This window comes from Mycoplana sp. MJR14, assembly GCF_029210525.1.
Lineage (GTDB): Bacteria > Pseudomonadota > Alphaproteobacteria > Rhizobiales > Rhizobiaceae > Mycoplana.
Genome location: NZ_JARGEO010000001.1, coordinates 678425 through 790871, shown reverse-complemented (window position 1 = coordinate 790871; position 112447 = coordinate 678425). Strand labels below are relative to the sequence as shown.

Annotated in this window: 106 protein-coding genes and 1 tRNA gene (2 of these 107 cut by a window edge); 72 read left to right on the top strand and 35 right to left on the bottom strand. The window is 66.3% G+C overall.

Translation table 11 applies throughout. From position 1 onward, the window contains the following. The 8 genes from P0086_RS03880 to gshB all read left to right on the top strand — a co-directional run. A protein-coding gene (locus tag P0086_RS03880) for a YraN family protein (protein WP_275782587.1) crosses the window boundary here: on the top strand, positions 1 to 232 show its 3' portion. The gene continues 137 nt to the left of window position 1, outside the view; the window shows 232 of its 369 coding nt (coding positions 138-369); its start codon lies beyond the left edge, outside the window; it ends in the stop codon at positions 230 to 232. Positions 233 to 359: 127 nt separating this feature from the next. After that, positions 360 to 1658 carry an extracellular solute-binding protein gene (locus tag P0086_RS03875; RefSeq protein ID WP_275782584.1) on the top strand — a complete coding sequence of 433 codons (1299 nt, stop codon included), beginning with the start codon at positions 360 to 362 and terminating at the stop codon, positions 1656 to 1658. Positions 1659 to 1864: 206 nt separating this feature from the next. After that, positions 1865 to 2746 (top strand): ABC transporter permease subunit, encoded by an 882-nt coding sequence (locus tag P0086_RS03870; protein WP_112600037.1) that lies wholly within the window; start codon positions 1865 to 1867, stop codon positions 2744 to 2746. A gap of 7 nt (positions 2747 to 2753) precedes the next feature. Then, positions 2754 to 3596 (top strand): sn-glycerol-3-phosphate ABC transporter permease UgpE, encoded by an 843-nt coding sequence (gene ugpE / locus P0086_RS03865; protein WP_112600036.1) that lies wholly within the window; start codon positions 2754 to 2756, stop codon positions 3594 to 3596. A 10-nt stretch (positions 3597 to 3606) separates the two neighbouring features. Next, entirely contained in the window at positions 3607 to 4734 is a 1128-nt protein-coding gene (locus P0086_RS03860) for a sn-glycerol-3-phosphate import ATP-binding protein UgpC (RefSeq protein WP_275782581.1), read from the top strand. After that, positions 4731 to 5726, top strand: coding sequence for an endonuclease (locus P0086_RS03855; RefSeq protein ID WP_275782579.1), 996 nt, complete (start codon positions 4731 to 4733; stop codon positions 5724 to 5726). Before P0086_RS03860 ends, P0086_RS03855 begins: the two co-directional genes overlap by 4 nt. 116 nt (positions 5727 to 5842) lie before the next feature. Continuing rightward, positions 5843 to 6346 (top strand): cupin domain-containing protein, encoded by a 504-nt coding sequence (locus P0086_RS03850; protein ID WP_112609074.1) that lies wholly within the window; start codon positions 5843 to 5845, stop codon positions 6344 to 6346. A gap of 104 nt (positions 6347 to 6450) precedes the next feature. Continuing rightward, complete coding sequence (gene gshB / locus P0086_RS03845; RefSeq protein WP_275782574.1) at positions 6451 to 7398, top strand: glutathione synthase; 948 nt, start codon at positions 6451 to 6453, stop codon at positions 7396 to 7398. A gap of 76 nt (positions 7399 to 7474) precedes the next feature. Here gshB and mutM read toward each other — a convergent pair whose 3' ends face one another. Continuing rightward, complete coding sequence (gene mutM / locus P0086_RS03840; protein ID WP_275782572.1) at positions 7475 to 8365, bottom strand: bifunctional DNA-formamidopyrimidine glycosylase/DNA-(apurinic or apyrimidinic site) lyase; 891 nt, start codon at positions 8363 to 8365, stop codon at positions 7475 to 7477. Positions 8366 to 8545: 180 nt separating this feature from the next. Between mutM and ubiE the strand changes: the two genes are divergently transcribed. The 4 genes from ubiE to coaBC all read left to right on the top strand — a co-directional run bounded on the left by ubiE (position 8546) and on the right by coaBC (position 13339). Beyond that, a complete protein-coding gene (ubiE, locus tag P0086_RS03835; protein WP_112600115.1) occupies positions 8546 to 9325 on the top strand; it encodes a bifunctional demethylmenaquinone methyltransferase/2-methoxy-6-polyprenyl-1,4-benzoquinol methylase UbiE in 780 nt (259 codons plus the stop codon). 143 nt (positions 9326 to 9468) lie between these two features. Further along, positions 9469 to 11043, top strand: coding sequence for a 2-polyprenylphenol 6-hydroxylase (gene ubiB, locus P0086_RS03830; protein WP_112609080.1), 1575 nt, complete (start codon positions 9469 to 9471; stop codon positions 11041 to 11043). A gap of 202 nt (positions 11044 to 11245) precedes the next feature. After that, entirely contained in the window at positions 11246 to 12007 is a 762-nt protein-coding gene (locus P0086_RS03825) for an ion channel (RefSeq protein WP_275782567.1), read from the top strand. A 105-nt stretch (positions 12008 to 12112) separates the two neighbouring features. Beyond that, a complete protein-coding gene (gene coaBC, locus P0086_RS03820) occupies positions 12113 to 13339 on the top strand; it encodes a bifunctional phosphopantothenoylcysteine decarboxylase/phosphopantothenate--cysteine ligase CoaBC (protein ID WP_275782823.1) in 1227 nt (408 codons plus the stop codon). 26 nt (positions 13340 to 13365) lie between these two features. Here coaBC and P0086_RS03815 read toward each other — a convergent pair whose 3' ends face one another. Beyond that, positions 13366 to 14196, bottom strand: coding sequence for a class II glutamine amidotransferase (locus P0086_RS03815; RefSeq protein WP_148149281.1), 831 nt, complete (start codon positions 14194 to 14196; stop codon positions 13366 to 13368). A gap of 200 nt (positions 14197 to 14396) precedes the next feature. Here P0086_RS03815 and P0086_RS03810 point away from each other — a divergent pair, with 200 nt between their 5' ends. From P0086_RS03810 to P0086_RS03800, 3 genes are all read left to right on the top strand, one after another. Further along, positions 14397 to 14801 (top strand): GFA family protein, encoded by a 405-nt coding sequence (locus tag P0086_RS03810; RefSeq protein ID WP_275782564.1) that lies wholly within the window; start codon positions 14397 to 14399, stop codon positions 14799 to 14801. A gap of 129 nt (positions 14802 to 14930) precedes the next feature. After that, positions 14931 to 15566: a DUF1326 domain-containing protein gene (locus P0086_RS03805; RefSeq protein ID WP_275782562.1), complete on the top strand. Its 636-nt coding sequence runs from the start codon at positions 14931 to 14933 to the stop codon at positions 15564 to 15566. Between the two features lie 19 nt (positions 15567 to 15585). Continuing rightward, positions 15586 to 16467 (top strand): DUF2182 domain-containing protein, encoded by an 882-nt coding sequence (locus P0086_RS03800; RefSeq protein WP_275782559.1) that lies wholly within the window; start codon positions 15586 to 15588, stop codon positions 16465 to 16467. A 42-nt stretch (positions 16468 to 16509) separates the two neighbouring features. Here the strand turns inward: P0086_RS03800 and P0086_RS03795 are convergent, their stop codons facing one another. Further along, positions 16510 to 18093 carry a peptide chain release factor 3 gene (locus tag P0086_RS03795; protein ID WP_112600025.1) on the bottom strand — a complete coding sequence of 528 codons (1584 nt, stop codon included), beginning with the start codon at positions 18091 to 18093 and terminating at the stop codon, positions 16510 to 16512. Between the two features lie 174 nt (positions 18094 to 18267). Here P0086_RS03795 and dut point away from each other — a divergent pair, with 174 nt between their 5' ends. Beyond that, a complete protein-coding gene (gene dut, locus P0086_RS03790) occupies positions 18268 to 18738 on the top strand; it encodes a dUTP diphosphatase (protein WP_275782556.1) in 471 nt (156 codons plus the stop codon). Positions 18739 to 18754: 16 nt separating this feature from the next. Continuing rightward, on the top strand, positions 18755 to 19651 hold the full coding sequence (locus tag P0086_RS03785) for a GNAT family N-acetyltransferase (protein ID WP_275782554.1): 897 nt from the start codon (positions 18755 to 18757) through the stop codon (positions 19649 to 19651). 26 nt (positions 19652 to 19677) lie between these two features. Here the strand turns inward: P0086_RS03785 and P0086_RS03780 are convergent, their stop codons facing one another. Next, on the bottom strand, positions 19678 to 20115 hold the full coding sequence (locus tag P0086_RS03780; RefSeq protein WP_112609096.1) for an Lrp/AsnC family transcriptional regulator: 438 nt from the start codon (positions 20113 to 20115) through the stop codon (positions 19678 to 19680). 123 nt (positions 20116 to 20238) lie between these two features. On the opposite strand from P0086_RS03780, the gene P0086_RS03775 reads away from it, so the two are divergent. After that, positions 20239 to 21135 carry a DMT family transporter gene (locus P0086_RS03775; RefSeq protein WP_275782550.1) on the top strand — a complete coding sequence of 299 codons (897 nt, stop codon included), beginning with the start codon at positions 20239 to 20241 and terminating at the stop codon, positions 21133 to 21135. A 57-nt stretch (positions 21136 to 21192) separates the two neighbouring features. Here the strand turns inward: P0086_RS03775 and P0086_RS03770 are convergent, their stop codons facing one another. Further along, entirely contained in the window at positions 21193 to 21711 is a 519-nt protein-coding gene (locus P0086_RS03770; protein WP_112600020.1) for a DNA starvation/stationary phase protection protein, read from the bottom strand. A 308-nt stretch (positions 21712 to 22019) separates the two neighbouring features. On the opposite strand from P0086_RS03770, the gene P0086_RS03765 reads away from it, so the two are divergent. Continuing rightward, positions 22020 to 22637, top strand: a complete 618-nt coding sequence (locus tag P0086_RS03765) for a LysE family translocator (RefSeq protein ID WP_112609100.1) — start codon at positions 22020 to 22022, stop codon at positions 22635 to 22637. Between the two features lie 183 nt (positions 22638 to 22820). Next, a complete protein-coding gene (cysK, locus tag P0086_RS03760) occupies positions 22821 to 23789 on the top strand; it encodes a cysteine synthase A (RefSeq protein ID WP_112600018.1) in 969 nt (322 codons plus the stop codon). A gap of 272 nt (positions 23790 to 24061) precedes the next feature. Here the strand turns inward: cysK and P0086_RS03755 are convergent, their stop codons facing one another. Next, the gene (locus P0086_RS03755) at positions 24062 to 25594 is read right to left on the bottom strand and encodes a YifB family Mg chelatase-like AAA ATPase (protein WP_112609102.1); all 1533 of its coding nucleotides are present in this window, start codon (positions 25592 to 25594) and stop codon (positions 24062 to 24064) included. Positions 25595 to 26240: 646 nt separating this feature from the next. Here P0086_RS03755 and rpsT point away from each other — a divergent pair. Together rpsT and dnaA are read left to right on the top strand one after the other, a co-directional pair. Next, positions 26241 to 26507: a 30S ribosomal protein S20 gene (gene rpsT, locus P0086_RS03750; protein WP_112609104.1), complete on the top strand. Its 267-nt coding sequence runs from the start codon at positions 26241 to 26243 to the stop codon at positions 26505 to 26507. 876 nt (positions 26508 to 27383) lie between these two features. Beyond that, positions 27384 to 28931, top strand: coding sequence for a chromosomal replication initiator protein DnaA (gene dnaA / locus P0086_RS03745; RefSeq protein ID WP_112609106.1), 1548 nt, complete (start codon positions 27384 to 27386; stop codon positions 28929 to 28931). A 174-nt stretch (positions 28932 to 29105) separates the two neighbouring features. Here dnaA and P0086_RS03740 read toward each other — a convergent pair whose 3' ends face one another. The 5 genes from P0086_RS03740 to rph all read right to left on the bottom strand — a co-directional run bounded on the left by P0086_RS03740 (position 29106) and on the right by rph (position 32998). After that, positions 29106 to 29612, bottom strand: coding sequence for a hypothetical protein (locus P0086_RS03740; protein WP_275782543.1), 507 nt, complete (start codon positions 29610 to 29612; stop codon positions 29106 to 29108). 278 nt (positions 29613 to 29890) lie between these two features. After that, complete coding sequence (gene hemW / locus P0086_RS03735) at positions 29891 to 31087, bottom strand: radical SAM family heme chaperone HemW (protein ID WP_275782540.1); 1197 nt, start codon at positions 31085 to 31087, stop codon at positions 29891 to 29893. Positions 31088 to 31097: 10 nt separating this feature from the next. After that, positions 31098 to 31742 (bottom strand): RdgB/HAM1 family non-canonical purine NTP pyrophosphatase, encoded by a 645-nt coding sequence (gene rdgB, locus P0086_RS03730; RefSeq protein WP_275782537.1) that lies wholly within the window; start codon positions 31740 to 31742, stop codon positions 31098 to 31100. A gap of 11 nt (positions 31743 to 31753) precedes the next feature. Beyond that, positions 31754 to 32194: a VOC family protein gene (locus tag P0086_RS03725; protein WP_112615366.1), complete on the bottom strand. Its 441-nt coding sequence runs from the start codon at positions 32192 to 32194 to the stop codon at positions 31754 to 31756. A gap of 87 nt (positions 32195 to 32281) precedes the next feature. After that, positions 32282 to 32998: a ribonuclease PH gene (gene rph / locus P0086_RS03720; protein WP_112599949.1), complete on the bottom strand. Its 717-nt coding sequence runs from the start codon at positions 32996 to 32998 to the stop codon at positions 32282 to 32284. A 262-nt stretch (positions 32999 to 33260) separates the two neighbouring features. Here rph and hrcA point away from each other — a divergent pair, with 262 nt between their 5' ends. Both hrcA and grpE read left to right on the top strand, forming a co-directional pair. Further along, complete coding sequence (gene hrcA, locus P0086_RS03715) at positions 33261 to 34340, top strand: heat-inducible transcriptional repressor HrcA (RefSeq protein ID WP_112599950.1); 1080 nt, start codon at positions 33261 to 33263, stop codon at positions 34338 to 34340. A 245-nt stretch (positions 34341 to 34585) separates the two neighbouring features. After that, positions 34586 to 35194: a nucleotide exchange factor GrpE gene (grpE, locus tag P0086_RS03710; RefSeq protein WP_275782531.1), complete on the top strand. Its 609-nt coding sequence runs from the start codon at positions 34586 to 34588 to the stop codon at positions 35192 to 35194. Positions 35195 to 35462: 268 nt separating this feature from the next. Here grpE and ptsN read toward each other — a convergent pair whose 3' ends face one another. The 6 genes from ptsN to lptC all read right to left on the bottom strand — a co-directional run bounded on the left by ptsN (position 35463) and on the right by lptC (position 41110). Continuing rightward, positions 35463 to 35927 carry a PTS IIA-like nitrogen regulatory protein PtsN gene (gene ptsN / locus P0086_RS03705; RefSeq protein WP_112599952.1) on the bottom strand — a complete coding sequence of 155 codons (465 nt, stop codon included), beginning with the start codon at positions 35925 to 35927 and terminating at the stop codon, positions 35463 to 35465. Between the two features lie 75 nt (positions 35928 to 36002). Beyond that, entirely contained in the window at positions 36003 to 36578 is a 576-nt protein-coding gene (gene raiA, locus P0086_RS03700; protein WP_112599953.1) for a ribosome-associated translation inhibitor RaiA, read from the bottom strand. A gap of 450 nt (positions 36579 to 37028) precedes the next feature. Next, entirely contained in the window at positions 37029 to 38606 is a 1578-nt protein-coding gene (gene rpoN / locus P0086_RS03695; protein ID WP_275782529.1) for an RNA polymerase factor sigma-54, read from the bottom strand. Between the two features lie 446 nt (positions 38607 to 39052). Further along, complete coding sequence (gene lptB / locus P0086_RS03690) at positions 39053 to 39838, bottom strand: LPS export ABC transporter ATP-binding protein (RefSeq protein WP_112599964.1); 786 nt, start codon at positions 39836 to 39838, stop codon at positions 39053 to 39055. A 32-nt stretch (positions 39839 to 39870) separates the two neighbouring features. Beyond that, the gene (locus tag P0086_RS03685; RefSeq protein ID WP_112599955.1) at positions 39871 to 40434 is read right to left on the bottom strand and encodes an LptA/OstA family protein; all 564 of its coding nucleotides are present in this window, start codon (positions 40432 to 40434) and stop codon (positions 39871 to 39873) included. Positions 40435 to 40441: 7 nt separating this feature from the next. Next, on the bottom strand, positions 40442 to 41110 hold the full coding sequence (gene lptC, locus P0086_RS03680) for an LPS export ABC transporter periplasmic protein LptC (protein WP_112599956.1): 669 nt from the start codon (positions 41108 to 41110) through the stop codon (positions 40442 to 40444). 230 nt (positions 41111 to 41340) lie between these two features. Here lptC and sppA point away from each other — a divergent pair, with 230 nt between their 5' ends. From sppA to P0086_RS03665, 3 genes are read left to right on the top strand one after another with little or no spacing between them, the layout of a single operon-like run. Further along, complete coding sequence (gene sppA / locus P0086_RS03675; protein ID WP_112615374.1) at positions 41341 to 42291, top strand: signal peptide peptidase SppA; 951 nt, start codon at positions 41341 to 41343, stop codon at positions 42289 to 42291. Between the two features lie 27 nt (positions 42292 to 42318). After that, positions 42319 to 42621, top strand: a complete 303-nt coding sequence (locus tag P0086_RS03670) for an integration host factor subunit beta (RefSeq protein WP_112599958.1) — start codon at positions 42319 to 42321, stop codon at positions 42619 to 42621. A 53-nt stretch (positions 42622 to 42674) separates the two neighbouring features. Next, a complete protein-coding gene (locus P0086_RS03665) occupies positions 42675 to 43016 on the top strand; it encodes a DUF1049 domain-containing protein (protein ID WP_112599959.1) in 342 nt (113 codons plus the stop codon). 61 nt (positions 43017 to 43077) lie between these two features. On the opposite strand, the gene P0086_RS03660 is transcribed toward P0086_RS03665, so the two are convergent. Then, positions 43078 to 43527, bottom strand: a complete 450-nt coding sequence (locus tag P0086_RS03660) for a carbon monoxide dehydrogenase subunit G (RefSeq protein ID WP_112599960.1) — start codon at positions 43525 to 43527, stop codon at positions 43078 to 43080. Positions 43528 to 43666: 139 nt separating this feature from the next. Between P0086_RS03660 and P0086_RS03655 the strand changes: the two genes are divergently transcribed. From P0086_RS03655 to P0086_RS03630, 6 genes are all read left to right on the top strand, one after another. Further along, a complete protein-coding gene (locus P0086_RS03655; protein ID WP_275782528.1) occupies positions 43667 to 44839 on the top strand; it encodes a class I SAM-dependent rRNA methyltransferase in 1173 nt (390 codons plus the stop codon). Beyond that, on the top strand, positions 44836 to 45702 hold the full coding sequence (locus tag P0086_RS03650; RefSeq protein WP_148178281.1) for an RNA methyltransferase: 867 nt from the start codon (positions 44836 to 44838) through the stop codon (positions 45700 to 45702). The genes P0086_RS03655 and P0086_RS03650 overlap by 4 nt, the downstream gene beginning before the upstream one ends. Beyond that, positions 45699 to 46202 (top strand): signal peptidase II, encoded by a 504-nt coding sequence (lspA, locus tag P0086_RS03645; protein WP_112609126.1) that lies wholly within the window; start codon positions 45699 to 45701, stop codon positions 46200 to 46202. The genes P0086_RS03650 and lspA overlap by 4 nt, the downstream gene beginning before the upstream one ends. A 56-nt stretch (positions 46203 to 46258) precedes the next feature. Further along, positions 46259 to 48544 carry an ATP-binding protein gene (locus P0086_RS03640; RefSeq protein ID WP_275782525.1) on the top strand — a complete coding sequence of 762 codons (2286 nt, stop codon included), beginning with the start codon at positions 46259 to 46261 and terminating at the stop codon, positions 48542 to 48544. Between the two features lie 140 nt (positions 48545 to 48684). Continuing rightward, the gene (locus P0086_RS03635) at positions 48685 to 49563 is read left to right on the top strand and encodes a GNAT family N-acetyltransferase (protein ID WP_112595922.1); all 879 of its coding nucleotides are present in this window, start codon (positions 48685 to 48687) and stop codon (positions 49561 to 49563) included. A gap of 209 nt (positions 49564 to 49772) precedes the next feature. Then, entirely contained in the window at positions 49773 to 50633 is an 861-nt protein-coding gene (locus P0086_RS03630; protein WP_275782523.1) for a class I SAM-dependent methyltransferase, read from the top strand. An 18-nt stretch (positions 50634 to 50651) separates the two neighbouring features. Here P0086_RS03630 and P0086_RS03625 read toward each other — a convergent pair whose 3' ends face one another. Then, positions 50652 to 52937, bottom strand: coding sequence for an NADP-dependent malic enzyme (locus tag P0086_RS03625; RefSeq protein ID WP_112595927.1), 2286 nt, complete (start codon positions 52935 to 52937; stop codon positions 50652 to 50654). 128 nt (positions 52938 to 53065) lie between these two features. Between P0086_RS03625 and mutS the strand changes: the two genes are divergently transcribed. The 4 genes from mutS to P0086_RS03605 all read left to right on the top strand — a co-directional run bounded on the left by mutS (position 53066) and on the right by P0086_RS03605 (position 60707). Further along, entirely contained in the window at positions 53066 to 55801 is a 2736-nt protein-coding gene (gene mutS, locus P0086_RS03620) for a DNA mismatch repair protein MutS (RefSeq protein ID WP_275782521.1), read from the top strand. Between the two features lie 93 nt (positions 55802 to 55894). Continuing rightward, positions 55895 to 58735, top strand: coding sequence for a [protein-PII] uridylyltransferase (locus P0086_RS03615; RefSeq protein WP_148149247.1), 2841 nt, complete (start codon positions 55895 to 55897; stop codon positions 58733 to 58735). After that, a complete protein-coding gene (gene murJ / locus P0086_RS03610; protein WP_275782519.1) occupies positions 58732 to 60318 on the top strand; it encodes a murein biosynthesis integral membrane protein MurJ in 1587 nt (528 codons plus the stop codon). The genes P0086_RS03615 and murJ overlap by 4 nt, the downstream gene beginning before the upstream one ends. Beyond that, complete coding sequence (locus P0086_RS03605; protein WP_275782517.1) at positions 60315 to 60707, top strand: VOC family protein; 393 nt, start codon at positions 60315 to 60317, stop codon at positions 60705 to 60707. The genes murJ and P0086_RS03605 overlap by 4 nt, the downstream gene beginning before the upstream one ends. A 43-nt stretch (positions 60708 to 60750) precedes the next feature. Here P0086_RS03605 and P0086_RS03600 read toward each other — a convergent pair whose 3' ends face one another. After that, positions 60751 to 61242, bottom strand: coding sequence for a DUF882 domain-containing protein (locus tag P0086_RS03600; RefSeq protein ID WP_112595939.1), 492 nt, complete (start codon positions 61240 to 61242; stop codon positions 60751 to 60753). Positions 61243 to 61543: 301 nt separating this feature from the next. On the opposite strand from P0086_RS03600, the gene trpS reads away from it, so the two are divergent. From trpS to trmB, 15 genes are all read left to right on the top strand, one after another. Beyond that, on the top strand, positions 61544 to 62608 hold the full coding sequence (gene trpS, locus P0086_RS03595) for a tryptophan--tRNA ligase (protein WP_148178277.1): 1065 nt from the start codon (positions 61544 to 61546) through the stop codon (positions 62606 to 62608). A gap of 168 nt (positions 62609 to 62776) precedes the next feature. After that, positions 62777 to 63265, top strand: coding sequence for a universal stress protein (locus P0086_RS03590; protein WP_112595944.1), 489 nt, complete (start codon positions 62777 to 62779; stop codon positions 63263 to 63265). A gap of 115 nt (positions 63266 to 63380) precedes the next feature. Next, positions 63381 to 63950, top strand: coding sequence for a NifU family protein (locus P0086_RS03585; RefSeq protein WP_112595947.1), 570 nt, complete (start codon positions 63381 to 63383; stop codon positions 63948 to 63950). Positions 63951 to 63980: 30 nt separating this feature from the next. After that, a complete protein-coding gene (gene tsaB, locus P0086_RS03580; protein WP_275782514.1) occupies positions 63981 to 64643 on the top strand; it encodes a tRNA (adenosine(37)-N6)-threonylcarbamoyltransferase complex dimerization subunit type 1 TsaB in 663 nt (220 codons plus the stop codon). A gap of 3 nt (positions 64644 to 64646) precedes the next feature. Further along, positions 64647 to 65141 carry a GNAT family N-acetyltransferase gene (locus P0086_RS03575; protein WP_112595952.1) on the top strand — a complete coding sequence of 165 codons (495 nt, stop codon included), beginning with the start codon at positions 64647 to 64649 and terminating at the stop codon, positions 65139 to 65141. Between the two features lie 67 nt (positions 65142 to 65208). Further along, the gene (locus P0086_RS03570) at positions 65209 to 65637 is read left to right on the top strand and encodes a Fur family transcriptional regulator (protein WP_112595954.1); all 429 of its coding nucleotides are present in this window, start codon (positions 65209 to 65211) and stop codon (positions 65635 to 65637) included. Between the two features lie 38 nt (positions 65638 to 65675). After that, a complete protein-coding gene (locus tag P0086_RS03565; protein WP_275782510.1) occupies positions 65676 to 66464 on the top strand; it encodes a lysophospholipid acyltransferase family protein in 789 nt (262 codons plus the stop codon). 81 nt (positions 66465 to 66545) lie between these two features. Further along, positions 66546 to 67946, top strand: a complete 1401-nt coding sequence (miaB, locus tag P0086_RS03560; RefSeq protein WP_275782508.1) for a tRNA (N6-isopentenyl adenosine(37)-C2)-methylthiotransferase MiaB — start codon at positions 66546 to 66548, stop codon at positions 67944 to 67946. Between the two features lie 28 nt (positions 67947 to 67974). Beyond that, on the top strand, positions 67975 to 69030 hold the full coding sequence (locus P0086_RS03555; RefSeq protein WP_112595963.1) for a PhoH family protein: 1056 nt from the start codon (positions 67975 to 67977) through the stop codon (positions 69028 to 69030). Between the two features lie 18 nt (positions 69031 to 69048). Next, entirely contained in the window at positions 69049 to 69552 is a 504-nt protein-coding gene (gene ybeY, locus P0086_RS03550) for an rRNA maturation RNase YbeY (protein ID WP_112595965.1), read from the top strand. 12 nt (positions 69553 to 69564) lie between these two features. Continuing rightward, positions 69565 to 70779, top strand: coding sequence for a hemolysin family protein (locus tag P0086_RS03545; RefSeq protein ID WP_112615402.1), 1215 nt, complete (start codon positions 69565 to 69567; stop codon positions 70777 to 70779). A 152-nt stretch (positions 70780 to 70931) separates the two neighbouring features. Beyond that, the gene (lnt, locus tag P0086_RS03540; protein WP_275782502.1) at positions 70932 to 72518 is read left to right on the top strand and encodes an apolipoprotein N-acyltransferase; all 1587 of its coding nucleotides are present in this window, start codon (positions 70932 to 70934) and stop codon (positions 72516 to 72518) included. Positions 72519 to 72664: 146 nt separating this feature from the next. Beyond that, on the top strand, positions 72665 to 73081 hold the full coding sequence (locus P0086_RS03535) for a helix-turn-helix domain-containing protein (protein WP_112595970.1): 417 nt from the start codon (positions 72665 to 72667) through the stop codon (positions 73079 to 73081). Positions 73082 to 73256: 175 nt separating this feature from the next. Next, positions 73257 to 74513: a methionine adenosyltransferase gene (gene metK / locus P0086_RS03530; protein WP_112609146.1), complete on the top strand. Its 1257-nt coding sequence runs from the start codon at positions 73257 to 73259 to the stop codon at positions 74511 to 74513. A gap of 83 nt (positions 74514 to 74596) precedes the next feature. Then, positions 74597 to 75298 (top strand): tRNA (guanosine(46)-N7)-methyltransferase TrmB, encoded by a 702-nt coding sequence (gene trmB / locus P0086_RS03525; RefSeq protein WP_112609148.1) that lies wholly within the window; start codon positions 74597 to 74599, stop codon positions 75296 to 75298. Between the two features lie 18 nt (positions 75299 to 75316). Here the strand turns inward: trmB and P0086_RS03520 are convergent, their stop codons facing one another. Together P0086_RS03520 and P0086_RS03515 are read right to left on the bottom strand one after the other, a co-directional pair. Next, positions 75317 to 75574, bottom strand: coding sequence for a DUF1150 family protein (locus P0086_RS03520; protein WP_112595978.1), 258 nt, complete (start codon positions 75572 to 75574; stop codon positions 75317 to 75319). Positions 75575 to 75712: 138 nt separating this feature from the next. Then, positions 75713 to 76144 carry an Hsp20 family protein gene (locus P0086_RS03515; protein WP_112595980.1) on the bottom strand — a complete coding sequence of 144 codons (432 nt, stop codon included), beginning with the start codon at positions 76142 to 76144 and terminating at the stop codon, positions 75713 to 75715. A 182-nt stretch (positions 76145 to 76326) separates the two neighbouring features. Here P0086_RS03515 and P0086_RS03510 point away from each other — a divergent pair, with 182 nt between their 5' ends. After that, positions 76327 to 77271 (top strand): nucleoside hydrolase, encoded by a 945-nt coding sequence (locus P0086_RS03510; protein ID WP_275782496.1) that lies wholly within the window; start codon positions 76327 to 76329, stop codon positions 77269 to 77271. 61 nt (positions 77272 to 77332) lie between these two features. Here P0086_RS03510 and P0086_RS03505 read toward each other — a convergent pair whose 3' ends face one another. Next, a complete protein-coding gene (locus P0086_RS03505) occupies positions 77333 to 79687 on the bottom strand; it encodes a methyl-accepting chemotaxis protein (RefSeq protein ID WP_275782493.1) in 2355 nt (784 codons plus the stop codon). A gap of 77 nt (positions 79688 to 79764) precedes the next feature. On the opposite strand from P0086_RS03505, the gene P0086_RS03500 reads away from it, so the two are divergent. Beyond that, positions 79765 to 80580 (top strand): phosphoribosyltransferase family protein, encoded by an 816-nt coding sequence (locus tag P0086_RS03500; protein ID WP_275782491.1) that lies wholly within the window; start codon positions 79765 to 79767, stop codon positions 80578 to 80580. A gap of 50 nt (positions 80581 to 80630) precedes the next feature. Here the strand turns inward: P0086_RS03500 and P0086_RS03495 are convergent, their stop codons facing one another. Together P0086_RS03495 and P0086_RS03490 are read right to left on the bottom strand one after the other, a co-directional pair. Beyond that, positions 80631 to 81269, bottom strand: a complete 639-nt coding sequence (locus P0086_RS03495; RefSeq protein ID WP_112609156.1) for a DUF1236 domain-containing protein — start codon at positions 81267 to 81269, stop codon at positions 80631 to 80633. Positions 81270 to 81372: 103 nt separating this feature from the next. Beyond that, complete coding sequence (locus P0086_RS03490; RefSeq protein ID WP_112609158.1) at positions 81373 to 82176, bottom strand: phosphodiesterase; 804 nt, start codon at positions 82174 to 82176, stop codon at positions 81373 to 81375. 269 nt (positions 82177 to 82445) lie between these two features. On the opposite strand from P0086_RS03490, the gene P0086_RS03485 reads away from it, so the two are divergent. Further along, the gene (locus P0086_RS03485; RefSeq protein ID WP_112595996.1) at positions 82446 to 83480 is read left to right on the top strand and encodes a proline racemase family protein; all 1035 of its coding nucleotides are present in this window, start codon (positions 82446 to 82448) and stop codon (positions 83478 to 83480) included. Between the two features lie 49 nt (positions 83481 to 83529). Here P0086_RS03485 and P0086_RS03480 read toward each other — a convergent pair whose 3' ends face one another. After that, positions 83530 to 84123, bottom strand: a complete 594-nt coding sequence (locus tag P0086_RS03480; RefSeq protein WP_345799297.1) for a sel1 repeat family protein — start codon at positions 84121 to 84123, stop codon at positions 83530 to 83532. A gap of 146 nt (positions 84124 to 84269) precedes the next feature. Here P0086_RS03480 and P0086_RS03475 point away from each other — a divergent pair, with 146 nt between their 5' ends. After that, positions 84270 to 84899, top strand: coding sequence for a FecR family protein (locus P0086_RS03475; protein WP_275782486.1), 630 nt, complete (start codon positions 84270 to 84272; stop codon positions 84897 to 84899). Positions 84900 to 84920: 21 nt separating this feature from the next. Here the strand turns inward: P0086_RS03475 and P0086_RS03470 are convergent, their stop codons facing one another. After that, positions 84921 to 86828 carry a CHASE2 domain-containing protein gene (locus P0086_RS03470; protein ID WP_275782484.1) on the bottom strand — a complete coding sequence of 636 codons (1908 nt, stop codon included), beginning with the start codon at positions 86826 to 86828 and terminating at the stop codon, positions 84921 to 84923. A 5-nt stretch (positions 86829 to 86833) separates the two neighbouring features. Then, complete coding sequence (locus P0086_RS03465) at positions 86834 to 87538, bottom strand: Crp/Fnr family transcriptional regulator (RefSeq protein ID WP_112596006.1); 705 nt, start codon at positions 87536 to 87538, stop codon at positions 86834 to 86836. A gap of 264 nt (positions 87539 to 87802) precedes the next feature. On the opposite strand from P0086_RS03465, the gene P0086_RS03460 reads away from it, so the two are divergent. From P0086_RS03460 to P0086_RS03450, 3 genes are all read left to right on the top strand, one after another. Next, on the top strand, positions 87803 to 88240 hold the full coding sequence (locus P0086_RS03460) for a DoxX family protein (protein WP_275782482.1): 438 nt from the start codon (positions 87803 to 87805) through the stop codon (positions 88238 to 88240). A 141-nt stretch (positions 88241 to 88381) separates the two neighbouring features. After that, on the top strand, positions 88382 to 89080 hold the full coding sequence (locus P0086_RS03455; RefSeq protein ID WP_148178263.1) for an orotate phosphoribosyltransferase: 699 nt from the start codon (positions 88382 to 88384) through the stop codon (positions 89078 to 89080). A gap of 82 nt (positions 89081 to 89162) precedes the next feature. Next, a complete protein-coding gene (locus tag P0086_RS03450) occupies positions 89163 to 90089 on the top strand; it encodes a carbohydrate kinase (RefSeq protein ID WP_112596378.1) in 927 nt (308 codons plus the stop codon). Positions 90090 to 90346: 257 nt separating this feature from the next. On the opposite strand, the gene pgi is transcribed toward P0086_RS03450, so the two are convergent. Together pgi and P0086_RS03440 are read right to left on the bottom strand one after the other, a co-directional pair. Next, the gene (gene pgi / locus P0086_RS03445; RefSeq protein WP_275782479.1) at positions 90347 to 91972 is read right to left on the bottom strand and encodes a glucose-6-phosphate isomerase; all 1626 of its coding nucleotides are present in this window, start codon (positions 91970 to 91972) and stop codon (positions 90347 to 90349) included. A 143-nt stretch (positions 91973 to 92115) separates the two neighbouring features. Next, a complete protein-coding gene (locus tag P0086_RS03440; protein WP_275782477.1) occupies positions 92116 to 93816 on the bottom strand; it encodes a long-chain-fatty-acid--CoA ligase in 1701 nt (566 codons plus the stop codon). Between the two features lie 270 nt (positions 93817 to 94086). On the opposite strand from P0086_RS03440, the gene P0086_RS03435 reads away from it, so the two are divergent. Together P0086_RS03435 and P0086_RS03430 are read left to right on the top strand one after the other, a co-directional pair. Next, positions 94087 to 94515 (top strand): BA14K family protein, encoded by a 429-nt coding sequence (locus tag P0086_RS03435; RefSeq protein ID WP_275782475.1) that lies wholly within the window; start codon positions 94087 to 94089, stop codon positions 94513 to 94515. A 233-nt stretch (positions 94516 to 94748) separates the two neighbouring features. Beyond that, on the top strand, positions 94749 to 95903 hold the full coding sequence (locus P0086_RS03430) for an AI-2E family transporter (RefSeq protein ID WP_275782819.1): 1155 nt from the start codon (positions 94749 to 94751) through the stop codon (positions 95901 to 95903). A gap of 105 nt (positions 95904 to 96008) precedes the next feature. On the opposite strand, the gene P0086_RS03425 is transcribed toward P0086_RS03430, so the two are convergent. The 3 genes from P0086_RS03425 to P0086_RS03415 form a co-directional block, all read right to left on the bottom strand. Beyond that, positions 96009 to 96158 (bottom strand): exopeptide, encoded by a 150-nt coding sequence (locus P0086_RS03425; RefSeq protein WP_112609174.1) that lies wholly within the window; start codon positions 96156 to 96158, stop codon positions 96009 to 96011. A 421-nt stretch (positions 96159 to 96579) separates the two neighbouring features. Next, positions 96580 to 96655 (bottom strand) — tRNA-Thr (locus tag P0086_RS03420). Positions 96656 to 96776: 121 nt separating this feature from the next. Further along, entirely contained in the window at positions 96777 to 97739 is a 963-nt protein-coding gene (locus P0086_RS03415; protein ID WP_148656177.1) for a nitronate monooxygenase family protein, read from the bottom strand. 265 nt (positions 97740 to 98004) lie between these two features. Here P0086_RS03415 and P0086_RS03410 point away from each other — a divergent pair, with 265 nt between their 5' ends. Further along, positions 98005 to 99234, top strand: a complete 1230-nt coding sequence (locus P0086_RS03410) for a biotin transporter BioY (protein WP_275782472.1) — start codon at positions 98005 to 98007, stop codon at positions 99232 to 99234. Between the two features lie 30 nt (positions 99235 to 99264). On the opposite strand, the gene ppk2 is transcribed toward P0086_RS03410, so the two are convergent. Next, the gene (ppk2, locus tag P0086_RS03405) at positions 99265 to 100146 is read right to left on the bottom strand and encodes a polyphosphate kinase 2 (protein WP_112596031.1); all 882 of its coding nucleotides are present in this window, start codon (positions 100144 to 100146) and stop codon (positions 99265 to 99267) included. Positions 100147 to 100282: 136 nt separating this feature from the next. Here ppk2 and phoR point away from each other — a divergent pair, with 136 nt between their 5' ends. The 7 genes from phoR (at position 100283) to phoB (ending at position 108046) form a co-directional block, all read left to right on the top strand. Then, positions 100283 to 101563: a phosphate regulon sensor histidine kinase PhoR gene (phoR, locus tag P0086_RS03400; protein ID WP_162714722.1), complete on the top strand. Its 1281-nt coding sequence runs from the start codon at positions 100283 to 100285 to the stop codon at positions 101561 to 101563. 191 nt (positions 101564 to 101754) lie between these two features. After that, on the top strand, positions 101755 to 102789 hold the full coding sequence (locus P0086_RS03395; protein ID WP_148178254.1) for a substrate-binding domain-containing protein: 1035 nt from the start codon (positions 101755 to 101757) through the stop codon (positions 102787 to 102789). An 82-nt stretch (positions 102790 to 102871) separates the two neighbouring features. Then, a complete protein-coding gene (gene pstC / locus P0086_RS03390; RefSeq protein ID WP_112596039.1) occupies positions 102872 to 104353 on the top strand; it encodes a phosphate ABC transporter permease subunit PstC in 1482 nt (493 codons plus the stop codon). After that, positions 104350 to 105672: a phosphate ABC transporter permease PstA gene (gene pstA, locus P0086_RS03385; protein ID WP_112596041.1), complete on the top strand. Its 1323-nt coding sequence runs from the start codon at positions 104350 to 104352 to the stop codon at positions 105670 to 105672. Before pstC ends, pstA begins: the two co-directional genes overlap by 4 nt. A gap of 13 nt (positions 105673 to 105685) precedes the next feature. Continuing rightward, entirely contained in the window at positions 105686 to 106501 is an 816-nt protein-coding gene (pstB, locus tag P0086_RS03380; RefSeq protein WP_112596044.1) for a phosphate ABC transporter ATP-binding protein PstB, read from the top strand. Positions 106502 to 106559: 58 nt separating this feature from the next. Continuing rightward, entirely contained in the window at positions 106560 to 107273 is a 714-nt protein-coding gene (gene phoU, locus P0086_RS03375; protein ID WP_112596046.1) for a phosphate signaling complex protein PhoU, read from the top strand. Positions 107274 to 107362: 89 nt separating this feature from the next. After that, complete coding sequence (gene phoB / locus P0086_RS03370) at positions 107363 to 108046, top strand: phosphate regulon transcriptional regulator PhoB (protein WP_112596048.1); 684 nt, start codon at positions 107363 to 107365, stop codon at positions 108044 to 108046. 87 nt (positions 108047 to 108133) lie between these two features. Here phoB and P0086_RS03365 read toward each other — a convergent pair whose 3' ends face one another. Continuing rightward, complete coding sequence (locus P0086_RS03365) at positions 108134 to 108652, bottom strand: GcrA family cell cycle regulator (RefSeq protein WP_112596051.1); 519 nt, start codon at positions 108650 to 108652, stop codon at positions 108134 to 108136. Between the two features lie 423 nt (positions 108653 to 109075). Between P0086_RS03365 and P0086_RS03360 the strand changes: the two genes are divergently transcribed. The 3 genes from P0086_RS03360 to P0086_RS03350 form a co-directional block, all read left to right on the top strand. After that, positions 109076 to 110269 (top strand): aspartate aminotransferase family protein, encoded by a 1194-nt coding sequence (locus P0086_RS03360; protein WP_275782465.1) that lies wholly within the window; start codon positions 109076 to 109078, stop codon positions 110267 to 110269. Positions 110270 to 110386: 117 nt separating this feature from the next. Continuing rightward, a complete protein-coding gene (gene argF, locus P0086_RS03355; RefSeq protein WP_112596056.1) occupies positions 110387 to 111304 on the top strand; it encodes an ornithine carbamoyltransferase in 918 nt (305 codons plus the stop codon). A 233-nt stretch (positions 111305 to 111537) separates the two neighbouring features. After that, positions 111538 to 112447 carry the 5' portion of an Hsp33 family molecular chaperone gene (locus P0086_RS03350; protein ID WP_112609535.1) on the top strand. Its footprint extends 80 nt past the window's final position, so the window shows 910 of its 990 coding nt (coding positions 1-910); the start codon lies at positions 111538 to 111540; its stop codon lies beyond the right edge, outside the window.

The following is a 112447-nucleotide window of genomic DNA, read 5'->3' as shown; positions in this document are numbered from 1 at the left end:
GATCGACATCATCGCCCGCAAGAGCGATCTGGTCGCCTGCATCGAGGTCAAGGCGCGGGCGAGCGAGGCAGGCGCCGTCTTCGCCGTGACGGCATCGGCCCAGCGCCGCATCCGCGCCGCCAGCGACGTCTGGCTGGCCCGCCAGCCGGATGCCCATCGGCTTTCCATCCGTTACGACATCGTCGCCGTTCTCCCCTGGCGCCTGCCGCGGCACCTGCCGGACGCATTCTGACGGAAAAGAGAAAGCAAAACGAAAGCGATGTGAATTGTAATCCTGCTGCCATGAAACTGTTACGCGCCCGTCATGGTGGGGCACTAGGCACTCGCACACCGATCTAACCGGTGGAGAGGATCCTTCCATGATCAAGCAGTTTTCCCTCGCAGCAGTTTCGATTGCCCTGACCGCGACGTCGTCGCTTGCCGCGACCAACATCACCTGGTGGCACGGCATGGCCGGCCGCAACGGCGAGGTCATCAACGAGGTGGCGCAGAAGTTCAACGCCGCCCAGTCGGCCTGCGCGCTGACGCCGGTCTCCAAGGGCACCTACGAGGAAGCCCTTGCCTCGGGCATCGCCGCCTTCCGCTCCGGCGAGCAGCCGAACATCCTGCAGGTCTTCGATGCCGGTGCCGCGACCATCATCAACGCCAAGGGCGCGGTCGTTCCCGCCGAGGACCTGATCAAGGAAGCCGGCTACGACTTCGACCGCAACGCCTTCATCGAGGGCGTGCGCTATTTCTACGCCGACAGCGACGGCAAGTTCGTCGGCATGCCGTTCAACTCGTCCGCGCCGATCATGTACATCAACGACGAGGCGCTGAAGAAGGCCGGCGTCGAGGCGCCGAAGACCTGGGAAGAGTTCGAGCAGATCGCGCCGAAGCTGAAGGAAGCCGGCTACATCCCGCTCGTCCAGGCGCAGCTCACCTGGCAGTTCACGGAAAACTTCTTCTCGCGCAACAACATCCAGTTCGCCACCAACAACAACGGCTACGACACCGTCGTCGATACCAAGCTGAAGGTCACCGACCCGAACCTCGTCATGATGTTCGAGAAGCTGAAGGCCTGGGCCGACGAAGGCTACTTCGCCTATTACGGCGCCGGCTGGGCGGACAACCAGAAGCCGTTCGAGGAAAACAAGGTGGCCCTCTGGGTCGGCTCGTCCGGTTCCTTCGGCGGCCTGCAGAAGACCGCCCAGATGCCGTTCTCCGCGACCTTCCTGCCCTACTGGGGCTCGATCGCCGGCGCCGGCACCAATTCCTTCATCGGCGGCGCGGCCCTCTTCGCCATGGCCGGCAAGCCAGCCGAGGAAAACAAGTGCGTGGCCGACTTCTTCCAGTTCCTGACCTCGCCGGAAATCCAGAAGTTCTACCATCAGGCCACCGGCTACGTCGCCATCACCAAGGAAGCCTACGAGCTCGCCAAGTCCGAGGGCTACTACGAGAAGACCCCGGCCGCCGAAGTCGGCATCAAGCAGCTGATGCTGCCGGGCGGCGAATGGTCGAAGGGCTACCGCCTCGGCTTCTATCCGCAGATCCGCGAGATCATGGAGCGCGAGTACGGCCGCATCTTCTCCGGCGAGACCACCGTCAAGGATGCCTTCGATACGATCGAACGCGAAGGCAACGAACTGCTCGCCCGCTTCGCCAAGACGGCTGGCTGATCGGGCAGGCGGAACAGTCCGCCCCTCATCCGGCCTGCCGGCCACCTTCTCCCCGCGAGCGGGGAGAAGGACCCGCGGCGCAACGTCTCCATCCCCCCTCGCCCCGCTCGCGGGGAGAGGGCCGGGGTGAGGAGCAATCCCCAAACAAGAGGTCAGTGGCAATGGCGATGCAGACAAGTGTCACCCGCCCGCTTGAAGGCTCGACAATGAAGCGCGTCCAGTTCTCCTCGCCGCTGCTGCCCTATCTGTTCCTGGCGCCGCAGCTGGCGGTGATCGTCATCTTCTTCTACTGGCCGTCGGTGCGCGCGATCCAGTCCTCCTTCTACCTGGAGGATCCCTTCGGCTTCGGCTCGACCTTCGTCGGCCTCGACAACTATCTGGGCGTGCTGGCCAATCCGGAATATCTGGCGATCGCCCGCTTCACGGCGATCTTCACCGCCCTCGTCACCTTCTTTTCGCTGGCGCTCGGCCTGCTGCTCGCCGTCAAGGCCGATGCGGTGATCCGCGGCAACGCCACCTACAAGACGCTCTTGATCTCCGTCTATGCCATCGCCCCGCCGGTTGCCGGCCTGATCGGCATGATGTTCTTCGACCAGCACATCGGCCCCTTCGTGAAGATCGCCGCCTTCTTCGGCTGGGAGATGAAGGTGGGGCTCAGCTATTTCGACACGGCCTTCGCCATGGTCGTCATCGCCGTCTGGAAGCAGATCCCCTACAATTTCATCTTCTTCCTCTCCGGCCTGCAGGGCCTTCCGGCCTCGGTGCGCGAGGCCGCCGCGATCGACTGCCGCTCCGGCATCAAGCGCTTCTGGACCGTCATCTTCCCGCTGCTGGCGCCGACCGCCTTCTTTCTCCTGATCATCAACGTCACCTACGCGCTGTTCGACACCTTCGGCGTCATCGACGTGATGGTGAAGGACAAGGCGGCCAACAACCCGATCACGCTGGTCTACAAGGTCTACATGGACGGGTTCCGCGGCAACGACATCGGCGGTTCCTCCGCCCAGTCGGTGATCCTGATGATCGTCGTCTTCGTGCTCACCGTGCTGCAGTTCCGCTTCATCGAGCGGCGCATCCACTACACCTGAGGCGCCCATGCACCGAACCCGCATCCTCGACCATGCAGTCCTGATCCTCGGCGCCCTGTTCTTGGTGCTGCCGGTGGTCGTCGCCTTCATGACGTCGTCGCACGAGGCCGCCGCCATTCATTCCCGTGGGCTGATGCTCTCGCCCGGCGGCCATTTCGTCGAGACCTACGAAAAGGTGCTCACCCGCCAGGGCGGCTTCACCGGCCAGGTCACCGGCGCGCGAATGATGATGAATTCCTTCATCCTCGGCATCGGCTTTGCCGCCGGCAAGATCGTGCTGTCGATGCTGGCGGCCTATGCGATCGTCTATTTCCGCTTCCGCTTCGCGACACTCGCCTTCTGGGTGATCTTCACCACGCTGCTCCTGCCGCTCGAAGTGCGCATCATGCCCTCCTACGAGGTGATGAGCAGCCTCGGCCTGATCAACAGCTACACCGGCCTGATCGTGCCGCTGCTCGCCTCCGCCACCGGCACCTTCTATTTCCGCCAGTTCTTCAAGTCGGTGCCGGAGGAGCTTCTGGAGGCGGCCCGCATCGATGGTGCCGGGCCGTTCAAGTTCTTCATCGACGTGCTGGTGCCGCTGTCGAAGACGATGATCGCGGCGATCTTCATCATCATGTTCGTCTATGGCTGGAACCAGTATCTCTGGCCGATGCTGATGACGACGGACGAGCGCTTCTTCACCCTGATGCGCGGCATCAAGCAGATCCTCCAGGTCTGGATCGGCTCGCAGATCCCCGACTACAACGAGGCCTTCGCGCTGGCGGTCCTCGCCATGCTGCCGCCCGTTCTCGTCGTGGTGATCTTCCAGAGCTGGTTCATCAAGGGCCTCACCGAAAGCGACAAGTAAGGATAAGTCGATGGCAACGATCGAGATCGACAAGGTATCGAAAGTCTATCACGGCAACGTGCCGGCGGTGAGCGAGGTCGATATTTCCATCGCCGACGGCGAGTTCATCGTCCTGGTCGGCCCCTCCGGCTGCGGAAAGTCGACCTTGCTGCGCATGGTGGCCGGGCTCGAGACGATCTCGAGCGGCACGGTGCGGATCGGCGGCCGCGTCGTCAACGATGTCGAGCCGGCCGACCGCGACATCGCCATGGTCTTCCAGAACTACGCGCTCTATCCGCACATGACGGTGCGCGAAAACCTCGCCTACGGCCTGAAGAACCGCCGCACGCCGAAACCGGAAATCGAGGCGCGCGTGGCCGAGGCCGCCCGCATGCTGGAGCTCGGCCCCTATCTCGACCGCAAGCCGCGGGCGCTCTCCGGCGGCCAGCGCCAGCGCGTCGCCATGGGTCGCGCCATCGTCCGCCAGCCCTCCGCCTTCCTCTTCGACGAACCGCTCTCCAATCTGGATGCCAAGCTGCGCGTGTCCATGCGCGGCGAGATCAAGCGGCTGCAGCGCCGGGTCGGCACCACCTCGCTCTACGTCACCCACGACCAGCTCGAGGCGATGACGCTGGCCGACCGGCTCGTCGTCCTCAGCGGCGGCCGCATCGAGCAGATCGGCCGGCCGCTCGACGTCTACCACGCACCCGCCTCCACTTTCGTCGCAAGCTTCATCGGCTCGCCGGCGATGAACCTCGTGCAGGGCGAACTGCATGGCAGCCGGCTCGCGATCGGCCCGGCGCTGATCGATCTCGGCAAGGCGGTGCCGACGCAAGGGGCGGTCACCGTCGGCTTCCGCGCCGAGGACCTGCAGGTGGCTGCACCCAGCGACACAGCGGGCCACCTCGGCACCATGCCGCTGCGCGTCGACTATGTCGAGGAACTGGGCTCCCAGCGCCTCGTCCACGGCACGGTCGGCGATCAGACGGTCACCGTGGCGCTCGGCGCCGATGCGCCGCTGTCCGGCGAGATGCAGGTCGCAGTCCCGATCGGCCGGCTGCACTTCTTCGATGCCGAGACCGGCCGCCGTCTCGCCTGGTCGTCGGTCGAAGCGCACCGCACGACCACGGCTGCCGACCTCTTGGAGATCGCCCGATGATCCGCACGACCGTCCCGGCGCTCGCAGGCGCGCCGGAGGAAATCCGCGCGCAGGTCGCCACCCTGCCGCGCACGATCGAAGCCCATGACGACAGGATGGCGTCGCTGCCCTTCATGAACGCGATCGAGACCGGCGGCAGCGCCACAGCGACCGGCCCGCTCGCCTTTCCCTTCGAGGTCGCCGCGTGGAACCTGGAACGCTGCCTGTTTCCCGAGGCGACGGCGGCGCTGCTGCGGCGGGCGACCTCCGCGCCCCTCGTGCTCGTCTCGGAAATGGACAGCGGCATGGCCCGCACAGGCCAGCGCAACACGACGGCCGAACTCGCTGGCCACCTCGGCATGGCCTATGCCTATGGCGTCGAATTCCTCGAACTCGGCCTCGGCTCCGAAACCGAGCGCGAATTCTGCAAGGACGACTTCAACCTGCACGGCTTCCACGGCAACGGCCTGATGGCAAGTGTGTCGTTGAAGCAGCCCTTCCTGCTCCGCCTCGAAGGTGAGCGGCTGTGGTTCATCGACGGCGGCGACCAGCCGCGGCTCGGCGAGCGCATGGCGATCGGCGCGGTGATTGAGACCGAGGCCGGTCCCTTCGTCGCCGTCTCCGTCCACGTCGAAAGCGCCACCACGGCGGCCTATCGCGAACGCCAGGTGGTCGGCCTGATCGCCGCGCTCGACCAGGCCTTTCCCGGCCTGCCGGTCCTGATCGGCGGCGATCTCAACACCGGCAACCATGCGGGCGGCGATTTCGAGGCGGAAGGGCTGTTTCGTCAGGCGGCCGTACGCGGCTTCACCCGCCATGGCGGCCCGCTCGACGTCATGACCACGCGCCCGAGCCTGATCACCCGCTGGCCGGAGCGGGCGATGAAGCTCGACTGGTTTTTGGCCCGCGGCCTCCTCGTCGGCGAGACCCGTATCGTCTCTTCGCTCGACGAGACCGGCCGCCCGCTCTCCGACCACGACCTGATCGTCTGCAGCATCGAGGGCTTCGAGTAGGGGGGGCAGCATCAGGCGCTACCACGGGCCGTGATCGCTAAAATTGTAGCAGCCGCGTGAACGCACCTCGAACCTTCTCCTTCTATGTTCCCTGGGATGGCGAAGAGGGGACTTCGATGGTTTTGAAGCTGATGCTCGCGAGTGCGATCGGCATGGCAGTGCGCACGATCCCGGCAAGGGCCTTGCCGCCGCGGCCGCTGATCGCCGCCTCCATGGACGAGATGGAAATGGTCGATGCGCCGATCGAGCCGTCCTGGATCCTCGACGGCAAGCCGCACGCGCGCCTGGCGCTCCATTCCCGCGGCCACGACGACCAGTCGACGACGGCGATCTGGGACTGCACGGCGGGGACCTTCCGCTGGTACTTCGGCTGGGACGAGACGGTGATGATCCTGGAGGGCGCGGTGCACGTCACCGCCGAGGACGGCGCAGAGCGCACCCTGCGTGCCGGCGACATCGCCTATTTCGCCGGCAAGACCTGGGCGACCTGGCGCGTCGACACCTATGTCCGCAAGATCGCCTTCTGCCGCAAGCAGTTTCCGGCGCCCGTCACGCTGGCGCTGCGGCTGCGCGACATGATGCGCCCGGGCGGCGGTCAGGGCGGCGGCCTCGCGGCTTGATCCATCGGAAGGATTGCGACCGACGGCGCGGCCTGCGTGCTCCGCCCGTTGCGTTTGCGCGGCCCCGGTCCTAAATGTGATCGGCAATCCGTGAGGAACCATCCATGGCAAAGATCAAGAACGTCGCGGTCCAGATGGACCATGTGTCCACTGTCAACATCGCCGGCGATTCCACCTTCGCCATGAGCCTCGAGGCGCAGTCGCGCGGCTACAATCTCTTCCACTATACACCCGACAAGCTCAGCCTGCGCGACGGCAAGGTCTACGCCACCGTCGAGCCGATGCGGCTGCGCGACGTCAAGGGCGATCACTACGAACTCGGAGCGCCCGAGCGGATCGACCTTTCGACGATGGACGTGGTGTTGCTGCGCCAGGATCCGCCCTTCGACATGGCCTATATCACCTCGACACATCTGCTGGAGCGCATCCATCCGAAGACGCTGGTGGTCAACGATCCCGCCTGGGTGCGCAACTCGCCGGAAAAGATCTTCGTTACCGAATTCGCCGACCTGATGCCGGCGACGCTGATCACCCGCGACCCGGCCGAGATCCGCCGCTTCCGCGAGGAGATGGGCGACATCATCCTCAAGCCGCTCTACGGCAACGGCGGCGCCGGCGTCTTCCATTCCACCCGCGACGACCGCAACCTGTCCTCGCTGCTCGAGATGTTCGGCCAGATGTTCCGCGAGCCGTTCATCGCGCAAGCCTACCTGCCGGACGTGCGCAAGGGCGACAAGCGCATCATCCTCGTCGACGGCGAGCCGGTCGGCGCGATCAACCGCGTCCCCGCCGAACACGACAGCCGTTCGAACATGCATGTCGGCGGCCGCGCCGAGGCGACCGAACTGACGAAGCGCGAGGAGGAGATCTGCGCCCGCATCGGCCCGGCGCTGAAGGAACGTGGATTCCTGCTCGTCGGCATCGACGTCATCGGCGACTACATGACCGAGATCAACGTCACTTCGCCGACCGGCATCCGCGAGGTGAGGAAATTCGGCGGCGCCGATATCGCAAGCCTGCTGTGGGACGCGATCGAGGCGAAGCGCCAGTAGGCGGAAGCGCAACGGTCCGCCAAAGACGGGTGACCGCGCGCGGTGCCGCGCGGACGGCCGTCGCCTGTGCCTGCGGCTATTTCTGGCAGACGACGCAGCGGAAGGTCGAACGACCGGCCTGGACGATGCGGTCGATCGTGCCGCTGCAGCCGGGCGTGCGGCAGGCCTCCCCGGTGCGGTCGTACACCGAGAACGAATGCTGGAAGTAGCCGAGCGAGCCGTCGGCGCGGATATGGTCGCGCAGCGTCGAGCCGCCGGCTTCGATCGCATCCGCGATCACCGCGCGGATCGCCTCCGTCAGCCCCACCAGTTCCTTGCGCGGCTTGCCGGCAGCCGTCACCAGGCTGCCCGCGGCCCGCTCCGGCGAAAGATGCGCCCGCCACAGCGCTTCGCAGACGTAGATGTTGCCGAGCCCCGCGATCGTCTTCTGATCGAGCAGGGCCGCCTTCAGCGGCTGGCTGCGGCTGCGGAAGCGCGCCGCGAGATAGGCGGCGTCGAGCGCGTTGCCGGTCGGCTCGATGCCGAGTTCGCGCAGGTAGGGATGCTCCGACAGCGATTCGCGCCGGGCGAGATCCATGAAGCCGAACCGGCGCGGATCGTTGTAGATCACCCGCTGCGGCCCCTTCGCCGTGTCGAGGTGGAAGACGACGTGGTCGTGCCGCTCGTCCTTGCCGCGCGGGATGTGGAAATCGCCGGGGACGGTCTCCGCCTCCGGTCCGGCGACGCGGAACGAGCCGGACATGCCGAGATGGGCGATGACGACGTCGCCGCCCTCGAGGTCGACCAGGAGGTACTTCGCCCGCCGCCCGAGCGAGAGCACCTTCCGTCCCGCAAGAACCTCGGCGAAGGCTGCGGGGAAGGGGAAGCGCAGGTCGGGGCGGCGCAGTTCGGCGCGGGCGATCACCGCGCCCTCCATCACCGGCGCCAGGCCGCGCCTGACCGTTTCCACTTCCGGCAATTCCGGCATTGCGAACTCCCGATGCGATTTAACCCTGCGACGCATTTGCCGCCGCTTCGCAATTCCCTATCGCCGATCTTTATCCTATATACCAGCGCGACGATGCCGCAGGCCGGGAACCGGCCGCAGCCGGCAACCGCGGCGCGAACGGTCACGGACCGGCCGGCGGCGCAACAGCAGGAGACGGACATGAGCGATCGGGAACGCACCTCGGCGGATGGCGGCATGGAAACCTCCTACGGTTTCCGTCAGGTGGCCGCGGGCGAGAAGCAGGCGCTCGTCAACGACGTCTTCCACAAGGTCGCCAAGCGCTACGACATCATGAACGACATCATGTCTGCCGGCCTGCACCGGGCCTGGAAGGACGCGATGATTGCGGCGCTGAACCCGCGCAAGGACGCCTCCTACCGCGTTCTCGACGTCGCCGGCGGCACCGGCGATATCGCCTTCCGCATCGTCGAGGCCTCCGGCCGGCTCGCGCATGCCACCGTGCTCGACATCAACGGCTCGATGCTGGCCGTCGGCGCCGATCGCGCCGCGAAGCGGGGGCTGACGCCCAATCTCGATTTCGTCGAGGCGAACGCCGAGGAACTGCCCTTCGAGAACAATTCCTTCGACGCCTACACGATCGCCTTCGGCATCCGCAACGTGCCGCGCATCGACGTGGCGCTCTCGGAAGCCTATCGCGTGCTGAAGCGCGGCGGCCGGCTGCTGGTGCTCGAATTCTCCGAGGTCGAGGTTCCGCTGCTCGACCGCTTCTATGACGCCTGGTCGTTCAAGGCGATCCCGCAGTTCGGCAAGATGGTCACCGGCGAGGCCGAACCCTACCAGTACCTGGTCGAATCGATCCGCAAGTTTCCCGACCAGAACGACTTTGCCGAAATGATCCGGGCCGCCGGCTTTTCGCGCGTCAGTTACACCAACTACACCGGCGGTATCGCGGCCCTTCATTCCGGCTGGAAGCTCTGACACATGCCCCAGTCCGCTGACAGGCTCCGGATCGCCGGGACCCCGCCTCGCTCCGCAGCAGGCCCCGCTGATGATGCTGCCGTAACGCTTGCCGCCGGCGCCCGTGGAAAACAGTCGTTCCGCGGCTTGCGTGGTGGCGTCGCATGACCAATCCCGCCGCCTATCTCCGCCTCGCCCGCGTCGGCTGGGTGCTCGTGCGCGAGGGGGTTGTCTCGGAACTGCCGGTGCAGGAGATGCCCGCGTCCGCCCGCTTCCTTGCCGGCGTCGCCGGTCTCTTCGCCCGCAGGCGCAAGCCGGGCGAGGGCCGCAGCGCGCGACTGGCGCATGCGATCGAGCGGCTCGGGCCCTCCTACGTCAAGATGGGCCAGTTCCTGGCCACCCGTCCCGACGTCGTCGGCGTCGCGATCGCCGAGGATCTCTCGGCGCTGCAGGACCGCATGGCGACGTTCCCGATGGCCGAGGCCAAGGCCACCGTCGAGGGCTCGCTCGGCCGTCCCGTCGAGGATCTTTATGTAAGTTTCGACGAACCTATTGCGGCAGCCTCGATCGCCCAGGTGCACCCCGCCGTGGTCCGCGACAAGGACGGCGAGCGCCGCGTCGCCGTCAAGGTCATCCGCCCCGGCGTGCGCCAGCGCTTCGTCCACGACCTCCAGGCGATGTATGCTGCCTCGCACCTGCAGGAGCGGTTCTTGCCGCACACCCGCCGGCTGAAGCCGGTGGAGGTGACGCGCACGCTGGAGCAGACCACCAAGGTCGAGATGGACCTGCGGCTCGAGGCCGCCGCGCTTTCCGAACTCGGCGAGAACACCGCCGGCGATTCGGGCTTCCGCGTGCCGAAGGTCGACTGGGAGCGCACCGGCCGCGATGTCGTCACCATGGAGTGGATCGACGGCGTCAAGATGTCGGACATCGAGGGCCTGCGCGCCGCCGGCCACGACCTCAACGTGCTCGCCGATACCCTCATCCAGTCGTTCCTGCGCCATACGCTGCGCGACGGCTTCTTCCATGCCGACATGCACCAGGGCAATCTCTTCGTCGATGCGGAAGGCCACATCGTCGCCGTCGACATGGGCATCGTCGGGCGCCTCGGTCGCAAGGAGCGCCGCTTCCTCGCCGAGATCCTGTTCGGCTTCATCACCCGCGACTACGTCCGCGTGGCGAACGTCCACTTCGAAGCCGGCTACGTGCCCTCCCATCACGACGTCGCAAGCTTCGCCCAGGCGATCCGCGCCATCGGCGAGCCGATCCACGGTCAGCCTGCCGAGACCATTTCCATGGCCAAGCTGCTGACGCTTCTCTTCGAGGTGACGGAGCTCTTCGACATGGAGACCCGCACCGAGCTCGTCATGCTGCAGAAGACGATGGTCGTCGTCGAGGGCGTGGCGCGCACGCTGAACCCGCGCTTCAACATGTGGAAGGCCTCGGAGCCGGTCGTCGGCGGCTGGATCCGCGACAATCTCGGCCCGAAGCGCATCCTCGCCGACCTGCGCGACGGCGCCCATGCCGCGCTCCGCCTGGCCGAGGCCGCCCCCGAGATCGCCGCGAAGGCCGAAAAACTGTCCCTCGACCTTACTTCCATGGCCGAGAAAGGTTTCCGCTTCGACGAGGCCACGGCGGAAGCGATCGGCAAGTCGGAAGCCCGGCACGGCCGCTCGGGCCGCGTCGCGCTATGGGTGATTGCCGCTGCACTCGTCTATATCGCCTGGGCCATAGGTTAGCATCGGCTTACCTTCGCCGCCTTTCGTGCCGCACCGCATGCTGCGGCGCAGCACGCCTGTCCCACATCGATCCGGCGCCGGGATGAACCGAAGGACCTCGACCTGGACCGCATGCGGGGCGGCCGCATCCGCTTGACCCGGGCAGGGCGCGACATACATTGCCGCCATGGCTGAGCTTGAGCATTCCGGGGAACAGAATTCGATGATAGCGGCGCTGCGCCGTCGTCTGCGCGGCCTCTATTTCGGCAGCGACCCTCGTTCCATCGCCTTCCAGTTCGCCATGATGACGATCGATCTCGCCATCATCGTCTTCTTCCTGATGGGGCCCTATCTTCGCGCCGGCAACGCCTATCTGCTGGTCGACTACGTCGTCGCCGTCATCATCGCCTTCGAGATCGTGGCCCGCGTGCTGGTGGCGCCCAGCTTCCGCTACTGGCTCGGCAGGCCGATGAACTGGGTGGATCTGTTCATCCTCGCCACGCTGCTGTTTCCCAATCAGCTCGCCAACTTCGCCTTCCTGCGCGCCTTGCGCATCTGGTCGGTCAGCCAGAGCCGGCTGTTCTCGCTGATCCTGCGGCGGCAGGGCCTTTCCGACTACGAGGATACGATCCAGGCCTGCGTCAATTTCCTCGTGTTCCTCTTCCTCGTCACGGGGTTCGTCTATTCGACCTTCTTCTACGGCGACAACGTCAGCGGCTTCGTCGACGCGCTCTATTTCACCGTCGCCACCGTGACCACCACCGGCTTCGGCGACATCACCCTGCCCGGCACGCTCGGCAAGCTCACCTCGATCGTCACTATGATCATCGGCATCTCGCTGTTCGTGCGGCTGGCGCAGACGATCGTGCGTCCGCACAAGGTGTCGTTCTCCTGTCCGCAATGCGGCCTCCAGCGCCACGACGCCGATGCCGTGCACTGCAAGGCCTGCGGCCACGTGCTGAACATCCCCGACGAGGGCTCGTGACGGCGGCCCACGCCCGGAGGATCGCACGGCCGCTTGGAAACGGGCGGAGAAGGCGGTAGGAACGCAACAGACCTCATTCCGCCGGAGCGGCACATGACCCTGCCCATGACGTTGAAGGACAAGCGCATTCTCCTGATCATTTCCGGCGGGATCGCGGCCTACAAGAGCCTCGACCTGATCCGCCGCCTGCGCGAGCGGGGCGCAAGCGTGATCCCGCTGATGACCGCCGGCGCGCAGCAGTTCGTCACCCCGCTCGCCGTCGGTGCCCTGTCCGCGGGCCATGTCTTCACCGACCTGTTTTCGCGTGAGGACGAGCAGGATGTCGGGCATATCCGGCTGGCGCGTGATTGCGACCTCGTGCTCGTCGCGCCTGCCACGGCCGACCTGATGGCCAAGATGGCGAACGGCCTGGCCGACGACCTCGCCTCGACCGTGCTTCTGGCGACCGACCGCCCGGTGCTGATCGCGCCGGCGATGAACCCCAGGATGTGGGCGCATCCGGCGACGCTGCGCAACGCCGAGACGCTGGCTGGCGACGGCATCCGGTTCGTGGGGCCGAATGCGGGCGAGATGGCGGAGGGCGGCGAGGCCGGGCTCGGGCGCATGGCCGAGCCGTTGGAAATCGTCGCAGCCGTCGAGGCCCGCCTCGGTGGCGGCGGACATCCGGCGGCTGGTCCGCTCGCCGGCAGGAAGGCGATCGTCACCTCCGGCCCGACGCATGAGCCGATCGATCCGGTGCGCTACATCGCCAACCGCTCGTCCGGCCGCCAGGGCCATGCGATCGCAGCCGCGCTGGCCAAGCTCGGTGCCGATGTCACGCTCGTTTCCGGGCCGGTCGAGATCGCCGATCCTGCGGGCGTTTCGACCATCCATGTCGAGCGGGCGGAAGAGATGCTGAACGCCGTTCTCGCCGGCCTGCCGGCCGACATCGCCGTCATGGTCGCAGCAGTCGCCGACTGGCGCGTCGCGGCCACGGCGGGCGAGAAGATCAAGAAGAAGCCCGGCGAGGCGCCGCCGCCGCTGAAGCTTGCAGAAAACCCCGACATTCTGAAGACGATCGGCCACCATGCGCTCCGGCCGAAGCTGGTCATCGGCTTTGCGGCCGAGACCCAGGACCTCGAGGCGAATGCGCGCGAAAAGCTGAAGCGCAAGGGCGCCGACCTGATCGTCGCCAATGACGTCTCGCCGGCAACCGGCATCATGGGCGGCAGCCGCAACAGCGTGCGCATCGTTTCGAAAGGCGGCATCGACGCCTGGCCCGACCTCACGAAGGAGGATGTGGCCGAGCGGCTCGCGGCGCTGATCGCCGAAAGGCTGGCGGCCCTGTCTTAGGGTATCGGATCGCCGAGGCGCTGCGATCAGCCGGCGACGGCGAGTTCCGGCCCTGTGTGCCCCGTCTGCGGCGCCGGGCGCCCGGCTGGCGCGAACAGGCGGACATCGACGCCGTCCTCGCCGAGCACGACGGCGCTGCCGTCCGGGATTTCGACCCAGCTGTCGGTGTCGTCGTTCAGCGGCTCGGAGACGAGGCAATAGCCGCCGGCTCCGCCCATCGGCGCGGCGTAGAGCGTCGGCGCCCGCAGGTCGGTGGCGTAGCGGACGGCATAGAGCGTGCGACCGTCCGACAGCGCGGCGGTGAAGCGGACCAGCACCCGGCGTTCCAGGTGCCGCGCCAGCCGCTCGACGAAGGCGATCGTCTCGGCGACGGCGGCGAGCGGGTCCTCCGCCAGGCCGAACTGCAGGGCGAGCAGGAACAGCAGTTCCGAATCCGTCGCCCCGGTCCGGGCCGCATAGAGGTCGTTGTCGAGCATCGTTTCCATCGGCCGGCGCAGGTGCTCGAAATCGGCGATCTGGCCGTTGTGCATGAAGGACCAGACGCCGTGGACGAAGGGATGGCAGTTGTCGCGCCGCGTGCCGCCGCCGGTCGCCGCCCGCACATGGGCGAGGAACAGGGGCGAGCGGATCTGCCGGGCGATGCTCTTCAGGTTGCAGTCCGACCAGGCCGGCAGGATGTCGCGATAGCGTCCGGGTTCCGGCCGCTCGCCGTACCAGGCGATGCCGAAGCCGTCGCCATTGGTCGCCGTCTTGGCGCGGGTCGCGCAATGGGACTGCTCGATCAGCGAATGCGCGGGCGAGGAGACGAGCTCCTCCAGAAAGAGCGGTTCACCGCGATAGGCTGCCCAACGGCACATAGGTTCGACTCGCTTGGCTGCCGGCCGGAACGGCCGAAGGGGAGGAATGCATGTGCTCCTGCGAGAATCATCGAAAAAGGGTAAAATTGCGTTAACGGAGGTAAATGGCGCGGAAACCATTTGCCCCATGGCGGGCCAGCCCCCCGATCAGGGCGCGGACCGGCCGGAGAGCGCGCACTGAAACGGCATGGGAGGCCGGGATGCGGATCGACGGGCAATGCCACTGCGGACACATCGCCTACGAGGCGGAGATCGATCCCGACCGCGTCTCGATCTGCCATTGCAGGGACTGTCAGCAGATGACGGGGGCCGCCTACCGGGTCACCGCTGCCGCCAGGGCAGAGGACTTTCGCCTGACGCGCGGCACGCCGACAGTCTATGTGAAGACCGGCGACAGCGGCGGCCGCAGCTTCCAGCATTTTTGCCCGAAATGCGGTTCGCCTTGCTATCGCACCGGCGAGGACGAGGACGCGGACGAGGTCGGCATCCGGGTGGGAACGATCAACCAGCGCCGCGATCTTGTGCCGAAGCGCCAGATCTGGTGCCGCTCGGCCTTGCCATGGGCCCTGGACATCGCCGGCCTGCCATCCCGCGATGAGGAATGACGGCGCTGCTTGTGCTTTAAGCGCACCCGGTTCGGGCACAGCCCGTCGGGGGGATACGCTGGACAAGGCCCGTCCGCGGGTATTAAATTATGAAGCATCAATATAATGGTGCGTGCAGCGGAGGACGTCGTGATGAGCGTCGATTGGAAGCTCCAGGGCCGCGAATTCATTCATTGCAACTGCACCTATGGCTGTCCCTGCCAGTTCAATGCGCTGCCCACCCAGGGCAAGTGCCATGCGGTCGGCGCGATCGAGATCGAGGACGGCTTTCACGGTTCGACGCGCCTCGATGGCCTGAAGATCGCGATGATCGTCGCCTGGCCCGGCGCGATCCACGAGGGCGGCGGCCAGTGCGTGCCGATCGTGGACGAACGCGCGACGCCGGAGCAGCGCGAGGCCCTGCTGCGCATCATGAGCGGGGAGGACACGGAGCCCGGCGCCACCTTCTTCGCCGTGTTCGCCACCACCTTCGACACCGTGCACGAGCCGGTGTTCACGCGCATCGACTTCACGGTCGATGTCGACGGCCGCACCGCGCGCGTGGAGATCCCCGGCTGGATCGATGCCCGGGCCGAGCCCATCCGCAATCCCGTCACCGGCGAGGAGCATCATGTCCGCATCAACCTGCCGCACGGCTTCGAATACGACATGTGCGAAGTCGGTCGCGGCTGGGCGGAAACGAAGGGGCCGATTGTGCTGTCCCTGTCCGACAGCCACGCCCATTTCAGCAGGCTGCACATGACCGGCGCCGGCGTCGTCCACTAGGCCGGAGCCCGGGGGCGCCATGGGGGATCCGGCACTCGACAGGCTGCTCAAGCGCGACCGCACGATCGTTGCCCTGTGTCTCGCAGCGATGACGGTGCTGGCCTGGCTCTACCTCCTCTCGCTCGCCCGCTCGATGGGCGCGCCGCCGCCCGTGGATGGCGCCGGCACGATGGACGGCATGCCCGGCATGGAGGGAATGCAGGGAATGGAGACGATGCCGGGCATGGACATGTCCGGCATGGCCATGGGGCCGGCCGCTCCCGCCGGCTGGACCACCGACGACACGGCCCTGGTGGTGGCCATGTGGCTCGTGATGATGGTGGGCATGATGCTGCCGTCGGCCTCGCCGATGATCCTGCTCTATGCCAGGGTCGGGCGGCATGCGGCCGCGAAGGGCACGCCGGTCGCGGCGACCGGGATCTTCTGCGCCGGCTATCTGGCGATCTGGTTCCTGTTCTCGCTCGCCGCCGCCCTCGGCCAGTGGCTGCTGGAACGGGCGCTGCTGCTGACGCCGATGATGGAGAGCGCCAGTCCCTTCCTGAGCGGCGTGCTTCTCGTGGTCGCCGGCCTGTACCAATGGACGCCGCTGAAGAGCGCCTGCCTCGGCAAATGCCGCGCACCGGCCGCCTTCCTGCAAGCCGCGGGCGGCTTCAGGCGCGATGCGGGCGGCGCCTTCCTGATGGGCATGCGGCACGGTGCCTATTGCGTCGGCTGCTGCTGGCCGCTGATGCTGCTGCTGTTCGTCGGCGGTGTGATGAACATCCTCTGGATCGCCGTCATTGCCATCTTCGTGCTGGCGGAGAAGCTTCTGCCGGGCGGCGACCGGATGGGCCGTGCCGCCGGGGTGCTCCTGGCAGCGGCCGGCCTCTGGCTGACGGCGCGCGGGCTCTGGCCGGGCTGACATGTGTCAGGCGGGCACAGGTGCCCGCCCGTCCAGGACGCCTCACGCCGCCTTGGCGACGTGATACTCCTTGATCGCGGCCATCTTGATCGCCGGATAGCGTTCGGCCTCGTAGCGCAGCGAAAACGAATCCTGCGCCAGAAACACCGGGTCGCCGTCGAGGTCGCGGGCGATGTCGCCGCGCCGGGCGGTGACGAACTTGTCGAGGTCGGCGGCATTGTCCGCCGAGATCCAGCGGCAGACGGAGAAGCGCGACATCTCGAAGGATACCGGCAGGCCATACTCCGCCTGCAGCCGTTCCTTCAGCACGTCGAGCTGCAGCGCGCCGACGACGCCGACGATCGCCGGCGAACCGTCGTCGGGCGAAAACAGCTGGACGACGCCTTCCTCGGCCATCTGGTGCAGCGCTTCCTTCAGCTTCTTCGCCTTCATCGCGTCCTCCAGGCGAACGCGGCGAAGGATTTCCGGTGAGAAGTTCGGCACGCCTTCGAACACCAGCGCCTCGCCTTCCGTCAGCGTGTCGCCGATGCGCAGGGTGCCGTGGTTGGGGATGCCGACCACGTCGCCGGCATAGGCGGTGTCTGCCAGCTGGCGCTGCGAGGCGAAGAAGAACTGCGGCGCGGTCAGCCCAAGCTGCTTGCCGGTGCGCGACAGCCGCGCCTTCATACCGCGCTCCAGCTTGCCGGAGCAGACGCGGGCGAAGGCGATGCGGTCGCGGTGGTTCGGATCCATGTTCGCCTGGATCTTGAAGACGAAGGCGGTCATCCGGTCTTCCGCCGCATGCACGGTCCGGACATCCGCCACCTGGTCGCGCGGCGGCGGGGCGAAGGCGCCGAGCGCGTTGATCAGGTCACGCACGCCGAAGTTCCTGAGCGCCGAGCCGAAGAACACCGGCGTCAAGTGCCCCTCGAGGAAGGCCTTCTTGTCGAACGGCTTGCAGGCCTCGATCGCGAGCGTCAGCTCGTCGATAAAGGCCTCGCGCTCGTTTTCCGGCAGGCGGTGCGAAGCCATCTCCGGATCGTTGACCCGGGTCAGCCGCTCCTGGGTGTCGGAGCCGCGCACCTCGTTGGTCGACAGGTGATAGGAGCCGCAGAAGGTCTTGGAGCGGCCGATCGGCCAGGTGACCGGCGCACAGTCGAGCGCCAGCTTCTCCTCGACCTCGTCGAGGATCTCGAAGGGGTCGCGGCTCTCGCGGTCCATCTTGTTGACGAAGGTGATGATCGGGATGTCGCGCATGCGGCAGACCTCGAACAGCTTCAGCGTCCGAGGCTCGATGCCCTTGGCGGCGTCGATCACCATGACGGCCGCATCCACCGCCGTCAGCGTGCGGTAGGTATCGTCGGCGAAATCCTCGTGGCCGGGCGTGTCGAGGATGTTGAAGACGTTGCCTTCGTATTCGAAGGTCATCACCGAGGTGACGACCGAGATGCCGCGCTCGCGCTCGATCTTCATCCAGTCCGATCGGGTCTGGATCCTGTCCTTCTTTGCCTTGACCTCGCCGGCGAGCTGGATCGCGCCGCCGAACAGCAAGAGCTTCTCGGTCAGCGTCGTCTTGCCCGCGTCCGGGTGGGCGATAATAGCAAAGGTGCGGCGGCGGGAGACCGCCTCGGCGAGACTTTCGGCCATGTCGTGAAAATCCTCTTGGTCGGGCGCTATGTAGCGGTTTCGTGGAAAACTTTCAATTCGCGTTTGACCCCGGCTGCCGGCCGCCGCGAGCACGGCCCGCCGCCGGTTGGCAATCCGTCGTGGAAAACGTGCCGGCCGCATTGACCGTGCCGACAGCGGGTCGGCTAATGGGGAATGAACATCCGACACGATCCCCATCCGACCCTGAACCTCGTCCGCCTGCCGCATGGCGCCGGTCTCGACCTGCCGTCTTACGAGACGGCGGGTGCCGCCGGCATGGATCTGCGCGCCGCGGTCGGCGACGGCGCGCCGCTTGTGCTTTCGCCGGGCCAGCGCGCCCTGGTGCCGACCGGTTTCGTCTTCGAGATTCCGGCGGGCTACGAGGCGCAGGTGCGGCCGCGCTCCGGCCTCGCCTTCAAGCACGGCATCACCTGCCTGAACACGCCCGGCACCATCGACAGCGACTATCGCGGCGAAGTGAAGGTGCTGCTGGTCAATCTCGGCGAGGCGGATTTTGCGATCGAGCGCGGCATGCGCATCGCCCAGATGGTGATTGCCCCCGTCGTGCAGGCAAGGGTCTGCGAGGTCGCCGAGGCGGGTGCGACCGAGCGCGGCGCCGGCGGCTTCGGCTCGACCGGGGTGTAGCGACGGTGGCCGGCGCATGACCGGCGACCGCGCCGGGCTCACCTATCGCGAGGACTGTTTCGACGATCCTGGCGGCTGGGCGGCGGTGAAGGCACTGCTTCTCACTGTCTTCGACGTCGATGTCAGCCCGCTGGAGCGGATGGGCGGGCGCGACCGGACACTGATGTCCTCGGCCTGGTTCGACGGCAGCGGCCGATGCGTGGCCAACCTGTCGGCTTTTGCGATGCCGCTTCTGATCGACGGTCGGCCGGTCGACGCCGCCGGGCTGCAGTCCGGCGCGGTCCTGCCGGAGTACCGTGGACGGGGCCTGTTTCGCGCCCTTCTCCGCCGCACGCTGCAGCGATGCGAGGAACGGGGGTTCGAGGCGATCGTCCTCTATACCGACAAGCCGGAGCTCTACGCGCCCCATGGCTTCGCCGTCCTGCCGGAGCACCGCTTCGTCGGCCCGGCGCCGGCACCGGCTGCGGTCGATGCGAAGCCGTCCACCCGTGTGCTCGACATGGCCGATGCGGGCGACCTGTCGCTTCTTCGAGACCTGCTGGAGGCGCGGGAACCGGTCTCGTCCCGCTTTGCGGTTTGCCGGAATACGCAGACCTTCCTGCTCAACACCGCGCTCGTCGAGGACATGACGCTGAGCTTCCTGCCGGAATATTCGGCCGTCGTCGCCTGGCGGCAGCAGCGGGCAGGCGAAACGTTCGCATTGCTGGACGTGGTCGGTGCCCGCATTCCCACGCTCGCCAGCATATTGCAGGCGCTCGCATTACAGCCGCAGAGGGTCGCGGTCCTGTTCCCGCCGGACCGGATGGCCTGGACGGGCGACAGTCTCGCCGAAGACGGCGATCTGCGCTTCATGATGCGCGGCGGCCCGGTGCCGACCGGGCCTTTCCGGCTTTCGCCCATGGCGGAGTTCTGAGCAGGCGACGGCGCGCCTGATGCCGGTCAGAGGGCCGGCAAGCGCCGCTTCACCGGCGTGGACTTGACGATGGACGTGTTGGTCTGCGCGCGCTCGGCGATGCCGTCGAGCAGCATGTCCAGCTCTTCCATGCTGCGTAGCTGGAGACGCACGATGAAGCAGTCGTCCCCGGTGACCTTGTCGCACTCGACGCATTGCGGCATCTCCTGGATCAGCCGCTCGACGATGTGCAACTGGCCCGGCATCGGCCGCACCCGCACGATTGCCTGGAGCGCATAGCCGAGCGTGCGGGCATTGACGTCGATGGTGAAGCCGCCGATCACGCCGCGCTCCTCGAGCTTGCGCAGCCGCTCCGCGACGCTCGGAGACGAAAGCTCGGTGGCGGCCGCCAGCTCCTTCAGCGAAAGCCGCCCGTTTTCTGCCAGCAGCGACAGCAGCCGCCTGTCGGTGTCGTCCAGGGTCATGAAACATTTCTCACGAGATCGCCTCACATAATAAGGCTAGAATGGGGATCATCCTAATTAAAATCATGGAAGCGATCAATGCGGACTTTTATTCTGGCCGCCTTGTTTGAAAGGATCGAGACCATGGACAGAACCACCCGTAAAGGCGCACTCGAGATGACGGCGGCCATGCTGATTTCGGGAACGATCGGCCTGTTCGTCCTGGCTTCCCATCAGCCCGTGATCAACGTCGTCTTCTGGCGCTGCGCGATCGGCGCGGTGTGCCTGGCGCTGGTGTGCGGCTATCTCGGCTATCTGCGCTCTGGCCTTCTGACCGGACGCCGTCTCGCCATCGCCGTCGCCGGCGGCGTCGCCATCGTCGCCAACTGGGTCCTGCTCTTTGCGGCCTATCCGCTGGCATCGATCTCGATCGCGACGACCGTCTACAACACCCAGCCCTTCATGCTGCTGGGCCTCGGCGCGCTGTTTCTCGGCGAAAGGATCACCGCGACCAAGCTGTTCTGGCTCACGCTGTCGTTTGCCGGCATGGTTGCGATCGTGCAGGCGGGGCCGGGCGGCGGCGGCAGCGAATACGCACTCGGGATCGCCCTGTCCCTCGGCGCGGCCTTCTTCTATGCGCTCGCCGCGATCGCGGCCAAGGGCCTGAAGGGCACCCCGCCGCATCTGATCGCGCTCGTCCAGGTCTGCACTGGCACGGTCCTCCTGGCGCCGCTTGCGGATTTTTCCACAATGCCGGCCACGGCTTCGGCCTGGTCCAGCATCGCCGCCCTCGGTCTGGTGCATACGGGGCTGATGTATGTCCTGCTCTACGGCGCGATCCAGAAGCTGCCGACGCACATCACCGGCGCTCTCTCCTTCCTCTATCCGGTCGCAGCGATCGCGACCGATCGGCTTGCGCTCGGGCACGCGCTCGAGCCCGTGCAGGTCGCCGGCGCGGCGGTGATCCTGCTGGCGGCGATGGGGATGAACCTCGGCTGGTCGCCGGGGCGGCTCTTCCGGGGCGCACCGGTGTCGCGCTAGCTTTCCGGCAACAACCGGCCGCCCTGCGGCGGCCGGAACGCCAGTGACATCTGCGGGCTACTTTGCCTGCCGCGTCGTTTCGAACAGGAACCAGGTGCGGCGCTCGGCCTCGTCGATCCAGTTTTCGAGCAGGCTCGCGGTGGCGACGTCGTTGTGCTCGTCGCAGAGGTCGTGCGTCTCGCGCAGGAGCGAGACGAGATGCTTGTTGTCCTCCAGGAGCTCGGCCAGCATGTCGCCCGGGGTGACGTAGTCGGCATCGTTGTCCGGGATGCGCTGCAGGCGCGCGGCATGGCCGACCGAGCGGAGCGTCGTGCCGCCGATCTTGCGGGCGCGCTCGGCGATGTCGTCGGTCGTGGCGAAGATCTGTGCGGCCTGCTCGTCGAGCAGCAGGTGGTAGTCGCGGAAATGCGGACCGGAGACGTGCCAGTGGAAGTTCTTGGTCTTCAGGTAGAGCGCGAACATGTCGGCGAGCAGCGTCGTCAGCGCGGCGGATATGTCGGTGATCGCGTTGGAGGCGAGGCCCGACGGCGTCTTGAGCGGGGCAGTTCTGCGCTTTTCGGCGGAACCGGTGGACATGGAGTCTCTCCTTTGTTTCTGGCGCGAGAATGAGGGGTGCCGGCCCGGGACAGTGCCTGCGGCATCGCTAACGGCCGGCGGTCGCCGGCGAAGACAAGCTAGGGCGCAGACGCCTGTTCTTCAACGGCTGCATGCTTCCTATCAGCGCTCCTTCTTGGCCATGTGACATCGGGGCGCATCCGGCTGCTTCCACCGCGCGCAGGCGGCAGGCGCGCGGCACCCGGGCAGGCCCGCTTGAAACGGGATCGGCGGCGGCGTAGACAGGGGCGGCCGAGAAAGTCGGCGACATCCATTGAAGAGCGGTAGCCATGACACTTGCAGCATTGCTGGCCTATAGCGGGGCCCTGTTCATCGCAGCCGCGATCCCGGGGCCAGGCATCACCGCAATCGTGGCCCGCGCGCTCGGCTCCGGCTTCCGGGAGACGTTCTTCATGGGGCTGGGGCTGATCCTCGGCGACATGATCTACCTGACGGCGGTGATCCTGGGGCTCGCCTTCATCGCGCAGACGTTCACGACCGCCTTCATGGCGATCAAGATCGCCGGCGCCCTCTACCTCGGCTATATCGCCTGGAAGCTCTGGACGACCGGGCTCGTGCCGCAGGAGATCAAGGCGCGGAGCTCGTCCAGCATGGCGATGTCGTTCCTGTCGGGGCTTCTGGTGACGCTCGGAAATCCGAAGACGATGCTCTTCTACGTCGCGCTCGTGCCGACGCTGATCGATCTCGCCGCGATCGGTCCCAACGAATACGGGCTGCTCCTGGCGGCGACCTTCATCGTGCTGCTGGTGGTGCTGGTGCCCTATATGGCGCTCGCCTCCCGCGCCCGGCTGCTGCTGAAGAAGCCGGCCGCCCTGCGGGCGCTCAATCGCGTTGCCGCCGGCGTCCTCGCCAGCACGGCCGCCTATATCGCAACGCGGGCGGCGTGAAATCCGCAGAGCGCGCGTTGGCGACGGGCCGCGACGCGCCTTGCGTGAAATAAAGATCTGTCCTCAACCCGAATGGAAAGCGTTTTTTCCGGTCTGACGGCGGCGCGTGGATGATCTGACACTGGTCGGCCGGTGCCTTACAACCTATTCTCCCTCCAACAGCAGAAGGAAAGGGAGACCGAAATGCCTGAGATCCGCAAGCCCGGCCGCGGGCGCGTCTATGCGTCCATCACGGAGACGATCGGCGATACCCCGATCGTCCGTCTCGACAAGCTGGCGAAGGAGAAGGGCGTCAAGGCCAATCTTCTGGCCAAGCTGGAGTTCTTTAACCCGATCGCCTCGGTGAAGGACCGCATCGGGGTGGCCATGATCGAGGCGCTCGAGGCGCAGGGCAGGATCGTCCCCGGCAAGACGACGCTGGTCGAGCCGACCTCGGGCAACACCGGCATCGCCCTCGCCTTCGCCGCTGCCGCCAAGGGCTACAAGCTGATCCTGACCATGCCCGAGACCATGTCGATCGAGCGCCGCAAGATGCTGGCGCTGCTCGGCGCGGAACTCGTGCTGACCGAGGGGGCGAAGGGTATGAAGGGGGCGATCGCCAAGGCCGAGGAACTGGTCGCGACGCTGCCCGACGCGGTCATCCCGCAGCAGTTCGAAAATCCCGCCAACCCCGAGATCCATCGCAAGACGACGGCCGAGGAGATCTGGAACGATACCGACGGTGCGGTCGACATCCTCGTTTCCGGCATCGGCACCGGTGGTACGATCACCGGCGCCGGCCAGGTGCTGAAGGCGAAGAAGCCGGGGCTCAGGGTCGTGGCCGTCGAGCCGGCCGACAGCCCGGTCCTTTCCGGCGGCAATCCCGGACCGCACAAGATCCAGGGGATCGGCGCGGGCTTCGCGCCCGCCATCCTCGACACCAAGATCTATGACGAGGTCGTCACCGTCACCAACGACGAGGCCTTCGAGAACGCCCGGCTGGTGGCCAAGCTCGAGGGCGTGCCGGTCGGCATTTCCTCAGGCGCCGCCCTGGCCGCGGCGATCAAGGTGGGCAGCCGCCCCGAGAACGCGGGCAAGACCATCGTCGTCATCATTCCCTCCTTTGCGGAACGCTATCTCTCGACGGCCCTGTTCGAAGGCCTCGGCGGCTGATCGGTCCGCCGCCCGGAGCAAGGCGATCGGCGCGCCCCCCGGAGCGCCGGTCCTCTGGCCCTCCGGGCGCATCGTGCAGGAGCGGACGGCACGGGAGCGCATCGCTGCGTGAAGCCGGCCTGCCGCCGGACGACGCATCGCGGCGCGACCCCACCTGGCTCTCCCACCTGGCCGTCCCGTCTGGCCATCCGATCTGGACGCCCCGTTTGGCCACCCGGCCTGGCCACCCCGTCTGGCCGTCGCACCGACGGCCGGCGTTCTTCAGGCGCCTCTCACGCGGCCGCGGCCAGCCGTTCGCCAACGATGCGGTAGGAGATCGCCTCGGCGAGATGGATGCGCCCGACGATGTCCTTCCCGTCCAGGTCGGCGAGTGTTCTCGCGACCTTGAGAACCCGGTGGTAGCCGCGGGCGGAGAACCGCATCTTTTCCGCCGCGTCCCGCAAGAGCTGCAGCCCGCCCGGATCCGGCTCGACGATGCGTTCGATCAGCGCCGTCGAGGCACGCGCATTGGTGGCGACCTGCGGATGGCCGAGGGTGGCGAAGCGATCGCGCTGGGCCTCGCGCGCCCGGGCGACGCGGCGGGCGATGACGGCGCTGGGTTCGGCGGGCATCGGCCGGATCAGGTCGGCCGCAGACACCGCCGGCACGTCGATGCGGATGTCGATCCGGTCCAGCAGCGGGCCGGAGATGCGCGCCTGGTAGTCGGCCATGCAGCGCGGGCCGCGCGGGCAGGATTGCCCCGGCTCACCCGCCATGCCGCAGCGGCAGGGGTTCATGGCCGCGACCAGCTGGATCGCGGCCGGATAGCTGACGCGGTGATTTGCGCGGGCGATCACGCATTCGGCGCATTCGAGCGGCTGGCGCAGCGCGTCCAGCACCTGCGGCGCGAACTCGGGAAACTCGTCGAGGAACAGGACGCCGTGATGGGCGAGCGAGGCCTCGCCCGGGCGGGCGCGCAGGCCGCCGCCGACGAGCGCGGCCATGGTCGCCGAATGGTGCGGGGCGCGAAAGGGCCGGCGATCGGACAGGCGGCCGCCGGCCAGCTGGCCGGCAATCGAATGGATCATCGAGACCTCCAGCAGTTCCGCCGGCGACAGCGGCGGCAGGATGGAGGGCAGGCGGGCCGCCAGCATCGACTTGCCCGATCCCGGCGGGCCGACCATCAGGAGGTTGTGGCCGCCCGCGGCGGCGACCTCCAGCGCCCGCTTGGCGCTCTCCTGTCCCTTGATGTCGGCGAGATCGGCCAGGTCGGCCGGCGCGGCGCGGATCGCCGGCTCGGGGCGCGACAGCACCTGCGTGCCGCGAAAGTGGTTGGCGAGCGCGATCAGGCTGCGCGGGGCGACGATGTCAAGCTGCGCGCCGGCCCAGGCGGCCTCCGCGCCGCTGTCGGCCGGGCAGATCAGGCCCTTGCCGAGCGCGTTGGCGCCGATCGCGGCCGGAAGGGCGCCGGCGATGGCGGCGATCGTGCCGTCGAGATTGAGCTCGCCGATGACGACATAGCCCTCCAGCGCATCGGCCGGTATGGCGCCGAGCGCCGCCATCAGGCCGAGCGCGATCGGCAGGTCGAAGTGGCTCCCCTCCTTGGGCAGATCCGCCGGCGCAAGGTTGACGGTCACCCGTTTGGCCGGCAGCGAGAGCCCCGAGGCATGCAGGGCGGCCTGCACGCGTTCCCGGCTTTCAGCGACCGCCTTGTCCGGCAGGCCGACGATCTGCATCCCGATCTTCCCCGGTGCCACCATCACCTGGACGTCGACCGGAACGCCGTCGATGCCCTGAAACGCTACCGTGCTTACCCGTGCCACCATGACAAACCCCGAAATAGGCCGGCATCATGCCGCTCGAAAGGGAGGAGGATGGAGACGTCCGAGCCTGCCGGCCGGCGCGGTCGGATCCGGCGCATCGCAGGGGTTGTCTTCGATCGGCCCTCAAGTCACGGTTGCTACCATGGCACGAGAAAAAGAATATAACAAGAACAATTATCGAACAAACGCGCGAATTGTTCCCGCGCAGGATGTAAGCGGTTGTGGAGGCGGAACAGCCGCGGCAATTTGTCGACCTTGTGCCGGGCGAAAAGAGCCGGGCGGCGCGCCTGCCGCAGAGTCGGCTGGCGGTTGCCGAGGGGGCGATGCAGGCGCCGGAACGCCCGGCCGGTTGCTCGTCGGCAAACCAGGTTGGCCCTGTGCGTGGGCGCGGCCGACAGGGGCGGGCGAGCGGGCGGGGGCGGCCGGACGGCGCAAAGCCCGCATTCTGAATCGGTCCGGCTCGGATTGCCGCCGCATTTCTGCAATTTGCTCGTTGACGGGCCTGCCAATTCCCGCTATACGCCGCCCCACAGTTTGGAAAGCCCCTTCCAAGGTTTTCCGATAGTGCTCCCGAATTGCTTGGATGACAGGTCGCAGTGACCCGGCACGGCGAAGGCGGAGTTCGTGTCCGGTTTCAAGAGAGGCATCCATGGCCAATACGACTTCGGCGAAAAAGGCGACCCGCAAGATCGCTCGCCGCACTGAGATCAACAAGGCTCGCCGCTCGCGTGTCCGCACCTTCGTCCGCAAGGTCGAGGAGGCACTGGCCGCCGGCGACGCGGTGGCAGCTGCCGCCGCACTGAAGGCCGCACAGCCGGAGCTGATGCGCGCAGCCACCAAGGGTGTCGTTCATGCCAACACGGCCTCCCGCAAGGTTTCGCGACTCGCTCATCGCGTGAAAGCCCTTTCTGCCTGATTTGCAGCAGTAGCTATGCGATTTTGATAGAGCCCGGCGTTTTCGCCGGGCTTTTTCTTTGCGTTTTTGGTGCCGCTATGGTTAACGCGCAAGGCTGGCTCATGTCAGCGGCATGACAGAAAAAAGACAGCAAATTCATATATTTATAAGAGGATGAGCGCGAGGCCGCCACCTGGGGTGGGGGCAATTGCGGCGGACCGCGAGTCAAGAAAATAATTATTTTTTTCGATTCCCGCTCTCGTTGAAATAGCCGACGAAACAAAGCCATTGATTCATAATGGATTCTTTTGCGGCCCCCGGTTTCCGAGACAAATTGGCTCAAAGGAGTCAACGGCCGTGCGTCGATTTTGCTGAAAATTCGGCATTGATCTTGCCGTTTGATCCTGCCTAAATGCCTTCCACAGGGGGCGCACACACAAGCGTAGACGAGACGCCAAACACTGCCGTGAAAGGCTGGTGCGCGGATGTTTCACCCCTGTGCGGAGTGCATAGCTCCGGTTCATCGGACACCTGAAGCAGGCGGCCGGCTACCCCGATTGGGTTTTGGCCGGAACGGTAAGACTTTGCCGTTGGCCTGCTTCGCCCGTTGTCGTTGCGAGGACGGCGGCAGGGGGCAGGTGGACGAGCGTGAGTATGAGTGAGAATGACGGTCGCGCGATCTGTACGAGGAGTTCGCGCTGCCGGATGGGCGCAAGACGGTTGGCCATCGGCCGGCGCGTCGAGGCCCCTGTTTGCTGGTCGCGTTCAGGAGTGGGGCGATGCGACCGGCGAAACCGAGTCCGCGTTGCCGATGGCTCCGGCAGAGGCGGCTGAGGATGGACCATGCGGCGCCGGCATGAAATGCCGGTGCGTCGACTGAACTTGAAAGGCGGCACAATGCAAGCAAATACGGCCACGTCTGTCGGTGCATATGCAAACGGGGAAGATGCACTGAGGGCAATCGCAGACGGAAGCGAGAAGGCGGGCGAAAAAGCGGAGACACGGCATGACGCGCTTTTTGAGCGGGTCAGCGCGCGCCTCAAGGCGCAGGTCGGCCAGGACGTCTATGCCAGCTGGTTCGGCCGGCTGAAGCTCCATTCCTACTCCAAGACCGTCGTTCGGCTCTCGGTGCCGACGACCTTCCTCAAATCCTGGATCAACAACCGCTATCTCGAGCTGATCACCACGCTCTTCCAGCAGGAAGAGCCGGAGATCCTGAAGGTCGAGATCCTGGTACGGACGGCCACCCGTGGCGTGCGCGCCGGTATCGAGGAGGTTGCGGCCGTTGCCGAGGCCGCGCCCGCGTCCCAGACCCGCCGCCTGGCCGGTCCGCAGACGGTCGCGCAGGCCGCCGCAGGCGTCACCGAAAAGGCCCAGCAGCGCCAGCCGGCGCCGGGCCCGCTGTTCGGCTCGCCGCTCGACCCGCGCTACACCTTCGACACCTTTGTCGAGGGCTCGTCCAACCGCGTGGCGCTCGCCGCCGCCAAGACGATCGCCGAGGCCGGCGCCAGCGCCGTCCGCTTCAATCCGCTCTTCATCCATTCCAGTGTCGGACTGGGCAAGACGCATCTTCTGCAGGCGATTGCCAATGCGGCGCTCGCCAGCGCCCGCAGCCCGCGGGTCGTCTACCTGACGGCCGAGTATTTCATGTGGCGCTTCGCCACGGCCATTCGCGACAACGACGCCCTGTCCTTGAAGGAGACGCTGCGCAACATCGATCTCCTCGTCATCGACGACATGCAGTTCCTGCAGGGCAATTCGATCCAGAACGAGTTCTGCCACCTTTTGAACATGCTGCTCGATTCCGCCAAGCAGGTGGTGGTCGCTGCCGACCGCGCCCCCTGGGAGCTGGAATCGCTCGATCCGCGCGTCCGTTCCCGCCTGCAGGGCGGCGTGGCCATCGAGATGGAGGCGCCGGACTACGAGATGCGGCTGGAGATCCTCAAGCGTCGCCTCGAGGTCGCCCGCCTGGAGGATGCGTCGCTGGAAATCCCGGCGGAGATCCTCAACCATGTCGCCCGCAGCATCACCGCCAGCGGCCGCGAACTGGAGGGCGCCTTCAACCAGCTCCTGTTCCGCCGTACCTTCGAGCCGAACCTCACCGTCGAGCGCGTCGATGAGTTGCTGGCGCATCTGGTCGGGGCCGGCGAGCCGCGCCGCGTGCGCATCGAGGATATCCAGCGCGTGGTGGCCAAGCACTACAACGTCTCGCGCCAGGAACTGGTCTCCAGCCGGCGCACGCGCGTCGTCGTCATGCCGCGCCAGATCGCCATGTATCTGTCGAAGACGCTGACGCCGCGGTCCTTCCCGGAAATCGGCCGCCGCTTCGGCGGACGCGATCACACCACCGTGCTGCACGCGGTCCGCAAGATCGAGGAACTGATCGCCTCCGACACGAAGCTGAGCCACGAGATCGAACTGCTCAAGCGGCTGATCAACGAATAGTATCCGTCACGCCTGGGGGTGCGGCCCTTGAGCCCGGGAGCACGAGGCCCCGGGCTCTTTTTTGTTTTGCGGTTGCTGAGCCGGGTACGGGTGCGCCGGCAAGGTTGCGAATCCGGGTTTGCGGATGGTCGACCGGTTGCGGTGCATCGCTTGGCATCGCGGTCGCGACGATCCTCATTGATAGGTGACGGCAAGGATGCCTTCGTCGGGCAGCAGGAAGAGCTGTCCGTCGGCCATGGTGGTGTAGAAGCCTCCGGGGCCGCGGCTGCCTTCCCCGATCATGCGACGAAACGAGCGGCCGAGATTGGCGCAGTGGAACGAAGAGGCCACGGCGCCGTCGCCGTACCATTCCTTCGGCGCGGGCGTCCGTCGCCACGGCGCGTATCGCAGGCTCGGCGCGGCGCCCTGTGTCGCGCCCTCCAGAAACGCCAGCCCGTCGCGTCTGACCGCATCGATCGCATCCGGTGCCAGTTCGAACACGACCGCACCGCAGGCCTCAAAGCGCAGGAGTTGCGTGGGGAGATCGAGAATTCCGGTATTCGAGCCCGCCGCCAGATAACGCGCGCTGCCCAGCTTGGGCGGAAGATATCGGGCATAGGCGGCGATCTGCACGGCGGTATAGGCCATCTGCAGGATCGCCAGGGCGACGGCCAGCACGATCAGAAACAGAACGCTTCTCATGCAGGTGGGTTCTCCGCAAGCGGTACGCAATATGAAATACAACCAGTGAGCGAGAATGCCGCCGGCTCATCGCGGGTTCAAGACGAATCGACGTCGGTGCGGGCGAAAAGCCGGCGCACGGCGGCGAAGGAGCGCCAGGCAGTGCGGCGTGCGGCCAGCAGCGCCCGTAAACACCGGTGGTGGCGCAGCGGATGCGGATCGGGATCGGTCCCGATCCGGCCTGCCCGCCCGGGCGTCTTCACCGGAGGCAGCGTCCGTTCCAGCAGCTTGACCGCCCCTCAGCAGGCGAGGTCGGCCACCACCGCATCCAGGATCAGCATACCGGCCGGCGTGCAGCGCAGGCGCGAATTGCCGAGGCGCTCGATGAAACCGTGGTCGATCAGGAACTGTTCGCGGTCCGGATCCGGGCCGCGGCCGGCGAGCGCCTGCCAGCGGGCGAGGTCGACGCCTTCGGTCAGGCGCAATCCCATCAGCAGCAGTTCGTCGGCCTGCTCGGACAGCGCCAGCACCTCCCGGTCGACCATGCCGTGGCCCTCCGCCTCGACCCGGCCGAGCCAGGTTTCCGGATGACGCTCGGTGGCGGTCGCGATCTTGGCATCGCCCGCAGACAGCCGGCCATGGGCGCCGGGGCCGATGCCGACATAGTCGCCATAGCGCCAATAGGTGAGGTTGTGCCGGCTTTCGGCACCCGGGCGGGCGTGGTTGGAGACCTCGTAGGCCAGCATGCCCTCGCGGGCGGTGATCTCCTGCGTCGCCTCGTAGAGGATCGCCGACTGCTCGCCGTCCGGCACCACCAGTTTTCCGGCCTTGTGCAGGCCGTAGAAGGGCGTGCCCTCCTCGATCGTCAGCTGGTAGAGCGACAGGTGATCGACGGCGTAGGAGACGGCCTGCTTCAGCTCCGCGTCCCATTCCGCCACCGTCTGGTTCGGCCGTGCGTAGATCAGGTCGAAGGACATGCGCGGGAAGATCTCGCGTGCCAGCCGGATCGCCTTCAGCGCGTCCTCGACGTCGTGCAGCCGTCCGAGGAACTTCAGGTCCCGGTCGTTGAGCGCCTGGACGCCGAGCGAGACGCGGTTGACGCCGGCGGCACGGTAGCCGCGGAAGCGCTCTGCCTCGACGCTGGAGGGGTTTGCCTCCATGGTGATCTCGATGCCGCCGGGCATGTGCCAGTGGCGGGCGATGCCCGAAAGGATCGCATCGACGGTCGATGGCTGCATCAGCGACGGCGTGCCGCCGCCCATGAAGATGCTGGTGACGGTGCGCGGACCGGTCAGCCGCCGCATCGTCTCCATCTCCGCCAGGAAGGCCGCGACGAAGCGGTCCTGGTCGACCGGCTGGTGGCGGACATGGCTGTTGAAGTCGCAATAGGGGCACTTGGCGGCACAGAAGGGCCAATGCACATAGACGCCGAAGCCGGGATCCAGTGGATCGCCGGTGACAGGCTGTCTCGATGCAAAGGGAGTGACCGCCGTCATCGGTTCGACTTCAAGCTTCCAGGCAGGTTTCGACGAAGCGCTTGAAGGCGCGGGCCCGGTGCGACAGGGCCTGCGCCTGTCCGGGCTTCCAGCCGTGCTTTTCCTCAGCCCTCATCTCGCCGAAGGTGACGCCATGGCCCTCCGGCTGGAAGATCGGGTCGTAGCCGAAGCCCTGGCTGCCGCGCGGCGGCCAGACGACCGTGCCCTCGATCTCGCCGCGGAAGATTTCGGTGTGCCCGTCCGGCCAGGCGAGGCAGAGGACGGAGACGAAGCGGGCGGTCCGATCGGCAGGTGCTGACGCACCCTTTTCCGAAAGCGCCTTCTCCACCTTGCCCATGGCCATCGCGAAGTCGCGGCTGCCGTCGTCCTTCTCCGCCCAGTTGGCGGTGTAGACGCCGGGTGCTCCGCCGAGCGCATCGATGACGAGGCCGGAATCGTCGGAGAGCGCGGGCATGCCGGCCGCCTTCGCCGAGGCCAGCGCCTTGATCGCGGCGTTCTCCTCGAAGGTGGTGCCGGTCTCGTCGGGCTCGACGAAGTTCAGGTCGGCGGCCGACTTGGCCGTGAAGCCGAGCGGGCCGATCAGGTCGCGGATCTCGCGGATCTTGCCGGCATTGTGGCTGGCGACGACGATCGTGCGGGTATCGAGCTTGCGCATGTCTGTTCCTGTCAGGTCGGCTTCCCGGGGTCCAGCCCCCACAGGCCGGGTTCGGCGCATTCGAGGCTGTTTCCGGCCGGGTCACGGAAATAGATGGAGCGGGCGCCGTTCGGCCAGCGGAAATCGGCCTCGATGGCGATCCCTGCTTCTTTCAGCTTTTCCGCCCAGAAATCAAGCGCCGCAGCCGCGGCGCGAAAGCACACGTGACCTTGTCCCGTCATTCCGTGCACCGGCACCGGAAAAGCCTGCGGCGGCGGCGGCACCACCGTCTCCTTCGGGTTGAAGATCAGAAGCACGCCCGCACCGCAGCGGAAGAATACGTGCCGGCTTGCCTGGCGGGTGATCTTCTCCAGTCCCAGGAGCCCGCCATAGAAGGCCTCGGCCGCATCCAGATCCTCGGCGTAGAGCGCGGTCTCGAGGATGCCTTCGAGGGGGTGCTGCGGCTCGGCCATCGTCGCCTCCTGTCCTTCTCCCCGCCTGCGGGGAGAAGGTGCCCGAAGGGCGGATCATGGGCAAGGGGGCAGTCGGCCCCCAACCCCTCAGCCGATGGCCTGCTTCTGCATTTCGACGAGGTCGGCGATGCCCGCCTTGGCGAGCGCCAGCAGGCTCGCAAACTCCTCTTCGGTGAAGGGCTTGCCTTCCGCCGTTCCTTGGATCTCGACGATGCCGCCCGAGCCGGTGATGACGAAGTTCGCATCCGTCTCGGCCGCGGAATCTTCGAGATAGTCGAGGTCGATCACCGACTGGCCGGCGAAGATGCCGCAGGAGATCGCGGCGACATGATCCTTCAGGACCTTGTCAACCTTGATCATGCCGCGTGTTTCCATCCACTTCAGGCAGTCGTTCAGCGCGATCCAGGCCCCGGTGATCGAGGCCGTGCGCGTGCCCCCGTCGGCCTGGATGACGTCGCAGTCGATGGTGATCTGCCGCTCGCCGAGGGCGGTGAGGTCGACGACGGCGCGCAGCGACCGGCCGATCAGACGCTGGATCTCCTGCGTGCGCCCGCCCTGCTTGCCGGCGGCCGCCTCGCGCTTCATCCGCTCGCCGGTGGCGCGCGGCAGCATGCCGTATTCGGCGGTGACCCAGCCCTTGCCGCTGTTTCGGAGCCACGGCGGCGTCTTTTCCTCCAGACTCGCGGTGCAGAGCACATGGGTGTCGCCGAACTTCACCAGGCAAGAGCCTTCCGCATGCTTGGAGAAGCTGCGCTCGAAGGAAACCTTGCGCATCTGATCGGTCTTTCTGCCTGACGGCCGCATCGTGTACTCCGTGTTCGCTTGAAATCTGCGGCCGCTTCTACCGCATCGGCTGCAAAATCGAAATCGATTTCGGAACGGAGGCCACTTCATTCGCCTGGACCGGCGCAAGGGTGCGCCTCCTGCCGCCCTGTCCCTGCTGAAAGGCAAGGCGGCGGCGTGGCCGATTTCAGGGTGTTGCCGCCCCGGTCCGGCGCAATTGTTCTTGTGCGGGGCCGGTGGCCGCCCCTATATTCGGGTCAGCGACAACGTTTGTTTGATTGGCATGGTACTGAGGACTCCCGCGGAAGCAGACATCTACGCATCGCTTGACGAGCGCGCCGGCGAGATCTTTCGCCGGATTGTCGAGAGTTACCTCGAGCGCGGCGAGCCGCTCGGATCCCGCAATCTGTCCCGCATCCTGCCGATCTCGCTCTCGCCCGCCTCGGTGCGAAACGTCATGAGCGACCTGGAGGCGCTAGGGCTGATCTATTCGCCGCATGTCAGCGCCGGGCGGTTGCCGACGCAGATGGGCCTGCGCTTCTTCGTCGATGCGTTCATGCGCGTGGGCGGCGTTTCGGAGGAGGACAGGGCCTCGATCGAACGCCACGTTCATCGCCCCGGCCACGGCCAGAGCGTCGAGACGATGATGACGGAGGCGAGCAGCATGCTGTCGGGGGTGTCGCGCGGCGCCGGCATCGTCATCACCACCAAGAGCGATTCCGCCCTCAAGCATGTGGAGTTCATCAGGCTGGAGCCGACCAAGGCGCTGGTCGTCCTCGTCGGCGATCACGACCAGGTGGAAAACCGCATCATCGAGCTGCCGGTCGGCACCACCAATTCGCAGCTGACTGAGGCCGCCAACTTCCTGAACGCGCATCTGGCCGGCAACACCATCCACGAGGCGCGCACCAAGCTGGAGCGGCTCCGCCAGACCGTCCGCCAGGAGCTCGACCAGCTCTCGCAGGACCTCGTCGAGCGCGGGCTTGCGGTATGGTCGGGCGGCAACGACGCGTCGAATCCGACCCGCCTGATCGTGCGCGGCCGGGCCAACCTGCTGGAGGGGCTTGCCGGCGCCGAGGACGTCGACCGGCTGCGGATGCTGTTCGACGACCTGGAGAAGAAGGACAGCCTGATCGAGCTCCTGAACCTCGCGGAGACCGGCCCGGGCGTCCGAATCTTCATCGGCTCGGAAAACAAGCTGTTCTCGCTGTCGGGCTCGTCGCTGATCGTGGCGCCCTATCGCGACGGCGAGGAGCGGATCGTCGGCGCCGTCGGCGTGATCGGGCCGACGCGGCTCAATTACTCGCGCATCGTGCCGATGGTGGACTACACCGCCCAGCTGATGTCCCAGCTTTCCCGCTGACGCCCGGCCCCGCGATTTTGCCGAGTTCGGTCAAGGACCTTGATTTTTTCGCCGCGAAGCTCGATATCCGCCTCAACTCCCTCTCATTGTCCCCGCAGGTTGAAGCTGCGCGGACGGCTGGGGAATGAAGGAGCGCCGCGCTGCCTGAAGGGTGTGCCGGCCTGCTCCACCCGTTCAACCCATGCATGGCCCGGAGCATCGCCATCGATCCCGGGACATGCCGCTTTCTCAATCCGGAGAAAACCATGACCGACGATACCAGCAAGCACGCCCCCGAAGCCGCCAATGACGAGGCCGAGACCGCCGCTGTGTCGCCAGAGAACGAAGCACCCGAGGCCGAAGTCGATCCGGTCGAGCAGCTGCGGGCCGAGAACGCGGACCTGCGCGACAAGTACCTGCGACTTGCCGCCGAGATGGACAATCTTCGCCGCCGCACCGAGCGGGACGTCAAGGACGCCAAGTCCTATGCGATTTCGGGCTTCGCGCGGGACATGCTGGCCGTTTCCGACAATCTGCGCCGGGGTCTCGATGCCATCCCGGCCGAAGCGCGCGAGGCGGGCGACGCCGGCCTCAAGGCGCTTGTCGAGGGCGTGGAGATGACCGAGCGCGCGATGCTGACCGCGCTGGAGCGCCATGGCGTGCGCAAGCTGGAGCCGGTCGGCGAGAAGTTCGATCCGAACTTCCATCAGGCGATGTTCGAGGTTCCGAACGCCGACGTGCCCAACGGGACCGTGCTGCAGGTCGTCCAGGATGGCTACAAGATCGGCGATCGCGTACTGCGGCCGGCGATGGTCGGCGTGTCCAAGGGCGGGCCGAAGGTCGCCGCCGGCGGGGACAAGCCCGAGCAGGCCTGAGAACGCCGAACGCATCCTCGACACGTTCGAAACCTGGCATCCTCGCGGCTGCCGGGTTTTTCTTTGCGGCGAAGGCTGATGCGATGGAGTTTTTCGGAGTCGGCAAGCCGCTGGCACAGGGCCGTTTGTTTTCCTGTCCCACAGCGGCGGGCGGTGCAGGCGACAACGCCGACCAGTGAGGTCGGCTTGTCGGCGCCGCATGCACAACGCCCCGCACTCAGGGACGAGCGCCAGCGCTCCCTGTTGCGTGCCTGCGGCCGGTCGCCGATCAGGCGGCGTTGGACGCGTGTTCCTCGCTCAGGCAGGCGTAAATCGCGGTCGCCGAATCCGAAGACCGCAGCTTCGCGACCATGGCCGGATCGCGCAGCACCCGGGCGATGCGCGAAAGGGCCTTCAGATGATCGGCGCCCGCGCCTTCCGGCGCGAGCAGCAGGAACACCAGATCGACCGGCTGGTCGTCCAGGGCCTCGAAGTCCACGGGCGTCTCCAGGCGGGCGAAGAGGCCGGTGATCTGATCCAGCTCCTTGAGCTTGCCGTGCGGGATCGCGATGCCGTTGCCGACCCCCGTCGAGCCGAGACGCTCGCGCTGGAGGATGACATCGAATATCTCGCGTTCCGGAAGCCCGGTGATCTTCGCCGCTTTTATTGCCAGTTCCTGAAGTAGCTGCTTCTTCGAATTGGCTTTCATAGCCGGAATTATCGCACTCTGCTGCAGCAAACCTGCCAATGCCATTCTCTTGTCCTCGTGAGCCGCAGTGAAGGATTGAAGCGGAAAGCGCCCAGCCCCCGGGCGCTTCCCCCTGCCACTTTAGCCTTTGATATTGGCTGCATCTATCCAGCCAATATTTCCGTCGTTCCGTCTGTAGACGATGTTGAGCTGCTCTTGGCCGACGCTGCGGAAGAGCAGGACCGGTTCGTCCGTCATGTCGAGCGCCATGACGGCGCTCGCAACGGACATGGTCTTCAGCTTCTTCGTGCTCTCCGCAACGATGGTCGGTGCGTAGTCGGCCGGGAGTTCTTCCGTGTCATCCGGTATGGCGTCCACGACCGCATAGGCGACTTCCGCAAAGACGTCATGGCCGTTTCCGTTGTGGTGGTCCTTCAGCTTGCGCTTGTACCGGCGAAGGCGCTTTTCAATCCGATCGGAAGCCGCGTCGAACGCGATGATCGGGTCATTCGCCTCGCCGTTTGCCTGCAGGGCGGCCCCGGTGTCGAGGTGAACCTTGCAGTCGGCGCTAAATCGGGAGCCGGATTTTTCCACGGTGACCTGGCTCGAATATCCTCCATCGAAATACTTGGTTACGGCCGCCCCGATCTGCTCTTCAATTCGCAGCCGGAATGCATCGCCGATTTCCATATGTTTGCCGGATACACGCACACTCATGGAGCTTCCTCTCTGATTGTGATTTGCGTGCCACAGTCTATTCCAACCGGACCCGTCATCCAAGCACTTCACGCGAGCAACACCTTATCGCCTGTCGTACCGGGGAAAACGGGCATACCAGATCCGGCCTGTCTTCTCGCTGGAATTGGGGCGGGCATCTATCCCTTCCTTTCCCGAGAGTCAACAGCGCCAGGCGGAACAGGCCGGACACGTTCTCGTCGCAGCCGGTAACGGCGGAGACGGAAAATGGATCCCGCCGTCGATGCCAAACGCTCCGCCGCGACCGGGGCCGGGCCGCCGGCCGGGCCTAACGCCTTGGTTTGCATCGGCGTTCGGCTGCACGCACAGGCGCTCGCCGGCAAGCACGATTGCGTGAAGGCAGGGGGAGGGCGGCTTTCGGCAGCCGGGCCAAATTGTTCGGCAATTGGAACCGTTGTCCGACCGCCGGTGTCAGAAACCGGCGGCCTTGGCCAGGGCCCGCTTCTCGCGGCGACGCTGGACGGAGGAGGGGATGTTCATCGCCTCGCGGTATTTCGCCACAGTCCGGCGGGCGATGTCGACGCCGCCCTTCTTGAGGATGTCCACGATGTCGTCGTCGGAGAGCACGTCTTCCGGAGTCTCCTGGGCGATCATCGTCCGGATGCGATGACGCACGGATTCCGCCGAATGCGAATCGCCGCCGCCGGAGGCGCCGATCGACACGGTGAAGAAGTATTTCAGCTCGAACAGGCCGCGGGGCGTCAGCATGTACTTGTTCGACGTGACGCGGCTGACGGTCGATTCATGCATCTTGATGGCTTCGGCGACCGTCTTGAGGTTCAGTGGCCGCAGATGGTCGACGCCGTGCACGAGGAAGGCGTCCTGCAGGCGGACGATCTCGGTGGCGACCTTCATGATCGTCCTGGCGCGCTGGTCCAGGCTCCGGGTCAGCCAGTTGGCGTTCTGCAGGCACTCGTTCAGGAAGGCCTGGTCGTCGCTCGCCCGCTTCGACCTGCGCGAGACGGAGGCATAGTAGTCGTTGTTCACCAGCACCCGCGGCAACGTGTCGGGGTTGAGCTCGACGATCCAGCTGCCGTCGGGGGCGGCCCGCACGACGATGTCGGGCACGACGGATTCGCTGACGCCCGCCTGGAAGCGCGTTCCCGGCTTCGGGTCCAGCTTGCGGATCTCCGCCAGCATGTCGATCAGGTCTTCCTCGTCCACGCCGCACAGCCGCTTCAAGGTGGCGAAGTCGCGACGGGCGAGAAGCTCGAGGTTGCCGATCAGTGCGGCCATCGCCGGGTCGAAGCGGTCGCGGGCGCGCAGCTGGATCGCGAGGCATTCGGCAAGCGTGCGGGCGAAGACGCCGGGCGGATCCATCTGCTGCAGCGTGTCGAGAACGCGCTCGACCTCCTGCAGCGGCTTTCCGAGCTTCAGCGCGGTCTCGGCCAGGTTTGAACTCAGGTAGCCGGCCTCGTCCAGCTGGTCGATCAGGTGCCTGGCGATCAGCCGGTCGACCGGTGCGCTGAGCGAGAACGGAACCTGGGCCTCGAGGTGGTCGCGCAGCGTCGTCTGCCCCGCGATGAACTCGTCGAGGTCGTAGCCCTCGCCGCTGCCGTCGGCAGCACCCGGCATCGACTTCCACTGGCCGAGCAGTTCCGGCGCGTCGGCCGTCTTCGGGCCGGCGTCGTCGGGAAAGACGTTCTCCATGCTCGTGTCGAAGGAGTCGGCCATGCTGTCCGTCCGGCCGGCCGTCGCAGAATCGTAGAGGTCGCCGGCATAGCCGTCCCCGGCCGTCTCGCCGCCTGCGGCTGGGCGTTCCTCGTTGACGGAATAGTAGTCGCTCTCGGCATGAACGACGTCGTCGCCGCCGCGGGCGCCATCGTCGCCCGATGCCAGCTCGAGCAGGGGATTGCGCTCGACCTCGTTTTCGATGAACTGCGTCAGTTCCAGATGCGTCATCTGCAGCAGCTGGATCGACTGCATCAGTTGCGGCGTCATGACCAGAGACTGGCTTTGCCGCAGAAGAAGGCTGGCTGCGAGTGCCATGCGGACGCTCATACTCCCTTACGGCACCGCATGTCGCTCAAGATTGAACAAGGACGCCGTACGCAGGCGCGATCGTTTCCGGAGATCGAGATCTCCGAAGCAGATGTTGCGCAGTTCACAATTCCGCTGCCTCCTCTGAGCGCCCCATCAAGGGCGCGCGGTGCAGCAAACACCCAGGCCCGCCGTCCCAAACCCCGTCTCGGAAAGGCCGTGCCGCCGCCTTGGCCTCGGGTTGGAAGACCTGCGATCTCACCCCGAAATTCAGGCTGGCCCAAAAATTGCTTTTTTATCGGATTTGGTCAAGCAGCCGTTGCGCGATAAGGTGAATTTCGTCGCGCCGGCGGCCGCAAACGCATGAAATTCCCGTGACCCCGCCCTGGAAACGGCAGCCGCCAGCCCTGCAAAATCATGGGCGCACGAAAGTTCGCAAAAAGGCGAGGCTGTTCCTACAGGCTGAAATTGTCGCCCAGATAGAGGCGGCGCACGTCGGGATTGGCGACGATGTCGTTGGCGCGGCCGTGCGTCAGCACCTCTCCGGCGTGAATGATGTAGGCGCGGTCGATCAGGCCCAGCGTCTCGCGGACGTTGTGGTCGGTGATCAGAACGCCGATGCCGCGCGAGGTCAGGTGGCGCACCAGCGCCTGGATGTCGGCGACCGAAATCGGGTCGACGCCGGCGAAGGGCTCGTCGAGCAGCATGAAGGTGGGGTCGGTGGCCAGCGCCCGGGCGATCTCCAGCCGGCGGCGCTCGCCGCCGGAAAGCGCGATCGCCGCCGATTTGCGCAGGTGCGAGATCGAAAATTCGGCAAGCAGGCTGTCGAGCTTGCGTTCGCGGCGCGCCCGGTCGCGGTCGTGCACTTCCAGGACGGCGCGGATGTTCTGCTCCACGGTCAGCCCGCGGAAGATCGAGGCCTCCTGCGGCAGGTAGCCGACGCCGAGGCGGGCGCGGCGATACATCGGCATCGTCGTGACGTCATTGCCGTTGAGCTCGATCGTGCCCTCGTCCACCGGCACCAGACCGGTGATCATGTAGAAGCAGGTCGTCTTGCCGGCGCCGTTCGGTCCGAGCAGGCCGACCGCTTCGCCGCGGCGCACGACGAGCGACACGCCGTTGACCACGCGCCTGCCGCCATAGCTCTTCGACAGGTTGCGGGCGATCAGGGTGCCTTCATAGCGCGACGTGTCGGCCGTGCGCCGAATGACCGGCTCGGCCTTCTTCACGCGGCGCGACATGCGGGAGAGCGAAACGAGGGACACGGGCGTCGTCAGTTCGTGGTTTTGCGGGACTTGGGGTCGAGCTGGATCATGACCCGGCCGCCGCAGGCGTCGAGTTTGGCTTCGCCCGTGCGCATCAGCACGGTCAACTGGCAGCCGACGAAAACGTTCTTGCCTTCCGAAAGCACCACCTTGTCGCCCTTCAGCACGAACACCTCGTCGATGAGGTTGAAGGTGCCGGTATCGGCGGTGGCTTCCTGCGTGCCCGACTGAAGGAACACCTTGTCGGCGACCTCGATCTTCTCGATGTCGGCATCGCCGCTCGAGATCGAGCCGCCGCCCTGGGCGGCATAGTGCACCACCATGCTGCCGGCCTGCAGGGTGGTCGTCCCCTGCACCACCTTGACGTTGCCGCTGAACTGGGCGGTGTTGGACTGCTGCTGGATCTCCAGCTTGTCGCTCTGGATCTGGATCGGCTTGTCGTTGGACAGCTGAAGCCCCTTCAGCTGGCTCTTGGTTTCCTGCGCGCCCGCGGCCGTTGCGGCCAGGAAGAGGCCGGCGGCGAGGAGCGGCAGGATGGCATGTCTTTGCGCGGGTTCAGAAAATGCGGACATCGTGGCCCTACTTCTCTCTGTTGCGGATGGCGGCGGGATCGACATTGACGACGACGTCTCCCTCGAAGACGACGGTTCGCCCTTTATCCGTCATTCGCAGCGACTGCGCAACAATCGAAGCTTCCTTGGACTGGATGGTGACGGGTTGTTGCGTGGACATGCGGCCGCCGTTGATGTCGAGATGGGCATCGCGGAAGGCGGCCTCGAGCCCGGTATTGAGGCGAATGGTGAACGGCGCGGTCATGTCGAGGATGTTGCGGCCGCGGTCGTAGATGCCGGTGACGGCGTCGACCTGTGCGATCATCTTGTCGTTGACCGGCATCTGCGCCTTGATGTTCTCCAGCTGGATGATGTCCGGGTTCTTCATGTCCTGGAGCGCCCGGTCGGCCTTCATCGAGTAGCTGATGCCGTCGCGGTTGCGACCGGCGATGGCCGGGTTCTTCATCACCACCTTGCCGTCCTCGATCGTGGCGCTCTCCACGTCGAGCTCGTCGGGAATATAGGTGCTGACGATGGAGACGATGGCGAAGATCGCTGCGATCAGGAGGCCGATGACGGGCAGCGCGATCTTGAGCACGCGCACGCGCGCCGAATGGCGTGCGGCGCGGCGGTATGCTTCCGTCGCCCGGCCATCCGGATGCTCAACGTGCTGCGTATCTGCGACTGTTGTCAGCATGACCCAATTCGATGTTGCGGCCCGAAAGGGCCCGTGCCGGCTCAGCCGCGTGTGCCCTGCACCATAGTAACGCGCCCCATATGGCGATTATTCCTGAATAAACAATGGATGGGCAAATTTTCGCGCGGATGATTTGCCATCTGCCCGGCTAATGCCATATCGATGAGGCACTTGGCAAATGGCGCCTCTGCCATTGGCCGCGAAAAACTCACCGCACGGGAATTTTCGAGATGGACCAGTCCGCCATAGCCGATCGTCGGCAGTTGCGCCGCAAGCTCACCTTCTGGCGTGTCGCCGCCCTCTTGGTCGCGGGCGCCGCCGCATTTGTCGCGGTCGCCGTCAACTGGGAGCCCGGCGCCGCCCAGAACCACATCGCGCGCGTCGAGATCAGCGGTATCATCCAGGACGACACCGAGCTTCTGGAACGGCTGGAGCGGATCGAGCGGAACGACCGCGCCAAGGCGCTGGTGGTGTCCATCACTTCGCCGGGCGGGACGACCTATGGCGGCGAGGTCATCTTCAAGGCGCTGCGCAAGGTGGCCGAGAAGAAGCCCGTCGTCGCCGACGTGCGCACGCTCGCCGCCTCCGCCGGCTACATGATCGCGACGGCCGGTGACACCATCGTCGCCGGCGAGAGCTCGATCACCGGCTCGATCGGCGTGATCTTCCAGTATCCGCAGGTCAAGCCGCTGATGGACAAGCTCGGCGTCTCGCTCGACGAGGTCAAGTCGGCGCCGCTGAAGGCCGAGCCCTCGCCGTTCCATCCGGCGAGCGAGGAGGCGCGGGCGATGATCCGCCGCATGGTCGACGACAGCTTCGCCTGGTTCGTCGATCTCGTCGCCGACCGCCGCAAGCTGCCGCGCGAGGAGGTCTTGCGGCTGGCCGACGGCAGCATCTATACCGGCCGCCAGGCGCTGCAGGCCAAGCTCGTCGACAAGCTCGGCGGCGACAGCGAGATCCGCGACTATCTCCAGACGCGGGACGTCAGCCGCAGCCTCTCCGTCATCGACTACGAGAAGCCGCGCCGCTCGAACCTGTTCGGCTTCGGAATCGATTCCGCCGACCTCTTGAAGGGGCTGTTGGGCCTCGATGTCGGGCCCTCCGAAGCGATCGAAAAGCTCGGGGGTGAAAAGTTGTTCCTTGACGGTCTTGTCTCTGTTTGGCAGGTTGGACGTGATTGAAAAGACACGCGTTTTGAGGGGACAACAGTGATCAAGTCAGAATTGGTACAGATCGTCGCCGCTCGCAATCCGCATCTCTATCACCGCGATGTGGAGAACATCGTCAACGCGGTGCTGGACGAAATCTCCGATGCCCTCGCAGCCGGCAACCGGGTCGAGCTGCGCGGCTTCGGTGCCTTTTCGGTCAAGAACCGCCCGTCGCGTTCCGGCCGCAACCCGCGCACCGGCGACAGCGTCTTCGTCGAGGAGAAGTGGGTACCCTTCTTCAAGACCGGCAAGGAGCTGCGCGAGCGGCTCAATCCCAATCACGCGGACGACGACGCCGATTGATTTCGGCGCCGCGCCGCGGCCCATCGACAGTTCCGTTTGCGGGAGGCGGCCCCATGGTCAGGAAAATCGTCAACATCGTCGTGCTGGTGCCGATCGCGATCGTGCTCATCGTGCTCTCGGTTGCCAACCGCCAGCCGGTTCGCATGGCGCTCAACCCGTTCCGGCCGGAAGATTCCGTGCTGTCGCTGACCGCGCCCTTCTTCGTCTTCCTGTTCCTGGCGCTGCTGCTCGGCATGATCATCGGCGCGGTCGCGACCTGGATCAGCCAGCACAAGTACCGCAAGCGTGCCCGCGTCGAGGCCACCGAGGCGGTCAAGTGGCAGACCGAGGCCGACCGGCAGAAGGCCCGTGCCGAAACGCTCGCCTCGCAGACGTCGCTGGCCGCGCCGAAGTAGGAAGCGGCTGGCCGCAAACGCAGCGCCCGCCGCCCTCTCCCCGTTGACGGGCGAGAGCGCCCTACGCGGCGCCGCCGTTCAGGCGGGTGCCGAGGTCGGTGAAGAACTGTGCGGCGAGCTTCTTCGAGGTGGAATCGATCAGCCGCGAGCCGAGCTGGGCGAGCTTGCCGCCGACCTCGGCGTGGACGGCATAGGTGAGCAGCGTGGTGGCGCCCTCGTCGGCGAGCGTCACGTCTGCCCCGCCCTTGGCGAAGCCGGCGATCCCGCCCTTGCCTTCGCCGGCGATCGTGTAGCTTTCCGGCGGATTGAGGTTCGACAGCGTCACCTCGCCCTTGAAGGTGGCGGAGACGGGGCCGATCTTGATCTTGACGGTCGCTTCGAGTTCGGTCGGCGACGTCTGGGTCAGCGACTGGCAACCGGGGATGCAGGCCCGCAGCGTGTCGGGATCGTTCAGCGCGGCCCAGACGGCATCGCGCGGGGCGGCGATGCGCTCCTCACCTGTCAAGTCCATTGCGTTTCTCCTCCTGAAGCGCCAGCTGGATTTATCGCAGATCGGAAAGCGCTTTGCCAAGTGGGACAGCGGTGCTATTTGGTCTCGCTTTCCCGCGGATCTGCGTCCGCTTTCCCGAAAGAAACAGACGGACCGCAACGTGAAGGACAGGAATCGCCGGCAGAAGAAGGGCCCCGCCGCGACGGGTGCAGCGCGCGCCAGTGAACGCGCCCGGCCCGCAGCGCCTGCCAAGGTCGCGGCCAAGCCCGATAGGAAGGGCGGTTCGAAGCATCCCCATCCGGCGCGGGCGCCCGCAAAGACGCGCCATGCCACAGCCGAGGCGGCACCCGCCCGCCCGAAGAAGCCGGCCGCCGAACAGGCGTCCGAGCCGCAGCGCCCGGTCAGGGTGCATTCCGGCGACAAGCCGGCCGAACGCGTTCCGGTGATCCTCGAGACCGCCGGCACCGACGACTACCGCCTGATCGACAGCGGCGCCGGCGAGAAGCTGGAGCAGTACGGCCCCTACCGGATCGTCCGTCCGGAGGCGCAGGCGCTGTGGCCGCGCAGCCTGCCGCAGGCGGTATGGGACAAGGCGGATGCCGTCTTCACCGGCGATACCGACGAGGACGGCATGGGCCGCTGGCGGTTTCCCGGCGCAGCCCTTGGCGAGACCTGGCCGATGCGGCTGCTCGACACCGACTTCCATGGCCGCTTCACCGCCTTCCGCCATGTCGGCGTCTTTCCGGAGCAACTGGCCCACTGGAGCTGGATGAAGGCGCGCATCGAAGCCTCCGGCCGACCGCTGAAGGTGCTGAATCTCTTCGGCTATACCGGGGTCGCCTCGCTGGTGGCCGCCCGCGCCGGCGCCGAGGTCACCCATGTCGATGCCTCCAGGAAGGCGATCGGCTGGGCGCGCGAGAACCAGGCGCTCGGCCGTGGCGAGAAGCTGCCGATCCGCTGGATCTGCGAGGATGCGATGAAGTTCATCCTGCGCGAGGAGCGCCGCGGCAGCACCTATGACATCATCCTGGCCGATCCGCCCAAGTTCGGCCGCGGGCCGAACGGCGAGGTCTGGCAGCTCTTCGAAGGCCTGCCGCTGATGCTCGACGTCTGCCGCGAGATCCTGGCGCCGAAGGATGCCGCCCTGGTGCTGACGGCCTATTCCATCCGGGCGAGCTTCTACTCGATCCACGAGCTGGTGCGCGAGACCATGCGCGGCCGCGGCGGACTGGTCGAGTCCGGCGAGCTCGTCATCCGCGAGGGCGGCGTCGACGGCGGTGTGCCCGGCCGCGCCCTCTCCACCTCCCTCTTCAGCCGGTGGACTTCCCGATGAGCGAACATCGCCACGACCACGACAGGGGGCCCCATCGCGTGGGCCAGGTCAAGGAGGTCACGAGCCTCGCCAATCCGATCGTCAAGGACATCAAGGCGCTCGCGCAGAAGAAGACGCGTGACGAGACGAAGACGTTCATGGCCGAGGGGCTGAAGCTCGTCATCGACGCGCTGGAACTCGGCTGGACCATCCGCACGCTCGTCTATGCCAAGGCGGCCAAGGGCAAGCCGCAGGTGGAGCAGGTCGCCGCGAAGACTTTTGCCAAGGGCGGACTGGTGCTGGAGGTCAGCGAGAAGGTGATGTCGGCGATCACCCGGCGCGACAATCCACAGATGGTCGTCGGCGTCTTCGAGCAGCGCTACACCCCGTTGAGGGAGCTCCGCCCGGCCGCCGGCGAGACCTACGTGGCGCTGGATCGCGTCCGCGACCCGGGCAATCTCGGCACGATCATCCGCACCGCCGATGCGGCCGGCGCTTCCGGCGTCATCCTCGTCGGCGACACCACCGATCCGTTTTCGCTGGAAACGGTACGCGCCACGATGGGCTCCGTCTTCGCCATGCCCGTCAGCAAGGCCTCGCTTGCCGATTTCCTACGCTGGAAGAAGGAAGCCGGCGTGAAGGTCGTCGCCACGCACCTGGCCGGTGCCGTCGACTACCGCACGATCGACTACAAGGGGCGGCCGGTCGTTCTCCTGATGGGCAACGAGCAGGCCGGCATTCCCGACGAGCTGGCGCAGCAAGCCGATGCACTGGCGCGCATCCCCCAGGCCGGACGCGCAGATTCCCTCAACCTGGCGATTGCGACCGGCATCATGCTGTTCGAAGCGCGCCGGCACCTCCTGTCGCTGGACGCCTCCGAATGAGCGATCGCATACCGTTGTTCTCGAGGCCGGTCCCGGTCATCTCCTTCATCGTCCTTGCCATCGTGCTCGACCAAGTGGTCAAGTTCGCGGTCGAGGCCTGGCTGCCGTTCCAGCAGCCGGTTCACGTCGTCCCCATGCTGGCGCTCTATCGCACCTACAACTACGGCGTCGCGTTCTCGATGCTGTCGGGCATGGAGGACTGGTTCATCGTCGGCCTGCGCCTCGTGGTCGTGGCCTTCGTCAGCTGGCTGTGGTGGCAGACGCCGAAGGCGAGGGGTGTGGCGCATGCCGGCTACGCGCTGATCATCGCCGGCGCGATCGGCAATCTCGTCGACCGCTTCCTCTACGGCTATGTCATCGACTACGTGCTGTTCTACACCTCCACCTGGTCTTTCGCCGTCTTCAACCTCGCAGACAGCTTCATCACGATCGGCGCCGGCCTGATCCTGCTGGATGAGCTGCTGCTGATGCGCCGGCGCAAGGCGCCCGCCGATCGTTAAAATGCGAGCGGTTTGCTGAAGCGGTTCTGAACGCTTGGCGTGCTATCTGCGGTCGCATGAGCGAACCAGCCAAGCTCCAGGACAGGCTCCGGGCGGAATTCGCGGAAGAGCCGAACGACGGGGGAGCGCCGCGCAACGAAGGCGGCGAACCGGGCGAGGGCGTGCGCGCCGCCGGGCCGTCGGTCGATGTCGCAGGCCAGGCGTCCTTCGACCAGGCGTTCACCTCGGCGATCGTCGCCGGGCTGACCCTGCTTTCCGCCGGGCTGGTGCTCGTCACCGGCATTCTTCAGGATTTTCACATCGCCGCCTTCAGCCTCGGCACGATCGGCATCGCCGGCGCGATCCTGGTGGTCCGCAACGGGCTGCACAGCGCACAGCGAAACGGCCGCCGCGCCGAGCAGCACCACGATCGCCATTGGGAGCAGAACGAGACGGCCGCCGTCACGGCCGCGATCCACGACATCCTGCGCGATATCGTCATGGTGCGGTCGCTGGACGGCAGGATCCTGCGTGCCAATGCCGTGCTGAGCGACCTCGTCGGCATCGTCGACCCGACCGGGCTTTCCTGCAGCGAGATCGGCCTCGATTTCCGCTCGCAGGCGCTGCCCTACCACTACGACGTCGAGATCACCACGCCGGGCGGCGCGCGCATCTATGCCTGGCACGACATCACCATCCGCGACCCTTCGACCGGAGAGCTGGTCATCCACAGCATCGCCCGCGACGTCACCGAGGAGCGCCGGGCGGAGAACGAGCGCGAGATCGCCCGGCGCCGGGCGGAGATGGAGAGCGAGACGAAATCCCGCCTGCTCGCCACCGTCAGCCACGAGATCCGCACGCCGCTGTCGGGCATTCTCGGCATGTCGCACCTCATCGGGCAGACGCGGCTGACGGCGGAGCAGAAGAACTACCTCGCCGGCATCCGCCAGTCCGGCCATGCCCTGGTGCAGCTCGTCGACGACCTGCTCGACTTCTCCACGATCGAGGCCGGCCGCTTCCAGCTTCGCCCCTGCGAGGAGCCGGTGCGCCCGCTTCTGGAAAGCGTCGTCGAGATGCTGTCGCCGCGGGCCCACGAAAAGGGGATCGAGATCGGATCCTTCGTTTCAGCCGACGTGCCCGCCGTGATGCTCTTCGACGGGCCACGGTTGCGGCAGGTGCTCTACAACGTCATCGGCAACGCGGTGAAGTTCACCCCCACCGGAGGGGTCTATCTCGAGACCGCGCTCGACGGCGAGCATGTCGTCGTCACCGTGACCGACAGCGGTCCGGGCATGACGGCGGAAGAACAGGCGCGGGTGTTCGAGGCGTTCGAGCAGGCCGGCGGTGTCTCCCAGCGCCGCGGCGGCACCGGGCTCGGGCTTGCGATCTCGGCGCGCATTCTGCGCGAGGCCGGCGGCGCGCTGACGCTTGCAAGCGAGCTCGGGCGCGGCTCCACCTTCACGATCCGGATGCCGGCGGCGCCCTCGCTCGCGCCTGTCTCCGCCCGGTCCGGACCGTTGCGCGGCTCGGCCGTCTTCCTGTTCGCACCGGAGGGACCGGCCTCCCGTGCCCTCAAGCGGACGATCGAGACGCTCGGCGGCACCTGCCGCCATCTGGCCGAGGTGAACGAGGCGCTGGAGATCGCCAAGGGTGCTGTCGCCTTTCCGCTGACCGACATCATCGTCGACAACAGGCTCTCGGGCGACTTCAGGCGCGAGCTCGCCCATCTGCCGGTCTTCGCCGACCCGCGCACCCGCCGCGTCTATCTGGTCAATCCCGAGGAACGCACCGGCCGGGCAATCGGCAACGGCGAGGGTTATGACGCCTGGCTGATCCGCCCCTTGCGCGAGCGCTCGCTGATCGAAGTCCTGCGCGGCCGGATGAAGGGCATCGAGATCCGCGACGCGATCAACGACAACCGTCCGGTCCTGAGCGAGCCGCCGACAGACGACGTCGCACCCCGGCCGCCCCGGCCGCAGCGGCCGGCCGGTCGCGTCCTTCTGGCCGAGGACGATCCGATCAATGCGATGCTCGTACGCTCGATGCTCTCGAAGGCAGGCTTCGCGGTCGAGTGCGTCGAGGATTTCCCGGCGCTGCTTTCGGCCCTCGGCGGCGACGGGCCTCGGCCCGACATGGTCATCACCGACGTCGGTATGCCGGGCGGCGAAGGGCGCGAGGTTATCCGGGCGATCGCCTCCGCAGAGAACGCGGTGCCGGTCATCGTGCTGACCGCGGACCGCAGGCCGGCGCTTCACCAGGATTTGATCGCCTGCGGCGCGGCCTGTGTCATGGTCAAGCCCGCAGAGCCGCCGGTGCTGCTTTCCGAGGTCTCCCGGCTCATGGCCGCGCAGGTGTCGAACTAGCGTCGCTGCTGCCCCTGATTGTGCCCCGCGGGTCCTTGCCCGTCGCCGTCCACGGTCCTATTGTCCCGGTCGCGTGGATGTCACCGTCCTGTTGCAGATTCGTGTTTAAAGACGCGCAAATCAACGCAGAGGAGGTGGCCATGACCGTGGAGATCGCAGAGCCCAACGTGGTGACCGAAACCGTACCGTCGACGTGCCAGCTTCCCGTGCGCAAGCCCACCGAAGTGCTGGGTCGCATCGGCACGCTGGAGACGCGCCTGGCCCTGAAGAACAGCGAGATCGACGCTGCCCAGGCGGTGCGCTATCGCGTGTTCGTCGAGGAGATGAATGCGCAGATCGCGCCCGACGCGATGCGCCGCAGGCGCGACATCGACGCCTGGGACATGGTCTGCGACCATCTGCTCGTGCTCGACACGGCGATCGAGGGCGACCCGGAAGAACAGATCGTCGGCACCTACCGGCTGCTGCGCCAGGATGTCGCCAAGGGCTCGGGCGGCTTCTACTCGCAGTCGGAATTCGACGTCGAATCTTTGATCGCCCGCCATCCCGGCAAGCGCTTCATGGAGCTCGGCCGTTCCTGCGTTCTGCCGCAGTACCGCACCAAGCGGACGGTCGAGCTGCTCTGGCAGGGCGCCTGGGCCTATGCGCTCAAGCACGATGTCCAGGCGATGTTCGGCTGCGCCTCGTTCGGCGGCGTCGTCCCGGAGGAACATGCGCTGGCGCTGTCCTTCCTGCACCAGAACGCGATGGCGGGCGGGGAGTGGGCGGTCAGGGCCCATGACGACCAGTATCGCACCATGGACCTGATGCCGAGCGAGGCGGTCAATGCCCGGCGCGCCCTTGCTGCCATGCCGCCGCTGGTCAAGGGCTACCTGCGGCTCGGCGCGATGATCGGCGACGGCGCCGTCGTCGACCATGCCTTCCGCACCACCGACGTGCTGATCGTGCTGCCGATCGGCAGCATTTCCGGCCGCTACATCAACTACTACGGCGCCGACGCCGGCCGTTTCGCCAGCTGAGCCTGTCCTCGAGGGCATAAGACATCGCCACCGGTGTTCCACCAGCCCGACGGCAGGCCCGCGGCAAGGCTCGTGCAATCCACGGGATCTATATGTCCGTCATCGCAGCCGCAGGGGCATGATTCCGCCCGCGCCTCATCGGCGGCCGCACCCGGGGCCGAATTCCATTCGCGTCGATGATTTCGGACGAGACATATTGGAGTGACAATTTGGGCTTGCTTCTCTGTCAGGCGAGATACTTCGCGCGTCAATGCAAGGACAACGGTGCCGGTGGTAGCCTGATCAGCCTCGGACGTCTCGATTTCTTCCTGACGCTGGATGATTTCTTCGACGTGATGATCGAGACCGGCTACGCGCACAGGACCGACCAGGGCGTGCGCTTCTTCGATCAGCAGACGCAGTCGGACGTGGACCGGATCTTTCGGGAGAACCGGCAGTTCAATCCCGAATTCCGGCACCGCAAGATCATCGAAGGCCCCGTCATTACCGATGAGCTCTTCTATCGGGCGCTCGGCTTTCGCGAGATCTTCAGCGTCGAGATCAGCGACAATTACGGGCCGGTCTCATACACGTTCGACCTGAACGATCGCGACATCCGGGCAGTAACCGGGCGCGGTTTCGATCTCGTCCTCGATGCGGGCGTGATGGAGCACGTGTTCGACGTTCGCCAGGTGATGGTCAACATGGGCGATCTTGCCAATGTCGGCGGTCACATCGTCCACATCATGCCCGGCAACAACACCTTCGACCACGGCTTCTATCAGTTCTCGCCGACGATGTTCCGCGACTACTATCGCGCCAATCGTTACGACATCCGGGATCTGTCGGTCCTGCGTATCGTCGAGGATCCCTATCGCGCCCGCCCGATCCCCTTTAGCGAACGCTGGAACAGCCACAGCATCTGGCCATACGATCCCGCCGAGTTTTCGCGCAGGTCGTTCGGCGGGCTGGGCGAGGGGGTGTACTTTACCTTAGCCTGCGTGCGGAAGGGGCCGGAATCGACGGCCGGCGTCAATCCGATGCAGTACCTGTTCGACAAGCCCGATCCGCCGCTGATCTCGCCCTGGTGACGGCCGGCAGCGCGGGGATCAGACCCCCGCGTTATAGGCCGCCAGCGCCGCCATGTTGACGATGTCTGAGTCCTTGGCGCCCATCGAGACGATCTGCACTGACTTGTCGAGGCCGACGAGCAGCGGCCCGATCACCGTCGAGCCGCCGAGCTCCTGCAGCATCTTTGTCGAGATGGCGGCCGAGTGGAAGGCGGGCATGACCAGCACGTTGCCGGGACCCGAGAGCCGGCAGAACGGATACTGCTCCATGATCTTCGGGTTCAGCGCGACGTCGGCGGCCATCTCGCCGTCGTATTCGAAATCGACGCGGCGCTTGTCGAGGATCTTCACCGCCTCGCGCACCCGCTCGGAGCGTTCGCCGGAGGGATTGCCGAAGGTGGAATAGGCGAGCATCGCCACGCGCGGCTCGTAGCCGAGCCGGCGCGCGAGGCCGGCGGCCTCCTCGGCGATGTCGGCCAGTTCCTCCGCGTTCGGCATGTCGTGCACGGCCGTGTCGGCGACGAGCACGGTGCGGCCGCGGCAGAGCGCCAGCGAGGCGCCGATGACGCGATGGCCCGGCTTGGCGTCGATGCAACGGCGCACGTCCTCCAGCGCGGTCGAATAGTTGCGCGTCAGCCCCGTGACCATCGCATCCGCATCGCCGAGCGCCACCATGCAGGCGGCGAAATGGTTGCGGTCGTTGTTGATCAGCCGCTGGGCGTCACGGAAGAGATAGCCCTTCCGCTGGATGCGGGCATAGAGATAGTCGGTATAGGCGTCGTTGCGCTTGGAGATGCGCGCATTCAGGAGCTCGATGCCGGGGCGGTCGAGATCGATGCCGGCACGCTCGGCGGTCTCGCGCATGCGCTCCTCGCGGCCGACCAGGATGGCGGTGCCGAGCTGCTGGTTGGCGTAGGAGACGGCGGCGCGCATCATCTGCTCCTCCTCGCCCTCGGCGAAGACGACCCGCTTCGGATGCCGGCGCACGCGGGCGTAGATGCTCTGCAGCGTCGAGGCGATCGGGTCGCGGCGGGCCTTGAGTTCGCGCGCATAGGCGTCGAGGTCGAGCAGCGGCCGGCGGGCGACGCCCGTATCCATGGCGGCTCTCGCGACGGCGACCGGAATGGCCGAGATCAGCCGCGGATCGAAGGGCACGGGGATGATGTACTGCGCGCCGAAACGCGGCCGGTTGCCCTGGTAGGCGGCCGCGACGTCGTCCGGCACGTCCTCCTTGGCGAGGTTGGCGAGCGCCTCGGCGGCCGCGATCTTCATCGCGTCGTTGATCGTGGTGGCGCGCACGTCCAGCGCCCCGCGGAAGATGTAGGGGAAACCGAGGACGTTGTTGACCTGGTTCGGATAGTCAGAGCGCCCGGTGGCGACGATCGCATCGTCACGGATGCGGGCGACCTCCTCCGGGGTGATCTCCGGGTCGGGATTGGCCATGGCGAAGATGATCGGGTGCGGCGCCATCGAGCGCACCATCTCCGCCGTCAGCGCCCCCTTGGCCGAAAGGCCGAAGAAGACGTCGGCGCCATCGAGGGCTTCCTGCAGGCTGCGGCGGTCGGTCTTGACCGCATGCGCCGACTTCCACTGGTTCATGCCCTCCTCGCGGCCCTGGTAGATGACGCCCTTGGTGTCGCAGAGGATGACGTTTTCCGGATTGAAGCCCATCGACTTGATCAGCTCGATGCAGGCGATGGCGGCCGCACCCGCGCCGTTGCAGACGAGCTTGGTCGTCTTGAAGTCGCGGCCGGTCAGCGTCAGTGCGTTGATCAGGCCGGCGGCGGCGATGATGGCGGTGCCGTGCTGGTCGTCGTGGAAGACCGGGATGTCCATCAGCTCGCGCAGGCGCTGCTCGATGATGAAACAGTCCGGCGCCTTGATGTCTTCCAGGTTGATGCCGCCGAAGGAGGGGCCGAGATAGCGGACGCAGTTGATGAATTCGTCGACGTTCTCGGTGTCGACTTCGAGGTCGATGCTGTCGACGTCGGCGAAGCGCTTGAAGAGGACCGACTTGCCTTCCATCACCGGCTTGGAGGCGAGTGCGCCGAGATTGCCGAGGCCGAGGATGGCGGTGCCGTTCGAGATGACGGCGACCATGTTGCCGCGCGAGGTGTAGTCATAGGCGCGCGAGGGGTCCTCGGCGATCGCCTTGACCGGGACGGCGACGCCCGGCGAGTAGGCGAGCGACAGGTCGCGCTGCGTCGCCATCGGCTTGGTCGGCGTGATCTCCAGCTTGCCGGGGCGCCCCTGGGCGTGGAAATCCAGTGCTTCCTGATCGGTCACGCTCGCAACCGCCCGCTTCGTCTTGCCGCTCTCCGCCATCGGTCTCCCCCCATGCCTTTTGCTCAACCTCCTGTGGGCAGCAGGTCCTGCGCCTCCTTGAGGTGTTGTCTTCTATAGCGACAGGCGGATAGGGTGACACCTCTTTTTTTGGGATGAACAGCTTTTCCGTGAACGACCAGATCGTGCGCCCCAGCGACATATTGACGACCGCCGAGCTTGCCAGCGTGGCGAGCCGCGCATCGGCGACGCCGATGATGGAACAGTATATCGAGATCAAGGCCAACAACCCCGACAGCCTGCTGTTCTATCGCATGGGCGACTTCTACGAGCTGTTCTTCCAGGACGCGGTGGACGCTTCGCGCGCGCTCGGCATCACGCTGACCAAGCGCGGCCAGCACCTGGGGCAGGAAATCCCGATGTGCGGCGTGCCGATCCATGCCGCCGACGACTACCTGCAGAAGCTGATCGCGCTCGGCTTCCGCGTCGCCGTCTGCGAGCAGGTCGAGGATCCGGCGGAGGCCAAGAAGCGTGGCTCGAAGTCGGTCGTCCGCCGCGACGTCGTCCGCCTCGTCACGCCGGGGACGCTGACGGAGGAGAAGCTGCTCTCGCCGTCGGATGCGAACTATCTGATGACCCTGTCGCGGATCCGCGGCGGCGCCGAGCCGGCACTGGCGCTCGCCTGGATCGATATCTCCACCGGCGTCTTCCGTCTCGCCGAGACGACGCAGCAGCGGCTTTTGGCGGACATTCTGCGCATCGAGCCGCGCGAACTGATCGTGCCCGACACGCTCTTCCACGATCCGGACTTCCGGCCGGTGGTCGACGTGCTCGGCCGCGTCGTCGTTCCCCAGCCGGCGGTGCTGTTCGACAGCGCCACCGCCGAGGGACGGATCGCCCGCTATTTCGACGTCGGCACGCTCGACGGTTTCGGCTCCTTCTCGCGCGCGGAGCTCTCGGCGGCCTCGGCCGCGATCGCCTATGTGGAGAAGACGCAGATCGCCGAGCGCCCGCCGCTCGGCCTGCCGGAACGCGAAAGCGCGGCGTCCACGCTGTTCATCGATCCCGCCACGCGCGCCAACCTCGAACTGGTGCGCACGCTCTCCGGCGAGAAGAGCGGCACCCTCCTCAAGGCCATCGACCGGACGGTGACGAGCGGCGGCGCGCGGCTTCTCGCCGAGCGGCTGATGTCGCCGCTGACCGATCCGGAGCGGGTTAATGCGCGGCTGGACTCCATCGCGGCCCTTGTCGACCGTCCATCCTTCGCCTCGGACCTGCGCGACGCGCTGAAGCTCCTGCCGGACATGCCACGGGCGCTTTCGCGCCTGGCGCTCGGCCGCGGCGGCCCGCGCGATCTCGGCGCGCTGTTGCAGGGGTTGCGGGCGGCCTCCGCCGTCGCCGGCATGATGGCGGCGCAGGAGCTCGACGGCGAGCTGGCGGCGGCCTGCAAGGACATCGCGGCCCTGCCCGCGGACCTCGCCGAACGGCTCGCCTCCATGCTCGGCGACGAGTTGCCGCTCCTGAAGCGCGACGGCGGCTTCATCCGCGAGGGCGCGGATGCCGAGCTCGACGAGATGCGGAGCCTGCGCGATCAGTCGCGCCGGGTGATCGCCGGCCTGCAGCTGCAATATGCCGAGGAGACGGGCGTCAGGTCGCTGAAGATCAAGCACAACAACGTGCTCGGCTATTTCATCGAAGTCTCCGCCGGCAACGCTTCGGCGCTCACCGAAGGTGACGAGGCCAAGGCGCGCTTCATCCACCGGCAGACGATGGCCGGCGCGATGCGGTTTACGACCACCGTGCTCTCGGAGCTGGAGACCAAGATCGCCAATGCCGCCGACCGGGCGCTGGCGATCGAGCTGTCGGCCTTCGAGGCCCTCTCGCAGGCCGTGGTGGCGGAGGCCGATGCGATCAAGGCGGCCGCACGCGCGCTGTCGGTGGTCGACGTCTCGCAGGGACTTGCCGTGCTCGCCGAGGAGCAGGCCTATTGCCGCCCCGTCGTCGACCGCTCGAAGATGTTTGCGATCGTCGGCGGCCGCCATCCGGTCGTCGAGCAGGCGCTGCGCCGGCAGGCCGGCAATCCCTTCGTCGCCAATGCCTGCGATCTCTCGCCGACAGGCGGTGACGGAAACGGGGCGATCTGGCTGCTGACCGGCCCGAACATGGGTGGTAAGTCGACCTTCCTCCGCCAGAATGCGCTGATCGCGATCCTGGCGCAGATGGGCTCCTACGTTCCGGCCGAAAGCGCCCATATCGGCATCGTCGACCGGCTGTTCTCCCGCGTCGGCGCCTCCGACGACCTCGCCCGCGGCCGTTCGACCTTCATGGTCGAGATGGTCGAGACGGCGGCGATCCTCAACCAGGCGACCGAGCATTCGCTGGTGATCCTCGACGAGATCGGCCGCGGAACCGCAACCTTCGACGGCCTGTCGATCGCCTGGGCGGCGGTCGAGCACCTGCACGAGGCGAACCGCTGCCGCGGCCTGTTCGCCACCCATTTCCACGAGCTGACGGTGCTTTCCGAAAAGCTCGCCCGCCTTTCCAATGCCACGATGCGGGTGAAGGAATGGGACGGCGAGGTGATCTTCCTCCATGAGGTGGGGCCCGGTGCCGCCGACCGCTCCTACGGCATCCAGGTGGCCCGGCTTGCCGGCCTGCCCGCGTCCGTCGTGTCGCGGGCGAAGGACGTGCTCGCCAAGCTCGAGGATGCCGATCGGAAGAACCCGGCGAGCCAGCTGATCGACGACCTGCCGCTGTTCCAGGTGGCGGTCAGGCGGGAGGAGGCGGCCAGGGCGGGACCTTCGAAGGTCGAGGAGATGCTGAAGCACCTCAGCCCGGACGACATGTCGCCGCGCGAGGCGCTGGAGGCGCTCTACGCGTTGAAGAAGGAAGCCGGCGATCGCTGAGGCTAGTGACTGTCGCCGCGGTGCAAAAAGGGCTATAGCGCTTCAGCACCGGGAGGTGAACGCAGCAGGAAGGCAGCAGGCGGCCGCGATTCGATGGACAGCAAAGTGACGGTACCGGCCCATTCGGGCCTGCTCGACGTGGCGGCCCTGCGGGCCAAATGCGAATTCATCGCCAGTGCCAACGCCGAACAGCGCGACCGCATGCGCCAGGCGCTGTTGGCCGAATTGAAGAAGGCCTACCAGCTGGGGCGCGAGCAGGCGCGCGAACTGCTCTTTGCCGACGGCAGCGGTCTCGCCTGCGCCGCGCGGCTCTCCTGGCTGCAGGACCAGTTGATCTCCGTCGTCCACGACTTCGCGCTGAACCACGTCTTCAACGCCGCCATGGCCCCCGAGGCCGCGCGCATCACCGTGACCGCCGTCGGCGGCTATGGCCGCGGCACGCTGGCGCCGGGTTCGGACATCGACCTGCTCTTCCTGCTGCCGGCCCGCCCGCAGCCCTGGAGCGAACCGGCGATCGAGTTCATGCTCTACCTGCTGTGGGACATGGGCTTCAAGGTCGGCCACGCCACCCGCAACATCGAGGAGTGCATCTCGCTGTCGCGCGGCGACATGACGATCCGCACCGCCATCCTCGAGGCGCGCTATCTCTGCGGCTCGCGCCACTTGTTCGACGAGCTCGCCGTCCGTTTCGAGCGCGAGATCATGCGCGGCACGGGCCCGGAGTTCATCGCCGCCAAGCTCGCCGAGCGCGACGAGCGCCATCGCAAGGCCGGCGACACGCGCTATCTGGTGGAGCCGAACATCAAGGAGGGCAAGGGGGGCTTGCGCGACCTGCACACGCTCTTCTGGATCGCCAAGTACTACTACCACATCCGCGACCCGGAGGAGCTGGTCAAGCTGGGCGTCCTGTCGCGGCACGAGTTCAAGCTGTTCCAGAAGGCCGACGACTTCCTCTGGGCGGTGCGCTGCCATCTCCATTTCCTCAGCGGCAAGGCCGAGGAGAGGCTCTCCTTCGACGTGCAGTCGGAGATCGCCGCCTGCCTCGGCTATCAGCCGCATCCGGGGCTGTCGGCGGTCGAGCGTTTCATGAAGCACTATTTCCTGGTCGCCAAGGACGTCGGCGACCTGACGCGCATCTTCTGCGCGGCACTCGAGGACCAGCAGGCCAAGGAAGCACCGGGCATCACCGCCGCGATCAGCCGCTTCACCCGCCGCAACCGCAAGATTCCGGGCTCGCTCGACTTCGTCGAGGACCGTGGCCGGATCACCATTGCCAGCCCCGACGTCTTCAAGCGCGATCCGGTCAACCTGATCCGGCTCTTTCACATCGCCGATCTCAACGGTCTGGAATTCCATCCCGACGCGCTGAAGCTCGTCACCCGCTCCCTCGGCCTGGTCAACAACGCCCTGCGCGAGAACGACGAGGCCAACCGGCTGTTCCTGTCGATCCTCACCTCGCCGCGCGACCCCGCACTGATGCTGCGGCGGATGAACGAGGCCGGCGTGCTCGGCCGCTTCATCCCGGAGTTCGGCAAGATCGTCGCGATGATGCAGTTCAACATGTATCACCACTACACGGTCGACGAGCACCTGATCCGCGCCGTGGGCGTGCTGGCCGGCATCGACCAGGGGCGCGAGACGGAGGCGCATCCGCTTGCCGCCATGCAGGTCATGCCCAGCATCGAGGACCGCCTGCCGCTCTATGTGGCGGTGCTGCTGCACGACGTCGCCAAGGGACGGCCGGAAGACCATTCGGTCGCCGGAGCCCGGGTGGCACGCCGGCTCTGCCAGCGCTTCGGCCTGACGCCGAAGCAGACCGAGCTCGTCGTCTGGCTGATCGAGGAGCACCTGGTCATGTCGATGGTGGCGCAGACGCGCGACCTCAACGACCGCAAGACGATCGTCGACTTCGCCGACAAGGTGCGTTCGATGGAGCGCCTGAAGATGCTGCTGGTGCTCACCGTCTGCGACATCCGCGCGGTCGGTCCGGGCGTGTGGAACGGCTGGAAGGGGCAGCTGCTGCGCACGCTCTACTACGAGACGGAGCTGGTGCTGTCCGGGGGCTTCTCCGAAGTCTCGCGCAAGGAGCGGGCCAAGGCCGCGCGCGAGGCGCTGTCGGAGGCGCTCGCCGACTGGAGCCAGAAGGACCGCAGGGCCTATGCGCGGCTGCACTACGATCCCTACCTGCTGACGGTTTCGCTGGAGGAGCAGGTGCGTCACGCGAGCTTCATCCGCGGCGCCGACAAGGCAGGGCAGGCCCTGGCGACGATGGTGCGCACGGACAGCTTCCATGCCATCACCGAGATCACCGTGCTCTCTCCCGACCATCCGCGGCTGTTGACGGTCATTGCCGGCGCCTGTGCCGCTGCCGGCGCCAATATCGTCGACGCGCAGATCCACACCACCTCCGACGGCCGCGCCCTGGACACGATCCTCGTCAACCGCGAGTTTTCGACCGATGCCGACGAGATGCGCCGCGCCGCCAACATCGGCAAGATGATCGAGGACGTGCTTTCGGGCCGCAAGCGCCTGCCGGAAGTCATCGCCAACCGCACGCGCGGCCGCAAGCGCTCCAAGACCTTCACCGTGCCGCCGGCCGTCACGATCTCCAATGCGCTGTCCAACAAGTTCACGGTGATCGAGATCGAGTGCCTCGACCGGCCGGGGCTGCTCTCCGAGGTGACCGCCGTTCTGTCGGACCTGTCGCTCGACATCGCCTCCGCCCACATCACCACCTTCGGCGAGAAGGTGATCGACACCTTCTACGTCAACGACCTGCTCGGCCAGAAGGTCACCAACGAGAACCGGCAGGCCAACATCGCCGCACGCCTGAAGGCGGTCATGGCCGAGGAGGCGGACGAGGCGCGCGACCGCATGCCGTCCGGCATCGTGGCGCCCGTCGGCGCGCAACCGGGGGCTAGGGCCAAGGAATGAGCCTCGTCAAGAAATTCGCCACCGTCGGCGGCGCAACGCTCGGCAGCCGCATCCTCGGCTTCGCCCGCGAAACGCTGATGGCCGCAGCCCTCGGCACCGGTCCGATGGCCGACGCTTTCTACGCCGCCTTCCGCTTTCCCAACCTGTTTCGCCGCCTCTTTGCCGAGGGCGCCTTCAACGCCGCCTTCGTGCCGCTCTTCGCCAAGGAAATAGAGGCCGGCGGCGTCGACGGCGCCAAGCGGTTCTCCGAGGAGGTCTTCGGCGTCCTCTTCACGGTGCTGATGATCATCACCATCGCGATGGAACTGGCCATGCCGCTGATCGTTGCCTGGGTCATCGCGCCGGGCTTCGCCGGCGATCCGGAGAAGTTCGACGTCACCGTCGAACTCGCCATCGTCATGTTCCCCTACCTGATGTGCATGTCGCTGACGGCGATGCTCTCCGGCATGCTGAATTCGCTGCACCATTATTTTGCGGCCGCCGTCGCGCCGATCTTCCTCAATCTCGTGCTGATTGGCGCACTCGGCTTCGGGCTCTACACGGGCGCGTCACCGCTCGATACGGCCTGGTACCTCGCCTGGGGCGTGCTCGCCGCCGGCATCCTGCAGATGGTCGTGCTCTATGCCGGGGTCCTGCATGCCGGCATGCGCATCGGCTTCCGCCGGCCGAAGATGACGCCGAACGTCAAGCGGCTGCTGTGGCTGGCGCTGCCGGCCGCCGTTACCGGCGGCATCACCCAGATCAACCAGATCATCGGCCAGATGATCGCCTCGACGAGGGAAGGGGCGATCTCCGCCCTGCAATATGCCGATCGCGTCTACCAGCTGCCGCTCGGCGTGGTCGGCATCGCCGTCGGCGTCGTGCTCTTGCCGGAACTGGCGCGGGCGCTGAAGGCGGGGCACGAGCGCGAGGCGGCCAACCTGCAGAACCGTTCGCTGGAGTTCGTGCTGTTCCTGACGCTGCCGGCGGCGGCAGCCCTCTGGGTGATCTCCGACGAGATCGTCCGCGTGCTCTACGAGCGCGGCGCCTTTTCGCCCGAGACCACCGCCATCGTCGCCGGTACGCTGGCGATCTACGGTCTCGGCCTGCCCGGCTTCGTCATGATCAAGGCGCTCAATCCCGGCTTCTTCGCCCGCGAGGACACGAAGACGCCGATGCGCATCACCCTCCTGTCGGTGGTGGTCAACTGCGTGCTGGCCGTATCGCTCTTTCCCTATTTCCACGAACGCGGCATTGCCACCGCCGAGGCGACCTCGGGCTGGCTGACGGCGATCTTCCTGTTCGTGACGCTGGTGCGCCGCGGCCACTGGCCGCTGGAGCGGGCGCTCGCCTGGCGCGTCGCCAGGCTGGTGATCGCCGCCCTCGTCATGGCCGCCAGCCTCGACTACGCCTCCGGGCTGATGGCGGCGCGGCTTGCCTCCACCGCCTCGCTCCTCGATCAGGTCGGCGCGCTCGCCGTCCTGATCGGCCTGTCGATGCTGATCTATTTCGGGGTGGCCTTCCTGATCGGCGGCGCCGACCTCGGCATGATCCGCCGCAACATCAGGCGCAAGCCGAAGCCGGCGCCGGAGAGCGGCGAATGAGGGGACGGATCGCCCTCGTCACCCTCGTGGTCCCGGACTATGACCGTGCGATCGCCTTCTATTGCGGCGCCTTGCGCTTCGAGCTCGTCGAGGACACGCAGATGCCCGACGGCAAACGCTGGGTCGTGGTGCGGCCGAAGGGGGGCGAGGGGACCGGTCTTCTGCTGGCCAGGGCGGCAAACGAGGCGCAGGCCGAAGCGATCGGGCGGCAAACGGGAGGTCGCGTCGGCTTCTTCCTGCACACCGACGATTTCGAACACGATTTCTCAGGCTTCGTCGCCGCCGGCGTTCGCTTCCTCGAACAGCCGCGCACGGAAGCCTACGGCACCGTCGCCGTCTTCGAGGATCCGTTCGGCAACAAGTGGGACCTGCTGCAGCCGGCGCGATGACCGCCGTGCGAAACGGGACGCCAGATGGGCGCGAGGCCGCGCCTCAGCGCATCGCCACGACTTTCGCCTTCGACCTGTTCAGCTTGGCGAGGCCCCGCCCGCGGCCGCCGCAATAGTTCCAGCGCCGCTTCGGCCCGACGTCGACATGGACGATGCCGTTGCAATAGGTGCCGATGCCGCCGATGCCGGGGGCCGATTTCGCCGCGGCGATGATGCGGCTGACGGAGACGCCGGGCACGCGGATGTCGGCCGCCAGGCACTTGCGGTGGTAGGAACCGCGCCGACCGCCGGAGCGATGGCCCGACGTGACGAGCGGACGCCGCCCGGTCTGGGCGGCGATATGGGCGAGCACGGCATGCAGCCGGCCGGGAAAACAGCTGTGACGGACGCGCGGGGTCTGCGTCGCATAGGCAAGCGTGACGCGCCCCTTGTCCTTCTTGAAGTTCAGTTTGGTCTCACCCGCGCGCGCGCCGTCCATGGCAAGCGTCGAAAGCGCGAACAGGCCGGCCAGTAGCATGGAACATGCTCTCAGCATGATACCTCTCCTGATCAGGCCGGTCAGCAATGCCGACCGGGTCACCTCCACCCCGGAGAGAACTGAAATCCCAAAATTGGCTTTTGTGAGGATTTTATTACTAATGTTAGTTAATACTTAAGGAGTATTAAGGGCACGCCGCGATTGTGCCGTCTTGGTGCCACGATCGCCGCCCGCACCGTGCCCGGGTCGCCCCCGCCATTGCCCGCTTGATTGTGGTCCGGCCGCCGTGCATAAGCGCGCCCGTGAACCAGTTGCAGCAACCGCTGCTTGGGCCCTCCACCAGCCTCACGAGGACATCATGACCGCTTTCAAGCCGCTCGTCTTTTCCGGCGTCCAGCCGACGGGCAACCTCCATCTCGGTAACTATCTCGGCGCCATCCGCAAGTTCGTTGCCCTGCAGGAGGAGAACGACTGCATCTACTGCGTCGTCGACCTGCACTCGATCACCGCCCAGCTCGTCCACGAGGACCTGAAAGGCCAGATCCGCTCGATCGCGGCCGCCTTCATCGCCTCCGGCATCGATCCTGAAAAACATATTGTTTTCAATCAGTCGGCCGTGCCGCAGCATGCCGAGCTCGCTTGGATCTTCAACTGCGTCGCCCGCATCGGCTGGATGAACCGGATGACCCAGTTCAAGGACAAGGCCGGCAAGGACCGCGAGAACGCCTCGCTCGGCCTGCTCGCCTATCCGAGTCTGATGGCCGCCGACATCCTCGTCTACCGCGCCACCCATGTCCCGGTCGGCGACGACCAGAAGCAGCATCTGGAACTGGCCCGCGACATCGCCATGAAGTTCAACCTGGACTTCAGGGACAAGATCCGCGCCTCCGGCACCGGCGTCGACATCCTGGTCGGCGACGAGCCGGTGCATGCCTACTTCCCCATGGTCGAGCCGATGATCGAGGGCCCGGCGCCGCGGGTCATGAGCCTGCGCGACGGCACCAAGAAGATGTCGAAGTCGGATCCGTCCGATCTGTCCCGCATCAACCTTTTGGATGATGCCGAAACGATCTCCAAGAAGATCCGCAAGGCCAAGACCGACCCCGAGGCCCTGCCGTCCGAGGCCGAGGGGCTGAAGGGCCGGCCGGAGGCGGAGAACCTCGTCGGCATCTACGCCGCCCTTGCCGGCACCTCGAAGGCGCAGGTGCTGTCCGAGTTCGGCGGCCAGCAGTTCTCCACCTTCAAGCCAGCGCTGGTCGATCTCGCCGTCAGCGTCCTTTCGCCGATCACCGACGAGATGGGCCGGCTGATGGGCGACACGGCCCATCTCGACGCGATCCTCCGGGATGGCGGCGAGCGGGCGCGCGCCCGGGCCGAGAAGACCATGGCCGAGGTTTCCGACATCATCGGATTCCTGCGCTAGTCGCAGCCTGATCCGCCCTCCCTCTTGCCGCGGGCAGGCGGGAGGGCACGCCGGCGCCCGTGCGCAGGAGGTGTTGTCGACGGCGCCAACGTGACGCGCCGCAGGCCAATTCCCATCGCCCGGATTTGGTATAAGCTGTGGCGGAATCAGGGCGAAGGTGAGTGAGAAATGGTATCGACACGACTGTCACGCCTGGAGGGCCACCGGCGGAAGTTCCTGGCGATCGTCGACGAGACGCCCGAGTGCCAGCGCGCCACGCACTATGCAGCCTCGCGCGCGAAGAACTCCAATGGCGGCGTCGTGCTGCTCTATGTGATCCCGACCGGCGACTTCCGCGAGTGGCTGGGCGTGGAGGAGATCATGCGCGCCGAGGCCCGCGAGGAGGCCGAGGCCATCGTCGCCAAGGCGGCCCAGACGGTGCGCGAAGGGCTCGGCATCGAGCCGGAGATCGTCATCCGTGAAGGCGGTGCAGCCGAGCAGATCAACGCCCAGATCGAGGAGGACCGGGATATCGCCATCCTCGTCCTGGCGGCGGGATCCGCCAAGGAAGGGCCCGGCCCCCTGGTCTCCTCGCTCGCCGGTCGCGCCGCTTTCCCCATCCCCGTCACCGTCATTCCGGAGACTCTGACCGACGAGGAAATCGACGCGCTGAGCTGAAGTCACTATTCCGGCGGCCATGCCTTGATGCCGCGGCCGGAAAAGCCTATTTTCTTTTGAATGGTTCTAAACATTCGCCGCGGAGCCTTGAACCCGACGGCTTGGAGACGAAACGATGTTCATTCAGACCGAAACCACGCCGAACCCGGCGACCCTGAAGTTCCTCCCCGGCAAGATCGTCCTGGAAGAGGGAACGGCGGAGTTTCGCGACGAGACCGAGGCGCAGGCGGCTTCGCCGCTCGCCGCCCGCCTGTTCGGCGTTCCGGGCGTCACCGGCGTCTTCTTCGGCTACGACTTCATCACCGTCACCAAGGAGAACGCCGACTGGCAGCACCTGAAGCCGGCGATCCTCGGCACGATCATGGAGCATTTCATGTCCGGCCAGCCGGTCATGGCCGGCGGCGCGCTCGGCGGCGACGAGAACGAGGAAGGCGAGTTCTACGACGAGGGCGACGAGGCGATCGTCGCGACCATCAAGGAACTTCTCGCCACCCGCGTCCGCCCCGCGGTCGCCCAGGACGGCGGCGACATCACCTTCAAGGGCTACCGCGACGGCCGCGTCTACCTCAACATGAAGGGTGCCTGCTCGGGATGCCCGTCCTCGACCGCCACCTTGAAGCACGGCGTGCAGAACCTGTTGCGCCATTTCGTACCGGAAGTGCAGGAAGTTGAAGCGATCATGTGATTTCCGGCACCCCTTCCGCGGGTGCCACCGATGATCCTGCTGGCGATCGATACGTCCGGCAGCGGCTGCTTCGTGGCCATTCATGACAGTGACAGCAACGTCACGCTCGGCACCGCCGGCGCGGACATCGGCCGCGGCCATGCCGAGCGGCTGATGGCGTTCGTCGACGCCGCCCTTGAAGCCGCCGGCGTCGACCTGTCGGCAATCGAGCGCATCGCGGTGACCATCGGACCCGGCTCCTTCACCGGCATCCGGGTCGGCGTGGCGGCGGCCCGTGGGCTGTCGCTGGCGCTGGGCGTTCCGGCCGTCGGCGTTTCGACGCTCTCCGCGATCGCCGCGGCGCATCTGTCCGAGCATCCGGCGACGCCGGTGTTCGTCGCCATCGACGCCAAGCGCGGAGAGGCCTATTGCCAGGCCTTCGCCGCCGACGGGGCCGCGGTCTCCGCACCGCTGATCCTGCCGCTCGACGAAGCCCGAGCGGCAGCCGAGGTCTCGCAAGCGCTCGTCATCGGTTCGGCGGCACCGCTCATTGCCGGGACCGCCGGCGACAGCGAGCCGGCCCAGCCGATCCCGATCGGGGCGGTGGCCCGCCTCGGCGCGCTCGCCGATCCCCGGGCCGACAAGCCGAAGCCACTCTATCTCCGCGGCCCGGACGCCAAGCCCCAGGCCGGTTTTGCCATCGCGAGGGCCTGATCCGTGTCCCTGACCGACTTCTTCCTCCGCAAGCCTCCCGAGTTCGAGATCTTCCCGATCGAACCGGAGGATGGACGGGTGCTCGCAAGCCTGCACAAGGCGCGGTTCGCGCGGGCCTGGAGCGACGGCGAGTTCCACTCGCTGCTGTCGCAGGACACCGTCTTCGGCTTCATCGCCTGGCAGACCAACGCCTCCGGCCGTCCCGCCGGCGGCTTCGTGCTGGCGCGTGCGGCGGCCGGCGAGGCGGAGATCCTGACGATCGGCGTCGACACCCGATTCGAGCGGGCGGGCCTCGGCTGGCGGCTGATGCAGGCAGCGCTGCGCGAGGCGCGCATGCGCGGGTCGCAGGAGATTTTCCTCGAGGTGGACGAGGGCAACCTCGCCGCGCTCAGGCTCTACGAGAAGCTCGGCTTTGCCAAGGTCGGCGAGCGCAAGGCCTACTACGAACAGGCCGGCCGCCGGTCCACGGCGCTTGTCATGCGGCGCGATCTTCGCTAGTCCCCTAGTGCAGGGGACGCACGCGCCGGTGCTGCCCTGGACGTGCTTGCGACGGGACCGGGACGACATGACGGAAGTGGAAAAAACGCTGGAGGAACTCTGCGTCGAGCGCGGCATGCGCATGACCGAGCAGCGTCGCGTGATCGCCCGCGTGCTGGAAAATTCCGCCGATCACCCCGACGTCGAGGAACTCTATCGCCGCTCCGCCGATGTCGATCCGCGCATCTCGATCTCGACGGTCTACCGCACCGTCAAGCTCTTCGAGGACGCCGGCATCATCGAGCGTCACGATTTCCGCGACGGCCGCTCCCGCTACGAGACCGTCCCCGAGGAACACCACGACCACCTGATCGACCTGAAGACGGGCACCGTGATCGAGTTCCATTCGCCCGAGATCGAGGCGCTGCAGGAAAAGATCGCCCGCGAGCACGGCTTCAAGCTGGTCGATCACCGCCTCGAGCTCTACGGCGTGCCGCTCAAGAAGGAGGGCGAGTAGGGCGGTTGCGTGGTCCCCCGCCTGCTTGCAGGATCTGATTGGTCTCCTGGCTCCGCATCGCTCTCGTTCTCACCTGCCTGACGCTCGCGACGCTGGCGCTTTTGCCGGCGCAGCTCGTCTGCCTACGTTTTGATCTCAGGCTTCGCCGCCGCATTCCGCGGCTGTGGCATCGCGCGGCCTGCGCTCTGCTCGGGCTGAAGGTGCGCGTCCACGGTACTCTGGAAGGGCGGCGGCCGCTGATGCTGGCGGCCAACCACGCCTCGTGGAAGGACATCCTCGTTCTCGGCTCGATCGCCGACGTCGTCTACATCGCCAAGTCCGAGGTGCGCGACTGGCCGGTCTTCGGCCTGCTTGCGCGCCTGCAGGCGTCGATCTTCGTCGTCCGGGAGGAGCGGCGCAAGACCGGCGAGCAGGTGGGCGAAATCGCCCGGCGCATGGCGGACGGCGAGATCGTCGTGCTGTTTCCGGAAGGCACGACCTCGGACGGCAACCGCCTGCTGGAGGTCAAGACCTCGCTCTTCGGCGCCGCCGCCACCGCGGCCGCCCAGGTGCCGGGCGGGACGGTGTTCGTCCAGCCCGTCTCGATCGCCTATACCGGCCTGCACGGCATGGCGATGGGCCGCTATCATCGGCCGATCGCCGCATGGCCCGGCGACATCGAGTTGCTGCCGCACCTGCTCGGCATCCTGAAGGAAGGCGCCTTCGAGATCGACGTCGATTTCGGCGAGATGATCCCCTACGACGCTTCCGGAAATCGAAAGGCGCTGAGCCGTCGGGTGGAGCAACGCCTTCGCACCATGCTGGGCGACAGGCTGCGCGCCCGGTGAGCGGGTGGCCGGCGCGGGCCATCGGCGGGCCACGCGCGACAGGGCTTCAATTCCGGGGCTTTTTCGACTAAAGACCCGTCCATGACAGACCGGATTTCCGCAATCGACGAGGCCTCGCAGCCGGCCGCCGCTCCACGCAACAGCCGCAAGGTGTTCGTGAAGACCTATGGCTGTCAGATGAACGTCTACGACAGCGAGCGCATGACGGACGCACTGTCGAAGGACGGCTACGAGGCGACGACGACGCTGGAAGACGCCGACCTCGTGCTCCTCAACACCTGTCATATCCGCGAGAAGGCGGCGGAGAAGGTCTATTCCGAGCTCGGGCGCCTGCGCGACATGAAGAAGGCGCGCGCCAGGGACGGCCGAGAATTCGTGATCGGCGTCACCGGCTGCGTCGCCCAGGCCGAGGGCAGCGAGATCCTGCGCCGGGCACCGGCGGTCGACCTCGTCATCGGCCCGCAGACCTATCATCGCCTTCCCGACGCACTGAAGCGCGCCAAGCAGGGCGAGCGCGTGGTCGACACGGATTATGCGATCGAGGACAAGTTCGAGCACCTGCCGGCGCCGAAGAAGGCGCAGACGCGCGCCCGCGGCGTCGCCGCGTTCCTGACGGTCCAGGAAGGCTGCGACAAGTTCTGCACCTTCTGCGTCGTGCCCTATACGCGCGGCTCCGAGGTCTCCCGCCCGCTGTCCCAGATCGTCGCCGAGGCCGAGCGTCTGGTCGACGCCGGCGTTCGCGAGATCACGCTGCTCGGCCAGAACGTCAATGCCTGGCATGGGCAGGGTGACGGCGGCGCGCCGATCGGGCTCGGCGCCTTGCTGGAGCGGCTGTCGGCGATCGAAGGGCTGGCCCGCATCCGCTACACCACCAGCCATCCCCGCGACATGGACGAGGCGCTGATCAACGCCCACCGCGACCTGCCGAAGCTGATGCCCTACCTGCATCTTCCCGTGCAGTCCGGTTCCGACCGGATCCTCAAGGCGATGAACCGGCGCCATACGGCCGCCGACTACCTCGCCTTGATCGAACGCATCCGCGCCGTTCAGCCGGACCTCGCCATTTCCGGCGACTTCATCGTCGGCTTCCCCGGCGAGACCGACGAGGATTTCGAGGACACGATGGCACTTGTCCACAAGGTCGGCTATGCGCAGGCCTTCTCCTTCAAGTACTCGATCCGGCCGGGCACGCCGGGGGCGGAGATGGACGGACACGTTGCCGAAGGTGTAAAGTCCGAGCGCCTTGAGAGACTGCAGGCGCTGCTGTTTCAGCAGCAGACCGCCTTCGCTGCAGGATGCGTTGGCAAGGAAATCGATCTTCTGCTCGAAAAGACGGGCCGCATGCCCGGACAGCTCGTCGGCCGATCGCCTTGGCTTCACCCTGTTAATGTTGATGCAAACGGCTCCGAAATCGGTGACATTATAAGGGTACGAATCACCGGTGCCGGCCCGAACAGCCTTTTCGCCGAGGCGATTGGTTGAGGGGCGGACAGCAAGGGAGCGTTGCCGCTTGAACGGACACGAATTGATGACGACATCGCCGCGCCAGTCGAAACCGCCTGCGACAGACGCAAATCACTTCGTGCTCACCTTCGAAAACAACCGATACGCCAGCGAGCTCTTCGGCCAGTTCGACCAGAACCTGAAGCTTCTCGAACAGCGGCTGCAGATCGAGGCGCGGCCCCGCGGCAACTCGGTCTCGATCAGCGGCGATATCACCGCCACCAACCAGGCCCGCCGCGCGCTCGACTATTTGTACGGGCGGCTGCAGAGCGGCGGCTCGGTGGAACTCTCCGACGTCGAAGGCGCGATCCGCATGGCCGTTGCCGCCGACGACCAGCTCCTGCTGCCGACCATGGAGCGCAAGGCCAAGCTCACCATGTCGCAGATTTCCACGCGCAAGAAGACGATCGTTGCGCGCACGCCGACGCAGGATGCCTATATCCGCGCGCTGGAGCGATCCGAACTCGTCTTCGGCGTCGGCCCGGCCGGCACCGGCAAGACCTATCTCGCCGTGGCTTATGCGGCGCAACTGCTGGAGCGCGGCGCGGTCGACCGGATCGTGCTGTCGCGGCCGGCCGTCGAAGCGGGCGAGCGGCTCGGCTTTCTGCCGGGCGACATGAAGGAGAAGGTCGACCCCTATCTGCGCCCCCTCTACGACGCTCTCTACGACATGATGCCGGGCGACAAGGTCGAGCGCGCCATCACCGCCGGCGTCATCGAGATCGCCCCGCTCGCCTTCATGCGCGGCCGCACGCTGGCCAATGCCGCCGTCATCCTCGACGAGGCGCAGAACACCACCTCGATGCAGATGAAGATGTTCCTCACCCGTCTCGGCGAGAACGGCCGCATGATCGTCACCGGCGATCCGAGCCAGATCGACCTGCCGCGGGGGATGAAGTCGGGCCTGGTCGAGGCGCTGCAGATCCTGCGCGGCGTGGAGGGCGTATCCGTCGTCCGCTTCAAGGACGCCGACGTCGTTCGTCACCCGATGGTCGCGCGCATCGTCCGGGCCTACGAATCCCAGAGCGCCGTCCAGGACGAAAGCGAGCACATGGACCGCTGAGGCGGTCCTGCAAGACCGATGAGCGAAATCGAGATCCAGATCAGCGTCGAGGCAGGCCCCTGGCCCGACGAGAAGACGCTTTCTTCCATGAGCGAACGCGTCATCGGCACGGCTGCGCGCCATCTGGCGCGCGAAGAGGGGCAGCCCCTGCCGCAGGCCGCCCCCGAATTGTCGCTGCTCTTCACCGACGATGCCTCGATCCGCTCGATCAATGCCGAATGGCGCGGGCAGGACAAGCCGACGAACGTGCTGTCCTTCCCCGCCTTTCCGGTGCAGCCCGGCGACATGCCGGGCCCGATGCTCGGCGACATCATCCTTGCGCACGAGACCGTCGCGCGCGAGGCGGCAGAGATGGGCAAGCCGTTCGAGGAGCACCTGACGCATCTTTTGGTGCATGGATTTCTGCACCTCTTCGGTTATGATCATATGGAAACCGACGAGGCCGAAGAAATGGAAGGGCTCGAGACTCGCATTTTGAGCGAGCTTGGCCTATCTGATCCGTACGGGGACGACCCGGTTTGACAGTTTGGAACGATGAGCGATTTGAGATCACAGCCGCTTTCGGCTGATACCAACGAGGCCGGTGCCTCGGAACAGGACGACGGGGGCAGTACGCCCGGGCCGGAACCGCAGGCGAGTCCGGCAAGGAATTTCTGGTCACGCGCGATGCGCTTCTTCAGAAGCAGCGATGCGTCGTCGCTTCGCCACGACCTGGCGGAAGCGCTGAGGACCCCGGCTCCCGAAGGGGACGCCGCCTTTTCGCCCGAGGAGCGGGCGATGCTTCACAACATTCTCCGTTTCCGTGAGATCCGGGTCGAGGACGTGATGGTGCCGCGCGCCGACATCGAGGCGGTGGAGCAGGACATCACCATCGGCGAGCTGATGATGATTTTCGAGGAGTCCGGCCATTCGCGCATGCCGGTCTATTGCGACAGCCTCGACGATCCGCGTGGCATGGTCCACATCCGCGACCTGCTCGCCTACGTGACCAAGCAGGCGCGCAACAAGCGACGCAACGGCGCGAAGACCGCAGCCGCCAGGGTGGCGATCGGCACCCGGTCGACGGCCGGCGCCAAGGCTGCGAACGGCGTGGCCGCGGCAGCGGCCGGCGAAAGGCCGGGCAAGACGCCGAAGGCGGAGTTCGACCTCGCCCGGATCGACCTGACCAAGACGGTCGTCGAGGCCGGCATCATCCGCCCGGTGCTGTTCGTCCCGCCGTCCATGCTGGCCTCCGACCTGATGGGGCGGATGCAGGCGACCCGCACGCAGATGGCGCTGGTGATCGACGAATACGGCGGAACCGACGGCCTGGCCTCGCTCGAGGACATCGTCGAGATGGTCGTCGGCAACATCGAGGACGAGCACGACGACGACCAAGCGATGATCACGCGCGTCTCGGACGACGTCTTCATCGCCGATGCCCGTGCCGAGCTGGAGGAGCTTGCCGAGACGATCGGCCGCGACTTCGACATCCGCGAGCAACTCGAGGACGCCGACACGCTGGGCGGCCTCATCTTCGGCTCCCTCGGCCGGATTCCGGTGCGTGGCGAGGTCGTGCAGGCGCTGCCGGGCTTCGAGTTCCATGTGCTCGATGCCGACCCCAGGCGCGTCAAGCGCGTGCGCATCACCCGCAAGCGCTCCTCGCCGACGCGCCGGCGGCTGACGAGAGCGGAAGGCGAGGGGCAGCAGCTTCCGCCGCCGCAGGAGCACGTCCTTACCGAAAGCGGCAAGACCGAAGGCAACGCCTGAAGGCGGCGGGCGCCGGCCGCATGGCCGGCGTTTGCCCGACGGCACCGCAGACTGCCTTCTTCGAATCTCGGCATTTCCCCGACGCGGCGCGACAAGCGCTCTTTTTTTTGGAAGACTTGCCGCGCTGATTCGCTGCAGGTCGAGAGGGCATGATGACACGTCTGGCAGGCAAGATGATGCTGTTGTCCGGTTGGACCCGGGCGCTGGCGGCATTCCTGGCGGGCCTGTTCGGCGTGCTGGCGCTGCAGCCCTTCGGCTTCTTCGCCGCCCTGTTTGTCTCCTTTTCGGTCCTGGTCTGGCTGATCGATGGCGCCAGCGGCGATCCCGACGCGGGCTTCCTGCGAAGGCTCGCGCCGGCCTTCCGTGTCGGCTGGTGCTTCGGCTTCGGTTATTTCCTCGGAAGCCTCTGGTGGCTGGGCAACGCCCTGCTCGTCGACGCCGAGGCGTTCGCATGGGCCCTGCCGCTGGCGGTCGTCGGCCTGCCGGCGTTCCTGGCGTTCTACTATGGATTTGCCACAGCGCTCGCGCGCCTGTTCTGGTCGGATGGCGTCGGGCGCATCTTCGCACTCGCCGCGGCCTTCGGCATCGCCGAGTGGCTGCGCTCGTTCCTCTTCACCGGCTTTCCATGGAATGCCGTCGGCTACGGCGCCATGCCGATTCCGTTGATGATGCAGCCGGCGCGGATCGTCGGCGTGGCCGGCATGAACGTGCTGGCGGTGTTCGTCTTCGCAGCGCCGGCGCTTCTGTGGACGGGACGGGGCAAGCGGATCGGGCTGTCGATCGCCGCGCTGCTTTTGGCGCTGCAGGCGGGCTATGGTTTCTATGCGCTGCGGGTGATGCCCGAGCCCGCCGATACCGACGTGACGGTTCGGCTGGTGCAGCCCAACATCGACCAGGCAGGCAAGTGGGACGACGCCAACCGCGTGGCGATCTTCGAGAAGCACCTGGCGCTCAGCGGCGCCCCGCCCGCAGGCGGGAAGAGGCCGGACATCATCATCTGGCCGGAGACATCGATCCCCTTCATCCTGACGGACAATCCCGACGCGCTGACGCGGATCGCCGCCGTGCTGCAGGACGACCAGGTGCTGATCACCGGAGCGGTGCGGACCGAGGATGCAGGCGCCGGCAAGGAGCCGCGCTACTACAATTCCATCTATGCGATCGACGGGACCGGGCAGATCCTGGGTGCGACCGACAAGGTGCACCTCGTGCCCTTCGGCGAATACATGCCGTTCGAGGCGCTCCTCAACTCATGGGGCGTCACTGCCGTAGCCTCCATGCCCGGCGGCTTTTCCGCCGCGCGCGCACACCAGGTGCTCACGCTCCCCGGCAACCGCTCGTTCTACCCCATGGTCTGCTACGAGGCGATCTTTCCCGACGAGATCGAAGCTACAGCGCTTTCCACCGATGCCCTGCTGAACGTCACCAACGACGCCTGGTTCGGCGATACGCCGGGTCCCTACCAGCATTTCCATAAGGCGCAGGTGCGTTCGGTCGAGACGGGACTGCCGCTGGTGCGCGTGGCCAATACCGGAATTTCCGCGGTGGTTGACGCAAAAGGCCGTATAATAACCGGGCTTCCATATAATATGGACGGGTTTCTGGATGCAACCATACCGGGAAAAAGCGAGACGCTTCATGACACTGTGTCACGAAACCTGTGGTTTTGGACGGCAGTTGCAATCTTTTTCGGAATAGGGGCGTTTTCTCGCATTGGTTTTATCCGGCATGCGAATTGACCAAAAACCCCTAAAATTGCATAGTGGCAAATACCGGCATTTTATAAGTATTATAAAGTCCGAAAAGGTCTCGGATACAACGTGACGTTAAGGCTTATGATAGATGCCGGATAAATGGGGCCATTTCGCGCGTTAGGACAACAGCAATGATTGAAAACAAGAAGAAGCCGAACCCGATCGACATTCACGTCGGTAGCCGGATCCGCCTTCGCCGAACCATGCTTGGCATGAGCCAGGAGAAATTGGGCGAAAATTTGGGGATCACCTTCCAGCAGATCCAGAAATACGAAAAAGGCACCAATCGTGTCGGCGCGAGCCGCCTGCAGAACATTTCCAGCATACTCAACGTGCCGGTTTCGTTTTTCTTCGAGGATGCGCCGGGGGAGAATACCGGAAACCAGCCGGGAATGGCCGAAGCGTCCAGCTCGAACTACGTGGTCGACTTTCTCTCCTCTTCGGAGGGGCTTCAACTCAACAGGTCCTTCGTCAAGATCAGCGATCCCAAGGTGCGCCGTAAGCTTGTGGATCTCGTGAAGGCGCTGGCCGCCGAGGCGGAGGAATAGGCTTCGCCTGGACGGAAAAAGTTACGCAAGAAAGCGGCTCCTTTTGGAGCCGTTTTCTTTTTGTGGCCTCTCCGGGGAAATAATCGCATATAAAGATATGTTTATGTCGTTCTGCGCTTGTTTTTCGACCCCGAACTGACTAATACGGAACCGTCTTCATTGAGGGGAATCCCGTATGCGCAGCAATTACCTCTTCACCAGCGAGTCCGTGGCCGAGGGGCATCCCGACAAGGTTTGCGACCGCATTTCCGACGAGATCGTCGACCTGGTCTACCGCGAGGCGGCCAAGACCAAGTATGATCCCTGGACGGTCCGTATCGCCTGCGAGACGCTGGCGACCACCAACCGCGTCGTGATTGCCGGTGAGGTGCGCCTGCCGCCGAGCCTTCTGAAGAAGGACAAGGACGGCAACGACGTCATCAACCCCTCGAAGTTCAAGGCCGCGGCGCGCAAGGCGATCCGCGACATCGGCTACGAGCAGAGCGGCTTCCATTGGAAGAGCGCCAAGATCGACGTGCTGCTGCATGCCCAATCGGCCGACATCGCCCAGGGCGTCGACAATGCCGCCGACCAGCAGGGCGACGAGGGCGCGGGCGACCAGGGCATCATGTTCGGCTATGCCTGCCGCGAGACCGCCGAACTGATGCCGGCGCCGATCTACTATTCCCACCGCATCCTGCAGCTCCTGGCCGACGCCCGCAAGAACGGCAACGGCGACGTCGCCAAGCTCGGCCCCGACGCCAAGAGCCAGGTGACCGTGAAGTATGTCGACGGCAAGCCCGCCGAGGTGACCTCGATCGTGCTTTCCACCCAGCATCTCGACGACAGCTGGGATTCCAAGAAGGTCCGCCAGGTCGTCGAGCCCTATATCCGCGAGGCGCTGGCCGACATCAAGATCGCCGGCGACTGCAACTGGTACATCAACCCGACCGGCAAGTTCGTCATCGGCGGCCCGGACGGCGACGCCGGCCTGACCGGCCGCAAGATCATCGTCGACACCTACGGCGGTGCCGCGCCCCATGGCGGTGGCGCGTTCTCGGGCAAGGACACCACCAAGGTCGACCGCTCGGCCGCCTATGCCGCGCGCTACCTGGCCAAGAACGTCGTGGCCGCCAGCCTCGCCGATCGCTGCACGATCCAGCTGTCCTACGCCATCGGCGTGGCCCAGCCGCTGTCGATCTACGTCGACCTGCACGGCACCGGCAAGGTCACCGAGGACGAGGTCGAGGCCGCGATCCGCAAGGTCATGGATCTCTCGCCCTCGGGCATCCGCCGCCACCTCGACCTGAACAAGCCGATCTATTCCAAGACCTCCGCCTACGGTCATTTCGGCCGCAAGGCCGGGCGCGACGGCTCCTTCTCCTGGGAGAAGCTCGATCTCGTCAAGCCGCTGAAGGACGCACTCAAGGCCGAGACGGCCAAGGCGGCCTGATCGGCCTTTACGGACCCTGATCGAAGACTGTAAAGCGGGTGCCTCCCCAGGGAGACGCCCGCTTTTATCGTGAGAGACCCGCCATGTCAGAACAGCAGCACCCGACCCGCGCCACGGAGGCCTTTTTCGGACGCCGCAAGGGTAAGCCGCTTCGCGAGCGCCAGGCCCGCCGGCTGGAAGAGGTGCTGCCGACGCTGGCGCTGGATCTGTCGCAGCCGGCGCCGGAGCGGCTGGAAGGCCTCTTCCCGTTCGGCCCTGCGCGGATCCGGCTCGAGATCGGTTTCGGCGGCGGGGAGCACCTCATTCATCGCGCGCTCGAGAACCCTGAGACCGGGTTCATCGGCGTCGAGCCCTTCATCAATTCCATGGCGAAGCTGGTGGGGCGGATCGAGGAGACCGGTGCGCGCAACGTCCGTCTCTACGACAACGACGCGATGCAGGTTCTGGACTGGCTGCCACCGGAATCGATCGACCAGATCGACCTGCTCTATCCCGATCCTTGGCCGAAGCGGAAGCATTGGAAGCGCCGCTTCGTATCGCGCGTGAGCCTCGATCGCTTCGCAAGAGTGCTGAAGCCCGGCGGGCTCTTCTGTTTCGCCTCCGACATAGACACCTATGTCAACTGGACGCTGGCGCACTGCGCCGCGCACCCCGCGTTCGAATGGACCGCGGACAATGCCGCCGACTGGCTGACGCCGTTCGCCGGCTGGCCGGGCACGCGCTACGAGGCGAAGGCAAAGCGCGAAGGTCGCAGCTCTGCCTATCTCACCTTCCGGCGGGCATGAGCCCGCCACGGATTGCTGTCAGTGCAGGCTGACCGTGCGAAGCTCGTCCTCGGCAGCCTTGTAGAAGGTGCTGGAACGGTTGTCGGTCAGAAGGATCGGCGTGCCGTCCGCGCCGAAGAGCGCCCAGAGGTCCAGGCTGGGATCGATATCCGGCGCTTCGGGGAAGCAGCGCGAAACCTCGTCGGCGCGCATCTTGCGGATATAGCCCACTTCGCCCGCGCCCAGATGGGCGAGGTCCGCCTTGGTGACTTGAGGGGTGATGGTTTTCAGTCCCATGTTTGCCTCCTGGCAATGTGCCGGATTGGATACCGGCCTGCCGGACGCCCGCCGTCGATATGACCCGTCGGTGCATCCGGAAAATATCCGTATGTGGGTGAAGCTCCGGCGGGTGTTCCCGCAGGAACGGCACTTGGCCTAGTCTGGTACGGAAATGTTAATTTTCCTTACCATTCGCTCTGGCTCGGGCCGTGCAAGGTCGATGGCGAGGAGGCCGTTGCGCAGCTCGGCGCCCAGCACCCGCATGCCGTCGGCAAGGACGAACATGCGCTGGAACTGCCGTGCGGCAATGCCCCGGTAGAGGTAGTCCCGCTCTTCCGTGTCGGTCTGGCGACCGCGCACGATCAGCTGGTTCTCCTCCGTGGTCACCTCGAGCTCCTCTTCCGAAAACCCGGCCACCGCAAGCGTGATGCGGAGCCGTTCCGGTGAGCCGGAGACGCCATCGGCGCGAATGCGTTCGATGTTGTAGGGAGGGTAGCCGTCATTCCCCTTGGCGATCCGCTCCAGGGTCTTCTCCATGGCGTCGAAGCCGAGAAGGAGTGGGCTGGCAAAAGGCGTAATCCGGCTCATGTCGTTAGTCCTTGCTTTCAAGCGACTGGTCGCGGGACCCGAATTCGGCATCCCGACATCCAGCAATATGGGGGCTGCCTGGCACCCGTGCAAGACGCTTGCGAAGTGCCGTCCGGCAAATATAGTCGCCGTTTCGCCGCCAATTGCCGGCGCGACCACACGATTCGGAGAAGTTGAGGCCCATGTCGCCACCAAGAAAGATCATCATCGATACCGATCCGGGCCAGGACGATGCCGCAGCGATCATGCTGGCCTTCGGCAGCGCCGACGAGCTGGAGGTGCTGGGCATCACCACTGTTGCCGGCAACGTTCCCCTGAGCCTGACGGCGCGCAACGCCCGCATCCTCTGCGAGCTTTGCGGGCGCACGGACGTCAAGGTCTTCGCGGGTGCGGACGCACCGCTCAGCCGTCCGCTCGTCACCGCCGAGCATGTCCACGGCAAGACCGGTCTCGACGGCCCGGATCTCGACGAGCCGACGATGCCCCTGCAGGACATGCATGCGGTGGACTTCATCGTCGAGACGATCCGCTACGAGCCCTCCGGCACGGTGACGCTGTGCACGCTCGGGCCGTTGACCAACGTCGCGCTCGCCCTTCAGAAGGCGCCGGACCTGGCCGGCCGCATCGCCGAGATCGTCATGATGGGCGGCGGCTTCTTCGAGGGCGGCAACATCACCCCGGCCGCGGAGTTCAACGTCTATGTCGATCCCGAGGCGGCCGATATCGTGTTCCGCGCCGGCGTCCCGATCGTGATGATGCCCCTCGACGTCACTCACAAGGTTCTCACCCTGCGCAGCCGGGTCGAGAAGCTTCGCGCGATCGGCACGCCGCCGGCGCTGGCCCTGGTCGCCATGCTGGAGTTCTTCGAGCGCTTCGACGTGGAGAAATACGGCTCCGACGGCGGACCGCTGCATGACCCGACGGTGATCGCCTATCTGCTGCGGCCGGACCTGTTCGGCGGCCGCCACTGCAATGTCGAGGTCGAGACGGGCTCGCCCCTGACGACCGGGATGACCGTCGTCGACTGGTGGCAGGTCACCGGCCGCAACCCCAATGCCCGGGTGATGCGCGACATCGATGCCGACGGCTTCTTCGAGCTCCTGACCGAGCGCGTCGCCCGGCTCTGATGCGAGAACGGCGCCGCGGGGGCGGCGCCGTTCATTCTTTTCCCGTGGCGCTGTCTGGCGCTCAGAACTCTTCCCAGTTGTCCTGGGCGAGCGCCGTGTTGCCGGCAACCTGCGGGACCGCACGCGGCGCGGCGGGGCGGGCGTAAGCGGCACGCGGCGCCGTTGCCGCCGGGGCCGCAGGTGCGGCCGGCTGGGCCGGGCGCTGCGGCTGGCGCACTGCAGGGGCGGACTGCTCCTGTGCCGTGCGGAAGCGGGCGACGAGCGACTGCAGCGTGCGCGCCTCCTCGTTCAGCGCGACGCTGGCAGCGGTCGTTTCCTCCACCATCGCGGCGTTCTGCTGGGTCACCTGGTCCATCTGGTTGACGGCCGAGTTGATCTCCTTCAGGCCGACCGCCTGCTCGGAGGCGGAGGACGAGATCTGGCGGATCAGGCCGTTGATCTGCATGACCTGCTCGGCGATCTTTTCCAGCGCATTGCCGGCCCGGCCGACGAGATCGACACCCTCGCGCACCTGCGTTTCCGAGGCGTTGATGAGGTTCTTGATCTCCTTTGCCGCATTCGCCGAGCGCTGCGCCAGTTCGCGGACTTCCTGGGCGACGACGGCGAAGCCCTTGCCGGCCTCGCCGGCGCGGGCGGCCTCGACACCGGCGTTCAGCGCCAGCAGGTTGGTCTGGAAGGCGATCTCGTCGATCACGCCGATGATGTTGGAGATCTCGCCGGACGACTTCTCGATGCCCTTCATGGCCGCGATCGCCTTCTGGACGACCTCGCCCGACCGGCCGGCGTCCTCGCTTGCCGAGGCGACCGACTGGGCCGCGACGCGGGCGTTCTCCGCGCTCGAATTGACCTGGGAGGTCAGCTGGTCGAGGGCGGCGGCCGTTTCTTCCAGGCTTGCGGCCTGCTGCTCGGTGCGATGCGAAAGGTCGCCGGCGCCGTTCGAGATCTCGTTGGTGCCGTTGGTGATGTTGGCGACCGACGCGTTGACGGTGCCGATCGTCTCCTCGAGGCTGCCCATGGCGGAGTTGAAGTCGGCCTTGAGCTTCGCATATTCGCCCGGGAAGTCGCCGGACAGGCGGTAGGACAGCTCGCCGGCAGAGAGCCGCGAAAGCCCTTCGGCAAGCCGCGAGACGATGTCGCGCTGCAGGGCGCCGGAGGCCTGGCGCTCCGCTTCGGCCCGGTTGCGCTCGCTGTCGGTCATCTGGCGCTGGTTTTCCGCATCGGCCTCGAGACGCTTGGTGTCGGCGAGCTGGTGGCGGAAGCCTTCCAGCGCCTTCGCCACGGCACCGGTCTCGTCGGTGCGCTCTTGGCCCAGGATCGGTTCGGCATATTCGCCGCGGCCCAGCCGGTCGACGTCGGCGACGAGGCTTGCGAGCGGCGTCTGCACGAAGCGACGGACGGCGAGCCACAGGCCGAGCAGGACGACGCCGAGCACGATCACGCCGCCGAGAACCATCATCAGGGTCTGGTCGCGGACGGGTGCGCTCGCCACAGAATGCGGGATGTCCACGAGGACGGCCCAGGTGGCGTTCACGCCCGGCAGCTCGACCGGGTAGACGACCCGGTCGAACGGCTCCAGGCCGTCGAGGGACAGGTTGGCGATGAAGCCCGGCTTCTGTGCGCCGAGGGCTTCCTTGACGATATCGCTGCCGGCGCCGTCATAGTCCTTCATCAGAAGGTCCGGCTTCGGCGGCACGAGCCACTTGCCGGTCTGCGTCAGCACGAGGACGCGGCCGGTGCCGAAGGGGCGCAGCGCGGAGACGCGCTCGGCCAGCGTCGACAGGCGGACGTCGACGCCGCTGACGCCGATCAGCTTGCCCTTGGACAGGACCGGGTAGGCGATGGAGGCCATCGAGACGTTGTCGCCGGTCGTGCTCTCGGTATAGGGCGGGCTCATGGCACCCTTGCCGCTCTTGGCGGCGAGCGCGTACCAGCCGCCCTCGTAGTCGGACTCGAAGGTCGAGAAGGTCAGGCCGCCTTCCTTGTTCTTCGTCCAGTAGGGGTTGAAGGTGCCGTCCTTGCTGCCGGCGAATTCCTTGTTCCCGACATACTCGGAGGCCTTGCCGTCGAACGTGTCCTTCTCGGCGGCGAACCAGCTGCCAAAGGCGAAGTCGTTGGCCTCGGCGCCGACGCGCAGCATGTCGATGACGGCCTTGCGGTCGAGGTACTGGCCCTCGTGGCCCTTGGCGATGATGCCGGCGTTCGAGCGGGCAGCGCTGGCCAGTTCGCCGATGGCGCCGGCGACGTCTTCGGAGATGGCGCGGGCCTCGCTGTTGGCTTCGTTGAGGATCAGCGCCTCGACGCGATCCTCGGATTGCGAGATAAGGATGAAATTCGATGCAAGCAGGACGACGGCGATCGTTCCGCCGGTAACTGCGATCAGCTTTGTCGCGAGCGACTTGGGCTGTAGGTTGAACATGAAATCCTCACAAGCTGAGACGGTCGCCGAGCGGGTGCGCGGCGGCGGAACGCAATCGGAATGGGGAAGGCTCCATCATGGAGAACGGGGCAGGCCGACCGGCGCCCGGCGGGGCGGATCTGATTTTTCGCAGTTTTCCGCCCAAGCACTTCAAATATCTGCAAGTCCTTAATGAATTTGATATGATGCGGCTCGAATTCCAGCCTATTCGCCCCCTCGGGAGGGCGGAAATGCTCTATGGACAGCAGTTCGAGGACCGCGCGGACGCGGGCCGGAGATTGGCCGCGGTGCTTTCCGGTGAGAGGATCGGGCAGCCGGTGGTTCTGGCTGTGCCGCGGGGCGGCGTGCCCGTCGCCGCCGAGATCGCAGCGGCGCTCGGGGCGGAGCTGGATTTTCTCTTCGTGCGCAAGATCGGGGCGCCGTCAAACCGCGAGGTCGCATTGGGAGCGATCGCCGGCAGCGGCCAGCCGCAGGTCGTGCTGAACGATGACCTCGTCGGCCTGTGCGGCGCCACGTCGGCCTATCTCGACGACGAGGCGGCCAGGCAGCGGACCGAGATCGATCGCCAGCGCCGGCGATATCTGGGCGACAGGGTACAGGTGCCGCTTCAGGGCCGCAACGTCATCGTCGTCGACGATGGGGTGGCGACCGGCGCTACCCTGGCGGCGGCGCTGAAGGCGGTGCGGCTGCAGGCGGTCGCCTCCATCACGCTCGCAGTGCCGGTCGGTCCGCCGGAGACGGTGCGGCTTCTGGCGCGCTCGGCCGACCGTGTCGTCTGCCTCCAGCAACCGGCCGGCTTCCGCGCCGTCAGCTGCCACTATCGCGATTTCGCGCAGGTTACCGATCAGGAGGTGGTCGATCTCGTGACGCGGCCTGCCGCCGACCCGCCATAGAAAACGGCCCGCAACCTGCGGGCCGTTCGTCATGTCACGTAGCGTGGGGCTCAGCGCACCCAGAGAACCTGGCGGCTGCCGCGGTCGACCAGCACGGGGCGGTCTTCCACATAGATGTAGCCATAGTCCGGGCTGTCCGGGACGGCGATGAGGTCGACGTCCTCGGGGACGACGGTGCCGGCCGCGACCGGCCCTTCCAGCACCACCGGGCCGACCGGATGGCGCTCGATATAGGTGATCGTCGTTTCCGGGATCGGCGGGGCAATGCTGCCGGTCGTCTGCACTTCGTCGACATAGACGACCTGGCGGTCACTGGTCCGCACGATGACGGGCCGGTTTTCGACATAGACGTAGGAATAGTCGGGCTGGTCCGGGATCGGCGTCAGCACGACGTCTTCGCGCAGGCGCGTCTCGGTCGTCACCGGACCCTCGAGCACCACCGGCTCCACCGGGTTTTCCATCACGTAGACGCGGGCTTCCTGCGGAACCGACGTGGCCGCGCCCAGCGTGGCGCCGGCGACGCCGCCGATTGCGGCACCCACCGGTCCGCCGACGAGGGCGCCAGTCAGCGCGCCGGCGGCGCCACCAGTGGCCGCTGCCGCGCCGGGGTTCGGCTTCCGCTCCTCGGCGTGGGCCATCGAGGCGCCCGCGATCGCGAGCGCAACGCCGGTCATCAGAATCTTGTACATCGGTATCTCCTTCCGAATTGGGTCCGTGTGTTTCCCTTCGCCAACACAACGTGGCGCAGAGCTTACGGTTCCCGGTTGCGGAAAGAGGGCAGGTAACGAACTGTTACGCGATCACGCTGTCGCGCCGCGCGATTTCGTAGTCTTCGGTATGGACCTGCAGGCCCTCGGGCGTCAGCACGACGATGCCGTAGGCGCCGGGTTCGTCCACCGAAAGCGAAGGATTGGGGGCGTCGAAGGGCATGGGCTGCTGGTGCACCGGGCTCTTGAAGATGGAGAAGGGAATGCCGCGATGCGAGCCGCCGATCGTGCGATGGACGTGTCCGGCGAAGATGTGGCGGACGTTGCCGCGACGCAGGACAAGTTCGTAGAATGCCGCCTCGTTCGTCAGCCGGATCGCGTCCATGCCGGTGAAGCCGGTGCGGTGCGGCGGGTGATGCATGAAGAGGAGGACGGGCTTGTCCGTCTCCGCGAGCCGCTGGTCGAGCCAGGCAAGCCGCAGCTCGCAGAGCAGCCCGGCGTGGCTGGCCGGATAGTCGTAGGGCGGTGCGAACAGTGTGTCGAGCAGCAGCACCCGGCAGTCGTCGAAGTCGATCGCCTGTTGCACGAAGCCGTCCGCGTCGGGGGTGACGTGATCGAAGATCTGCAGGAAGCGCTCGCGATTGTCATGGTTGCCGATCGTGATCGCCGCCGGTGGCGCGAGCGTCGACAGGAGCGCCTTGAGCCGGAGGTAGGAGGCCGTGTCGGCCCGATGCGTGAGATCGCCGGTGAAGATCACCCGGTCGGCATCGGCATGATGGCGGTTCACATGATCGATACCCTTGCGCAGGCGCTCGAACGGGTCGAGGCCGATGATGGTCACGCCCTCGGGCGTCATGTGAAGGTCGGTGAAGACGATGAGCTTGGTCATGAAAAGGTCCGTGGATGAAAGGTGGCGGCGAAATCTCACCGGCCGCACCGCAATGGTCAAGCCTGCAGGCGATCGGGCGCCGCGAACCCTCTGCCGCTCGTCCGGCCCCAAGTCCGGCCCCAAGTCCGGCCCCGCCTCCGCATGGCTGGTCCCTGGTCCTGTGCCGCAGGCGATGAAAGCAGTTGGATTGCGCCCCGCCGTGATGTAGCAGGATCCTGATCGTCCGTGCCGCAGCGGCGCGGGACAAGCAAGGCGAGTGGAGTGGCGCGATGAGATGGAAACGCACGATCCAGCTTCTGGACGTTCATTGCGAGGGCGAGATCGGCAAGGTCGCGATCGGCGGCGTGCCCAGGATCCCCGGCAACTCGATCGCCGAGCAGCTCAACCACATCAACACCGTGGATGACAGCCTTCGCCGGTTCCTCTGCCTGGAGCCGCGCGCCGCCGCGACCGGCTCGGTGAACCTGCTTCTGCCGGCCAAGCGCCCCGAGGCCGATGCCGGCTTCATCATCCTGCAGGCCGATCAGGCCCATGCTTCCTCCGGCTCCAACTCCATCTGCGTCACGACGGCGCTGCTGGAGAGCGGCATCGTGGAGATGAAGGAGCCGGAAACGGTCGTCGTGCTCGACACCGCCGCCGGCCTCGTCAAGGCGACCGCGACCTGCCGCGACGGCCGCTGCGAGAAGGTCAAGCTCACGATGGTGCCGTCCTTCGTCCACGAACTGGACGCCGAGATCGACACGCCCGACTGGGGCCGCGTGCGCTTCGACATCAGCTATGGCGGCATCTTCTACGCGCTGGTCGACGTCGAGCAGATCGGCACGACGATCGAGAAGGCCAATGCGCGCAAGCTGGTCGATGCCGGCATGGCGCTGAAGGACCTGATCAACAGGGCGATGCCCGTCGTCCATCCGGAAATTCCGGAGATCAACGGCATCGCCTACGTGATGTTCCGCGAACGCGAGGCCGACGGCACGATCCGGACGGCCACGACGATGTGGCCGGGCCGCATCGATCGCTCTCCGTGCGGCACGGGCAATTCCGCCAATCTCGCCACGCTGCATGCGCGCGGCAAGGTCAAGGTGGGCGACACCTTCCGCTCCCGCTCCATCATCGGATCGCAATTCGAGGTGGGCCTGGAAGCGGAAACGGAGGTGGCCGGGCGCAGGGCGATCATCCCGACGATCACCGGTCGCGGCTGGACGTTCGGGCTGCATCAGGTGGCGCTCGATCCGACCGACCCGCTGGCGAACGGCTTCGCCATGACCGACACCTGGGGTCCGCAGGCGGGCGAGATCGGCTGACGCCGGCGGCGGGGCGCTGGCCCCGACCCGATTGCCGCCGGCACGCGGCTCATGGGGTTCCGTCGACCACATCGTCGGCAGGCTGCGGGAAATCGGCGACTAGGGCTGCGATCTCGTAGCCGTCGGCTGCGGCCGCGTTGAGCCATTCGGCCGCCTTGCCGGCATCCGCCGCGGTACCGATCCCGTCGCGATAGGACATTCCCAGCGCATAGGCGCCGAGCCGGTCGCCGGCCTCGGCCGCCTGGCGGTAGAGCGCATGGGCGGCGGCAGGATCGCCGCCCTTCTGGAGAAGCTGGCCATAGCGCACCATGGCCACGGTATGGCCGCCTTCCGCCGCCTCGCGGTAGAGCTCCTGCGCCGCCAGCACCTGACCGCCCTGCTCGAGCGCACGGGCGAGCTGGAATGCGAAGCGGGCCCTGCCGCCGGCATTGTAGGCTTCCCGGCAGGCCGAGAGCGCTACGCCGAGCTTGATCCTCCCATCCGCGACAGGCGGGAAGGCGGGATTGCGCGCGCGGTCATGCCGGCTGGCGGCGGCCGCGTCGCATTGGTCTTCGATGGAGAGACCGGTCGCACCGGCCGGCGCGGCCGCGGTGAGGGCCGTCGCGATGAAAAATGCAAGTCCCGCCGTCTTCATAGTAATCATACGCACGATGCGTCTCCCTTTCCTTTGCGCAGGTTAGACGTCGAGTACGGGCGGGTTTGTTCCCCAGGGGACAGGCAGCAGCATTTCGCAGGGCATAGTCCAACCCTTGCCGGCGGTCGCGCGGCCAGGAGACGAAGGGGTTCATCATGCAGGAAGACAGACACGGCTTGGTCGTCGATCGCCGCACGTTCATTGCAGGCGGCATCCTCGCTCTGACGGCGTTTCCGGGCGCCACGCGGGCGGCTACGGTCATCGGCACGGTCGATGAGGCGCGGGGTACCGTCAGCCGCCGGGCGCGCGGCAAGCTCGCCGCGATGCGGGCCGGCGCCGACGTCATGGATCGCGACGTCATTCTGACCGGCGACGGCAGCTTCGCCGAAATGACGCTGGGCGAGGCGACGAAACTCCTGCTCGGCAGCCGTACCGAACTGCTCGTCGACAGCTTCATCGCCAATCAGGGCGGCACGATCGAACTCGGCACTGGCGGCATGATCTTCGACCGGCCGGAGCAACAGCCGAAGATCGACCTGACGGTGCGCACCGCCTTCGGCATGATCGGCGTGCGCGGCACGAAGTTCTTCGCCGGTCCGAACCGGCGTCCATTCGCCGTCTTCGTCGAGCGCGGCCTGGTCAGCTTCACCGCCGCCGGCGTCACGCGTCAGGTCGGGGCGGGGGAGGGCGTCGACGTTGCCGCACCCGGCGAGGCGCCCGGCCCGGTGGTGCGGTGGGGCGAGGCGCGCATCCGCGAGGCCTATGCCAGCATCGGCGTCCGCTGAGGGGCCTTGCGGCGCCGGTCGTTACGCCGGCCCGTCAGGGCCGCCGGCCGGAGCGCCACTGACGGGAGCCTCTTCGAGCGGGGTGAAGATCTCCATCTGCGCGATGCCGCGGATCTCGTGGATCCCGAGCGAGCGCATCGGCCGGGCGGATTCCGCGGCGGCCGCGGGCCCGATGCAGATGCCGGTGCCGAACAGCTTGTCGACCTCCTGCAGCCGCGCTGCGACATTCATGGCCTCTCCATGGGCGGTATAGTCCAGCGTGCTGCCCGTGCCGATGTCGCCGAGCACGACCGTGCCGGTCTCGATTCCGATGCGGGTGCGCCCGAAACCGGCCTCCGCAAACTGCGGCCGACGGCGCATCTCTTCCGTCAGCGCCCGGATGGCCAGTGCGCAGTCGACCGCCCGGTCCACGTGTTGATCGAGATCCTCGGGTGCGTTGAAGAGCGCGTGGACCGCATCGCCCACGACCTTGTTGACCATCCCCCCGTGCTCGGTGACGAGCGTGTTGACCTCGCGATAGTAGATGTCGAGGAGGGCCACCAGCCTCTGTGGCCCGATCCTGTGCGACAGGCCGGAAAAATCCGCGATGTCGGTGAAAAGCGCGGTCACCTGGCGCTCTTCTCCGCCGACGCGCTCGAGACCGGGATTGTCGAGATAGCGCGAAACCACCGAGGGCGGCAGGTATTGCCCGAAGCGCTGGCGGGCGGTCTGTTCGGCGCGGCGAACGTCGGCGAATTTCAGGATGCCGGTGACGAGCAGCGCGGCTGCGAGCACCATCGCAATCGTCGGCGCATCGACGAGAAGGCCGCTCTCGCGATAGACCAGTGCAGCGCCGGCGAGCGTTGCCAGGATCAGGCCTGTTCCGACCGCCGCCGCATAGGTCGGGCGCAGACGTGTGACGGCGAGCGCGCCGCAGATGCCGGCCAGGAGGGCGAAGGCGGCCTCCGCGGGAACGAGGCGCCGGTCGCGCAGCGGGATGAAGCCGCTCAGGATGGCCGTGGCGACGTCGGCATGGATTTGCACCGACGGTTCCAGCGGCATCGAGGCGCTGGCCCTCAGTCCGCCCAGCGTCGGCAGGCTGCTGCCGACCAGCACCAGCTTGCCGCGGATCCGCTCGGCCGGGACGTCGCCGTTCAGGACATCGATGGCGGAGACGGTGCGGCGGGCGATGCGCGCTGCGTCCGAGGCGGCGAAGCGCAGGTTTCCGTCGTCGTCCAGGCGCAGCAACCGTCCGTCCAGGCGGATCCATGCCGGCGTTCCACCGAGCACCGGGGTTGCGACGTCGGCCGCACGTCGGGCGGCCTCGAGCGCAAGCGCGGGATAGGGCACGTTGCCGACGATGGCGTAGGGCGCCACGCGCCTTACGAGCGCGTCGCCGTCTCCGACCAGGAAGGCCGCTGCCGCCGCTGCCGACCTGTTCTGGAAGAGCGGGCAGGATGCCTCGGCTCCTTCGATGAACCAGAGATCGGGGATGGCGACCGGCCGCTGCACGGCAAGCTCCGGCACCGGCTGCGGGGCGCGTTCCGCACCGTCGCCGACCAGGAAGCCGAGGATCGTCGGCACCCGGCTGATCGCGTCCGCCAACGCCCTGTTGGCCGGGTCTGCGGGGTCGCAGTTGCTGCTGAAGACGAAGTCGAGCGCGACCGCGGCCGGTGCAGCCCTGGTCAGGGCATCGACCAGTCCGGCCGACTGCGTCCGGCCCCATGCTTCGCCCGGCGCTGCCTGTGACGAGCGCTGGTCGACGTCGACGACCAGCAGCCGGTCCGTCTCCGGCGCGCCCACCGCCTGGATGAGCGCATCGAAGAACAGCTCGCGCGGCCGTGCGAGGAAGGCATCGGCGAAGGCGTAGAGGAGGACTGCGCCGAGCAGGCTGATGAAGATGCCGGCGAGAAGGGGCTTCCCGCCGAAGGATCGACGGCTGTGGGGCACCGCCGCTACTCGTCTTCCGGCTCGGCTACCGAAAGCAGCCTGCCGATGTGGCAGAAGATGATGCCGTCGGTGCGGCGGATGGCGCCCGCTTCCTCCAATGCCAGGATCGAGCGGTTGATCTTGGGCCGGCTCGCGCCGACGATGCTTGCGATCTCCGTCTGGCTGAGCGCGAGCTGGAGGTTGGCGCTCTCGGGCAGTTCGTTGCCGTGGATGTTGCGCAGCGTGGCGAGGAAGAAGCGCGCCACGCGCGAATCCAGATCGTAGAGCGCAATGGTCTCCAGTTGCTCTGTCGTCTCCCTGAGCTTGGTGCAGAGATAGTGGATGATCGCCTGGTAGGACTGGACGTTGCGGGTCAGCACCTCGAGGAAGTCGCGCTTGCTGATCACGTAGCCTTCGGTGGCGATCATGGCGGTCGCGTCCGCCGAACGCGGCTGTCCGTCCAGGATCGCCAGTTCGCCGAAGATCGAGCCGGCCTCCAGGTGCCGCAACGTCAGTTCCTTGCCCTGCGGGGTCAGGAGCGAGATCTTGATTCGGCCGGAGATGACGACGATCAGGTAGGTTCCCTCGTCGCCGCGCTGGAACAGGACGGTCCCCGCCTTCCACTTGCGATAGCTAGCAATGGTGGCGATATCGCCGATCGTTTCCTTGTTGAAACCCTCGAAGATCGGAAACGAACGCCAGAATGCCGTGCTTCTCGTGACCTCGTTCATATGCGCCGCCCTCGGTTGACGGGCGAATTCCCGGTCGTCCGCCCTGATCCGCGGGCAATTCTTCCCGCACTCGGCGATTGCTTGCAACAGAAAAGTCTTAAAGACAAGCGGGGTGTGGCTGTCTATGGTTTCCCGTGGTCCGTGCGTCGTGCTGCACGATCGTGCTGAATTGCTGAACGATGTGTCCACATTGTAGCGGTCTAGTGTAAACGCAACGATCTGGTAAGAATTCCTGCAACGAAACCCAACCGCCAGGAGCCTGCCATGCCTCACAACGTCGTCGTCCTCGTCGGACGCATTCTCCTTTCCGTCATGTTCATTCTGTCCGGCTACCCGAAGCTGCTCGATCCGTCGGGTACCGCCGGCATGATCGCCGGTGCGGGCCTGCCGGCCTCGACCGCTCTCGCCTACCTCGCCGGCCTGTTCGAGCTGGTCTCGGGCCTGTTCATCCTCGTCGGCTTCCAGACGAAGATCACCGCCTACCTGCTCGCTCTCTTCTGCGTCTTCACCGCACTCGTCTTCCATAGCGGCCCGATCAACGTTCCGGATTTCCCGGAAGCCGCCAACGGCCTGCTGACCATGTTCAACGGCCTGATGATGATGAAGAACCTGACGATCGCCGGCGGCTTCCTCGTGCTGGCCGCCTTCGGCCCCGGTTCGATCTCGGTCGACGCCCGCCGTGGCGCCCCCGTCGTCGCCTGACCGTCCGGCCATCCCATGAGAGCCTCCCCGGTGCCGCCGGGGAGGCTTTTTTGTGTCTCGCCGCACAAGCGACAGCCGGTTCGTCTGGCATCGTAGGCCGCTAGCTGCTATGCGCTCGGAAACGCCGAAGGAGAGGCTCCCATGTTTTCCAACTCGTTCACCGATCGCGACACCATGGCGGAACTGCTCGCCCGCATGCTGTGGGAAATCAAGGCGGTTCATTTCCGGCCCGAGGAACCCTACAAGCTGGCCTCCGGCATGGCGAGCCCGGTCTATATCGATTGCCGCAAGCTGCTGTCCTACCCCCGCATCCGCTCAGCGGTGATGGACTTCGCCGCGGCCACCCTCCTGCGCGACGCGGGCTTCGAGCAGTTCGACGTCATCGCCGGCGGCGAGACGGCCGGGATCCCGTTCGCAGCACTCTTGGCCGATCGGCTCGGGCTGCCGATGATCTATGTCCGCAAGAAGCCGAAGGGGCATGGCCGCAATGCCCAGATCGAGGGCGTCCTGCCGGAAGGTGCGCGCGTGCTCGTCATCGAGGACCTGACCACGGCCGGCGGCTCGATGTTCACCTTCATCGACGCGGTCCGCGAGGCCGGCGGCATCGTCGACCACGGCATGGCGCTGTTCTACTACGGCATCTTCGCCGAGGCGGAGGCGCGTTTCGCCAACGGCAAGGTCAGGCTTCACCACGTCTCCACCTGGCGCAACGTGCTTGCGGTCGCCCGTGCGCAGAAGCTCTTCGACGAGGCGACGCTTGCCTCCGTCGAGGCTTTCCTCAACGCGCCGCTTCTGTGGTCGGCCGATCACGGCGGCGTCAGCACCCTGCCGACCGCCTGAACCGCAGACGCGCGACAAAAGGCGCTGGCGTTTTTCCGCGCGGTCCATTAAATCGATTGAAAAATCGTTGGAGGATGTCTTCATGATCCTGTGTTGTGGCGAAGCGCTGATCGACATGCTGCCCCGCAAGTCGACGCTCGGCGAGGATGCCTATGCCCCCTATGCGGGCGGGGCGATCTTCAATACCGCGATCGCGCTCGGTCGTCTCGGCGTGCCGGCCGCCTTCTTCACCGGCCTGTCGGATGACATGCTCGGCGACGTGCTGCGCCAGGCGCTCGCCGACAGCCATGTCGACTACAGCCCCTGTGCCATTCTCTCCCGCCCGACGACGGTCGCGTTCGTCAAGCTGGTCAACGGGCAGGCGACCTATGCCTTCTACGACGAGAACACCGCGGGCCGCATGATCGGCACGGAGAACCTGCCGGTTCTCGGCGACGATTGCGAAGCGCTGCACTTCGGCGCCATCAGCCTGATCCCCGAGCCCTGCGGCTCGACCTACGAGGCGCTGCTGATGCGCGAGCATGACAGGCGCGTCATCTCGCTCGACCCCAACATCCGTCCCGGCTTCATCAAGGATCGCGCCGCCCACCAGGCCCGCATCGAGCGCATGGCGGCGAAGTCCGACATCATCAAGTTCTCGGACGAAGACCTGGAATGGTTCGGCATGCACGGCAGCCACGACGAACTGGCGGCCGAATGGCTGAAGCGCGGCCCCAAGGTCGTGGTCATCACCAAGGGCGCCGACGGTGCGGACGGCTACACGAAGAACCTCAAGGTCTCCGTCGCCGGTGAAAAGGTCGAGGTCGTCGATACGATCGGCGCCGGCGACACCTTCGACGCCGGTGTGCTGGCGTCGCTGAAGCGTAACGATCTGCTGACCAAGGAAAAGGTCGCCTCGCTCGGTGAGGCCGGCCTGCGCGACGCGCTCGCCCTTGCCGCGAAGGCCGCCGCCGTCACCGTCTCCCGCGCCGGCGCCAATCCGCCCTGGGCCCGCGAAATCGGACTCTAGGCGTCTCTGCTCCTCTCGCCGACCGAGGCGAGGGGCTGCTTCCGGCAATATAAAACTTCATACTTCCAGTATTCTCCCCCGGCGGGGAGAAGGTGGCGCGGAGCGTCGGATGAGGGGCGAGCACCGCGCGCGGCAAGTCCGCTCATGGCCTGGAGGAATTCGCTCTTCTCCCCGGAACGAGCGAAACGGGCCGCCCTCGCGAGAAGGCGGCCCTGGTGGCTTTGCCGTGGATCCGTGCCGGCTCCGAGGCGGGCGGCTTACTTCGCCGCCTTCAACAGGGCCGCGACCAGGCCGGCGGTGGACGAATCGTGTCCCTCCGCGCTCTCCTTGCCTTCCACGACCGGCAGCAGCCCCGTCGCCAGTTCCTTGCCGAGTTCCACGCCCCACTGGTCGAACGAATTGATGTTGAACAGCGCGCCCTCGACGAAGACGCGGTGCTCGTAGAGGGCGATCAGGCGGCCGAGCGCAAACGGGGTCAGTTCGTCGTAGACCATGGTGATCGACGGGCGGTTGCCGGAGAAGACGCGGTGCGGCGCGATCCGGTCGGCCTTGGCATCGTCCATGCCCTTCGAGGTCAGCTGCGCCTTGGCCTCAGCGAGGCTGCGCCCCTTCATCAAGGCTTCCGACTGCGCCAGGCAGTTGGCGATCAAAAGCTCGTGCTGGTGGCGCAGGTTCTTCTCGTGGCCGTTGGCGGCGATCATGAACTCGGCCGGGATGACGGTCGTGCCCTGATGGATCAGCTGGTAGAAGGCGTGCTGGCCGTTGGTGCCGGGCTCGCCCCAGACGACCGGGCCGGTGTCGCCCTCGACCGGCTTGCTGTCCATCGTCACCGCCTTGCCGTTCGATTCCATGTCGAGCTGCTGCAGGTAGGCGGGAAAGCGCGACAGGCGCTGGTCGTAGGGCAGGATCGCCCGCGACGGATAGCCGAGCACGTTGCGGTGGTAGAAGCCGATGAGCCCGAGCAGCATCGGAATGTTCTGGCGGAAGGGTGCCGTGCGGAAATGGTTGTCGATCGCATGGCCGCCGGCGAGGAACTCTGCGAAGTTGTCCTTGCCGATCGCGATCATCAGCGGCAGGCCGATCGCCGACCAGATCGAATAACGCCCGCCGACCCAGTCCCAGAAGCCGAACACCCGTTCCCCGGCGATCCCGAAGGCGGAGACCTTGTCGAGCGCGGTGGAGACGGCGCAGAAGTGGTGGCCGACCGCCGCCTCGCCGAGCTTGCCGGCGATGAAGGCGCGCGCCGTTGCGGCATTGGTCATCGTCTCGATCGTGGTGAAGGTCTTTGAGGCGACGATGAAGAGCGTCGTTTCCGCCTCCAGCAGCTTCAGCGTGTCGGCGATGTGCGCGCCGTCGATGTTGGAGACGAAATGCAGGCGCGGCCCGTCGTGATGGGGGGCAAGCGCCAGCGTCGCCATCACCGGGCCGAGGTCCGAGCCGCCGATACCGATATTGACGACGTCGGTGATCTTCTTGCCGGTCGCACCGGCGAGCCTGCCGGAGCGGATGCCGTCGGCGAAGGCGCCCATGGCGTCGAGCACGCCGTTGACGTCCGGCATGACGTCCCGGCCGTCGACGAGAACCGGCGTGTTGGAGCGGTTGCGAAGGGCGGTGTGCAACACCGCGCGCTCCTCGGTGATGTTGATCTTCTCGCCGGCGAACATGGCGTCGCGCTTCTTCTCGACGCCCGCTTCCCTGGCCAGCGCTTCCAGCCCGTCGAGGATGCGCTCGTTCACCGCGCATTTGGAGAAATCGAACAGGAAGTCGTCGAGCGAGACGCTGAAGCGGGCGAAGCGTTGCGGGTCGGCGGCGAAGGCGGCCCGGATGTCCGTGGCGTTGGTGTCCTTCGCGGTGATCTTCAGCGTTTCGACAAGCGCGTTCATGACAGTCTCCCTGCATCGCAACATGGCTGGTGGCGCTAGCTAGTCGCTTTGCATGGCGTGAATCAAGGGCGCGATGCCGCTTTCGGATGAAAGCCGCGGGATTTCATGAAAAATTCTAAATCGATTTATGTGGTCGGGGCGGCCTAGGAGCGCAGCTCCCTCCGCAGGATCTTGCCGACATTGGATTTCGGCAGTTCGTTGCGGAATTCGACGAAGCGCGGACGCTTGTAGTTGGTCAGGTTGTCGGCACAGTGGGCCTTCACCGCCGCCTCGGTGAGGTTCGGGTCCCGTCGCACGACGAAGAGCTTGACCGCCTCGCCCGAATGCTCGTCCGGAATGCCGATCGCAGCGCACTCGAGCACGCCCGGCAGCGTCATCGCCACCTCCTCGACCTCGTTCGGGAAGACGTTGAAGCCGGAGACGAGGATCATGTCCTTCTTGCGGTCGACGATCTTGATCAGCCCTTCCTCGTTCATGAAGCCGACGTCGCCGGTGCGGAAAAAGCCGTCGGCGGTCATCACGCGCGCGGTCTCGTCGGGGCGCTGCCAGTAGCCGGCCATCACCTGGGGTCCGCGGATGCAGATCTCGCCGACCGTGCCGATCGGCAGCGAATTGCCCTCGTCGTCGCGAATGTCCACGTCGGTGGAGGGCAGGGGCATGCCGATCGTGCCGGTGAAGCTGCTCGTGTCCAGCCGGTTCGCGGTCGCCACCGGCGAGGTCTCCGAGAGCCCGTAGCCCTCTGCGATCGGGCAGCCGGTCATCTTGTGCCAGCGCTCTGCGACGGGGTGCTGGACGGACATGCCGCCGCCGAAGGTCAGCGCCAGGTCGGAGAAGTCGATCTTCTGGAACTCGGCATTGTTCATCAGGGCGTTGAACAGCGTGTTGAGGCCGGGAAAGACGTTGACGCGGTAGGTCGCCATGTCCTTGACGAGGGCCGGAATGTCGCGCGGATTGGCGATCAGGATGTTGGTTGCGCCGGTCAGGAGCCCTGCGAGCGAGTTCACCGTCAGCGCGAAGATGTGGTAGAGGGGCAGGGCGCAGAGAAAGACCATCCGCTCCGGCTTCTGCTTTCCGATAAAGGCGGTCTCCAGCCAGATGCCCATCTGTTCCATGTTGGAGAGCAGGTTGGCATGGGTCAGCATCGCGCCCTTCGAGACGCCGGTGGTGCCACCCGTATACTGCAGGAAGGCGATGTCGGTGCGCGCAACCTTCGCCTCGCCGAGGCTCAGGCCAGCACTCTTGGCCATCACCGAGGAAAAGGGATGATGGCCCGGCAGCGACCACGCCGGCACGAGCTTCTTGACCCTGCGCACGATCAGGTTGACCACGTGCCCCTTCAGGCCCAGCATGTCGCCCATGCTGCAGACGACGACGTCCTTCACCCCGGTCCGGCCGATCGCCTGCTGGACGGTGTGGGCGAAGTTCTCCAGCACGAACAGCACCTTCGCCCCGGAATCGTTGAGCTGGTGCTCCAATTCGCGCGGCGTGTAGAGCGGGTTGACGTTCACGACGGTGAACCCCGCCCGCAGGATGCCGTAGACCGTCACCGGGTTCTGCAGGATGTTCGGCATCATCACCGCGACGCGATCGCCCTTCGCCAGGCCGAGCGACTGCAGCCAGGCGCCGATCCGGGCTGATTGCGTCTCCAGATCCCGGAAGCTCAGCGCCTTGCCCATGCTGATGAAGGCGGGGCGATCGGCATATTTGTCGCAATAGTGGACGAGTGCGTCGCCGATCGATTCATAGGCGAGCGGCGGGATTTCGGCAGGAGTCCCGGGCGGATAGGAGGAGAGCCAGATCCTGTCGGAAGATGGTCCGGTCCGGTCCTGAACGGTTGCTGCCATGTATGCCGATCCTCCCTTGCATGCCGGGTATCCCTGCTGCCTTCTAGACGCAACCGTCAGGTCCTCCAACCTCCCGGTGCGGCAGCATGATGCCTTTGGTCCTGGGCATCAAGCACAATCGCTATATAACCTTGACGTAAACGTCAATAAGCAGACTGCAGGCATCAACATGGTGCGGCGCGGCAGGCCGGCGGCATCGGGGCGGCTGGAACGGCGCCGGATTCCATGAGAAAATGTCTTTTCGCGCGAAAGCCAGGAGGAGTCTTCAGGATGGGCGGGTGGATCGGCAGGGCAGTCCCGGCGTTTCTTTGCGCCCTGTCGGTTGCCGCCGGTCCGGCCTCGGCGATCGATGCCCTGCAGCCCCGCCACGGCCCGGTCGTGGTCGGGCAGGACCCGGTGGACGCGCTCGGCGTCGCCCGTGATCCGGTCGACGGCCTGCGCCGCGCGCCGACCTTTCGCGGGCTCAGCGGATATGCCACCTACCGCGACGGCTACTACCGCCATCCGAACGGCTACTGGTACCCGCGATGGGCCTTCGGCACCGGCGAGATGCTGGGCGACGTGACCGTCGGGCCGGGTGCGCCCGTCTATGGCATGACGCGGGAGCAATGGTGCGCCAACCGGTACCGGAGCTACCGCCGGTCGGACAACAGCTACCAGCCCTTGAGCGGTCCGCGCCGGACCTGCGTTCCGCAATAGGGCGCCAGCGCCGTTCCTGCGCCTGTCGCAAGGTGCGCGGCCGCAAAGCTTTGCGCGTCAGGCCGGAGCATCGGGCGCCCGCCGCAATCGGACGGGCAAGAAAAATGTCGCACCGGCAAGGTTTTCTTTGCCGTGACATGCGACACTGGTATCACCATATGAGGCGATGCGTCCCGGATTGCGATGAGTGCGGCGCCGCATCGAACAGGAGGAATACGGTGCATCAGCCCGAACTGCGCAATATCCGCCAGGAGCCGCGCCTGCTTGGAGCAGCGCGGACGACCGGCGTTGCCCTGATCTCGTCGATCTCCGCTGCGCGCTGGCTGCTGCTGCTCGTCATCGTCGCCGGCATCTATTTCTTCCACGGCTTCGTCGTGCCGGTCCTGGCCGCGCTCGTGATCGCCACGGCGAGCTGGCCGCTGTTCTGTCGGCTGCGGCGGGCGCTGAACGGCCAGCGCACGCTGGCCGCGGCGATCGCCATCCTGCTGATCCTCGCCTTCATCATCGTGCCCATCATGTTCGCCGTCACTTACGCTTTCCAGGAGGTGCGCGAGTGGATCGGCTGGGCGGTGGCGACCAACAAGACCGGCGCGCCGGTGCCGGACTGGATCCGCGCCCTGCCGGTGGTGGGCGAATGGGTCGCCAACCGCTGGACCCAGCTTCTCGATCATCCCGGCGCGATCGGCGAGGTGACGCAGATCATCAGCGGCGCCAATATCGGCAATATCTATCGCGTCGCGCTGGCGGCCGGTGGCGCCGCCTTCCACCTGCTGCTGACGATGCTCTTCATGCTGATCGCGCTCTTCTTCATCTATCGGGACGGAGAGAGCTTCCTGTCGCAGGTGGACAGCATCGGTGAGCGCATCCTGCCGATGCGCTGGGAGCGAATCTCCCGCATCGTTCCCGCCACGATCAGCTCCACCGTCACCGGCATGACGCTGATTGCGATCGGCGAGGGCATCGTGCTCGGCATCGCCTACTGGATCGCCGGCGTCCCCTCCGCCGTCACGCTCGGCGTGCTGACGGGCCTGATGGCGCTCTTTCCCGGCGGTGCGCCGCTCGCCTTCACCCTGGTGTCGATCTATCTCGTCGCCAGCGGTTCGGCCGTCGCCGGCATCGCGCTCTTCCTCTGGGGCTCCATCGAGCTCTTCATCGTCGACAAGACCTTGCGTCCGAAGCTGGTCGGCGGTCCGATCAAGCTGCCCTTCCTGCCGACCTTCTTCGGCCTCATCGGCGGCGTGAAGACCATGGGCTTCCTCGGCCTGTTCATCGGGCCGGTGCTGATGGCGCTGCTGGTGGCAATCTGGCGCGAATGGGTGCGCGAGGTCGAGATGACCGAGGAGGCGCCGGTCATCCAGAAGACGGCCGAGAAAACCGCAGCGGAATAGCCTGCAGGACCGCCGGTCGTGCGCGCGGCTGCATTGCAGCCCGTGCCACGGCGGCTGACGGTTCACGTTGTGCCGGAAGGCGAAGAACCGAGACAGGGCATGGCGCTACAGCGGTTGATCCTGAACATCCGGCGGTATCAGCGATCGATCGTCGGGCGGCACGACCGCTTCCTGGGTGTTCATCAGCCCGACACCCAGCACCATGGCGGCCAAGGCGCACAGCAGGATCACAAAGGTGAGGCCTGATTTGTCCATGAGTGTATCCTGGGCAATCCGGGAAGGGCGTCCCCTCAGTAACCTGATCCGCCTGATCCGCCCGAGCCGCCTGAACTGCCCGAACCATTGCTGCCGGAATCACCGCGACTGGTATCGTTGGCGGAGGATTGAGAAGTGTCTGTCCGCTCGGTTTGACAGCCCAACAGGGCCAAGACCGACAGGCTCACAACGAATAAGAAGCGCCTGGACACGGCATCCTCCACTCTTGCGGTTCTCGTGGGGAAATTTTCGATCCATTTGCTGCCGGTGGCAAGGGATTTGTGGCCGGCGCCCTCGGGGAGGGTGACGAGCCCGGCGGTCGCTTTACCCGCGCTGATCGTGCCCGTGCGATGCCCGGACCCCGAAGCGAACGAGAAAGACCCGCCTGGTGGCGCAATGAAGCTCAAGTTCTTGAAAGTTTTGGTGCCGCTTACGTGACTCGAACACGTGACCCCATCATTACGAATGATGTGCTCTACCGACTGAGCTAAAGCGGCCTGCTTTCGGCCCGAAGCATCGCGGGCCGGAATGTGTGGGGCTGATAGCCGCATTGCGGCAAGATTTCAAGTCATCTGTTTCCGCAACGGCAATTTTCTCCTCCGTGTGGACAGGCAGGCCTCAGGAGACGGCGAGGCGCTGGCGCGCGGCCCGGTATTCCGCCTCCAGCCGCGCCACGTAGGTCTCGGTGCTGGTGATCTCCTTGATGGCGCCGATGCCCTGGCCGCAGCCCCAGATGTCCTTCCAGGCCTTCGCGCCGGTCTCCGCCTTCTCGAAATCCATCTTGGCCGGGTCGGCCTCGGGCAGGTTGTCGGGATCGAGGCCGGCGGCGCGGATCGATGAGCGCAGGTAGTTGCCGTGAATGCCGGTGAAGTAGCTGGAATAGACGATGTCGGCCGCATTCGCCTCGACGATCGCCGCCTTGTAGGCGTCGCTGGCGCGTGCCTCGGTCGTGGCGATGAAGGGCGAGCCGATATAGGCCATGTCCGCGCCCATCGCCTGAGCGGCCAGGATCGCCCCGCCGGTCGAGATCGCGCCGGAAAGGATGAGCGGGCCGTCGAACCAGCCGCGGATCTCCTGGACGAGCGCGAACGGCGACAGCGTGCCGGCGTGCCCGCCGGCGCCGGCCGCAACCGCGATCAGCCCGTCGGCGCCCTTGCGGATCGCCGAATGGGCATGGCGGTTGTTGATGACGTCGTGCAGCACGATCCCGCCATAGGAATGGATGGCGTCGTTGACTTCGGGGACCGCGCCGAGCGAGGAGATCACGACCGGCACCTTGTATTTGACGCACAGCATCAGGTCGTGCTCGAGCCGCCTGTTCGACTTGTGGACGATCTGGTTGACGGCAAAGGGGGCGGCCGGGCGATCCGGATGGCGGCCGTTGTGGTCGGCAAGCGCCTCGGTGATCTCCGCCAGCCATTCGTCGAGCTGCGATTCCGGCCGGGCATTGAGCGCCGGAAAGGCGCCGACGACGCCCGCCTTGCACTGCGCCAGCGTCAACGCGGGATGCGAGATGATGAAGAGGGGAGAGGCGATGACGGGCAGGCGGAGGTTGTCGCGGAGGATGGCAGGCAGGGTCATGTCGCGGTCCGGATGATATTACGTTTACGGAAACGTCAATGAGACTAGCAGCGTTCGCCGCCGTTGGAAAGATGCGTGTCGACCGCCCACGCGTCCGGCGTGGCGATGCGAAGCGACGACCGTGCCCTTTCGTTATCCCCGCCGGCGACCGGCCCTGCGTCGCCTCAGACTTGCGGAAACAGGCATCAACGTTTACCGAATTCTTAACAGAGAAAAACGAAGACGCCTTGGCTTCGTTTGCCCGTGCGGCACCCAAGGAGGCAATGTGAGCGGACTGGAACAGGCCATCAGAAGCGCATTGGCGCGTGCCGAAAGCGGCAACCCCGAAACCCGCGCGCGGATCTATCAGTCGGCCCGCAATGCGCTCGAGGCGGGGCTGCGCAAGCAGGAGATCAACGATCCCGAAGCGATCGCGGCCCAGCGCCACCGCCTGGAAATGACGATCCGCCAGATCGAAGCCGAGCAACGCGCCGCCCGGAAGGCGGCAACGCCCGGTACCGGCCAGCCGGCCGCCGCGCAGCCGCCGTCCTCCGTGCGCCCGCCGGTAGCCCCGGCCGCGACGCCGCCGCAGATGACGGGCGAGCCCCGCTCCGCCGGGACGAACGGCCACCTGAGGGCCGAGAGAAACGGGGGGGCGACAGGCGACCGTTCCGAGGCGGACGTCACCCCCGAGCTCGACCAGATCCGTCCCGAACGCGCAGACGGCTTCGGCCCCGCGGCGAGGGCGGCTGCGACCGGCAAGGCGCAGAAGCCCGTGCGCGGCCAGCCGGATCCGGAACCGCACGCGGATGCGGACGCGATCGTCGCCGCCTCGCCGCGGATGGCCAAGGCGCCCAGGCGCAGGGGCCGGCTGTTCTCCTTCCTGCTCGTCGTCGCGACCCTTGTCGCCGCCCTGGGAACGGTCGCCTGGTGGGTGCAGAGCAGCGGCCTGCTGCTGCCGCCGTCCGAGCGCGACGGCAGCGTCGCCAACCCGCCGCAGAGCGTCAGCGGCGAGGATTTCCCGGCGACCCAGCCGGGTGGCGAGGCGCTCGACACGCACAACAGTTTCTCCGCCGACTGGCGCGAGGTCTTCGAGCCCTCCGACACCGGCGCCCTGTCGGCCGAAAGCGGCGGCCGTTACGAGCCCGTCAGCACGGACGAAGGGCCTGCGGTCCGGCTCGTATCGACAGCGGCGGACCGTGCGGGTGCCATCGCGGTCGCCGTCGCGCCGGACATCCTGCAGGCGATGGCCGGGAAGACCTCGACGATCGCGCTGACGGTGGAGCCGGACAGCGGCAAGCCGGCGCAGGTGTCGGTCGAATGCGATTTCGGCACGCTCGGCAATTGCGGTCGCCACCGGTTTGCCGTGTCGGACCGCACCGACCTCTTGTTCCAGGTCACCTTCGAAGGTTCGCTGTCGCCGAGCGCGGCCGGCCGCCTGCTGATCAACAGCGATGTCACCGGCGCCGGCGCCGGCGTCAACCTGTTCGCGGTCCGCATCCTGCCCGGGGAGTGAGCCCGGGCCGGCCCGCACCCGATAGGGACGCTATTTCAGGAACTTCGGACCCGCGCCGACGATCCGGTCGTCGATCTCGCCGATCGCCTTCTTGTCCTTGCCGTCATAGTCCAGCCGGTGAAGGATGCTGCGGATGGCGTTGATCCGGGCGCGGCGCTTGTCGTTGGCCCGCACGATCGTCCAGGGCGCCCAGGCCTTGTGGGTTTCCTCCAGCATCCGGTCGCGCTTGCGCGTATAGTCGTCCCACTTGTTCAGGGCGGCGATGTCCATCGGCGACAGCTTCCACGTCTTCAGCGGATCGTGGCGGCGGTCGTGGAAGCGCTTGATCTGCATCTCGCGGCCGATGTCGAGCCAGAACTTGAAGAAGACGATCCGGTCGGTGATCACCATCCGCTCGAAGTCGGGCGTCTCGGCCAGGAACTTCTCGTACTGTTCCTGTGTGCAGAAACCCATGACGGGCTCGACGCCGGCGCGGTTGTACCACGAGCGGTCGAAGAGAACGAACTCGCCGGCGGTGGGGAACTGGGCGACGTAGCGCTGATAGTACCATTGGCCCTGCTCGGTCTCGGTCGGCTTGGCGAGCGCCACCACCCGGGCGGAGCGGGGGTTGAGATAGGCGCGGGTGACGAAGATCAGCCCGCCCTTGCCCGCCGCGTCGCGGCCTTCATAGACCGCGACCACCCGCTTTCCGGTGGCCTGCAGCCAGTACTGCGCCTTGACGAGCTCGATCTGCAGCCGCTCCAGCGTCTCCTCGTACTCGTCCCTGTCGAGCTTCTTGTCGTAGGGAAAGCCGCCGGACGAGAACGCCTTGTCCTCGACCCAGCCCGGAAGCTCCGGGTCGTCGATGTCGAAGCTGCGCTTCTTGCCGCCGATCTCGATTTCCACCGCCGCAATGTCGGGAAACGTGACCATGCCTCAAACTCCTCCGCGCAAGGGTTCCCGAGCAGGCCACATCTGGATTGCGATTTCAAGCGCACCGTGAAAAACATGTCATGAAATCAAGTTATGGCTGCCTGTTGACGAAGAATCACGGAGCACGCCGATGTGGGTGAGGAAGGACATTCTGGTGGAAGAGCGCGGGTCGACTGTCCGGTGGCTCTTGGCCCAGCTCTGGGACGAACGGGTGCTGCTGGCTGCCGTGGTCTTTGCCGCCTTTCTCATGTGGATGGGTGGAATTCCCGCCGGCTGGATCGCCTTCGTCGTGATGCTGCTGGTGCTCGCAGGCTTCGCGCGCGGCGAGCGCCTGGAAGCGCTCGCGCCGACGGCTGTGGTTCCGGCCCAGCGCGCCGAGGCGGAGACCGCCGAGGGGCTTGATGCGATTGCGGCCCTGATCGATGCGCTCGACATGCCGGTTCTGATCGTGACGGCCGACGAAACGATCCGCTTGCAGAACCGCGCCGCAGCGGCCCTGTTCGGGCCGATCCCGCGCAATGCCGACCTCGCCGGCCGCATCCGCGCGCCGGGCATCCTCGACATGGCGCGCGACGTGATCGCAAGCGGGCAGGCGAAGGAGACCGAGCATTCCGAGCGGCTGCCTTCCGAAACCGTCTATATCGTGCGTGCGGCGCCCATGCCGGCGCTCGATCACCGTCTCGGTGCGGGACGCTACTTCCTGATCACCTTCCGCGACGTCTCGCAGGCGCGCAGGATCGACCGGATGCGCTCGGACTTCGTTGCCAATGCCAGCCATGAGCTGCGCACCCCGCTGGCCTCGCTTAGAGGCTTCATAGAGACCCTGCAGGGACCGGCCAAGGACGACCACAAGGCGCACGAGCGCTTCCTGGGCATCATGCATGACCAGGCGACGCGGATGAGCCGGCTGGTGGACGATCTGCTGTCGCTGTCGCGCCTGGAGCTCAAGGCCAATATCGCGCCCGACCAGATGGTCGAGCTCGGCGCCCTGCTCGGGCATGTCCGCGACAGCCTGCAGCCGTTCGCCGCCGACCTCGGCGTGGAGATTGCCCTCGAGCTTCCGCCGCACCCGGTGCAGGTCGCCGGCGACCGCGACGAACTGATCGAGGTCTTCGAGAACCTCGTCGAGAACGCCTGCAAGTACGGGCAGGAAGGCAAGCGGGTCGAGGTCCGCCTTCTCGCCGGCGAAGGCGGCACGACCGAAGTGTCCGTCACCGATTTCGGTCCGGGCATCGCGCCGGAGCACGTGCCGCGCATCACCGAGCGCTTCTACCGCGTCAATGTCGAGGCCAGCCGCTCGAAGAAGGGCACCGGCCTCGGCCTTGCCATCGTCAAGCACATCCTCACCCGCCATCGCGCCCGCCTGGTGGTGAAGTCCGAGATCGGCAAGGGCACGGTCTTTGTCGTCAAGTTCTGACACAAAGATCGGCCACCCATCGATGATCGCGAAAATAAGGCAGCCTTTACAATGGGTTGTGCTGTCACAAATGTTTCGTGAAACTGACATAAAAGCAGTGGCGATCGGGCGCTAGACAGAGGCCGCTGATCGACGGCAGGCATGAGCCCACCGCCGGCCTACCCACACAAGCCCATAACGGGAGAATTCAAATGAAATCTGTTAGCCTCACCGTAGCCGCGCTGGCTGCCTCGGTTGCTTTCGCTGGCGTTGCCGCTGCGCGCGACCAGGTCCAGATCGCCGGTTCCTCCACGGTTCTGCCCTATGCCAAGATTGTTGCCGAGACCTTCGGCGAGACGTTTGGCGACTTCAAGACCCCGGTCGTCGAGTCCGGCGGTTCTGGCGCCGGCCTGAAGGAATTCTGCAAGGGCGTCGGCGAGGACACGATCGACATCGCCAACTCCTCGCGTCCGATCAAGGACTCCGAGCTCGAGGCCTGCAAGGCTGCCGGCGTGACCGACGTTCAGGAAGTCAAGATCGGCTATGACGGCATCGTGTTTGCCACCGACTCCGGCCTGCCGGACATCGCCTTCGTCCCGGCCGACATCTACAAGGCGCTCGCCGCCGAAGTCGTCGTCGACGGCAAACTCGTCGCCAACCCCTACAAGAAGTGGTCGGAAGTGAACCCGGCTCTCCCGGATGTCGACATCGCCGCCTACATCCCGGGCGAGAAGCACGGCACCCGCGAAGTCTTCGAAGAGAAGGTCCTCGCTGAAGGCTGCAAGGAAACCGGCGCAGCCGACGTCATCAAGGCCGCCGTCTCCGACAAGGACGAGCAGCACGCCAAGTGCGTCGCCGTCCGCAAGGATGGCGCTGCTGTCGACATCGACGGCGACTACTCCGAAACGCTCGCCCGCATCGCCGCCAACAAGACCGGCGTCGGCGTGTTCGGCCTGTCCTTCTACGAAAACAACGCCGACAAGCTGAAGGTTGCCACCGTCAGCGGCGTCACCCCGTCGGTCGAGACGATCTCGTCTGGCGAATACCCGGTTTCGCGCCCGCTGTTCTTCTACGTCAAGAAGGCACACATCGGCGTCGTCCCGGGCCTGAAGGAATATGTCGAGTTCTTCGTCTCCGACCAGATGATCGGCCCCGACAGCCCGCTGGCTGAATACGGCCTCGTCTCGGCTCCGGATGCCGAGCGCGAAGAGATCCGCTCGGCTGTCGAAGGCGGCAAGACCATGTAATGCACGCGGGGCCGGCGCGGCGATCGCCAGCGCCGGCTCCACCTTCCGCACCGATACCGCGTGAGGCGGCTGGGACATCCGCATGAGCACGACGCTTCTACTTGCCATCCTTCTGGTCATCGCCGCGGTGGCCTTCGTTCTGGGACGCATGCGGGCAGGCGCCCTGTCGCAGGGGCGGTCCTCGGCGCTTCATTCCCGCCCGAACTACTACGGCGCCTTCGTGGCGCTGGCGGCGTTCCTGCCGTCGCTGATCCTGGTCGCCGTCTGGCTGACGATCAGCCCCTTCGTGATCAATTCCGCCGTTCGCGATACCTTCCCGCAGGAGGTGAAGAGCCAGTCCGAGGCCCAGCAGAGCCTCGCCCACGGCATGGTCACCACCATCGCCCGCGGCCTGCCGTTCCTGACCGAGGAGGAGATCGCCGGCATCCGGCAGGATCCCTCGACCCTGCAATCGGTCTTCGCCGCCCGCCGTTTCGCGGTTGCCGCCGAGGCGCAGCCCTACATGCTGGATTCGGCCGCAACGCTGAACGCGATGTCGCAGACGAGCCGGACCACTCTGTCGGCGCTGGCGCTGCTGCTGTCGATCGTCGGCGCCTTCTTCGCGCTGCGCATGGTCGCGCCCCGGTTCCGGGCGCGCAATCAGGTCGAGCGCGTGATGCTGTGGTCGCTGCTGCTCGCCTCCTCCATCGCCATCCTGACGACCGTCGGCATCGTCGCATCCATGGCGACCGAGGCACTGCGCTTCTTCACCATGGTGCCCGCGCACGAATTCTTCTTCGGCACGGTCTGGGATCCGCGCTTCGCCGGCGCCGGCGCGAGCTCCAGCGGCCAGTTCGGCCTGATCCCGCTCCTGGCGGGAACGCTCTACATCGGCTTCGTCGCCATGCTCGTCGCCGTCCCGGTCGGCCTGTTCGCGGCCATCTACATGGCCGAGTATGCCAGCCCGCGCATGCGCTCGACTGCAAAGCCGCTGCTCGAGGTTCTGGCCGGCATTCCGACGATCGTCTACGGCTTCTTCGCGCTCGTCACCGTCGGCCCGTTCCTGCGCGATATCTCCGCCCAGTTGAGCGGGCTGGTCACCGGAGACTACACGAGCTTCATCCAGGCGCAGAGCGTCATCACCGCCGGCATCGTCATGGGCATCATGCTGATCCCCTACGTCTCGTCGCTCTCCGACGACATCATCACCGCGGTGCCGCGGGCGCTGCGTGACGGCTCGCTCGGCCTCGGCGCGACCCGCTCGGAAACGATCAAGCGCGTCATCCTGCCCGCCGCCTTGCCCGGCATCGTCGGCGCGCTGCTGATGACGGCCTCGCGCGCGATCGGCGAGACGATGATCGTCGTGCTCGCCGCCGGCGTCGCCGCCCGCATGCAGCTCAACCCGTTCGAGCCGATGACGACGGTGACGGTCAAGATCGTCAACCAGCTCACCGGCGACCTCGAGTTCACCTCGCCGCAGACGCTGGTGGCCTTCGCGCTCGGCATCACGCTGTTCTGCATCACGCTGGCGCTCAACATCTACGCGCTCTACATCGTTCGCAAGTACCGGGAGCAGTACGAATGACCGACATCGCTCAGCAGGCTTCCGGCCAGATCATCGCCAAGGCGCCGGCGCGCCGCGACATCGGCATCCGTCGCCGCTATGCCGCCGAACGCCGCTTCCGCCTCTACGGCGTCGCAGCGATCACCTTCGGCCTGGTCTTCCTGTTCCTGCTTCTGTGGTCGGTGCTCAGCAAGGGCTATACCGCCTTCCAGCAGACGGAGCTCACCCTGCCGATCACCTTCTCGCAGGAGATCATCGACCCGAACAACAAGCGCGAGACCGATCCGCAGGTGCTGCAGACGGCCAACTATCCGGTGCTCGTCCGCAATGCCCTGGCCGAGAAGCTCGGTGTCGCCTCGAGCAACCGGGCGGCGCTGCGCCAGGTGTCGGGACTGTTCTCCGACAGCGCCCGCGTCGAACTGCGCGACATGGTGATGTCCGATCCCTCGATCATCGGCAAGACCCTGCCCGTGACCGTGCTGGCCAGCGCCAACATCGACAGTGCCTTCAAGGGCCAGTTCGACATGACCGTCGACGAGGCCAGCCGGAAGGTCTCCGACCAGCAGGTTGCCTGGATGGACCAGCTTGCAAAGGAGGGTGTGCTTGCCAAGGGCTTCAACACCGGCCTGTTCGTCAACGGCAATTCGAGCCGCCCGGAAGCTGCCGGTCTCGGCGTCGCGCTGATCGGCTCGCTCTACCTGATGGGCATCGTGCTGGTGCTGTCGCTGCCGATCGGCGTCGCGGCCTCCATCTATCTCGAGGAGTTCGCGCCGAAGAACCGGCTGACGGACCTGATCGAGGTGAACATCAACAACCTCGCCGCCGTTCCCTCGATCGTCTACGGTCTGCTCGGCCTCGCCGTCTTCATCAACTTCGCCGGCCTGCCGCGCTCGGCGCCGCTGGTGGGCGGGCTGGTGCTGACGCTAATGACGCTGCCGACGATCATCATCGCCACGCGCGCCGCACTCCGCGCCGTGCCGCCGTCGATCCGTGCGGCCGCACTTGGCCTCGGCGCCTCGAAAATGCAGACGACCTTCCACCACGTGCTGCCGCTCGCCATGCCGGGCATCCTGACGGGCACGATCATCGGCCTGGCGCACGCGCTCGGCGAGACGGCGCCGCTGCTTCTGATCGGCATGGTCGCCTTCGTCGCCAACGTGCCCGCGACGCCCCTCGATCCGTCGACCGCGCTGCCGGTGCAGATCTACATGTGGGCGAACGAGGCCGAGCGCGCCTTCGTGGAACGCACCTCCGGAGCGATCATCGTCCTGCTCGCTTTTCTCGTCATCATGAACCTCGGCGCCATTTTGCTGCGGCGCCGTTTCGAACGCCGCTGGTAATGGGGTAGAGAAGATGAACATCATGACCGAAGCCGCGACCGAAGAGCTCCTGGATAAGAAGATGAATGCTGTGCCCCTGAAGATGGTCGGCAAGGACGTTTCCGTCTACTACGGCGACAAGCGCGCCCTGTACGACGTGAACCTCAATGTCCGCGAGAACACCGTCACCGCCCTGATCGGCCCGTCCGGCTGCGGCAAGTCGACGTTCCTGCGCACGCTGAACCGCATGAACGACACGATCGACGGCTGCCGGGTCACCGGCACGATCACGCTCGACGGCGACGACATCTACGATTCCTCGATCGACGTGGTCGAGCTGCGCGCCCGCGTCGGCATGGTGTTCCAGAAGCCGAACCCGTTCCCGAAGTCGATCTACGAGAACGTCGCCTACGGCCCGCGGATCCACGGGCTGGCGAAGTCCAAGGCGGACCTCGACCAGGTCGTCGAGCAGAGCCTGCAGAAGGCCGGTCTCTGGAACGAGGTCAAGGATCGCCTGCACGAGGGCGGCACCGGCCTCTCCGGCGGCCAGCAGCAGCGCCTGTGCATCGCGCGCGCCGTCGCCGTCAGCCCCGAGGTGATCCTGATGGACGAGCCCTGCTCGGCGCTCGACCCGATCGCGACCGCCAGGGTCGAGGAACTGATCCACGAACTGCGGACGAACTTCACCATCGTCATCGTGACGCACTCGATGCAGCAGGCTGCCCGCGTCTCCCAGCGCACCGCCATGTTCCACCTCGGCAATCTCGTCGAGGAGAACGACACCGACAAGATGTTCACCAATCCCGACGACCAGCGTACGCAGGACTACATCATGGGCCGCTTCGGCTGAGGCCCGCCGATATCTGCGGATGCCATCCAGCGCCTGCGCCAGTTGAGGAACAAGAGACATGTCATCGACCCATATCGTTTCGATCTACGATGAAGAACTGAAGTACCTGACCCGCCGGATCTCCGAGATGGGCGGGACCGCCGAGCAGATGGTGGGCGACAGCGTGCGCGCGCTGGTCAACACCGATGTGGCGCTGGCCCAGAAGGTGATCTCCGAGGACGTCATCCTCGACACCGCCGAGCGGCAGATCAACGAGAAGGCGATCGTCACCATCGCCAAGCGCCAGCCGATGGCGGCGGACCTGCGCGAGATCATGGGCGCGATCCGCATCGCCGCCGACCTCGAACGCGTCGGCGACCTCGGCAAGAACACCGCCAAGCGGGTGATCGCCGTGCAGGGCTCCAGCATCCCGCGCAACCTCGCCCGCGGCCTCGAGCACCTGGCCGAACTGGCGCTGATGCAGCTGAAGGAAGTTCTCGACGTCTATGCCTCGCGCAACATCGAGAAGGCCAAGGAGATCCGCGAGCGCGACGACGAGATCGATGCGATCTACACCTCGCTCTTCCGCGAACTCCTGACCTACATGATGGAGGATCCGCGCAACATCACGCCCTGCACGCACCTGCTCTTCTGCGCCAAGAACATCGAGCGGATCGGCGACCACGCGACCAACATCGCCGAGACGATCTTCTACATGGCGACCGGTTCGCAGCCCGAGGGCGAGCGTCCGAAGGACGACCACACCACCTCGGTGGGTGCCGTCGAGGAATGACGAGAGCCGAAACGCACTAACCAACGCGGTGTCGCAGGATCGTCCGGGACGACTGACGATGCTGTGCGCGGATCAGGAGCAAAGAAGGAATGGTTCCCAAGATTACCGTGGTCGAGGACGAGGAGGCGCTCAGCGTCCTCCTGCGCTACAACCTTGAGGCCGAGGGTTTCGAGGTGGACACGATCCTGCGGGGCGACGAGGCGGAGATCCGCCTGCAGGAGCGCCAGCCCGATCTCTTGATCCTCGACTGGATGCTGCCCGGCGTCTCCGGCATCGAGCTGTGCCGGCGCCTGCGCCAGCGCTCCGAGACCGAGCGCCTGCCGATCATCATGCTGACGGCGCGCGGCGAGGAAAGCGAGCGCGTCCGCGGTCTCGCCACCGGCGCCGACGACTATGTGGTGAAACCCTTCTCGACGCCGGAGCTGATGGCACGGGTCAAGGCGATGCTGCGCCGGGCCCGCCCCGAGGTGGTCTCGACGCTTTTGAAATGCGGCGACATCGAGCTGGACCGCGAGACCCATCGCGTCCACCGCCGTTCGCGCGAGGTGCGGCTGGGGCCGACGGAATTCCGCCTGCTGGAGTTCCTGATGTCCTCCCCCGGGCGCGTCTTCTCGCGCTCGCAGCTCTTGGACGGCGTCTGGGGCCACGACATCTATGTCGACGAGCGCACCGTCGACGTCCATGTCGGCCGCCTGCGCAAGGCGCTGAACTTCTCCAACATGAGCGACGTCATCCGCACCGTACGCGGCGCGGGCTATTCTCTGGAAGCCTGAGACAGGCCGGACACCGATACCGAAACGAAAAACGGGCCCCGTCGGGGCCCGTTTTTCTTGGATGCGTCATTGTCGCCGCACGGCGCCTCAGCGCGCGCGCCGGCGTTCCGCCGAGGGCTGGTAGGCCAGGCGCTGGTGGTAGGTGCAGTAGGGCGAGTTGTCGGGCGATTCGTTGCCGCAGAAGTGGAAATCGTCCTTCAGCGGGTCGCCGTTCGGCCACTTGCAGGTGCGCTCGGTCAGCTGCGTCAGCTCCAGCCGGCGCGACATCGGCACGACGACGTTGGCGACGATCCGCGTGACCGGCTCTTCGTCATACTCGAACGCGACCTCTTCCTTGGCGACGACGGCGCCGACCGGGCGGGCGACGGTGCGGGTCGCAACGCGGGGGGCGAAGTTCGTCGGGCGCGGGGCGGTGGCCGGGCGCTTGGCGCGGGCCGCGGTCGGGGTCCCGCCGGCCTTGGCCCGGCCGGGCAGGGCGAGACGGTGGACCTTGCCGATGACCGCATTGCGGCTGACGCCGCCGAGCTGTGCCGCGATCTGGCTGGCGCTCAGTCCTTCGGACCAAAGCTTTTTCAGCTTCTCGACCCTCTCGTCCGTCCAGTTCATCTCCGTCGTCTCCTCGTTTCAGCGTTCGTTGCCGAGAATCCATCGGCGCTGCCCGGATTTCTCCGCAGCACGAAATGCTCTGATACTGTTGGTGACTAGTTCCGCCGCATGCAGTCTAGCAATTGAGTTTTAACCTACCGACAGGGGGACTCTGTGACAAGAGTCGCCGGAATCCGCCCGAATCGATTTTCCGGTTTTCCCCAACTTGCTCGCCGGGTGTGACTCACTTGCGACACTTCCCTGAGCGATCGGAATCCTCACGTAACGGCATATTAAGGCGGATTTCATCGCCCCGCCGTTTGTTGACATTAATCCTTGAAATGCCGATAGTGCGGCCGCCGCCATAGGGCGGCATTTTCGATTTTTCCTGACGGGAAAGATCCGGGATCCATTTCCGCATCCGCTGCGAAGGAGATACGCGCCATGGCTGATGCCACGCCGCTCTACGAGACCTATCTGCGCGCGCCGCTGCGTTTCGAGCGCGGCGAGGGCGTCTGGCTGATCGCCGAGGACGGGTCGCGCTATCTCGATTTCGCAGCCGGCGTCGCGGTCAATTCGCTGGGCCATGCCCATCCGCATCTCGTGGAAAGCCTGAAGGCCCAGGCCGACAAGGTCTGGCACCTGTCGAACCTCTACGAGGTTCCCGGCCAGGAATCGCTCGGCCGGCGTCTGGCCGCCGCCACCTTCGCCGACAAGGTGTTCTTCACCAATTCCGGCGCCGAGGCGCTGGAATGCGCGATCAAGACGGCGCGGCGCTACCAGTATGCCAAGGGCTATCCCGGCAAGTTCCACGTCATCACCTTCGAGGGCGCGTTCCACGGCCGCACGCTGGCCACGATCGCAGCCGGCGGCCAGGAGAAGTACCTGGAGGGCTTCGGCCCGAAGGCGCCGGGCTTCTACCAGGTGCCCTTCGGCGACATCGCTGCCGTCAAGGCGGCGATCACCGAGGAGACGGCGGCGATCCTGATCGAGCCCGTGCAGGGCGAGGGCGGCATCCGCGTCGTCTCCAACGAGTTCCTGCGCGAATTGCGCGCGCTCTGCGACGAGTTCGGCCTGCTTCTGGTCTTCGACGAGGTCCAGACGGGCGTCGGTCGCACCGGCAAGCTGTTCGCCTACGAATGGGCGGGCGTGGCCCCCGACATCATGGCCGTGGCGAAGGGGATCGGCGGCGGCTTCCCGCTCGGCGCGTGCCTTGCGACGGCCGAAGCCGCCTCGGGCATGGTCGCCGGAACGCATGGCTCCACCTACGGCGGCAACCCGCTCGCCATGGCGGTCGGCAATGCCGTTCTCGACGTGGTTCTCGCAGACGGCTTCCTCGAGCATGTTCGCGACGTCGCGCTGGTGCTGCGCCAGGGGCTGGCCTCGTTGAAGGACCGCTTCCCGGATATCATCGAAGAGGTGCGTGGCGAGGGCCTGATGCTCGGCATCAGGGCCAGGGTGCCGTCGGCGGATCTCCTGAAGGCGGTGCGCGCCGAGCACATGCTCCTCGTTCCGGCCGGCGAAAACGTGCTGCGGCTGCTGCCGCCGCTGGTCACGACGGCCGAGGAGGCGCGCGAGGGCCTGGCGCGGATCGAGCGCGCCGCCGAAAAACTCAGCGCAGAGAAGAAGAAGGCCTGAGGCGCAGCCGAAATACAAGGGCATGAGGCGCAGCCGAAGCAGATGGGTGAGGCGCAGCGTCGCCGAAGCGGAGAGGCCCGTGGCACGAGCCGGGCAATTGAGCAGGACTGATTGAGCATGGCAGGTACCAGACATTTCCTCGACCTCTCCGCCATGACGGCGGACGATCTCCGCGTGATCATGGACGACGCGCTCGCGCGCAAGGCCGCGACCAAGGCCGGCACCGCCGACAAGCCGCTGGCCGGCAAGATGCTGGCGATGATCTTCGAGAAGCCGTCGACGCGCACCCGCGTCTCCTTCGATGTCGGCATGCGCCAGCTGGGCGGCGAGACGCTGTTTCTGTCCGGCACGGAAATGCAGCTCGGCCGCGCGGAGACGATCGGCGACACGGCAAAGGTCCTGTCGCGCTATGTCGATGCGATCATGATCCGCACCACCGACCATACGCGGCTGCTGGAGATGGCCGAGCACGCGACGGTGCCGGTGATCAACGCCCTGACCGACCTGACCCATCCCTGCCAGATCATGGCCGACATCATGACCTTCGAGGAGCATCGCGGCCCGGTGAAGGGGCGCACCATCGCCTGGACCGGCGACGGTAACAACGTGCTGCACTCCTTCGTCGAGGGCTCCGCCCGCTTCGGATATCGGATGAACATGGCGGTTCCGCTCGGCTCCGAGCCGGAGGACAGGATCCTCAACTGGGCGCGCAACAACGGCGGCGACATCATGCTGTGCCATGACGCCGACCGCGCCGTTGCGGGCGCCGATGTCGTCGTGACGGACTGCTGGGTATCGATGAACCAGGAACACCGCGCCCGCGGCCACAACATCTTCCAGCCCTACCAGGTGAACGAGGCGCTGATGGAGAAGGCTGCCAAGGACGCGCTGTTCATGCACTGCCTGCCGGCGCACCGCGGTGAGGAGGTGACCGACGAGGTCATCGATGGACCGCATTCGGTGGTCTTCGACGAGGCCGAGAACCGCCTGCACGCGCAGAAGGCCATCCTGGCCTGGTGCCTGAACGCGATCTGATCGGCCTGCGGCCGACGGCTGTTGCCGTACCGATGCCGCCTATTGAAATTGCGGGGACCCGCCACGATCTATGGCCCAACCCGCTGTCGTCACGGTGCCGCTGCTGGCATCGCACCGCCGGATATGGAATCATCCCGGCGGTCACGACGCAGAATCACTGAAGAGCGCACCCGTCGCATGCGGACGTCACCAATGTCCGGCCGCGTCGACATGTTGCGTCGAAGGAGCGAATGATGGCTCAGCCAGCCCCCAGACTTGGCGAACTCGATTTTGCCGGCGACGACCACGTCGTGCCCTTTCAGGTCGAAGGACTCGATGTCCGCGGCCGTGCGGTCCAGCTCGGCCCGATGCTCGACGCCATCCTCGAACGCCACGACTATCCGCAGCCGGTCGCCCGCCTCCTGGCCGAGGCGATCGTCCTGACCGTCCTGCTCGGGACGTCGCTCAAGTTCGAAGGCAAGTTGATCCTGCAGACCAAGAGCGATGGCCCGGTCGACCTTCTGGTCGCCGATTTCTCCAGCCCGGAGAACGTGCGCGCCTATGCCCGTTTCGATGCCGATGCGCTGCAGGCCGCCGTCGCCGAGGGCCGCACCGCACCGCACGAACTGCTCGGCAAGGGCGTCCTTGCCTTCACGATCGACCAGGGCGCCCATACGCAACGCTACCAGGGCATCGTCGCGCTCGACGGCCATACGCTGGAGGAGGTCGCGGGCGTCTATTTCCGCCAGTCGGAACAGATCCCGACGCGCGTCCGCCTCGGCGTGGCCGAACTCTACGTCCGCGAGGACGACGGCAGGACGCGTCATCGCTGGCGGGCCGGCGGCATGGTCGCGCAGTTCCTGCCCGAGGCGCCCGAGCGCATGCGCCAGGCCGACCTGCCGGGCGGCGACGGCGAGGAGGTCGGCCACAAGATCGAGGAAGACGACAAGTGGGCCGAAGCCCGCACGCTCGTCGAGACGATCGACACGGACGAACTCACCGATCCGAACGTCGGCACCGAGCGCCTTCTCTACAGGCTCTTCCATGAGAGCGGCGTCCGGGTCTACCCGCCGCAGCGGGTGCTCGACCAGTGCTCCTGCTCGCGCGAAAAGCTGAAGACGGTGCTTTCGGGCCTGTCTGCGGAAGAGGTCGAGCACACCGCGA

Excerpts from the sequence above, each read along its gene's own strand:
- P0086_RS03450 (WP_112596378.1), top strand. The coding sequence starts at position 89,163 with ATGATCCTGTGTTGTGGCGAAGCGCTGATCGACATGCTGCCCCGCAAG.
- P0086_RS03785 (WP_275782554.1), top strand. The coding sequence starts at position 18,755 with ATGACCGGCGACCGCGCCGGGCTCACCTATCGCGAGGACTGTTTCGAC.
- P0086_RS03500 (WP_275782491.1), top strand. The coding sequence starts at position 79,765 with ATGGAGAACGGGGCAGGCCGACCGGCGCCCGGCGGGGCGGATCTGATT.
- P0086_RS03415 (WP_148656177.1), bottom strand. The coding sequence starts at position 97,739 with ATGACCCTGCCTGCCATCCTCCGCGACAACCTCCGCCTGCCCGTCATC.
- ubiE (WP_112600115.1), top strand. The coding sequence starts at position 8,546 with ATGAGCGATCGGGAACGCACCTCGGCGGATGGCGGCATGGAAACCTCC.
- pstA (WP_112596041.1), top strand. The coding sequence starts at position 104,350 with ATGACCGACATCGCTCAGCAGGCTTCCGGCCAGATCATCGCCAAGGCG.
- ugpE (WP_112600036.1), top strand. The coding sequence starts at position 2,754 with ATGCACCGAACCCGCATCCTCGACCATGCAGTCCTGATCCTCGGCGCC.
- murJ (WP_275782519.1), top strand. The coding sequence starts at position 58,732 with ATGAGCCTCGTCAAGAAATTCGCCACCGTCGGCGGCGCAACGCTCGGC.
- P0086_RS03510 (WP_275782496.1), top strand. The coding sequence starts at position 76,327 with ATGTCGCCACCAAGAAAGATCATCATCGATACCGATCCGGGCCAGGAC.
- hemW (WP_275782540.1), bottom strand. The coding sequence starts at position 31,087 with ATGACGGCGGTCACTCCCTTTGCATCGAGACAGCCTGTCACCGGCGAT.
- trmB (WP_112609148.1), top strand. The coding sequence starts at position 74,597 with ATGTCAGAACAGCAGCACCCGACCCGCGCCACGGAGGCCTTTTTCGGA.
- ubiB (WP_112609080.1), top strand. The coding sequence starts at position 9,469 with ATGACCAATCCCGCCGCCTATCTCCGCCTCGCCCGCGTCGGCTGGGTG.
- P0086_RS03495 (WP_112609156.1), bottom strand. The coding sequence starts at position 81,269 with ATGTACAAGATTCTGATGACCGGCGTTGCGCTCGCGATCGCGGGCGCC.
- P0086_RS03770 (WP_112600020.1), bottom strand. The coding sequence starts at position 21,711 with ATGTCCACCGGTTCCGCCGAAAAGCGCAGAACTGCCCCGCTCAAGACG.
- P0086_RS03395 (WP_148178254.1), top strand. The coding sequence starts at position 101,755 with ATGAAATCTGTTAGCCTCACCGTAGCCGCGCTGGCTGCCTCGGTTGCT.
- P0086_RS03665 (WP_112599959.1), top strand. The coding sequence starts at position 42,675 with ATGGTCAGGAAAATCGTCAACATCGTCGTGCTGGTGCCGATCGCGATC.
- P0086_RS03460 (WP_275782482.1), top strand. The coding sequence starts at position 87,803 with ATGCCTCACAACGTCGTCGTCCTCGTCGGACGCATTCTCCTTTCCGTC.
- P0086_RS03505 (WP_275782493.1), bottom strand. The coding sequence starts at position 79,687 with ATGTTCAACCTACAGCCCAAGTCGCTCGCGACAAAGCTGATCGCAGTT.
- lspA (WP_112609126.1), top strand. The coding sequence starts at position 45,699 with ATGAGCGATCGCATACCGTTGTTCTCGAGGCCGGTCCCGGTCATCTCC.
- P0086_RS03635 (WP_112595922.1), top strand. The coding sequence starts at position 48,685 with ATGACCGTGGAGATCGCAGAGCCCAACGTGGTGACCGAAACCGTACCG.
- phoB (WP_112596048.1), top strand. The coding sequence starts at position 107,363 with ATGGTTCCCAAGATTACCGTGGTCGAGGACGAGGAGGCGCTCAGCGTC.
- P0086_RS03425 (WP_112609174.1), bottom strand. The coding sequence starts at position 96,158 with ATGGACAAATCAGGCCTCACCTTTGTGATCCTGCTGTGCGCCTTGGCC.
- hrcA (WP_112599950.1), top strand. The coding sequence starts at position 33,261 with ATGGTACTGAGGACTCCCGCGGAAGCAGACATCTACGCATCGCTTGAC.
- P0086_RS03485 (WP_112595996.1), top strand. The coding sequence starts at position 82,446 with ATGAGATGGAAACGCACGATCCAGCTTCTGGACGTTCATTGCGAGGGC.
- gshB (WP_275782574.1), top strand. The coding sequence starts at position 6,451 with ATGGCAAAGATCAAGAACGTCGCGGTCCAGATGGACCATGTGTCCACT.
- P0086_RS03600 (WP_112595939.1), bottom strand. The coding sequence starts at position 61,242 with ATGCTGAGAGCATGTTCCATGCTACTGGCCGGCCTGTTCGCGCTTTCG.
- trpS (WP_148178277.1), top strand. The coding sequence starts at position 61,544 with ATGACCGCTTTCAAGCCGCTCGTCTTTTCCGGCGTCCAGCCGACGGGC.
- P0086_RS03360 (WP_275782465.1), top strand. The coding sequence starts at position 109,076 with ATGGCTGATGCCACGCCGCTCTACGAGACCTATCTGCGCGCGCCGCTG.
- lptC (WP_112599956.1), bottom strand. The coding sequence starts at position 41,110 with ATGCTGACAACAGTCGCAGATACGCAGCACGTTGAGCATCCGGATGGC.
- P0086_RS03850 (WP_112609074.1), top strand. The coding sequence starts at position 5,843 with ATGGTTTTGAAGCTGATGCTCGCGAGTGCGATCGGCATGGCAGTGCGC.
- P0086_RS03455 (WP_148178263.1), top strand. The coding sequence starts at position 88,382 with ATGTTTTCCAACTCGTTCACCGATCGCGACACCATGGCGGAACTGCTC.
- P0086_RS03775 (WP_275782550.1), top strand. The coding sequence starts at position 20,239 with ATGGACAGAACCACCCGTAAAGGCGCACTCGAGATGACGGCGGCCATG.
- lptB (WP_112599964.1), bottom strand. The coding sequence starts at position 39,838 with ATGTCGCGCCGCGTGAAGAAGGCCGAGCCGGTCATTCGGCGCACGGCC.
- ptsN (WP_112599952.1), bottom strand. The coding sequence starts at position 35,927 with ATGGCATTGGCAGGTTTGCTGCAGCAGAGTGCGATAATTCCGGCTATG.
- grpE (WP_275782531.1), top strand. The coding sequence starts at position 34,586 with ATGACCGACGATACCAGCAAGCACGCCCCCGAAGCCGCCAATGACGAG.
- P0086_RS03545 (WP_112615402.1), top strand. The coding sequence starts at position 69,565 with ATGAGCGATTTGAGATCACAGCCGCTTTCGGCTGATACCAACGAGGCC.
- P0086_RS03815 (WP_148149281.1), bottom strand. The coding sequence starts at position 14,196 with ATGTGCCGTTGGGCAGCCTATCGCGGTGAACCGCTCTTTCTGGAGGAG.
- P0086_RS03515 (WP_112595980.1), bottom strand. The coding sequence starts at position 76,144 with ATGAGCCGGATTACGCCTTTTGCCAGCCCACTCCTTCTCGGCTTCGAC.
- P0086_RS03435 (WP_275782475.1), top strand. The coding sequence starts at position 94,087 with ATGGGCGGGTGGATCGGCAGGGCAGTCCCGGCGTTTCTTTGCGCCCTG.
- P0086_RS03765 (WP_112609100.1), top strand. The coding sequence starts at position 22,020 with ATGACACTTGCAGCATTGCTGGCCTATAGCGGGGCCCTGTTCATCGCA.
- phoU (WP_112596046.1), top strand. The coding sequence starts at position 106,560 with ATGTCATCGACCCATATCGTTTCGATCTACGATGAAGAACTGAAGTAC.
- ybeY (WP_112595965.1), top strand. The coding sequence starts at position 69,049 with ATGAGCGAAATCGAGATCCAGATCAGCGTCGAGGCAGGCCCCTGGCCC.
- P0086_RS03810 (WP_275782564.1), top strand. The coding sequence starts at position 14,397 with ATGCGGATCGACGGGCAATGCCACTGCGGACACATCGCCTACGAGGCG.
- P0086_RS03660 (WP_112599960.1), bottom strand. The coding sequence starts at position 43,527 with ATGGACTTGACAGGTGAGGAGCGCATCGCCGCCCCGCGCGATGCCGTC.
- P0086_RS03465 (WP_112596006.1), bottom strand. The coding sequence starts at position 87,538 with ATGAACGAGGTCACGAGAAGCACGGCATTCTGGCGTTCGTTTCCGATC.
- P0086_RS03825 (WP_275782567.1), top strand. The coding sequence starts at position 11,246 with ATGATAGCGGCGCTGCGCCGTCGTCTGCGCGGCCTCTATTTCGGCAGC.
- lnt (WP_275782502.1), top strand. The coding sequence starts at position 70,932 with ATGACACGTCTGGCAGGCAAGATGATGCTGTTGTCCGGTTGGACCCGG.
- rdgB (WP_275782537.1), bottom strand. The coding sequence starts at position 31,742 with ATGCGCAAGCTCGATACCCGCACGATCGTCGTCGCCAGCCACAATGCC.
- P0086_RS03625 (WP_112595927.1), bottom strand. The coding sequence starts at position 52,937 with ATGGCGGAGAGCGGCAAGACGAAGCGGGCGGTTGCGAGCGTGACCGAT.
- P0086_RS03520 (WP_112595978.1), bottom strand. The coding sequence starts at position 75,574 with ATGGGACTGAAAACCATCACCCCTCAAGTCACCAAGGCGGACCTCGCC.
- P0086_RS03480 (WP_345799297.1), bottom strand. The coding sequence starts at position 84,123 with ATGATTACTATGAAGACGGCGGGACTTGCATTTTTCATCGCGACGGCC.
- ppk2 (WP_112596031.1), bottom strand. The coding sequence starts at position 100,146 with ATGGTCACGTTTCCCGACATTGCGGCGGTGGAAATCGAGATCGGCGGC.
- P0086_RS03440 (WP_275782477.1), bottom strand. The coding sequence starts at position 93,816 with ATGGCAGCAACCGTTCAGGACCGGACCGGACCATCTTCCGACAGGATC.
- P0086_RS03365 (WP_112596051.1), bottom strand. The coding sequence starts at position 108,652 with ATGAACTGGACGGACGAGAGGGTCGAGAAGCTGAAAAAGCTTTGGTCC.
- P0086_RS03685 (WP_112599955.1), bottom strand. The coding sequence starts at position 40,434 with ATGTCCGCATTTTCTGAACCCGCGCAAAGACATGCCATCCTGCCGCTC.
- P0086_RS03795 (WP_112600025.1), bottom strand. The coding sequence starts at position 18,093 with ATGGCCGAAAGTCTCGCCGAGGCGGTCTCCCGCCGCCGCACCTTTGCT.
- P0086_RS03870 (WP_112600037.1), top strand. The coding sequence starts at position 1,865 with ATGAAGCGCGTCCAGTTCTCCTCGCCGCTGCTGCCCTATCTGTTCCTG.
- coaBC (WP_275782823.1), top strand. The coding sequence starts at position 12,113 with ATGACGTTGAAGGACAAGCGCATTCTCCTGATCATTTCCGGCGGGATC.
- P0086_RS03755 (WP_112609102.1), bottom strand. The coding sequence starts at position 25,594 with ATGGTGGCACGGGTAAGCACGGTAGCGTTTCAGGGCATCGACGGCGTT.
- P0086_RS03725 (WP_112615366.1), bottom strand. The coding sequence starts at position 32,194 with ATGGCCGAGCCGCAGCACCCCCTCGAAGGCATCCTCGAGACCGCGCTC.
- P0086_RS03490 (WP_112609158.1), bottom strand. The coding sequence starts at position 82,176 with ATGACCAAGCTCATCGTCTTCACCGACCTTCACATGACGCCCGAGGGC.
- P0086_RS03860 (WP_275782581.1), top strand. The coding sequence starts at position 3,607 with ATGGCAACGATCGAGATCGACAAGGTATCGAAAGTCTATCACGGCAAC.
- dut (WP_275782556.1), top strand. The coding sequence starts at position 18,268 with ATGAACATCCGACACGATCCCCATCCGACCCTGAACCTCGTCCGCCTG.
- metK (WP_112609146.1), top strand. The coding sequence starts at position 73,257 with ATGCGCAGCAATTACCTCTTCACCAGCGAGTCCGTGGCCGAGGGGCAT.
- argF (WP_112596056.1), top strand. The coding sequence starts at position 110,387 with ATGGCAGGTACCAGACATTTCCTCGACCTCTCCGCCATGACGGCGGAC.
- tsaB (WP_275782514.1), top strand. The coding sequence starts at position 63,981 with ATGATCCTGCTGGCGATCGATACGTCCGGCAGCGGCTGCTTCGTGGCC.
- pstB (WP_112596044.1), top strand. The coding sequence starts at position 105,686 with ATGAACATCATGACCGAAGCCGCGACCGAAGAGCTCCTGGATAAGAAG.
- P0086_RS03585 (WP_112595947.1), top strand. The coding sequence starts at position 63,381 with ATGTTCATTCAGACCGAAACCACGCCGAACCCGGCGACCCTGAAGTTC.
- miaB (WP_275782508.1), top strand. The coding sequence starts at position 66,546 with ATGACAGACCGGATTTCCGCAATCGACGAGGCCTCGCAGCCGGCCGCC.
- P0086_RS03875 (WP_275782584.1), top strand. The coding sequence starts at position 360 with ATGATCAAGCAGTTTTCCCTCGCAGCAGTTTCGATTGCCCTGACCGCG.
- P0086_RS03740 (WP_275782543.1), bottom strand. The coding sequence starts at position 29,612 with ATGAGAAGCGTTCTGTTTCTGATCGTGCTGGCCGTCGCCCTGGCGATC.
- cysK (WP_112600018.1), top strand. The coding sequence starts at position 22,821 with ATGCCTGAGATCCGCAAGCCCGGCCGCGGGCGCGTCTATGCGTCCATC.
- sppA (WP_112615374.1), top strand. The coding sequence starts at position 41,341 with ATGGACCAGTCCGCCATAGCCGATCGTCGGCAGTTGCGCCGCAAGCTC.
- P0086_RS03590 (WP_112595944.1), top strand. The coding sequence starts at position 62,777 with ATGGTATCGACACGACTGTCACGCCTGGAGGGCCACCGGCGGAAGTTC.
- mutM (WP_275782572.1), bottom strand. The coding sequence starts at position 8,365 with ATGCCGGAATTGCCGGAAGTGGAAACGGTCAGGCGCGGCCTGGCGCCG.
- P0086_RS03615 (WP_148149247.1), top strand. The coding sequence starts at position 55,895 with ATGGACAGCAAAGTGACGGTACCGGCCCATTCGGGCCTGCTCGACGTG.
- P0086_RS03570 (WP_112595954.1), top strand. The coding sequence starts at position 65,209 with ATGACGGAAGTGGAAAAAACGCTGGAGGAACTCTGCGTCGAGCGCGGC.
- rph (WP_112599949.1), bottom strand. The coding sequence starts at position 32,998 with ATGCGGCCGTCAGGCAGAAAGACCGATCAGATGCGCAAGGTTTCCTTC.
- P0086_RS03800 (WP_275782559.1), top strand. The coding sequence starts at position 15,586 with ATGGGGGATCCGGCACTCGACAGGCTGCTCAAGCGCGACCGCACGATC.
- P0086_RS03650 (WP_148178281.1), top strand. The coding sequence starts at position 44,836 with ATGAGCGAACATCGCCACGACCACGACAGGGGGCCCCATCGCGTGGGC.
- P0086_RS03780 (WP_112609096.1), bottom strand. The coding sequence starts at position 20,115 with ATGACCCTGGACGACACCGACAGGCGGCTGCTGTCGCTGCTGGCAGAA.
- P0086_RS03640 (WP_275782525.1), top strand. The coding sequence starts at position 46,259 with ATGAGCGAACCAGCCAAGCTCCAGGACAGGCTCCGGGCGGAATTCGCG.
- pstC (WP_112596039.1), top strand. The coding sequence starts at position 102,872 with ATGAGCACGACGCTTCTACTTGCCATCCTTCTGGTCATCGCCGCGGTG.
- raiA (WP_112599953.1), bottom strand. The coding sequence starts at position 36,578 with ATGAGTGTGCGTGTATCCGGCAAACATATGGAAATCGGCGATGCATTC.
- pgi (WP_275782479.1), bottom strand. The coding sequence starts at position 91,972 with ATGAACGCGCTTGTCGAAACGCTGAAGATCACCGCGAAGGACACCAAC.
- rpoN (WP_275782529.1), bottom strand. The coding sequence starts at position 38,606 with ATGGCACTCGCAGCCAGCCTTCTTCTGCGGCAAAGCCAGTCTCTGGTC.
- P0086_RS03535 (WP_112595970.1), top strand. The coding sequence starts at position 72,665 with ATGATTGAAAACAAGAAGAAGCCGAACCCGATCGACATTCACGTCGGT.
- P0086_RS03605 (WP_275782517.1), top strand. The coding sequence starts at position 60,315 with ATGAGGGGACGGATCGCCCTCGTCACCCTCGTGGTCCCGGACTATGAC.
- P0086_RS03475 (WP_275782486.1), top strand. The coding sequence starts at position 84,270 with ATGCAGGAAGACAGACACGGCTTGGTCGTCGATCGCCGCACGTTCATT.
- dnaA (WP_112609106.1), top strand. The coding sequence starts at position 27,384 with ATGCAAGCAAATACGGCCACGTCTGTCGGTGCATATGCAAACGGGGAA.
- P0086_RS03855 (WP_275782579.1), top strand. The coding sequence starts at position 4,731 with ATGATCCGCACGACCGTCCCGGCGCTCGCAGGCGCGCCGGAGGAAATC.
- rpsT (WP_112609104.1), top strand. The coding sequence starts at position 26,241 with ATGGCCAATACGACTTCGGCGAAAAAGGCGACCCGCAAGATCGCTCGC.